This window comes from Bacillus sp. WMMC1349 (assembly GCF_013155385.1).
Taxonomy (GTDB): Bacteria; Bacillota; Bacilli; order Bacillales; family Bacillaceae; genus Bacillus.
Map to the genome: position 1 here is coordinate 2,637,404 of NZ_JABJUQ010000007.1, position 115,343 is coordinate 2,752,746.

Annotated in this window: 110 protein-coding genes, 2 pseudogenes and 2 other annotated features (2 of these 114 running past the window's edge); of the genes and pseudogenes, 23 read left to right on the plus strand and 89 right to left on the minus strand. The window is 37.9% G+C overall.

The genetic code is table 11. The features are described from left to right. Both abnA and HOO54_RS15900 read right to left on the minus strand, forming a co-directional pair. Positions 1-215 carry the start of an arabinan endo-1,5-alpha-L-arabinosidase AbnA gene (gene abnA / locus HOO54_RS15895; protein WP_172296941.1) on the minus strand. 730 nt of this gene lie to the left of the window's left edge, so the window shows 215 of its 945 coding nt (coding positions 1-215); the start codon lies at positions 213-215; its stop codon lies beyond the left edge, outside the window. A 112-nt stretch (positions 216-327) separates the two neighbouring features. Further along, positions 328-1,413 (minus strand): M42 family metallopeptidase, encoded by a 1,086-nt coding sequence (locus HOO54_RS15900; RefSeq protein WP_172296943.1) that lies wholly within the window; start codon positions 1,411-1,413, stop codon positions 328-330. A gap of 171 nt (positions 1,414-1,584) precedes the next feature. Here HOO54_RS15900 and HOO54_RS15905 point away from each other — a divergent pair, with 171 nt between their 5' ends. Together HOO54_RS15905 and HOO54_RS15910 are read left to right on the plus strand one after the other, a co-directional pair. Beyond that, a complete protein-coding gene (locus tag HOO54_RS15905) occupies positions 1,585-1,986 on the plus strand; it encodes a sigma-w pathway protein ysdB (RefSeq protein WP_172296945.1) in 402 nt (133 codons plus the stop codon). A 66-nt stretch (positions 1,987-2,052) separates the two neighbouring features. Continuing rightward, positions 2,053-2,682 (plus strand): immunity protein Imm33 domain-containing protein, encoded by a 630-nt coding sequence (locus HOO54_RS15910; RefSeq protein ID WP_172296947.1) that lies wholly within the window; start codon positions 2,053-2,055, stop codon positions 2,680-2,682. Positions 2,683-2,862: 180 nt separating this feature from the next. Here the strand turns inward: HOO54_RS15910 and adhP are convergent, their stop codons facing one another. From adhP to infC, 4 genes are all read right to left on the minus strand, one after another. Further along, positions 2,863-3,879 (minus strand): alcohol dehydrogenase AdhP, encoded by a 1,017-nt coding sequence (gene adhP / locus HOO54_RS15915; protein WP_172296949.1) that lies wholly within the window; start codon positions 3,877-3,879, stop codon positions 2,863-2,865. Positions 3,880-4,405: 526 nt separating this feature from the next. Then, positions 4,406-4,765 carry a 50S ribosomal protein L20 gene (gene rplT / locus HOO54_RS15920; protein WP_172296951.1) on the minus strand — a complete coding sequence of 120 codons (360 nt, stop codon included), beginning with the start codon at positions 4,763-4,765 and terminating at the stop codon, positions 4,406-4,408. Positions 4,766-4,797: 32 nt separating this feature from the next. Continuing rightward, on the minus strand, positions 4,798-4,998 hold the full coding sequence (rpmI, locus tag HOO54_RS15925) for a 50S ribosomal protein L35 (protein WP_172296953.1): 201 nt from the start codon (positions 4,996-4,998) through the stop codon (positions 4,798-4,800). An 18-nt stretch (positions 4,999-5,016) separates the two neighbouring features. Next, entirely contained in the window at positions 5,017-5,535 is a 519-nt protein-coding gene (gene infC / locus HOO54_RS15930) for a translation initiation factor IF-3 (protein ID WP_172299635.1), read from the minus strand. Between the two features lie 68 nt (positions 5,536-5,603). Further along, positions 5,604-5,732 (minus strand) — a sequence feature (ribosomal protein L20 leader region). Between the two features lie 208 nt (positions 5,733-5,940). On the opposite strand from infC, the gene HOO54_RS24420 reads away from it, so the two are divergent. The 3 genes from HOO54_RS24420 to HOO54_RS15940 all read left to right on the plus strand — a co-directional run bounded on the left by HOO54_RS24420 (position 5,941) and on the right by HOO54_RS15940 (position 8,410). Next, on the plus strand, positions 5,941-6,384 hold the full coding sequence (locus HOO54_RS24420; protein ID WP_253907696.1) for an alkaline phosphatase D family protein: 444 nt from the start codon (positions 5,941-5,943) through the stop codon (positions 6,382-6,384). Positions 6,385-6,394: 10 nt separating this feature from the next. Then, entirely contained in the window at positions 6,395-7,495 is a 1,101-nt protein-coding gene (locus HOO54_RS15935) for an alkaline phosphatase D family protein (RefSeq protein ID WP_253907697.1), read from the plus strand. A 114-nt stretch (positions 7,496-7,609) separates the two neighbouring features. Next, positions 7,610-8,410, plus strand: a complete 801-nt coding sequence (locus HOO54_RS15940; RefSeq protein ID WP_172296955.1) for an HAD family hydrolase — start codon at positions 7,610-7,612, stop codon at positions 8,408-8,410. Positions 8,411-8,440: 30 nt separating this feature from the next. Here HOO54_RS15940 and thrS read toward each other — a convergent pair whose 3' ends face one another. The 14 genes from thrS to HOO54_RS16010 form a co-directional block, all read right to left on the minus strand. Continuing rightward, the gene (gene thrS, locus HOO54_RS15945; protein ID WP_172296957.1) at positions 8,441-10,372 is read right to left on the minus strand and encodes a threonine--tRNA ligase; all 1,932 of its coding nucleotides are present in this window, start codon (positions 10,370-10,372) and stop codon (positions 8,441-8,443) included. A gap of 340 nt (positions 10,373-10,712) precedes the next feature. After that, entirely contained in the window at positions 10,713-11,555 is an 843-nt protein-coding gene (ytxC, locus tag HOO54_RS15950) for a putative sporulation protein YtxC (RefSeq protein WP_172296959.1), read from the minus strand. Positions 11,556-11,631: 76 nt separating this feature from the next. Further along, the gene (locus HOO54_RS15955) at positions 11,632-12,264 is read right to left on the minus strand and encodes a TVP38/TMEM64 family protein (RefSeq protein ID WP_172296961.1); all 633 of its coding nucleotides are present in this window, start codon (positions 12,262-12,264) and stop codon (positions 11,632-11,634) included. A gap of 17 nt (positions 12,265-12,281) precedes the next feature. Then, positions 12,282-13,214, minus strand: coding sequence for a primosomal protein DnaI (dnaI, locus tag HOO54_RS15960; protein WP_172296963.1), 933 nt, complete (start codon positions 13,212-13,214; stop codon positions 12,282-12,284). Positions 13,215-13,233: 19 nt separating this feature from the next. Continuing rightward, positions 13,234-14,658, minus strand: a complete 1,425-nt coding sequence (dnaB, locus tag HOO54_RS15965; RefSeq protein ID WP_172296965.1) for a replicative helicase loading/DNA remodeling protein DnaB — start codon at positions 14,656-14,658, stop codon at positions 13,234-13,236. 106 nt (positions 14,659-14,764) lie between these two features. Further along, entirely contained in the window at positions 14,765-15,223 is a 459-nt protein-coding gene (nrdR, locus tag HOO54_RS15970; RefSeq protein ID WP_172296967.1) for a transcriptional regulator NrdR, read from the minus strand. 228 nt (positions 15,224-15,451) lie between these two features. Then, the gene (gene speD, locus HOO54_RS15975) at positions 15,452-15,832 is read right to left on the minus strand and encodes an adenosylmethionine decarboxylase (RefSeq protein ID WP_172296969.1); all 381 of its coding nucleotides are present in this window, start codon (positions 15,830-15,832) and stop codon (positions 15,452-15,454) included. A 236-nt stretch (positions 15,833-16,068) separates the two neighbouring features. After that, a complete protein-coding gene (locus HOO54_RS15980; RefSeq protein ID WP_172296971.1) occupies positions 16,069-17,091 on the minus strand; it encodes a glyceraldehyde-3-phosphate dehydrogenase in 1,023 nt (340 codons plus the stop codon). A 142-nt stretch (positions 17,092-17,233) separates the two neighbouring features. Then, positions 17,234-17,830 (minus strand): dephospho-CoA kinase, encoded by a 597-nt coding sequence (gene coaE, locus HOO54_RS15985; RefSeq protein ID WP_172296973.1) that lies wholly within the window; start codon positions 17,828-17,830, stop codon positions 17,234-17,236. 16 nt (positions 17,831-17,846) lie between these two features. Continuing rightward, entirely contained in the window at positions 17,847-18,479 is a 633-nt protein-coding gene (ytaF, locus tag HOO54_RS15990) for a sporulation membrane protein YtaF (RefSeq protein ID WP_172296975.1), read from the minus strand. 136 nt (positions 18,480-18,615) lie between these two features. Continuing rightward, the gene (gene mutM / locus HOO54_RS15995; RefSeq protein ID WP_172296977.1) at positions 18,616-19,443 is read right to left on the minus strand and encodes a DNA-formamidopyrimidine glycosylase; all 828 of its coding nucleotides are present in this window, start codon (positions 19,441-19,443) and stop codon (positions 18,616-18,618) included. A gap of 18 nt (positions 19,444-19,461) precedes the next feature. Further along, the gene (gene polA, locus HOO54_RS16000; RefSeq protein ID WP_172296979.1) at positions 19,462-22,101 is read right to left on the minus strand and encodes a DNA polymerase I; all 2,640 of its coding nucleotides are present in this window, start codon (positions 22,099-22,101) and stop codon (positions 19,462-19,464) included. A 229-nt stretch (positions 22,102-22,330) separates the two neighbouring features. Then, complete coding sequence (pnpS, locus tag HOO54_RS16005) at positions 22,331-24,064, minus strand: two-component system histidine kinase PnpS (protein WP_172296981.1); 1,734 nt, start codon at positions 24,062-24,064, stop codon at positions 22,331-22,333. Beyond that, positions 24,057-24,779, minus strand: a complete 723-nt coding sequence (locus HOO54_RS16010) for a response regulator transcription factor (RefSeq protein WP_172296983.1) — start codon at positions 24,777-24,779, stop codon at positions 24,057-24,059. Before HOO54_RS16010 ends, pnpS begins: the two co-directional genes overlap by 8 nt. 1,020 nt (positions 24,780-25,799) lie before the next feature. On the opposite strand from HOO54_RS16010, the gene HOO54_RS16015 reads away from it, so the two are divergent. Next, on the plus strand, positions 25,800-26,207 hold the full coding sequence (locus HOO54_RS16015) for a DUF6985 domain-containing protein (RefSeq protein ID WP_172296985.1): 408 nt from the start codon (positions 25,800-25,802) through the stop codon (positions 26,205-26,207). A gap of 879 nt (positions 26,208-27,086) precedes the next feature. Here the strand turns inward: HOO54_RS16015 and mdh are convergent. The 4 genes from mdh to HOO54_RS16035 all read right to left on the minus strand — a co-directional run bounded on the left by mdh (position 27,087) and on the right by HOO54_RS16035 (position 31,550). Further along, positions 27,087-28,025, minus strand: coding sequence for a malate dehydrogenase (mdh, locus tag HOO54_RS16020; RefSeq protein ID WP_172296987.1), 939 nt, complete (start codon positions 28,023-28,025; stop codon positions 27,087-27,089). Between the two features lie 38 nt (positions 28,026-28,063). Further along, entirely contained in the window at positions 28,064-29,332 is a 1,269-nt protein-coding gene (icd, locus tag HOO54_RS16025; protein ID WP_172296989.1) for an NADP-dependent isocitrate dehydrogenase, read from the minus strand. Between the two features lie 104 nt (positions 29,333-29,436). Next, a complete protein-coding gene (gene citZ, locus HOO54_RS16030) occupies positions 29,437-30,555 on the minus strand; it encodes a citrate synthase (protein ID WP_172296991.1) in 1,119 nt (372 codons plus the stop codon). Positions 30,556-31,085: 530 nt separating this feature from the next. Beyond that, a complete protein-coding gene (locus tag HOO54_RS16035) occupies positions 31,086-31,550 on the minus strand; it encodes a DUF441 domain-containing protein (RefSeq protein WP_172296993.1) in 465 nt (154 codons plus the stop codon). Between the two features lie 97 nt (positions 31,551-31,647). Here HOO54_RS16035 and ytvI point away from each other — a divergent pair, with 97 nt between their 5' ends. Continuing rightward, on the plus strand, positions 31,648-32,757 hold the full coding sequence (ytvI, locus tag HOO54_RS16040) for a sporulation integral membrane protein YtvI (protein WP_172296995.1): 1,110 nt from the start codon (positions 31,648-31,650) through the stop codon (positions 32,755-32,757). A gap of 46 nt (positions 32,758-32,803) precedes the next feature. Here the strand turns inward: ytvI and HOO54_RS16045 are convergent, their stop codons facing one another. The 7 genes from HOO54_RS16045 to dnaE all read right to left on the minus strand — a co-directional run bounded on the left by HOO54_RS16045 (position 32,804) and on the right by dnaE (position 43,180). Continuing rightward, positions 32,804-33,190 carry an FxsA family protein gene (locus HOO54_RS16045; protein ID WP_172296997.1) on the minus strand — a complete coding sequence of 129 codons (387 nt, stop codon included), beginning with the start codon at positions 33,188-33,190 and terminating at the stop codon, positions 32,804-32,806. A 117-nt stretch (positions 33,191-33,307) separates the two neighbouring features. Then, positions 33,308-35,065 (minus strand): pyruvate kinase, encoded by a 1,758-nt coding sequence (pyk, locus tag HOO54_RS16050; protein WP_172296999.1) that lies wholly within the window; start codon positions 35,063-35,065, stop codon positions 33,308-33,310. Positions 35,066-35,090: 25 nt separating this feature from the next. Continuing rightward, complete coding sequence (pfkA, locus tag HOO54_RS16055) at positions 35,091-36,050, minus strand: 6-phosphofructokinase (protein WP_172297001.1); 960 nt, start codon at positions 36,048-36,050, stop codon at positions 35,091-35,093. Between the two features lie 242 nt (positions 36,051-36,292). Further along, the gene (accA, locus tag HOO54_RS16060; RefSeq protein ID WP_172297003.1) at positions 36,293-37,270 is read right to left on the minus strand and encodes an acetyl-CoA carboxylase carboxyl transferase subunit alpha; all 978 of its coding nucleotides are present in this window, start codon (positions 37,268-37,270) and stop codon (positions 36,293-36,295) included. After that, the gene (gene accD, locus HOO54_RS16065) at positions 37,255-38,130 is read right to left on the minus strand and encodes an acetyl-CoA carboxylase, carboxyltransferase subunit beta (RefSeq protein WP_172297005.1); all 876 of its coding nucleotides are present in this window, start codon (positions 38,128-38,130) and stop codon (positions 37,255-37,257) included. The genes accA and accD overlap by 16 nt, the downstream gene beginning before the upstream one ends. 340 nt (positions 38,131-38,470) lie before the next feature. Continuing rightward, positions 38,471-39,709, minus strand: a complete 1,239-nt coding sequence (gene ystJ, locus HOO54_RS16070) for an NADP-dependent malic enzyme (RefSeq protein ID WP_172297007.1) — start codon at positions 39,707-39,709, stop codon at positions 38,471-38,473. A gap of 123 nt (positions 39,710-39,832) precedes the next feature. Beyond that, positions 39,833-43,180, minus strand: a complete 3,348-nt coding sequence (gene dnaE, locus HOO54_RS16075; protein WP_172297009.1) for a DNA polymerase III subunit alpha — start codon at positions 43,178-43,180, stop codon at positions 39,833-39,835. 138 nt (positions 43,181-43,318) lie between these two features. Here dnaE and ytrH point away from each other — a divergent pair, with 138 nt between their 5' ends. The 3 genes from ytrH to HOO54_RS16090 all read left to right on the plus strand — a co-directional run bounded on the left by ytrH (position 43,319) and on the right by HOO54_RS16090 (position 44,444). After that, on the plus strand, positions 43,319-43,660 hold the full coding sequence (gene ytrH / locus HOO54_RS16080; protein WP_172297011.1) for a sporulation membrane protein YtrH: 342 nt from the start codon (positions 43,319-43,321) through the stop codon (positions 43,658-43,660). Continuing rightward, positions 43,657-44,160 (plus strand): sporulation membrane protein YtrI, encoded by a 504-nt coding sequence (gene ytrI / locus HOO54_RS16085; RefSeq protein ID WP_172297013.1) that lies wholly within the window; start codon positions 43,657-43,659, stop codon positions 44,158-44,160. Before ytrH ends, ytrI begins: the two co-directional genes overlap by 4 nt. A 104-nt stretch (positions 44,161-44,264) precedes the next feature. Continuing rightward, a complete protein-coding gene (locus tag HOO54_RS16090; protein ID WP_172297015.1) occupies positions 44,265-44,444 on the plus strand; it encodes a YtzJ family protein in 180 nt (59 codons plus the stop codon). Between the two features lie 59 nt (positions 44,445-44,503). Here HOO54_RS16090 and HOO54_RS16095 read toward each other — a convergent pair whose 3' ends face one another. After that, complete coding sequence (locus HOO54_RS16095; protein ID WP_172297017.1) at positions 44,504-45,445, minus strand: DHH family phosphoesterase; 942 nt, start codon at positions 45,443-45,445, stop codon at positions 44,504-44,506. Between the two features lie 146 nt (positions 45,446-45,591). On the opposite strand from HOO54_RS16095, the gene HOO54_RS16100 reads away from it, so the two are divergent. Beyond that, positions 45,592-45,894 carry a YtpI family protein gene (locus tag HOO54_RS16100; RefSeq protein WP_172297019.1) on the plus strand — a complete coding sequence of 101 codons (303 nt, stop codon included), beginning with the start codon at positions 45,592-45,594 and terminating at the stop codon, positions 45,892-45,894. 30 nt (positions 45,895-45,924) lie between these two features. Here the strand turns inward: HOO54_RS16100 and HOO54_RS16105 are convergent, their stop codons facing one another. The 15 genes from HOO54_RS16105 to sppA form a co-directional block, all read right to left on the minus strand. Beyond that, the gene (locus HOO54_RS16105; RefSeq protein WP_172299637.1) at positions 45,925-47,238 is read right to left on the minus strand and encodes a DRTGG domain-containing protein; all 1,314 of its coding nucleotides are present in this window, start codon (positions 47,236-47,238) and stop codon (positions 45,925-45,927) included. Between the two features lie 801 nt (positions 47,239-48,039). After that, positions 48,040-48,723 carry a metal-dependent hydrolase gene (locus HOO54_RS16110; RefSeq protein ID WP_172297021.1) on the minus strand — a complete coding sequence of 228 codons (684 nt, stop codon included), beginning with the start codon at positions 48,721-48,723 and terminating at the stop codon, positions 48,040-48,042. Positions 48,724-48,728: 5 nt separating this feature from the next. Then, positions 48,729-49,502, minus strand: coding sequence for an SDR family oxidoreductase (locus HOO54_RS16115; protein WP_172297023.1), 774 nt, complete (start codon positions 49,500-49,502; stop codon positions 48,729-48,731). A 116-nt stretch (positions 49,503-49,618) separates the two neighbouring features. Continuing rightward, positions 49,619-49,765: a hypothetical protein gene (locus HOO54_RS16120; RefSeq protein WP_172297025.1), complete on the minus strand. Its 147-nt coding sequence runs from the start codon at positions 49,763-49,765 to the stop codon at positions 49,619-49,621. Between the two features lie 75 nt (positions 49,766-49,840). After that, positions 49,841-51,220 carry an argininosuccinate lyase gene (gene argH / locus HOO54_RS16125; protein WP_172297027.1) on the minus strand — a complete coding sequence of 460 codons (1,380 nt, stop codon included), beginning with the start codon at positions 51,218-51,220 and terminating at the stop codon, positions 49,841-49,843. Continuing rightward, complete coding sequence (locus HOO54_RS16130) at positions 51,217-52,428, minus strand: argininosuccinate synthase (RefSeq protein WP_172297029.1); 1,212 nt, start codon at positions 52,426-52,428, stop codon at positions 51,217-51,219. The genes argH and HOO54_RS16130 overlap by 4 nt, the downstream gene beginning before the upstream one ends. A gap of 158 nt (positions 52,429-52,586) precedes the next feature. After that, on the minus strand, positions 52,587-53,105 hold the full coding sequence (locus HOO54_RS16135) for a MogA/MoaB family molybdenum cofactor biosynthesis protein (protein WP_172297031.1): 519 nt from the start codon (positions 53,103-53,105) through the stop codon (positions 52,587-52,589). Between the two features lie 86 nt (positions 53,106-53,191). Then, a complete protein-coding gene (locus HOO54_RS16140; RefSeq protein ID WP_172297033.1) occupies positions 53,192-53,890 on the minus strand; it encodes a hypothetical protein in 699 nt (232 codons plus the stop codon). Between the two features lie 298 nt (positions 53,891-54,188). Then, complete coding sequence (locus HOO54_RS16145) at positions 54,189-55,376, minus strand: acetate kinase (protein WP_172297035.1); 1,188 nt, start codon at positions 55,374-55,376, stop codon at positions 54,189-54,191. Between the two features lie 241 nt (positions 55,377-55,617). Then, positions 55,618-56,604: a class I SAM-dependent methyltransferase gene (locus HOO54_RS16150; RefSeq protein ID WP_172297037.1), complete on the minus strand. Its 987-nt coding sequence runs from the start codon at positions 56,602-56,604 to the stop codon at positions 55,618-55,620. 62 nt (positions 56,605-56,666) lie between these two features. Beyond that, complete coding sequence (tpx, locus tag HOO54_RS16155; protein ID WP_172297039.1) at positions 56,667-57,170, minus strand: thiol peroxidase; 504 nt, start codon at positions 57,168-57,170, stop codon at positions 56,667-56,669. 130 nt (positions 57,171-57,300) lie between these two features. Further along, complete coding sequence (ytfJ, locus tag HOO54_RS16160) at positions 57,301-57,750, minus strand: GerW family sporulation protein (RefSeq protein ID WP_172297041.1); 450 nt, start codon at positions 57,748-57,750, stop codon at positions 57,301-57,303. 12 nt (positions 57,751-57,762) lie between these two features. Beyond that, complete coding sequence (locus tag HOO54_RS16165; RefSeq protein ID WP_172297044.1) at positions 57,763-58,446, minus strand: DUF2953 domain-containing protein; 684 nt, start codon at positions 58,444-58,446, stop codon at positions 57,763-57,765. A 120-nt stretch (positions 58,447-58,566) separates the two neighbouring features. After that, positions 58,567-59,073, minus strand: coding sequence for an RDD family protein (locus HOO54_RS16170; RefSeq protein WP_172297046.1), 507 nt, complete (start codon positions 59,071-59,073; stop codon positions 58,567-58,569). A gap of 14 nt (positions 59,074-59,087) precedes the next feature. Then, the gene (gene sppA, locus HOO54_RS16175) at positions 59,088-60,092 is read right to left on the minus strand and encodes a signal peptide peptidase SppA (protein ID WP_172297048.1); all 1,005 of its coding nucleotides are present in this window, start codon (positions 60,090-60,092) and stop codon (positions 59,088-59,090) included. 534 nt (positions 60,093-60,626) lie between these two features. Between sppA and HOO54_RS16180 the strand changes: the two genes are divergently transcribed. Then, positions 60,627-61,427: an NAD kinase gene (locus tag HOO54_RS16180; protein ID WP_172297051.1), complete on the plus strand. Its 801-nt coding sequence runs from the start codon at positions 60,627-60,629 to the stop codon at positions 61,425-61,427. 92 nt (positions 61,428-61,519) lie between these two features. Here HOO54_RS16180 and mbcS read toward each other — a convergent pair whose 3' ends face one another. The 4 genes from mbcS to HOO54_RS16200 all read right to left on the minus strand — a co-directional run bounded on the left by mbcS (position 61,520) and on the right by HOO54_RS16200 (position 65,880). Continuing rightward, positions 61,520-63,118, minus strand: a complete 1,599-nt coding sequence (mbcS, locus tag HOO54_RS16185) for an acyl-CoA synthetase MbcS (RefSeq protein WP_253907698.1) — start codon at positions 63,116-63,118, stop codon at positions 61,520-61,522. Positions 63,119-63,212: 94 nt separating this feature from the next. After that, positions 63,213-63,428 carry an alpha/beta-type small acid-soluble spore protein gene (locus tag HOO54_RS16190; protein WP_172297055.1) on the minus strand — a complete coding sequence of 72 codons (216 nt, stop codon included), beginning with the start codon at positions 63,426-63,428 and terminating at the stop codon, positions 63,213-63,215. A gap of 95 nt (positions 63,429-63,523) precedes the next feature. Beyond that, the gene (gene thiI, locus HOO54_RS16195) at positions 63,524-64,729 is read right to left on the minus strand and encodes a tRNA uracil 4-sulfurtransferase ThiI (RefSeq protein WP_172297057.1); all 1,206 of its coding nucleotides are present in this window, start codon (positions 64,727-64,729) and stop codon (positions 63,524-63,526) included. 5 nt (positions 64,730-64,734) lie between these two features. Beyond that, positions 64,735-65,880: a cysteine desulfurase family protein gene (locus HOO54_RS16200; RefSeq protein WP_172297060.1), complete on the minus strand. Its 1,146-nt coding sequence runs from the start codon at positions 65,878-65,880 to the stop codon at positions 64,735-64,737. A gap of 194 nt (positions 65,881-66,074) precedes the next feature. Between HOO54_RS16200 and brnQ the strand changes: the two genes are divergently transcribed. Beyond that, entirely contained in the window at positions 66,075-67,412 is a 1,338-nt protein-coding gene (brnQ, locus tag HOO54_RS16205) for a branched-chain amino acid transport system II carrier protein (RefSeq protein WP_172297062.1), read from the plus strand. A gap of 462 nt (positions 67,413-67,874) precedes the next feature. Here the strand turns inward: brnQ and ezrA are convergent, their stop codons facing one another. Continuing rightward, a complete protein-coding gene (ezrA, locus tag HOO54_RS16210) occupies positions 67,875-69,578 on the minus strand; it encodes a septation ring formation regulator EzrA (RefSeq protein ID WP_172297065.1) in 1,704 nt (567 codons plus the stop codon). Positions 69,579-69,765: 187 nt separating this feature from the next. Between ezrA and hisJ the strand changes: the two genes are divergently transcribed. Further along, positions 69,766-70,581, plus strand: coding sequence for a histidinol-phosphatase HisJ (gene hisJ, locus HOO54_RS16215; protein ID WP_172297067.1), 816 nt, complete (start codon positions 69,766-69,768; stop codon positions 70,579-70,581). Here the strand turns inward: hisJ and refZ are convergent. Next, positions 70,564-71,202, minus strand: coding sequence for a forespore capture DNA-binding protein RefZ (gene refZ / locus HOO54_RS16220; protein WP_172297070.1), 639 nt, complete (start codon positions 71,200-71,202; stop codon positions 70,564-70,566). The genes hisJ and refZ overlap by 18 nt on opposite strands. 127 nt (positions 71,203-71,329) lie before the next feature. Between refZ and HOO54_RS16225 the strand changes: the two genes are divergently transcribed. Then, the gene (locus HOO54_RS16225; protein ID WP_172297072.1) at positions 71,330-71,821 is read left to right on the plus strand and encodes a GAF domain-containing protein; all 492 of its coding nucleotides are present in this window, start codon (positions 71,330-71,332) and stop codon (positions 71,819-71,821) included. Between the two features lie 1,074 nt (positions 71,822-72,895). On the opposite strand, the gene HOO54_RS16230 is transcribed toward HOO54_RS16225, so the two are convergent. Further along, positions 72,896-74,599 carry a sensor domain-containing diguanylate cyclase gene (locus tag HOO54_RS16230; RefSeq protein WP_172297075.1) on the minus strand — a complete coding sequence of 568 codons (1,704 nt, stop codon included), beginning with the start codon at positions 74,597-74,599 and terminating at the stop codon, positions 72,896-72,898. A 330-nt stretch (positions 74,600-74,929) separates the two neighbouring features. Between HOO54_RS16230 and rpsD the strand changes: the two genes are divergently transcribed. Beyond that, a complete protein-coding gene (gene rpsD / locus HOO54_RS16235) occupies positions 74,930-75,532 on the plus strand; it encodes a 30S ribosomal protein S4 (RefSeq protein ID WP_172297077.1) in 603 nt (200 codons plus the stop codon). A gap of 645 nt (positions 75,533-76,177) precedes the next feature. Here the strand turns inward: rpsD and HOO54_RS16240 are convergent. From HOO54_RS16240 to HOO54_RS16300, 13 genes are all read right to left on the minus strand, one after another. Further along, positions 76,178-76,411 carry a glutaredoxin family protein gene (locus tag HOO54_RS16240; RefSeq protein ID WP_172297080.1) on the minus strand — a complete coding sequence of 78 codons (234 nt, stop codon included), beginning with the start codon at positions 76,409-76,411 and terminating at the stop codon, positions 76,178-76,180. A 421-nt stretch (positions 76,412-76,832) separates the two neighbouring features. Then, positions 76,833-77,129: a rhodanese-like domain-containing protein gene (locus HOO54_RS16245; RefSeq protein ID WP_172297082.1), complete on the minus strand. Its 297-nt coding sequence runs from the start codon at positions 77,127-77,129 to the stop codon at positions 76,833-76,835. A gap of 17 nt (positions 77,130-77,146) precedes the next feature. Then, positions 77,147-77,509, minus strand: coding sequence for a rhodanese-like domain-containing protein (locus tag HOO54_RS16250; RefSeq protein ID WP_172297084.1), 363 nt, complete (start codon positions 77,507-77,509; stop codon positions 77,147-77,149). Between the two features lie 400 nt (positions 77,510-77,909). Then, positions 77,910-78,173: a metal-sensitive transcriptional regulator gene (locus tag HOO54_RS16255; RefSeq protein ID WP_172297087.1), complete on the minus strand. Its 264-nt coding sequence runs from the start codon at positions 78,171-78,173 to the stop codon at positions 77,910-77,912. Then, positions 78,160-78,540: a rhodanese-like domain-containing protein gene (locus HOO54_RS16260; RefSeq protein WP_172297089.1), complete on the minus strand. Its 381-nt coding sequence runs from the start codon at positions 78,538-78,540 to the stop codon at positions 78,160-78,162. The genes HOO54_RS16255 and HOO54_RS16260 overlap by 14 nt, the downstream gene beginning before the upstream one ends. Positions 78,541-79,585: 1,045 nt before the next feature. Next, positions 79,586-80,821, minus strand: coding sequence for an MDR family MFS transporter (locus HOO54_RS16265; protein WP_172297091.1), 1,236 nt, complete (start codon positions 80,819-80,821; stop codon positions 79,586-79,588). 9 nt (positions 80,822-80,830) lie between these two features. Beyond that, positions 80,831-82,072: a hypothetical protein gene (locus HOO54_RS16270; RefSeq protein WP_172297093.1), complete on the minus strand. Its 1,242-nt coding sequence runs from the start codon at positions 82,070-82,072 to the stop codon at positions 80,831-80,833. Next, a complete protein-coding gene (locus HOO54_RS16275) occupies positions 82,042-82,470 on the minus strand; it encodes a hypothetical protein (RefSeq protein WP_172297095.1) in 429 nt (142 codons plus the stop codon). The genes HOO54_RS16270 and HOO54_RS16275 overlap by 31 nt, the downstream gene beginning before the upstream one ends. Then, positions 82,454-83,734 (minus strand): ATP-grasp domain-containing protein, encoded by a 1,281-nt coding sequence (locus tag HOO54_RS16280; RefSeq protein WP_172297098.1) that lies wholly within the window; start codon positions 83,732-83,734, stop codon positions 82,454-82,456. The genes HOO54_RS16275 and HOO54_RS16280 overlap by 17 nt, the downstream gene beginning before the upstream one ends. 109 nt (positions 83,735-83,843) lie before the next feature. Next, complete coding sequence (locus HOO54_RS16285; protein ID WP_172297100.1) at positions 83,844-84,794, minus strand: LD-carboxypeptidase; 951 nt, start codon at positions 84,792-84,794, stop codon at positions 83,844-83,846. A gap of 23 nt (positions 84,795-84,817) precedes the next feature. Further along, on the minus strand, positions 84,818-85,816 hold the full coding sequence (locus HOO54_RS16290) for an asparagine synthetase A (protein ID WP_309244882.1): 999 nt from the start codon (positions 85,814-85,816) through the stop codon (positions 84,818-84,820). Further along, the gene (locus HOO54_RS16295; protein ID WP_172297102.1) at positions 85,813-86,667 is read right to left on the minus strand and encodes a class I SAM-dependent methyltransferase; all 855 of its coding nucleotides are present in this window, start codon (positions 86,665-86,667) and stop codon (positions 85,813-85,815) included. The genes HOO54_RS16290 and HOO54_RS16295 overlap by 4 nt, the downstream gene beginning before the upstream one ends. Before the next feature lie 147 nt (positions 86,668-86,814). Then, on the minus strand, positions 86,815-87,357 hold the full coding sequence (locus HOO54_RS16300; RefSeq protein ID WP_172297104.1) for a MarR family winged helix-turn-helix transcriptional regulator: 543 nt from the start codon (positions 87,355-87,357) through the stop codon (positions 86,815-86,817). Between the two features lie 155 nt (positions 87,358-87,512). Between HOO54_RS16300 and HOO54_RS16305 the strand changes: the two genes are divergently transcribed. Beyond that, entirely contained in the window at positions 87,513-88,637 is a 1,125-nt protein-coding gene (locus tag HOO54_RS16305; RefSeq protein WP_172297106.1) for an FAD-dependent monooxygenase, read from the plus strand. A 688-nt stretch (positions 88,638-89,325) separates the two neighbouring features. Here the strand turns inward: HOO54_RS16305 and tyrS are convergent. Both tyrS and acsA read right to left on the minus strand, forming a co-directional pair. Beyond that, positions 89,326-90,591 carry a tyrosine--tRNA ligase gene (gene tyrS, locus HOO54_RS16310; protein WP_172297108.1) on the minus strand — a complete coding sequence of 422 codons (1,266 nt, stop codon included), beginning with the start codon at positions 90,589-90,591 and terminating at the stop codon, positions 89,326-89,328. 51 nt (positions 90,592-90,642) lie between these two features. Continuing rightward, positions 90,643-90,876 (minus strand) — a binding site (T-box leader). A 56-nt stretch (positions 90,877-90,932) separates the two neighbouring features. Further along, positions 90,933-92,657 carry an acetate--CoA ligase gene (gene acsA, locus HOO54_RS16315; protein ID WP_172297110.1) on the minus strand — a complete coding sequence of 575 codons (1,725 nt, stop codon included), beginning with the start codon at positions 92,655-92,657 and terminating at the stop codon, positions 90,933-90,935. A 225-nt stretch (positions 92,658-92,882) separates the two neighbouring features. Between acsA and HOO54_RS16320 the strand changes: the two genes are divergently transcribed. Genes HOO54_RS16320 through HOO54_RS16330 form a run of 3 tightly spaced genes read left to right on the plus strand, consistent with a single transcriptional unit; the run spans position 92,883 to position 95,357 of the window. Beyond that, positions 92,883-93,515 (plus strand): GNAT family N-acetyltransferase, encoded by a 633-nt coding sequence (locus HOO54_RS16320; RefSeq protein WP_172297111.1) that lies wholly within the window; start codon positions 92,883-92,885, stop codon positions 93,513-93,515. A gap of 22 nt (positions 93,516-93,537) precedes the next feature. Further along, complete coding sequence (locus tag HOO54_RS16325) at positions 93,538-94,185, plus strand: acetoin utilization AcuB family protein (protein WP_172297112.1); 648 nt, start codon at positions 93,538-93,540, stop codon at positions 94,183-94,185. Continuing rightward, positions 94,182-95,357 (plus strand): acetoin utilization protein AcuC, encoded by a 1,176-nt coding sequence (locus HOO54_RS16330; protein WP_172297113.1) that lies wholly within the window; start codon positions 94,182-94,184, stop codon positions 95,355-95,357. The genes HOO54_RS16325 and HOO54_RS16330 overlap by 4 nt, the downstream gene beginning before the upstream one ends. A gap of 81 nt (positions 95,358-95,438) precedes the next feature. Here HOO54_RS16330 and motS read toward each other — a convergent pair whose 3' ends face one another. The 13 genes and pseudogenes from motS to HOO54_RS16395 form a co-directional block, all read right to left on the minus strand. Further along, complete coding sequence (gene motS / locus HOO54_RS16335; RefSeq protein WP_172297114.1) at positions 95,439-96,140, minus strand: flagellar motor protein MotS; 702 nt, start codon at positions 96,138-96,140, stop codon at positions 95,439-95,441. Further along, a pseudogene (gene motP, locus HOO54_RS16340) lies at positions 96,124-96,949 on the minus strand (flagellar motor protein MotP). The gene motS and the pseudogene motP overlap by 17 nt, the downstream one beginning before the upstream one ends. A gap of 86 nt (positions 96,950-97,035) precedes the next feature. Then, positions 97,036-98,040, minus strand: coding sequence for a catabolite control protein A (gene ccpA, locus HOO54_RS16345; protein WP_172297116.1), 1,005 nt, complete (start codon positions 98,038-98,040; stop codon positions 97,036-97,038). Positions 98,041-98,326: 286 nt separating this feature from the next. Beyond that, positions 98,327-99,403, minus strand: coding sequence for a bifunctional 3-deoxy-7-phosphoheptulonate synthase/chorismate mutase (locus tag HOO54_RS16350; RefSeq protein ID WP_172297117.1), 1,077 nt, complete (start codon positions 99,401-99,403; stop codon positions 98,327-98,329). 172 nt (positions 99,404-99,575) lie between these two features. After that, positions 99,576-100,214, minus strand: coding sequence for a hypothetical protein (locus tag HOO54_RS16355; protein ID WP_172297118.1), 639 nt, complete (start codon positions 100,212-100,214; stop codon positions 99,576-99,578). 130 nt (positions 100,215-100,344) lie between these two features. Further along, positions 100,345-100,671, minus strand: coding sequence for a bacillithiol system redox-active protein YtxJ (ytxJ, locus tag HOO54_RS16360; RefSeq protein ID WP_172297119.1), 327 nt, complete (start codon positions 100,669-100,671; stop codon positions 100,345-100,347). Between the two features lie 38 nt (positions 100,672-100,709). Next, positions 100,710-101,066, minus strand: a complete 357-nt coding sequence (locus HOO54_RS16365) for a YtxH domain-containing protein (protein WP_172297120.1) — start codon at positions 101,064-101,066, stop codon at positions 100,710-100,712. A gap of 3 nt (positions 101,067-101,069) precedes the next feature. Further along, a complete protein-coding gene (locus tag HOO54_RS16370) occupies positions 101,070-101,489 on the minus strand; it encodes a DUF948 domain-containing protein (RefSeq protein ID WP_172297121.1) in 420 nt (139 codons plus the stop codon). 170 nt (positions 101,490-101,659) lie between these two features. Continuing rightward, positions 101,660-102,958: a UDP-N-acetylmuramate--L-alanine ligase gene (gene murC, locus HOO54_RS16375; RefSeq protein WP_172297122.1), complete on the minus strand. Its 1,299-nt coding sequence runs from the start codon at positions 102,956-102,958 to the stop codon at positions 101,660-101,662. 158 nt (positions 102,959-103,116) lie between these two features. Further along, positions 103,117-105,153 (minus strand): annotated as a pseudogene (locus HOO54_RS16380) (DNA translocase FtsK); the annotation flags it as partial. 486 nt (positions 105,154-105,639) lie between these two features. Further along, positions 105,640-106,245, minus strand: a complete 606-nt coding sequence (gene ytpR, locus HOO54_RS16385; protein WP_172297124.1) for a YtpR family tRNA-binding protein — start codon at positions 106,243-106,245, stop codon at positions 105,640-105,642. A gap of 20 nt (positions 106,246-106,265) precedes the next feature. Continuing rightward, complete coding sequence (locus HOO54_RS16390; RefSeq protein ID WP_172297125.1) at positions 106,266-107,072, minus strand: DUF1444 domain-containing protein; 807 nt, start codon at positions 107,070-107,072, stop codon at positions 106,266-106,268. A gap of 21 nt (positions 107,073-107,093) precedes the next feature. Then, the gene (locus tag HOO54_RS16395) at positions 107,094-107,414 is read right to left on the minus strand and encodes a thioredoxin family protein (RefSeq protein WP_172297126.1); all 321 of its coding nucleotides are present in this window, start codon (positions 107,412-107,414) and stop codon (positions 107,094-107,096) included. A gap of 189 nt (positions 107,415-107,603) precedes the next feature. On the opposite strand from HOO54_RS16395, the gene HOO54_RS16400 reads away from it, so the two are divergent. Further along, positions 107,604-108,050: a YtoQ family protein gene (locus HOO54_RS16400; protein ID WP_172297127.1), complete on the plus strand. Its 447-nt coding sequence runs from the start codon at positions 107,604-107,606 to the stop codon at positions 108,048-108,050. 185 nt (positions 108,051-108,235) lie between these two features. Here the strand turns inward: HOO54_RS16400 and HOO54_RS16405 are convergent, their stop codons facing one another. Next, positions 108,236-109,306, minus strand: a complete 1,071-nt coding sequence (locus tag HOO54_RS16405) for a M42 family metallopeptidase (RefSeq protein WP_172297128.1) — start codon at positions 109,304-109,306, stop codon at positions 108,236-108,238. Between the two features lie 140 nt (positions 109,307-109,446). On the opposite strand from HOO54_RS16405, the gene HOO54_RS16410 reads away from it, so the two are divergent. After that, positions 109,447-109,761, plus strand: a complete 315-nt coding sequence (locus HOO54_RS16410; protein ID WP_172297130.1) for a PepSY domain-containing protein — start codon at positions 109,447-109,449, stop codon at positions 109,759-109,761. Between the two features lie 145 nt (positions 109,762-109,906). On the opposite strand, the gene HOO54_RS16415 is transcribed toward HOO54_RS16410, so the two are convergent. Together HOO54_RS16415 and trmB are read right to left on the minus strand one after the other, a co-directional pair. Continuing rightward, positions 109,907-110,755 carry a YtnP family quorum-quenching lactonase gene (locus tag HOO54_RS16415; RefSeq protein WP_172297132.1) on the minus strand — a complete coding sequence of 283 codons (849 nt, stop codon included), beginning with the start codon at positions 110,753-110,755 and terminating at the stop codon, positions 109,907-109,909. A gap of 79 nt (positions 110,756-110,834) precedes the next feature. After that, positions 110,835-111,476, minus strand: a complete 642-nt coding sequence (gene trmB, locus HOO54_RS16420) for a tRNA (guanosine(46)-N7)-methyltransferase TrmB (protein WP_172297134.1) — start codon at positions 111,474-111,476, stop codon at positions 110,835-110,837. A gap of 181 nt (positions 111,477-111,657) precedes the next feature. On the opposite strand from trmB, the gene HOO54_RS16425 reads away from it, so the two are divergent. Further along, the gene (locus HOO54_RS16425; RefSeq protein ID WP_172297136.1) at positions 111,658-111,936 is read left to right on the plus strand and encodes a YtzH-like family protein; all 279 of its coding nucleotides are present in this window, start codon (positions 111,658-111,660) and stop codon (positions 111,934-111,936) included. Between the two features lie 3 nt (positions 111,937-111,939). Here the strand turns inward: HOO54_RS16425 and HOO54_RS16430 are convergent, their stop codons facing one another. From HOO54_RS16430 to thpR, 4 genes are all read right to left on the minus strand, one after another. Next, positions 111,940-112,734 (minus strand): phosphotransferase family protein, encoded by a 795-nt coding sequence (locus tag HOO54_RS16430; RefSeq protein ID WP_172299641.1) that lies wholly within the window; start codon positions 112,732-112,734, stop codon positions 111,940-111,942. Positions 112,735-112,914: 180 nt separating this feature from the next. Next, positions 112,915-113,835: a YegS/Rv2252/BmrU family lipid kinase gene (locus HOO54_RS16435; RefSeq protein ID WP_172297138.1), complete on the minus strand. Its 921-nt coding sequence runs from the start codon at positions 113,833-113,835 to the stop codon at positions 112,915-112,917. Between the two features lie 42 nt (positions 113,836-113,877). After that, the gene (locus HOO54_RS16440; RefSeq protein ID WP_172297140.1) at positions 113,878-114,816 is read right to left on the minus strand and encodes a hypothetical protein; all 939 of its coding nucleotides are present in this window, start codon (positions 114,814-114,816) and stop codon (positions 113,878-113,880) included. Next, positions 114,800-115,343, minus strand: partial view of an RNA 2',3'-cyclic phosphodiesterase gene (gene thpR / locus HOO54_RS16445; protein WP_172297142.1) — the 3' portion only. 62 nt of this gene lie beyond the right edge of the window; the window shows 544 of its 606 coding nt (coding positions 63-606); the start codon falls outside the window, past its right edge — the gene reads right to left on this strand; it ends in the stop codon at positions 114,800-114,802. The genes HOO54_RS16440 and thpR overlap by 17 nt, the downstream gene beginning before the upstream one ends.

The window sequence follows — 115,343 nt, forward strand, 5'->3', positions numbered from 1 at the left end:
GGAGCCTCTTTCCAAGTCATTCCGTCATTAGACTGAATGACACGCAGTCCCTTCCCATGTCCTGTCCCAAACGTATACCATGTATGACCTTCTTTAATTATCGAAGGATCATGAATAAAGTTGTCCCCTTTTGTTTCCCAAAATGCAGCTGAAGCAGATTCAGCCCCTGAAAAAAACATGATCAGCCCAATAATCCAGATCATTTTGCGTTTCATAAATCACCCTCCATTTCTTTTTTCAAAATTTTCATTTATGTAAGCGCTTACTAAAAGTACCAGAAAAATAAGCTGACAGCAAGAGAAAAAAGTAGCTGTCAGCTTTAGTTTTTTAGTCATATGTAATGTTCGCAACCGTTTCTTGATCTAAACGTTTAATGACTTCAGTAATTAATTTAACAGTATTTTCGTAATCGTCGCGATGGAGCATTGCCGCATGTGTATGAATATAACGTGTTGCAATGGTAATTGATAAAGCAGGTACTCCGTTTGCAGTCAGATGAATGGAACCTGAATCTGTTCCTCCACCTGAAAGAGCATCAAATTGATAAGGGATATTTGCTTCATCAGCGACCTTTGTTACAAAATCGCGGAGCCCCTTATGAGAAACCATTGATGCATCATATAAAATAATTTGGGGCCCTTTTCCCATTTTGCTTGTTGATTCTTTTTCTGTAATTCCTGGTGTATCCCCTGCAATTCCGACATCAACACCAAAAGCAATATCAGGTTTTATTGTTTGTGCAGCGGTTTTTGCTCCACGCAATCCAACCTCTTCCTGAACCGTGCCAACACCATAAACAACATTCGGGTGATGAATCTCCTTTAAATTTCTTAAAACGTCAATTGCAATTGCACAGCCGATCCGATTGTCCCAGGCTTTTGCAAGAAGCATCTTTTCATTATTCATCACCGTAAATTCAAAATAAGGTACAATTTGATCTCCAGGAAGCACCCCCCATTCCATTGCTTCTTCTCTGCTTGAAGCTCCAATATCTACGAACATATCTTTAATATCCGCCGGTTTTTTGCGTGCTTCTGGTGAGAGAACATGAGGCGGTTTTGAACCGATAACACCAGTGATATCCCCTTTTTTAGTAACAATTGTGACACGCTGTGCCAACATGACCTGAGACCACCAGCCTCCAACCGTTTGAAAATATAGATAGCCTCGATCATCAATCCGCGTTACCATAAAACCAACTTCATCAAGATGACCAGAAATCATGATTTTCGGCCCATCAGTAAGTCCAGTTTTTTTGGCAATTAAACTGCCGAGTCTGTCAGTGGTAACCTCATCAGCATAAGGTTCAATGTATGACCTCATCACTTGCCTAACTTCCTTTTCATTGCCTGGAATACCTTTTGCATCTGTTAGTTTTTTGAGCATTGTCAGTGTTTCATCAAATTTTGCCATCAATATAAATCCTCCTTTAATGAACCTTCCTTCTTATTATACAAAAATAAATCTTTTCAATACGGAATCCATGCTTCTCGGTCATTTTATCAAATCATGAAACCTTTTGTTTTGTTATTCGTATATATAGGTTAATATTCTTCATTTCATTTTAAGGGAGGTTCTTTAAAAATGCTTGTCATAATATTGCGGCTTGCTTTATCGGTCCTTTTCATTTATGTCATCTATAGGACCGTACTATTTTTAAGAAATCCGGACCGAAGATTGAAATCTGCACAAGCTAAAGAATATTTTTATTTTTTGGATGACCAAAAAAACACACGTAAAAATTTAAAAATCACATATAAAGGTGTGCTGTTTGAAGGAACAAAACATATTCCAGCAAAAGACCATCCGCTGTTTATCCATACGATTTTCATTTGGACACAAGCACCTGAAGAAAAACTTCAGTCCTTTACTTCAACAGATTTTACCGAATTGGAGAACAAAATCAAACAGCGCTATCCGGACTGTAAGATTGATTGGGACGCTTCTATTCAAAAATGGAAAAGCAAACATGCAGAAGGGCAATGATAACTGTTTTAATAGTCCGTTTTCATGGTACTAAATTTGTGAAAACAAAAATAGGTGGTATTCCAAATGTCGTGGTATTTAGATAACGCTTATGAAAAAAATGCACAATTTCCTTATACTTTTTATATTCCTAGTAAACAAGTAATCGATAAATTAAGTATTGGGGACATCGTTAAATTAAGGTTTGTGAACGGAACTAAAGAAGATGGTCTTGCAGGTGAAAGAATGTGGGTGGAGATCACTGGAAGGAATGGTGAAGACTTTAGAGGATTATTAATGAATGAGCCTTATGACTTGAAAGATTTGAAATTCGGACAGGAAGTTTTATTCAAGGCGAAACATATTTGTGATACGGAATACAAAGACCCTAGATCTTCTGATTGGGATTACTACTTCGATACAAAGGTTATTGTAAGTACAGATGTTCTTGATAAAAGAGAATTCAATTTCATGTTGAGAGATACCCCTAATGGAGAAGAGGACTCTGGATGGACTATATTAAGCGGATACGAAAATGATGAATTCGTCAATCAACCTGATCATTTTCAATATATTTCAATCGGTGTCATATTAAATATAGATGATTCAATCTTAAAATTCATTGATGAAAAACCAATGTGTGCCTATGAAAGAAATAATAAAGGTGAGTTCTATAACATACAGAATTATTATTGGCACAGCTACCTAAACAGTTAATAGTATGACAGCCAAGCTCTTGAACAATATAGGCTGGTCAATTTGAAAGCTGATGAGGACGTTTCCAAGTTTTCAGTTCAAGATGCATAGTAGCAAAAATAAGCATCGTCTGCATAACCCCTCTAAAGGGGTGTCCAACGCAGGCCATGCTTATTTTTGTGTTTCTTTTCTTTTAAGGGATTACTCAGTAAAATCGATGACCATACGGCCAGTAATTTTACCTTCCTCCATTTCTTTAAATATATCATGAACATCTTGAACTGGACGCTTTGTAACTTTAGGTACAACCTTGCCTTCTGCAGCAAATTGGAATGCTTCCTTCAAGTCTTCTCTAGTGCCTACTAGTGAACCAATAACTTGAATTCCATCTAGTACAAGGCGAGGGATATCTAAATCCATCTTGTCTACTGGTAAACCTACAGCAACTACACGAGCACCCGCTTTTACAACATCAACGGCTTGGTTGAAAGGGGTTTTAGCAACAGCAGTAATAACTGTAGCATCAAGACCTAGATCATTTGTCACTTCTTTAGCTTTAGCAACAGGGTCTTCATTTAAGCAGTTTACAACTATATCAGCACCTAAGCTTTTAGCAAATTCCAATTTCTCATCGTTAATATCGAATGCCATCACTTTAGCATTAAAAACATTTTTTGCATATTGCACAGCTAAGTTTCCTAATCCGCCGATACCAAATACACCGATCCATTGACCAGGTTTGATTTCACTGACTTTTACTGCTTTATAAGTTGTTACACCCGCACAAGTAATACTGCTAGCTGCTGCCGGATCTAAATTTTCGGGAACTTTCACTGCATAATCAGCTATTACGATAGCTTCTTCAGCCATTGCACCATCAACGGTATACCCAGCATTTTTTACATCACGGCATAGTGTTTCACGACCTGTTAGGCAATACTCACAGTGACCACAACTTTCAAACATCCAAGCAATAGAGACGCGGTCACCCACTTTTAAGCTTTTGACGCCTTCACCAATCTCGGTTACAATGCCTATTCCTTCATGACCTAGAGTGACACCTGTGACATCGCCAAAATCAGCATTTTTCACATGTAAGTCTGTATGGCATACACCACAATATTCCATCTTCACTTTGGCTTCACCATGTTGTAAAGGACGTAATTCTTTTTTTACGATCTCTATATTTTTGTCTTTTGTTGCTACTACTGCTTTCATTCCAGACTACACCCCTTCAATTTTTTTGGGAAATTCATCCTACACTTATAATTTAGCACAATACCCTTTTTATGAAAACCCTTACACATTTTCATAGAAAAGTATTTTGTAAATATGAACTTTTTTGAACAACCTCGTACTACTGGCGATGTTATGCATGTGTGCAATAATTATCGTGTTCATCTCTTTGTTTGTGTTTATGAAATGCCGTGATTGAGATTTGAAGGTCGAACATATTATGTAAGTAAAGCGGGGCTCGGCTTCGCCGTTCTGCAGCTTTTTCTCTCATTGATTTTCTATAAGCTCTCCTTTAAGGGAATTTCACTTGTAATGTGGTAGTGTGGATGGATAAAAATTGAGGAATTTGCTCGCTTTCCGCGAGAATCTTGTATTTCCCCCTGATCTTTTTGGGTAGCCGATATCATTGAATTTTTCGCAGGTGTTTTGCGGCAAATGATTTGACCATAATAAAACTGCACCCTTAATTGTTATTCGTGTCTCACAATTAGGGTGCAGTTGATGGTGGTTATTTATTTAATTGAGTTTTAGCAGTATCTGCAAGTTGATTGAATGCAGTAAGATCGTTTACAGCAAGGTCAGCAAGCATTTTACGGTTTACTTCAATACCTGAAAGCTTAAGACCATGCATTAAACGGCTGTATGAAAGACCATTCATACGTGCTGCTGCATTGATACGAGTGATCCAAAGTTTACGGAAATCACGCTTTTTCTGACGACGATCACGGAAAGCGTAGTTTCCTGATTTCATTACTTGTTGGTTAGCTACTTTATATAATGTATGTTTTGAACCAAAATAACCTTTTGCTAATTTAAGAACTTTTTTACGACGTTTGCGTGAAACAGTTCCGCCTTTTACTCTTGGCATGACATTTCCCTCCTAAGTATACCTTTTTCGAATTACTTGATGTTTGCAAGCTGTTGCTTAATACGTCTGAAATCACCGGCGCTAACAATCGCTCCTTTGCGAAGTTTGCGCTTTTGTTTTTGAGATTTATTTGCGAACAAGTGACTTGTATATGCATGAGAACGTTTTAGCTTCCCGGAACCTGTCTTTTTAAAACGTTTCGCAGATCCGCGGTGAGTTTTCATTTTTGGCATAGGTATTTCCTCCTTAAATTACTTTTCAATTTTAGGTGCGAGCACTAGGAACATGCTGCGGCCGTCCATTTTTGGCTTTGTTTCAACAGTTGCCACTTCTGCACAGGCTTCAGAAAAACGATCAAGCACGCGCTGGCCGATTTCCTTATGCGTAATTGCACGACCTTTAAAACGGATAGACGCTTTCACTTTGTCCCCTTTTTCCAAAAACTTGATAGCGTTGCGAAGCTTTGTATTGAAATCGTGTTCTTCAATACCTGGGCTCAGACGGACTTCTTTCAAGTTAATGATCTTTTGATTTTTGCGTGCTTCTTTATCCTTTTTCTGTTGCTCGAATCGATATTTTCCATAGTCCATAATCCGGCAAACAGGCGGTTTTGCATTAGCTGCAACTAACACTAGGTCAAGATTTGCACGACCGGCAATTTCAAGTGCTTCCTGGCGGGATTTAATTCCCAGCTGGTCGCCATTTTGTCCAATCAAACGGACTTCACGCGCACGAATCCCCTCATTAACCAATTGATCTTTGCTAATAATGAGCCACCTCCATAGAATCTTTGAATTGATTTCACAACTCATTTTGACCGTTTCATCACACTTTCACAGGCAAACAAAAAGTGTGGGTATAAAACACCCACACTGCGAACATCTGCATAAAAAAGAAATGTACGTTTAACCTGCCAACTACAAAACTGTGTCAATCAGGTGAGAAGCGGGTGCCTCTACTTGTTGATATATATTCAATTCATTATTAATCTTACAGAAACTTCTTCTGTAAGTCAAGATCAAAAGTTTTGTACAATGTGTGTTATTATATCAGATTACATTTGAAATAGCAACACTCCTTTTAACAAGCAGCTAAATCTTCTTGACATGTGCTAAATACAATGTGTTTATCGTATAGTTAATCAAGATCGAAAAAAGTTGAGGAGGCTTAGATATATGCATACAAATATTAGAGGTCATACCCATTCTAATGAACTTTCTTCATTTATTGAACGCGGACTCATGGCGGAAGACAAAACGATTACTGGTAAAGCACACAAATTTTCTGATTATCCGTTTAAACTTGGAATCGCATCTGGAGATCCACATCCGGATGGGTTTGTGTTATGGACGAGACTTGCACCTGATCCGCTGGCTGAAGATGGGCTTGGAGGTATGCCAAAACAACGAGTTCCAGTGCAATGGGAGGTAGCAGAAGATGAACATTTTAGCAAGACTGTCAAACATGGAACCGTCTCGGCTCTTCCGGAACTTGCCCATTCCGTCCATATTGAAGTCTTTGGACTCAAACCAGCAAGGTATTATTGGTACAGATTTAAATCCGGGCGTGAAATCAGTCCAATAGGCAGAACAAAAACAGTCCCTTTTCCACCATACTAGCCTAGACAAAATGTCGTTTGCTCTCGCATCATGCCAAGCATGGTACCATGGTTATTTCACCGCTTATCAGCATATGGCCAAAGACGATCTTGATGTCGTTTTTTTTCTAGGCGACTATATTTATGAATACCCTATTAACGAAAAAAACCTCAATCGAAATGTTAAACTTTCCAGTGCACACAATGCAAAAACAACCTCTCTTAGCCAGTACAGACTTCGATATTCACTTTTTAAGACTGACCCCGATCTCCAATCTATTCACGCTTTGACACCATGGATTGTCACAATGGATGATCATGAAGTCGAAAATAACTATGCTGGTTCACATTCGCAATATAACACTTCACCTGCTGACTTTCTCCGCCAACGTGCAGCTGCTTATCAAGCCTTTTATGAGCATATCCCCATCCGCAGTACTGCAATTCCTAATGGTCCTGATATGGTGTTATACAGGCGTTTCTGCTATGGAGCCCTTGCAGAATTTCATGTCCTTGACACCCGTCAATACCGCAATAACTATCCTGCTAATGAAACTGAACGGTTAAACCCTTTCCGGACGATTCTTGGGAGTGCACAAGAGCGCTGGCTTTATCGCGGACTAAGTAAATCCTCAACAGTTTGGAATATGTTAGTGCAACAAGTTGTCCTCGCCCAAATTGATCGGGATCCAGGGCCGAAAGTTGAATACAGTTTTGATCAATGGGATGGGTTTCCTGCTTGTCGTGACAGGCTATTTTCGGCTTACAAAGCATATGGAATTATTAACCCAGTCGTACTGACTGGTGACATTCATAGACATTCAGCCGCAAATTTAAAAGCAGACTTCAATGATATCCACTCAAAAACAATTGGCACTGAATTGATCGCAACTTCAATCGCTTCAGATGGAGATGGTGCAAAGACCGATTCCCTTGCCCATATTTGGCTAGCAAATCCCCATGTCAAACTGTATAACGCACAACGAGGATATGTTCGCTGCACAATGACACCAAAACAACTACAAGCCGACTTTCAAGTTCTTCCTTTTATTACTCGACCAAATGCCCCAGTCTCAACATTTGCGAGTTTTGTCATTGAAGCAGGCTGTCCAGGACTGCAAAAAAACAACTGAAGCATCACACTTTTACACTTCATCACATCACATTCCTAAAAAACATTTCTTTATCATCATGATTTTCTATTGTAAAATGAATATTAAATAAAATAAAAACTAGAGGGGTAGATCATGAAAGCCGTATTTTTTGATTTAGATGATACATTGCTCTGGGACGAAAAAAGTGTAAATACAGCATTTGCCGAAACATGTCATAAAGCCGAAAAAAAATACGGGGTCAGTGCACAAGAATTCGAAATAGCTGTACGCCGATCCGCACGAGATCTATACATGTCTTATGAAACATATCCTTATACTGTGATGATCGGTATTAATCCATTTGAAGGACTATGGTCGAATTTTAGTGAACCGATCAGTGAAGAATTCGAGAAATTGAACAAAATCGTTCCAGAATATAGAAAAAACACATGGGCAAATGGCCTGAAAACATTCGGAATCGATGATCCCACATTCGCAGAAGAATTAGGCACATTTTTCGCAACTGTTCGCCGTAAACATCCGTTTGTTTATGATGAAACATTTACTGTTTTAGACCAGTTAAAAGGTAAATTCGATCTTCTATTACTGACAAATGGGGACCCGAGTCTACAAAAAGAAAAATTAGCTGGCGTTCCTAAACTCGCCTCTTATTTCAAGGAAATTGTCATCTCCGGGGATTTTGGAAAAGGAAAACCAGACCCGGCTATTTTTGAACATTGTCTCAATCTCCTTCATATTACAAAAGATGAGACGATAATGGTTGGGGATAATTTAAACACAGATATTCTCGGAGCATCAAGAACTGGAATAAAAAACGTTTGGCTCAACCGTAAAGGTAGAAAAAATGACACCTCTGTTCAACCTGATGACGAAATTCAACATTTGAGCGGACTGTTTGAGATACTGACTGAGCAGAAAGTCAAAAAAGCATGACTCCAATTGGAATCATGCTTTTTCTCTTAGTTATTTTCTTGCTTCTGCAACAGCTTTTTTCACAAAATCTTCAAGTGAAACTGTTTCTGATTTTTGCTCGCCATATTTACGGACATTGACTGCCCCATTCTCAGCTTCTTGATCACCGACAACAAGCATATATGGAATTTTTTGCATTTGTGCTTCACGAATTTTATACCCGATTTTTTCATCACGAATATCGACTTCAACACGGAGCCCTTCACGCTGCAGGCGTTCCTGTACCTGTTTTGCATAATGAAGATGCACGGCTGGTGATACAGGAATGACTTGGAATTGGATAGGTGAAAGCCATGTCGGTAATGCACCTTTATGCTCTTCAATTAAGAAAGCAACAAATCGTTCCATTGTCGATACAACACCTCTATGAATCACGACGGGACGGTGTGGTTTTCCGTCTTCTCCAACATATGTTAAATCAAATTTTTCCGGAAGCAAGAAGTCAAGCTGTACAGTTGACAGTGTTTCTTCTTTGCCAATCGCTGTTTTGACTTGAACATCAAGCTTCGGTCCGTAAAATGCTGCTTCACCTTCTGCTTCGTAATAATCATGGCCAATTTCATCCATTGCTTCTTTTAGCATTGATTGTGCTTTGTTCCACATATCGTCATCATCATAGTATTTCTCTGTATCTTCCGGGTCACGGTAAGATAAGCGAAATGAATATTGTTCCAAGCCGAAGTCTTGATAAACATCCTGAATCAAGCGAACAGTACGGATAAACTCGTCTTTAATTTGATCAGGACGAACGAAAATGTGTGCATCATTCAATGTCATCCCGCGGACACGCTGAAGACCTGAAAGAGCACCTGACATTTCATAGCGATGCATCGTTCCGAGTTCTGCAATTCGGATCGGAAGTTCACGATAGCTGTGAATGTCATTTTTATAGATCATCATATGATGCGGACAGTTCATCGGACGAAGTGTTAATGTTTCATTGTCCATTTCAATCGGCGGGAACATCCCCTCTTGATAATGATCCCAATGCCCTGATGTTTCGTAAAGCTCTTTGCTGCCAAGCACCGGTGTATAAACATGCTCATAGCCAAGAGCAAGCTCTTTATCAACAATATAGCGTTCAATGACACGTCTAATGGTTGCGCCTTTAGGCAACCAAAGTGGGAGCCCTTGTCCAACCTTTTGAGAAATGGCAAACAGCTTCAATTCTTTTCCAAGTTTTCGATGATCGCGTTCTTTTGCTTCTTCAAGCATGCGCAAATGTTCATCTAACTCAGCTTTTTTGAAGAAAGCTGTTCCGTAAATACGCTGAAGCATTTTATTGTTGCTGTCACCGCGCCAATAAGCACCCGCCAAGCTTAGTAGCTTAAATTCTTTAATTTTTCCTGTTGAAGGGACATGGACACCACGGCATAGATCAAAAAATTCGCCTTGTTCATAGATCGAGACTGTCTCATCTTCAGGTATTGCATCAAGTAACTCTAGCTTCAAGTGATCGCCGATTTCGGCAAAACGTTCTTTCGCTTCTTGACGGCTGACTTCTTTTCTGACAATTGGCAAGTTTTCTCCAATAATTTTTTTCATTTCTTTTTCAATCTTTGGTAAGTCTTCTGGAGTCAGTGCATCCTCCATGTCAATATCATAATAAAAGCCGTTTTCAATCACTGGACCAACGCCAAGCTTTACATCTTTATAAAGGCGTTTAATCGCCTGAGCCATTAAGTGCGCAGTACTGTGACGCATAATGGCGAGCGCTTCATCACTGCCTTCTGTAATAATTTCAATCGCTCCATCATCAACGATCGGTGCTCGCAAATCAATTTCTGTACTATTTAATTTTCCGGCAATCGCTTTTTTCTTTAAACCGGGACTAATTGATGCCGCGATATCCTCTGTTGTCGTCGTTTTTGCAAACTCCTTAACCGCTCCATCAGGAAATTTGATTTTAACCATGTCTGACATCCTAGTCACTCCTTTTTAAAAAATAAAAAATCCCCGTCCCCCTATGAAAGGGACGAGGATTAATATACGGAATTCGTGGTTCCACCCTTTTTCCCGAAAAACGCAAAAAACCTTTGGTGCGTTCTCGGCTTTCGGTTCTGTAACGGGAAGTCCCGTCAGTCATTACTTGACAAAACGTCGTTTACAACTGATGTTCAAAGGCGGTAAAAACATAATCCTAGACTTAGGAGACTTGCAGCCTTGATCTCCCTCTCTGTTCAGCCGGTGTTCATGCTTTCGTGTCCTTATCAATACACTGGATTTTGAGTTAACCGTATTATAAACCGTTTAACATGCAAAATCAAGAATACTCTTCAAAAATATTTTCTTGTGCAGGGAATGAGTCAAGTGAAAAGATCTTTACCCGTTCTTGAAAAATATTTTGAATCGTCTGGATCATACCATGTTCCCGATTTCTTGTATAAAGGTCAATTCTTCTAGGCGCGATTGATACAAGCGGCGCTAGTAGATGTGAATCAATATACATCGGGTGCTCCCTCACGAATCGGCGATCCATGTATTTCTTTTGTTCCCGTTCTGAAATAAACTTTAATTCCCATATGACAAACTGACCATCATGGACAATGTGAACATGATCAATCATTGGTTTTTTTCCTGTTACATAATCTCTCAATGATTGAATAAAGGTCTGGTATTCCTGCTCCATCTTATATTCATCAATCGCTGCCACGACATATTCCCGAAGCCGTTGATAATATTTCCCAAGACGGAATGTCATAAAGGAACGAATCGAAAAGACAGTTTCTTCAAGACAAATCGTTTGGAGCTCCTGAATAATATACTTTTCACGCGGGGTATGATCACAGTTGAGAGGAAGCCCTTCCAGTTCTCCTTCCATTATGCTGTGAGCCAGTTGCAAAATTTGCTGCTGTTCATCCCGATCTAAATAGAAAAAATCTCCTTCAATGACCGAAAGCATATATTCATCTTCTTTGCATTCTATAAAAAATCTCGTGAGGATAGGCTGGATGTATGTTTGAATACTGACAGAGGAGTGGGTCTTTTCAATTCCGATCTTCCCTTCCGCCTCATGAATCTTGATATGCCGCTTTACATCTGCATTACGAAGTAGGTGTAGAAATACGGCTGTATCATAATCATCTTCAAATGTAATTTCGAGCATGTTTGTCCCCCCTAACAACATCTGATACATGTATATGGGCGAGACAAAAAAATAGACTTAAAAAAAAGGTGAGCCTTTATTGAAATAGCTCCATCATCTTCTTTCTCAGTACTAGCGGGACAGTGATAAAAAGAAGATAAATGAATAAGGTGATGATAATAGCTGTGATATCTCCTGATAGCAAGCTTGATCCGAGCATATTTAAAATAATAGTGCCAGGTATGATCCCAATAGAAGTGGCAGCTAAAAACGAGAGCGGTTTCACTTTGAAGATGCCAGCTGCATAGCTGACAGTATCAAAATGAATCGGTGCAAGCCTCAAATAAAGAATATAAATGAAACTGTTTTTGTGTAAAATCATTCGAAGTGTTTTTAATTTTACGGATACTCTGTTAAAATTTGCACCGATCTTGTATGCCAGTGCAAACGATAAAAACGCTCCTCCAGCTGCTCCGACAAAACAATATAAAGAACCTAACAGCGGACCAAATGCGAGCCCGCCGCTCACAGCAAATACGGAAGCAGGTAACAATAAAAACGGACGGATAATTAAAAAACCGATATACATCATCGGAGCAAAAATTCCAAATGACATGACCCATTCCCGAATTTGCTTAGGATTGATATTAACAAATTTAGCATTAAACCAGATTCCCACTGCAACGATCACAACGACCGCCATCCACTTGCCGAGCGTTTTTATCGACATCTTTTTTCATCTCCTGATCATTTACGGCGATTGTTCCCGTCAAGCCGTACAGGTGTCGCTAAATGCAACACCCTTTCCATCAGCCTTGCCGCCTTTACATCCTCTTTTTCTCCCCTTTGGGAATATGTGAAATGGTGTTTTAAATCATCTGGACTAAAGTTTGAAGAAAAAAATGTTGGCAGCTGTAGTGACATTCTGTGTTGAAGAATTGTACCCAGCACCTCATCCCTGACCCAGCTAGACATGGATTCCGCACCAATATCATCAAGCATAAGAACTGGCGTTGATTTGACCATATCAAGCTTCACTTCCAATGATTGATCATGAATAGCATTTTTCAATTCTCTGACAAACTCTGGAACATAGACAAGAACAGATGAATGATCATTTGCGGCAAGTTCATTAGCAATTGCAGCGAGCATAAAAGTTTTGCCTACCCCAAATTTACCGTGGAGATAAATTCCTTTTCCTTTGCCTGTTTCATGGTAAGTATGAAAAAATTCTGTCACAAGTTGAATAACCTTAAGCCTGCTCTGATCATCCCCATCAATATCCGCTAATGTAGCATCAAGTAAATCTCTTGGGATATAAATGCTTTTAATTAATGAACGTTGCCTTTCCAGTTCATCATATCTGCGCTTTTCGGGACAAATATCATACTGGACATCAATTGTTTTTCCATTTAGCATCAGCTTTGGATAGTAACCTTGAATCAAGTTTTTACATTCTTTAAGACCGGGACAATCATGGCAAGCTTTGCTTTGTTGTGTATATTCAAACAGCTTGTTTAAACTTCTGTCGATCATTGTTCGGTCCACTTCTGATTGATGGTTTTTTAAAAACTCTTGAACACCCTTATCAGAGAGAACCTTGTTTTTCATTTCTTCAAGTCGTTTTTGAAAATCAGGTCTTGTTGTCACACCTTGCAAAGCACGTTTTATCGGCTCCATATTTAGCTCACCTCACATTTTAAAGGGCAGAATGCTTTCTTAATTTTTTCACTTCTTCAAGCATCTTCTGTTTTTGCAGGTCAAAATCTTTATGGTTTGCTACATTCTCTTTAGTTTGGTCAGATTTATTTTCGGAAGTCTTGCTATCCTCTAACCAATCCGGCAGTTTTTCTTCTCTGATGACCCTTTTACTTTGATTAGTCTTTCTGTTCTTTCCTTTCGTACGCTCTAAATATTCACGGTGTGCTTCTTTGGCAAGCTTCATAGCTTCCCTTACTGTCTGCACCTGTTTTCTTGCCCAGTGGGAGGCAATGGTTTGAATATAGTTTTTCGAAAGCTTCATATCAGTTTTTAGCATCACGTAATAAATTAGAACATTTACGACACCTGGCGCTAACTTTTGGTCAAACATAATCTCTTCGACTATTTTCAATTCAGCTTTAGAAGGCTCTGCACCTTCACCGATATCTTGTAGCAATTTCCTTGGAGATACTCTTTCAAGCAGTGCGATTAAATCGTCTTCCTTTGATCTATTTGCTTGTTTTTCATTCGGTTGCTCACGTAACCTGAGCGGTTGCACTTTATCAACAAGTTCAGGTAACAAACCGTTTCTTTCGATCTGATACCAATCACTTGCTGCCTTTCTAAGTGCTTCTATCGTGATTGTATCATGTTCATCTATGGCAGACATCACAACACTTTGCATTTGCATAGGATCAATTCCATAAAGGAAAGCCAATTTTTTAATTGTTTCTTTCACCTGATCATTTAGTGCTTTTCTAGGTATTAGTGCCTCAGATAATCCTGCTAGAAACAAATCAAAATCAAACACATCATCTGTCACGGAAAGTGAACGACTTTGTCCCTCTTTTAAAAATTCTTGATCATCGCTAAGTTCCAATGTCTCCATCATATCATCAGACATTTTCCATTCGCTCGGTTGAACAGAAGAAAAGACGTCATTGAATGAACGAGTCATATCGCGAAATCCTTCAGGCACCGAAGGATGAGAAAAATATTCTTTTAGCTGCTGGTACCTCGTTTTACCGACACGATTATACAAAAATACATTCAGCATCCCGTCCTGAAAGAATTCATTTGGTCTTAGCGGAGGAATTAATTCATATATAAAAAGACGTTCGCTTTCCGATTCTTTTACATACGTCTTTAACAGTCCAATCCCCTCGAGTTTTCCTTTTTCAGAATGGATTGCTTTTAGGTTGGATTGCAGTGCACCCATTAGTTGTTTGTGGGTTGAGCTTTCCCCCCAAACACTGTTTTTTTCAAGCTCACCCCAAAGCGTAAAATACAGGCTGAGTGAAAAAGAGCCGATTAAAGGCTGATATAAAAGAGTGATGATTTGCCTATCCAAATCCTGTAGCAACCCATCACTTTTGACCATATAAGGATCAACAGGAAGCAAATCGTTCCAATAATTACTCATATCTTTACCAACCTTCCAATTCGTTTCTTGTCCCCATTTTACACTTTTTTTGTTCTTCAGTTCATGGTTTTGTCATGAGAAAAGAGCTGGAAAATCTTTCAGCTCTTTAACGTTCTTTCTTTATTAAATCCTTTAATTCATCGATGAACACATTAATATCTTTAAATTGGCGGTATACTGAAGCAAATCTGACATAGGCAACTTCATCAATTTTAGCCAGACGGTCCATCACCAACTCACCGATGCTTTCACTTTTCACTTCAGAAGCGCCTTGATTTCTGAGTTCTTTTTCAATCTCAAAACAAATATCTTCAAGCTGTTTTAAAGCGACAGGTCGTTTTTCACAAGCTTTGATTAACCCGCGGAGAATCTTCTCCCTGCTGAATTCTTCACGAATTCCTTCTTTTTTGACCACAATAAGCGGAATTTCTTCCACTTTTTCAAATGTAGTAAACCGATAATGGCATGATTCACATTCTCGTCTTCTGCGAATCGACCTGCTTTCGTCAACCGGACGGGAATCCAAAACCCTTGATCCGTTATGCTGACATGCTGGACACCTCATGTTTTCAGCTCCCTATTCAATTGTTTGTTAGGTATAGCAATGTCATGTTCTGATGGATCTGAGTGTCAAGTCAAACTGGTCTATAGGTTGTGATCACCCATTTTTACGGAAAACATTCTCAGCCCATGTACACTTCTCTCTCTATTTTATTAGAAATTCTCTATATTTCCAAGGAAAAACAGATAAAGAAAAAGGAGCGGACTTTTTAATCCGGCTCCTCCTTTGACATTAAAGTGCCTGTACTTTTGCCTGTTTTAGCTGAACAGGTCCCATGCCTCTCGGTATTTCAATGTTTTCTCTTGTTTCTGCTTTCAACTCATCTGCAATATGATCTGCAGCTACATTCGGATCTAAGTCTCCGCAAGTATAAACATCAATGCTGGCATATCCGTGTTCAGGAAAACTGTGGATGGTTAGATGTGACTCGGAGATAATGACCACACCGCTCACACCTTGTGGTGCAAATTTATGAAACGCAACCTCTCTTACCTCAGCACCTGACTTCAGTGCCGCATTTACAAACGTTTTTTCAATAAAATCCATGTCATTCAGCTTATCAAAATCGCATCCCCATAGTTCGGAGATAACGTGACGCCCCATTGTTTCCATAGCATGGACCCCCCTTAACAAGAATTAAAAAGTGAATTTCTAAGCAACTGAACCGGTCATTTACCACGGGGGAAAGTTAGTCCGGAGAGGTCCTAACCCTTTAAGTAATGCCGAAGCGCTCACGAACTAGAAGTTCACGAAAAATAGTATACTTTGTTTGATTCTTTTTTGCAAGGCGGTTTTGTTTAAATGTTGAATAAGGGGTTTTTTATTTTATCTCCGTCCATGCTTTTATTTTATACAGTTGATAGATGTTTCATTCTTAAAGCGACATATTTGATTAAATCAACAACCCGGCAGGAATATCCCCATTCGTTATCATACCATGCAAGCACTTTCATTTTTCTATTGTCCAGTACCATTGTTGAAAGACTATCGATAACGGCTGAATAAGGATTTGTATTAAAATCAGATGACACAAGCGGTTCATCGCAAACATCAATAATTCCTGCCATTGAACCTGCGGATGCCATTTGAAATACTTCGTTAATATTTTCAACTGTTACATCGCTTTTTAAATCTGCAACAAGATCAACAAGTGAAACATTAGAGACGGGAACCCTTAAAGCCAAGCCATGCATTTTCCCTTTTAAATGCGGCATAACAAGTGACAAAGCTTTCGCTGCTCCTGTAGTGGTCGGAATGATGGAAGAACCGCAAGCTCGTGCCCTTCTAAGATCCTTGTGTGGGTTGTCAATATTGTTTTGATCATTTGTAAAAGCGTGAACAGTTGTCACGAGACCGTTTTCAATCCCAAATGCATCATCAAGCACTTTGGCGACAGGTGCAAGACAATTCGTTGTGCAAGAAGCATTTGAAATAATCGTGTGCCGCTCCGCATCAAACTCACGCTCATTAACACCCATTACGATCGTAATGTCCTCATTCTTTCCAGGTGCAGTTAAGATGACTTTTTTTGCTCCTGCTTCAATATGGGCCGCCGCTTTTTCTTTTGTATTGAATTTTCCGGTTGCTTCCACAACAATATCGATTCCATGTTCTGACCAAGGTAGTAAGAGAGGGTTACGCTGATTGGTCAAGATCACTTTCTTACCGTTAATCAGAAGATAATCTTCCCCTGTATTTATATCAAGCTCAAAACGTCCATGATTTGTGTCATACTTTATTAAGTGAGCGAGTGTTTCCGCTGGATAGCTCGCATTAATGACTGCAATATCAATTTGTTCATCAAGCAGTGCTTTTCTAAAGACCATTCTGCCAATCCGGCCAAATCCGTTGATTGCAACTTTTACTTTCATCAACCAAACACCCCTTATTTTTTATGTCATTCCATATCATGTTTTATTCAAAATAAGTATAACACATTACGATTAATAATATATACCATTTATTTCTTCTACAGATAATTTTACTAAAAAAAAGCGAGTGCATATTTCGCACTCACTTTTTGCATTGATCAAACAGCTCTTCGAATTGTTGTTTTGTATTTTCTAAGCTACCGCTGTTATCAATAACCACATCAGCTTTTTCCTTTTTTCCATCAAGTGACAGCTGAGCATTTATTCGATTTTTTGCCTCTTCTTCTGTTAGCTGGTTTCTTTTCATCAGCCGTTCTAATTGAAGCTGTTTCGGCACCCAAACAACAAGCACTTTGTCTGTTAAAGATTCAAGCCCGCTCTCATATAAAAGTGGTATATCAAGAACGACAAATTGTTCATTCGCTTGAATTGCTTGGTCCCGTTGTTTGATCATCTCATTTCTCACTTCCGGATGAACGATCTCATTTAACTGTTTTCGTTTATCTTCGTTTGTAAACACAAGTGTACCAAGTTTCTTCCGATCGATCTCACCGTTATCAAGCAGGATCTTTTCACCGAATACCTCAATCATTTTTTGATAGGCTGCTTTTCCTTTTTCAACAACTTCTTTCGCAATTAAATCAGCATCAACAACTGTAATTCCTCGTTTTTGAAACATTTGTGCGACAGTACTTTTCCCGCTAGCAATTCCACCGGTTAAACCGATCACCAATGTCACAAACTCACATCCTTTCTTACAGTTTCCAAATTCCGATCATAATAAGTAATATCCCTGGAAGAAAAGTCAGTTTATTCATCCAGTTCCACCTTGATAAAAAACGACCCGCATGAATGCCCATGAATACAAACAAAGAGCTCATTATGGCTACTGTCAGACTCATTGGAACAGGTGCAAAACCTAAAGTAGCCGCTCCAATTCCCGCACCAAACGCGTCGATTGAAAGGGCAAAACCGAGCAGGACTGCTTCTATTCCGTTGATGATTCCAGATTTATCAATATCTGCACTCATCGGTGTTCTTAAAATTTGAATCACGATTCCAAGTGATTTAAATTCAAGGTTAATCAGTGTTTTTTCTGAGATTGAAATATCCTGCTCTTTTTCCGGTTTGAAAAACTGGTACAAAACCCAGACGCCAATTCCCATTAAAATAACCGCTCCAAGCCTTTCAGTAACAATGACAGGGAACATTTTAGAAAGAAATGACCCGATCATCATGGCCAGTACCATGACGGTTCCTGAGCAACAAGCGATAATTAAAATCGCTTTAAAAGGGAGTTTCAGCTTGCGTAATCCGTAAGTAAAACCGACTGAAAAACTGTCCAGGCTGACAGCGAATGCCAGCAGTAAGAAAGATGCAAACATCATATCCGGTTCTTCCTTTCTGTTGATAGCCTAGGAAACAGCTTTTATAGGCTTCTTATATATATGAGAAAAGAAAACCATCTGTGTATTGTTTAATCAAAAAGAAACAACACAAGAACCGGATTGATGATTTTTAACATTATTTTTTTTGACACTTGATGCAAAAATGAGTGCCTCGTCCTCCAACAACTGTTTTCCGAATGACTGTTCCACATTTTTTGCAAGGTTCGTCTTTCCTGCCGTAAACAAAAAGACGTAGCTGAAACATGCCGATTTCCCCTTGTGAATTAAGGTAAGACCTGACTGTACTTCCCCCTGCTTCAACAGCTTCTTTTAATGTCTGGATGATTTGTTCATGGAGACACTCTGTCTGCTTATATGTTAATTGATTTGCCTTTGTTTCAGGATGTATCCCTGCTCTAAACAGCGCTTCATCGACATAAATATTTCCTAATCCGACAACTGCGCGCTGGTCAAGCAATGCAGTTTTAACTGAACGGTTTGTTTTGCTGAGACGCTCTCTTAAATATCGAATCGTAAACTCGTCACTAAAAGGTTCCGGACCTAGCTGGCACAGAGGTAGCTCTGTCCTTTCTTCACCAGGTTTAAATACATGCATCGTACCAAATTTTCTAACATCCCGGTAGCGAAGCTCCGTTCCGTCTGTAAATTTGAAAATCACATGCACATGTTTATCAAGTGGTTCATCTTGTTGATGAAGTCCATATTTTCCTTCCATTCGTAAGTGGGAGACCATTACACAATGACCGAAGTGAAACAATAAAAATTTCCCTCTTCTGTCAATTGATTCAATGGTTTCTCCAACAAGGAGCCTTGCAAATTCTTCAGGATCTCCCGGACGTTTAATAATGTTTGCCCACTTGATTTCGATTGTAGCAATGGTTTTTCCTTTGACAAGTCCGGTAAGAGTGCGCCGGACAGTTTCAACCTCTGGCAGTTCCGGCACAAGATCACTTCCTTTTCGTTATTTCGCGTCATACCAAGAAGATCCTGATGCACTATCGACTTTAAGTGGAACATCGAGTTGCAGCGCATTCTCCATCACTTCAGGTACAAGCTTTTCTAGCACTTTGATCTCTTCTTCAGGCGCTTCAAAAATTAATTCATCGTGCACCTGCAATAATAGTTTAGCTTGAAGGTTTTCTTCTTTCAGCTTGGCCGCCATTTCAATCATGGCTTTTTTAATAATATCTGCGGCACTTCCTTGTATCGGTGTGTTCATCGCTGTCCTCTCGGCAAAGCTGCGCAGGTTAAAGTTTCTGCTAGTAAGCTCAGGAATATATCTTCTTCTGCTCAATAGTGTTGTCACATAACCTTTTTGTTTTGCATCTTGAACAGTTTCTTCCATATATTCTTTAACACCCGAAAAGCTGTCAAAATAACGTTCAATAAATGCAGCCGCTTCTTTTCTTGTAATTCCGAGGTTTTGCGATAGTCCATAATCACTAATCCCGTAAACAATTCCGAAATTGACAGCTTTCGCTTGTCTTCTCATCGCCCCTGTCACTTCTGATTCAGAAACATGAAATACATCCATCGCTGTTTTTGTGTGAACATCCATATCATTTGTAAATGCTTCAATTAAGTTTTTGTCCTTCGAAATATGTGCCAACACTCTTAACTCGATTTGGGAGTAATCCGCTGCAAACATCAGCCAGCCTTTTTGTGAAGGAACAAATGCTTGGCGAATTTTCCGTCCTTCCTCAAGACGAATCGGGATATTTTGCAAGTTAGGGTCAGTTGAGCTAAGCCTTCCTGTCTGCGTTAATGCTTGATTAAAACGAGTATGCACCTTACAAGTATCTTTACGAATTACTTTTAAAAGCCCTTCAACATATGTCGACTGTAGCTTACCAATCTGTCTGTAGTGAAGAATATCTTCGATGATGATATGCTTGTCACGAAGCTTTTCTAAAACATCTGCTGATGTAGAAAAGCCTGTTTTTGTTTTTTTGATGACCGGAAGCCCAAGTTTTTCAAACAAGATCACACCAAGCTGTTTAGGTGAATTAATATTAAAAGTTTCTCCCGCTGATTCATGAATTCGTTTTTCGTACTCTTTCAGTTTTCCTGTCAATTCCTCACCCATGTTTTTGAGTCTGTCAACATCAACTTGAACACCGATCGACTCCATTTCGCCAAGAATGTGGGCAAGCGGCATTTCAAGCTCTTCAAACAGTGCCAACTGCTTGTTTTTTTCCAGTTCTTCTAACAGTTTTTCATGGAGCATTGAAATGGCTTGTCCTTTCCTAGCTAAATGAACAGCAAGTTCGTTTTCACTGGGAACGGCTTGTTTGGCCCCTTTTCCGTAGACCGCTTCATCTGAGGAAACAATTTTCAATTGATATTCCCTTGCAACACTTGCGACATCATCAAATGAATGGCCTGGATTGATAATGTATGCAGCAAGCAGTGCATCAAACTCAGCTCCTCTCAGTTCAATTCCTTGCCAACGCAAGGCGACAACAGCGCGTTTAGCATCAAATACCCATTTCTGTTTCGTTTCATCCTCAACCCATTTTTTAAAATCTTCAGAGTTGATGGCAATGTCTTTAGGAAGAAAGAAAGCGCCATTTTGATTAACAATGGAAAAACCAAGAATCTCTGCTTCATGATAGTTATCTCCGAGCTGTTCGACTACAAATGAAGCAGGTGAAGCAAATAAATCATTTGTGATGCTGGTCACCATGTTTACATCGATCTCTTCAAACTGTTCCTCCCTTGATTGTTCCGGGTCTTCACCGATCCGCTCAAGTAAAGAGTTAAAACCAAGATCTTTGTATATTTTCAAAACAGCTTCCCTATCAAAACCTTCATATTCAAGACCGTTCAAACGAATATCGAGTGGGGCTTCTGTCATAATCGTTGCAAGCTGTTTGCTCATTAAAGCCTGCTCTTGAAATTCAGCCAGCTTTTCTTTTAATTTTTTTCCGCTTACCTCATCGATAGATGATAGAAGTTCCTCAACAGTGTGAAATTGCTTTAATAATTTGATCGCTGTTTTTTCCCCGACGCCTGGTACGCCTGGTATATTGTCTGATGTGTCTCCCATTAAACCTTTCATATCAATGATTTGCTCAGGGGTCAGCCCATATTTTTCCTGAACATGATCAGGTGTATAATATTCAACATCTGTGATCCCTTTTTTCGTAATGGCTACGGTTGTCTCTTTTGTTGCAAGTTGTGTTAAATCCTTATCACCGGAGAAAATCTTAACTTCAAAACCGTCTTTTTCAGCAGATTTGGCTAGTGTTCCAATAATATCATCAGCCTCATAATGTTCAAGTTCATATCTGGCGATGCGGTGGGCATCTAAGAGTTCATGAATAAACGGCATTTGTTCTGAAAGTTCAGGGGGTGTCTTCTGCCTGCCTCCTTTATATTCTTTAAATGTTTTATGTCTGAATGTCGTCTTTCCTGCATCAAAAGCAACAAGCATATGGGTCGGTTTTTCTTCTTCTAGCATTTTCATTAAGATCATCGTAAAGCCGTATACTGCATTTGTATGTATTCCTTTTTCATTGCTGAGAAGAGGCAATGCGTAAAAGGCACGATAAGCCAAGCTATTTCCGTCAACCAGCACCATTTTTTTTCTGTTCGTCATCTTGATCCTCCTAAAAAGCCCTTATAAGAACTTCCATCGTCTTCATATTGATCTATTGTTTATTTTAGCAAAGTTCATTTTGAAAGGAAAATTGTTGAGAAAACAAAAAAAAGGACGCGAGTACTCTCGCGCCCGTCCAATTGGCTCCTTGGATGAAGGGGTTCACTGATATATTATCAATGAAGTTTTAATCGTGTATATGAAAGGTGTTAAGCCTTTGTAAAGATTGTTAACGTTCTCCACGTTTTAAGCGAACGGTAAAAATAGTACCTTCTCCTTGCTCACTTTCAACATCGATTTCTCCATGGTGTGCTTCAACCAGATGTTTGACGATCGCAAGACCAAGGCCTGTGCCTCCTGAATTTCTGCTTCTATCTTTATCAATTCTATAAAAGCGCTCAAAAATTCTTGAGATTTCTTCATGTTTGATGCCAATGCCTGTGTCCTTCACTTTAACTTGCACCACACTCTGTAAGACTTCAGCTGAAATGGTTACAGTCCCATTTTCTGATGTGTATGTCAAGGCATTATTGACTAAATTTAAAAAAATTTGCTTTAATCTGTGAGGATCTCCAGAAGCAAGTGCCGTTTCTTTCGGTTTGTTCAACTTCAGTACGATCTTTTTTTCCTCAGCTTTACTTTTTAATAGCATTTCAATTTCTTCAAGTAATTCACCGATATCACACTCTTGAATATTTAAAGTAAAGGTTTGCTGCTCAATTTTGGAAAGATCTAAAAGATCTTGAATGAGGGTTTCAAGACGTCCGCTTTCTTTTAAAATAATCGAGAGAAATTGCTGCAGCGTTTCTCGTTCATTCATCGCCCCATCTAACAGTGTTTCAGTAAATCCTTTGATCGAAGTAATTGGCGTTTTTAATTCGTGGGAAACATTCGCAACAAAATCTTTTCTCATCTCTTCAAGCTGTTTTCTCTCTGTCATATCATGGAAAACAAGAACAATCCCTTTCCATTCATCATTAATACCGATAATCGGAACCCCATCAATTTCAAAATATCTTCTTTCAATCTTAATCGGCAGATGAAACATTTTGCGGACTTTTGTTTCGGTCATAAAAATTGCTTCGATGAGATCGATGATTTCTTCATGTTCCAACACTTCGTGATAAAAGTGGTAAAGAAGCTGGTCAGCTTCAACATGGAATTGCTTTTGATAAGCTCGATTCACTAAATGAATATAGCCTTTTCCGTCAATTAAAATCAGTCCGGAATCGATATTTTCAATCACAGTTTGCAGGCGATCCCGTTGCATTTCCTGTGCTCTTGTCATGTCTTGCAAATTTTGAGCAAGCATATTAATCGACTGGCTAAGCATTGTCTCATCTTCATTATATGTCCTTGCTTTATAATTTCCTTTTGCAAGCTCAATTGCAACTTGAGTTGCCGATTCAATCGGATTTGTATATTGAGAAGTGATTCTTGCACCAAGCCCAGCTATAATGAGAAAAGCCGTTCCAAGACTAACGCCAAGAAGAATCCAAATCTTTTGATCGATATCATGTAACGGTTCAATCGTTGAACGAATCAACATGTAGCCGTGTAGTTTTCCACTATCCTTTAATGGTTGCACATAGTGAAAGATTGATTCGTCATCAGTCTTTATTTGAAAACCTTCTTCTTTATCGTTTTCTATTATTTGTTTGATCACATGACCTTCAGGATATTTTCCATCATGAAAAAGAACCCGACCTTTTGTATCGATAACTGAGATATCACTATCCAGTTCTCGGCTTGTTTTTTTTAATAACGCAATTTGCTTTTGAGATGTAAGCTGCTCAGTATCGACCAATGAAGAAATCAAGCTAGTTTCTTCTTCAATATGATGAATTAGTTTTGCGTCGTAATTTGTGTGAAACAAATGCACAAGAAGAAAACCGAGTGATGCAAATACAAAAATCAGGAGCGTTAAAAGGGCCGCTAAAAGTCGCGTCCGAAATTTAATCATTCAGTTTCGGCTCCTCCATTTTGTAACCCAAACCTCTGATTGTTTTTATGTATTGAGGTTTTTTCGTGTTTTGTTCTATTTTGTCACGCAAATGGCTAATATGGACATCGACAATCCGCGTATCTCCGGCAAAGTCATAATTCCAAACCGCATTCAAAAGCAGGTCTCTCGTCAACACTCTTCCTTTATGTTTTCCAAGATAAAGCAACAACTCAAATTCCTTCGGTGTCAGTTCAAGCCGCTCATCTTGAAAATATACCTCATAATGTTCCGGTAGTATTTTAAGGTCGCCAATCAAAAGTTCGGATGCATCCGTTTCTTCTGCTTCATCAGGCAGAACAGCGACCGACTGCGTTCTTCTTAAAATTGCTTTGACTCTTGCAGTAACCTCCCGCGGACTGAACGGTTTTGTCATATAATCATCGGCTCCGAGTTCAAGTCCTAGCACTTTATCAAATTCATCGTCTTTTGCAGTCAGCATTAAAATCGGATACATGAGTTTTTGCTGTCTCAATTCCTTACAAACTTCAATACCATCCATTTTTGGCAACATAAGATCGAGCACAATTAAATCAGGCTTCTCTTCGATGGCTTTTAATAAGCCGCTCTCTCCATCCATAGCTGTCACCACATGATAGCCGGACCGTTCAAGATTATATTTAAGAAGTGTCACAATCGATTCTTCATCATCAACAACTAATATTTTTTTGCTCATGACATGCCTCCAGGCTTTATATTTCCCCGACATCTCTATCTCTATCTCTATCTGTATTCTTATTTTAACGAACTTCGACCTGTTCGACAATTTGAATTTTTATTTAATTAATCCGATCACCGTTTTATTGTATGTTCGGGTAGATGATTATGAATAGATATATGCTCTGGGGGCATGTTTATGTCTTGTTTTTCAATTGATTACATATATTCAATCCGTACTCGTGTTCAGAAGGTACTACGACATCTGCTGATTTCTGAAAAGATAAACAGATATGACGAATGAACAATCTCTTTTTAAAGTTAGATGACAAGACAAAAGAGATAATCATAAATTTATTAAGAGACATAAAAAGCGAAGATCCAAAAATGTTTAGCAATGCTGTAGATGAAGTATTAAAAGCAATATAATGAAAGCCACCTTAATTGCCTAAAGACCTTTTTGGTGGTTTTAAGGGTTTGTCAAGAAAAGTGTGTAAAAGAGAGAGCGTACGGCTCTACTTCTCAGTTTAGTTTTTTTATTGTTAAACTATGAATATACAGCAAAAACCTTTAGCGTCGCTGAGCATGCACTAACCGCCTATAAAACAACGAAAGGCATACAAGGGCGGAAACGGTCGCATACGGCTTTGTCGCTTCAAATGGGGCTGTCCTCTGAATAAAAATTGGGGAATTTGCTCGCTTTCCGCAGGAGTCTCGCAATTCCCCCTGATTTATGTTGAAAAAGGACTTTTTAGACAGCTCCTTCATAGGTAAAGATATGCTTGGTGAGAAAGTCTCAGCGGAAAAACAGCAAGGACTGAAGTGGCAAAATGGAGAGCGCAAAATAAGTACACTTGACACGAGCTTGATGATGGTAAAACCATGCAATTATTTCTGAGGAGTATTCATTCTAAATTTAGGCATCTTGGTGGTTTAGTGAAGTAAAATAAGAAAGGGTAATTACCTAAAAATGAAAAAAGACGAATTGTTTGGAGAAATTGTTTATGAAGATTCGTGGACAAGAATGGCATAAATAACAATGTTTGACAAAAAACGAAAAATACTTTTGAACATTTATGGTGAAGAGAATGAGGAGATTACTCAGAACCAAAGGGATGCGTTTTCACAATTTCATGCAAGTATGCCCATCGTAATAAAGGAAAGTGAGGAAGAGGTTTTCAAGTATTATTTAGAAAACTTTGAAGATCACAGGGCGATGCAAAGTGATAGTGAAGAAGTAGAAAAAAATGCTCCTACAATTTCATCAATAGAAGAACTAGGGAAACTTGTAACGCTAACATGCTTATTAATTAGATATGATTTTGAAGATGGAGTTAGAAGAGTAGGGATATTATGTGATTGCACTTGGGAACCAGAACATGGATTAGGAATTAGTATTGAGAATGAAAAAGTAATAGAAGTAGGACTTCAAGATATTGTACTATAATATTTTAAATCAGAAGCGGTTATTCATTTGACAACGAGATTCGATTAAGGTTATATCTTCAGAAGTTGCTATAAAACTAGCATAAGCTGATATGATAAATTACTAGAAATGAACAATAACGCTGTGCATAAGTAACAAACTATTAAACTTAGATAACAATAAACAAAAAGCACGCAGCAGGTGTTTTTGTTTTTGCTTGGGGGCTTTCCCATAAGTCGATTTTTGACTCCCTTTAAGATTTTTTCAAAGTTGTGTTGCGCACACCAAATTAGACCTAATGAAATAATTATTTTTTCGCTAGCCAATTATCTTCAAGGAGGGCGACTCCTTTCTCTTCTGCTCGCATCGAAGCCATTTATACGGCAATATGTATATATCATAGTCTTGAAAGAACCGTTCTAACGTTTTGGAATATACACCTGTTGCTTCAAAAATCATTTCAGGTCTTGTCCATCTCGATGAGTTAGGGCTTGAAGTATTCTATGAAGTTGTTCAAAAGAGGGGCGATTATGGTCAATCTCTTTTTCTGCTCACATTGACGATACTGATTGTAAATAACCATTGGACTTTTGCCCATACTGACATCAAGGGCGACTACATGTTTCATTATCTTCCGCTTTTTTAGCCAACCATAAAAGCCTTATCGATTCCATTTTCTTATACACGGTCTCAGAGGGCCTGACATATATAGTGCGGACTCTAAATGGTCTCGGGGCTGTTCGTCCTTTCTTCACTTCTGCTATAAAAAATAGTAGCACAAACCACAGTCTTGGTCTGCGCTACTAATGTCAGTATGTTTTTTGTTTAGCAGTTATCAAACACTTTCTTTAACCCTTTGTGCCTCAAATCTAGTCCTTTAGACACTTCCTGTCCGAATACTTAAGAGAGCACTTTCATGACGTTTTTAACGGATTGAACAGATTGATCAAGCTGTTTCTTTTCATCTTCCATCAGTTCCAGTTCAATGATCTTTTCAAGACCGTTTCCACCGATAATTGTTGGTACTCCTAGATAGATTCCATTGTAGCCATATTCACCTTCAAGATAAGCAATTGTCGGTAAAACGCGACGTTGATCTTTCAAGATTGCCTCAACCATTTCAGTTAAGGAAGCAGCAGGAGCATAATAGGCACTACCGTTTCCTAGCAGATTTACAATCTCTCCTCCGCCTTTTCTTGTCCTTTCAACAATTGCATCAATGCGATCTTTTGGAAGAAGTGTTTCCAGCGGGATTCCGCCTGCATATGAGTAACGGACCAGTGGGACCATATCATCTCCATGTCCACCTAGTACAAAACCTGTGATATCTTTGACAGAAAGGTTTAGTTCTTCAGCAACAAACGTTCTGAATCGTGCTGTATCCAATACCCCTGATTGACCAATAACCCGTTCTTTTGGAAAACCAGATTCTTTGTATACGGCATATGTCATCGCATCAACAGGATTGGTCAAGACGATAATCATACATTCAGGTGAATATTTGACGATCTCTTTTGTTACACTTCTCATAATTTTTTCATTCGTTGCGACAAGGTCATCACGGCTCATTCCCGGTTTTCTGGCGATTCCCGCGGTAATGACGACAATATCTGAATCAGCTGTATCTTCATAATTCGCCGTCCCTTTAATACTAGCATCAAACCCTTGAACAGGACTAGCTTCTAACATATCCAGTGCTTTCCCCTTTGTAGGATTCTCCAGTTGAGGAATGTCAACCAATACGACATCAGCCAACTCTTTTTGAGCTGTTAAAAATGCAGTTGTTGCACCTGTAAAACCAGCTCCAATCACAGATACTTTATTACGCTTCTTTCCCATGTTTCTCTACCCCTTTTAGTTGTTATTGTCACAGTTTATTACATGTTTTTAATGAGTTCATCCCCAAACTCAGAACATTTGACTTCTGTTGCACCTTCCATCAAGCGCGCAAAGTCATAAGTGACTACTTTAGACGCAATTGTTTTTTCCATCGCTTTTATAACGAGATCTGCAGCCTCATTCCAGTTTAAATGTTCAAGAAGCAAAACGCCAGAAAGAATAACCGAAGATGGATTCACCTTGTCAAGCCCAGCATATTTAGGAGCAGTTCCGTGAGTCGCTTCAAAAATAGCGTGTCCAGTTTCATAATTGATGTTTGCTCCAGGTGCAATCCCAATTCCACCAACTTGAGCTGCAAGGGCATCAGAAATATAATCACCATTTAAATTCATTGTTGCCACAACATCGAATTCAGCTGGGCGAGTCAAAATTTGTTGAAGGAAAATATCAGCGATGCTGTCTTTGATAATGATTTTCCCAGCTGCTTCAGCTTCACTTTGCGCCTGATTAGCTGCATCTTTGCCATCCTTTTCAGCAATGCGATCATACTCCGCCCATGTAAACACTTGATCGGCAAATTCTTTTTCAGCTACCTCATATCCCCAATTTTTAAAGGCACCTTCAGTATACTTCATGATATTTCCTTTATGAACAAGGGTCACAGATTTGCGGTCGTTTTCAATTGCATATTCAATTGCAGCTCTAACAAGTCTTGATGTTCCTTCTTCTGAGACCGGTTTAATTCCGATTCCTGAAGTTTCTGGAAAACGGATTTTATTAACGCCAAGTTCATTTTTTAGGAAAGTAATTAATTTCTCAACCTCTTTGGAGCCTTTGGCATATTCAATGCCAGCATAAATATCTTCTGTATTTTCGCGAAAGATGACCATATCCGTATCTTCAGGACGCTTAACAGGAGAAGGTACACCGGTGAAGTAGCGAACCGGCCTTAAACACGTAAACAAATCAAGTTCCTGTCTGAGTGCGACGTTCAATGAACGAATTCCGCCTCCCACCGGAGTTGTTAAAGGACCTTTAATTGCGATAAAGTACTCACGAATGGTGTCCAGTGTTTCTTTCGGAAGCCATTCACCTGTTTTGTTGAACGCTTTTTCTCCAGCATATACTTCTTTCCAGGTGATTTTCTTCTCACCTTTATACGCTTTTTCTACAGCTGCTTCTAAAACTTTTGAAGCAGCTCTCCAAATATCAGGGCCTGTTCCATCCCCTTCAATAAACGGGATAATTGGATGATTTGGAACATTTAATACTCCGCTAGAGACTGTAATTTTTTCACCTTGTGTCACGATAAAACCTCCCATAAAATATGTAATAAACTTCGGTATTCATAGTTTAAAAAGAACAGTGAAAGAGGCCAGCCAAATATTACGGCAACCTCCTGCGCAAATTATCAGCTTCTTTCCTCAATCGGAATGAATGTCTGCATGTTTGGTCCTGTGTAATCAGCCCGCGGGCGTATTAAGCGGTTATTTTCATATTGTTCTAGAATATGAGCTAACCAACCTGATACTCTGCTAATGGCGAAAATTGGTGTAAACAGGTCATGATCGATTCCCAAGCTATGATAAACTGATGCCGAGTAAAAGTCTACATTTGGCGGCAGCTTTTTTTCTGATCTGACGATTTCCTCTGCCCGTTCAGATATCTCAAACCATTTGCTCTCACCGGTTAAATTCGTTAACCGCCTGCTCATTTCCTTCAAGTGTTTTGCCCGTGGATCTCCTTGACGGTAGACGCGATGACCGAAACCCATAATCTTTTCTTTTTTTCTGAGTTTAGCTCGTATATACGGCTCTGCGTTTTCCACTTCTCCGATTTCTGCAAGCATTTTCATGACGGCTTCATTTGCGCCGCCGTGCAGTGGACCTTTTAAAGCGCTAATAGCGGCTGTTACACCTGAATAAATATCTGAAAGTGTAGCCACACATACCCTAGCTGTAAAAGTAGATGCATTCAGCTCATGATCAGCATGAAGAATCAATGCTTTATCAAAAGCTTCCACTTCAACAGGTGTAGGTTCTTTTCCATTTAACATGTAGAGAAAATTTGCGGCAAAGCTAAGCTTAGGGTTTGGTTCGATAGGGTCAAGTCCTTTGCGGATTCTTGAAAAAGCAGCGACAATTCCCGGCATCTTTGCTTGCAGACGTACTGCTTTCCTGTAATTTGCATCCGCATCCATTTGATCCGCGTCTTCGTCCAATAGGCCCAATAATGAAACGGCTGTACGAAGCGCTGCCATCGGATGGACTTTCTCATTGGTACAGGATTTAAAATGATCGATTAGCTGTTTGGGGATGCCAGCTTGATCTGAAAGTTGGTGTTTGAGCTCAGCAAGCTCCTCTTTGTTTGGCAACCTTAAATGCCAAAGCAAATAAATGATTTCTTCAAAACTGGCTTTTTCCGTCAATTCATCAATATTATACCCTACATATGTAAGGGTATCATCAATAATTGAACTAACTGATGATGAAGTAGCGACTACCCCTTCTAGTCCGCGAGTTGCTGTCATATACATCTCTCCCTTTTTTAAGTTTCCCCTATAAAAAATAAAACTGCAGTACGGAGTGATGACAATGCAACATGGTACACTCTCTTTTTTACCCCAAAAAGAAAATGCTTTCATTATTTTGTTTTACAAATAAAACAATCATGTTGTCATATCCCATTCAATCCTCCGATCAGCTTAATGAAGATTAAGCTTATTTTTATTATAAACAATTATCAGATAAATTTGTAGGTTTTTAACCGAAAATGCTTATAAGGCTTAATGAATCAATGATTTCACTTCACTCATCACAGTCAAATCCCTTGTTGAATCATGTCTGATTCCGTATTTATTTGCAGAAATTTTTAATAGAAAGATTTTAATAATTGTGAACAAACGCAACTCTTTTGTTTTTCAATATAAGAAAAATTTATTTCTTTATATAATTTTTACCTATAATAAATTTTTGAACTTCTCCTAAGTACAGAGCACTGAAGTTAAATCGTAGGATCACATTAAAAACTGCACCCCTATCATGATTGGGGTACAGTTGGCTAAGCGGTGAAATATTGAACAACTTGCATCACAAAATAGGCGATACCAGCCCCGATTAAAGGACCGACAGCGATCCCATTAAATAGAGCAACAGCAAGGATCGTTCCAAACACAAGTGCTGTCGTGATATGCGGATCTTCCGCAAGCAGGATAATACCATTTTTAGCGATCAAAGCAACGAGAACACCAGCGCCGAGAGCGATCCAAGCATAATATGATTTCATCGCTTCAACAAGCTGTTTAAAACCGATATCTCCCGTTGCAATAGGGACAAGAACGGCTATTGTAATCACAGTTACCCCCCAATGAATTCCCTTTGTTTGAATGGTGGGAAACCATTTTTGATCAAGACCTATGAGTTTGATCACTAAAAGAACAGATACAGCTATGATTAAAGACTGGTTTTTCGCTAGAAAACCAATCCCTAGTAAAAGAAGCAAAAATAAATTGGCTTGAGTAAACATTTGTTTCATCTCCATTTTTTTATACCTTTTTCATAATAACAGGTCTCATGAATAAAATGAAAAATAGGACACGCTTTTTGATCGGAGGATAATAGAAGTGAATCAACCTTATTTAGCAATTGCGTTTCGGGCTGGTTATGTACTATTTGTGATAGCAGCAGTCGGAACTGCCGGCTACTATTCTTTTTCAGTTATTTATCCTTTTCTTTTCGCGCTTATTCTTGCTGTTATCATCAATCCTGTTGTTGAGTGGTTTGAACAGCGCACAGGTTTTTCAAGAGGTATCAATGTTTTGATCGTTCTAAGTGGGTTTTTAATTGCAGGATTTGGACTTTTGACTTTGATTATTGCGGAAATTGTTTCTGGTACGGCATACTTAGCTAAAATGCTGCCCGTTCAGCTTAACAAAGTTGCGATTTACAGTGAAGCATTTTTCACAAATCAGATCATGCCACTTTACAATCAGTTTGCCGCATTTTTTGACGGCCTTGAAGCAGATCAGCAAGAATCCATTATTGCTCAAATTCAACACCTAACCAGTAAAATCACCTCAAGTACTGCTTCGTTACTATCCATCATTCTTGAATCTGTGTCTCATTTTTTTGCATTTCTTCCCAACACAGCAGCTGCACTGATGATTTCCTTATTAGCTACATTTTTTATAAGCAAGGATTTTTACAAATTTACAAATGGGATTCAAGTTGCTTTACCGGAACGCCTGCTTATAGGAGCCAGAGCTGTCTACATTGAATTAAAAAAAGCTTTGAGCGGTTTTTTGAAGGCGCAGCTCACACTTGTCGGTATCACAATGCTCCTTGTCTTGATCGGTCTTTTGCTGTTACAAGTCAATCATGCATTTACAATTGCGTTTTTTACTGGACTTATTGATCTTCTTCCATATTTAGGCGCAGGGTCTGTTTTTGTTCCCTGGATTTTATATTTAGTACTGACAAAACAATTGCCACTTGCGATTAGTATTGGAGTTTTGTACACTGTTGTTCTGCTCGTCAGGCAACTTGCTGAACCGAAAATATTAAGCAAGTCGATCGGGCTTCATCCGTTGGGGGCATTAGTTGCACTTTTTGCCGGTTTCAAACTGTTCGGGTTTTTCGGGCTGATGATAGGACCAGCTCTTTTCGTTGTGATTCAGGCTTTCATTCATACCGGGATTTGCAAAGACATATGGCTTTTTATTAAAGGAAAGTAAAAAAATAAACGACAATCCGCTTTATCAGCAGGCTGCCGCCCCTAGTTTATTTGATAATTTTTACCCGTCTTCTATCAGACATCCTCTTTAATTTACGGGATAAGAATGGCTTTAGTCTGTTTCGGGACAACGGAAGCAAGAGCAGCAAACCGATCAAATCTGATACAAATCCAGGCAGGAGAAGCAATATACCACCAATAAAGATACAGAGCCCATCTAAAATCGCATCTCCTGGCATTTTTCCATATTGAAGATCGCGCTGAACTTTATGGTAAACCTCTATACCCTGTTTTTTGGCAAGGACTGCTCCTAAAAAACCTGTCAAAATAATGAGCAACACTGTTGGCAAAATACCGATCCAGTTTGCAGACAATAAGAACAGACCGATTTCACTTGCAGGAACGATGACAAGAACCAATAAAAAAAGCTTCATTGTTTTCACCTCAGAAGTCCTTTAAGAACGTGAATAACTAACTGCCCTTATCATACTTTATTTTTCTCTAACTGTAAAAAAAGAAGGGAACTGATCCCTTCTTTTTTCACTTAAGCATTAAAGTACGCTGGCATGTCCTTTGTAGACAACACCCCGAGCGGAGTCAACTGTGATATCTTCTCCAGCTGTTAAAATCGAAGTTGCTTTTTCTGCTCCGACGATAACAGGGATACCAAGACTTAGGCCAACAACTGCCGCATGGCTTGTTAAGCCGCCTTCTTCCGTAATAAGGGCTGATGCTTTTTCAAGAGCTCCAATCATATCGCGATCAGTAGATTTTGTTACTAATACGGCCCCTTGTTTCATTTTTTCAGCTGCTTCTTTTGCATTGTGAGCAACAACCACTTCGCCAAACGCAGATTTACGTCCAACGCCTTGACCTTTAACAATTGCATCGCCAACAACCAACACTTTCATTAAGTTGGTTGTACCTGCTTCACCAACAGCACCAGCTGTAATGACAACTAGGTCACCATTGTTGACTAGACCGCTTTCAAGTGATCTTTGAACTGCATTTTCAAGCATTTCATCTGTTGATTTGTGGTTTTGTCCACTTTTTGCAAAAACACCAAAAACAAGAGCCAATTTTCTTGACACAGAATCATCTACCGTCACCGCTACAATCGGTGCTTTTGGACGATATTTAGAAATCATTCTTGCTGTATGTCCGCTCTCAGTAGGTGCAACAATTGCTGCTACTCCCAAGTTAATTGCTGTATGTGCAACAGATTGTCCGATCGCATCTGTAATTGAAATGCCAACTTGTTTGCTTCTAGCAGAAAGGATTTTTTTGTGATTGAGCGCTTCTTCTGCACGTGACGCAATATTGTGCATTGTTTGAACCGCCTCTACTGGATAATTTCCAGCTGCTGTTTCACCAGAAAGCATGATCGCATCAGTGCCATCAAAGATTGCATTTGCAACGTCACTTGCTTCAGCGCGTGTTGGGCGTGGGTTGCGTTGCATACTGTCAAGCATTTGCGTTGCTGTAATAACAGGTTTACCTAACGTATTACATTTTTTAATCAAGTCTTTTTGAACGAGTGGAACTTCCTCAGCAGGAATTTCAACACCTAAGTCACCGCGGGCAACCATTAGACCATCTGATACGTCAAGAATGCGGTCGATATTGTCGACACCTTCCTGATTTTCAATTTTTGGAATGATTTGAATGTCAGTTGCTTCATGTTTTTCAAGCAATTCGCGAATTTCAAGAACATCTGATGGGCGACGTACAAAAGATGCTGCGATAAAATCAATACCTTGCTCAATTCCGAAAACGATATCTTGCGCATCTTTTTCGGTGATGCCTGGAAGATTAACACTAACACCTGGCACATTGACACCTTTTTTGTTTTTCAAGACTCCACTGTTAAGTACCTTTGTCAAAATTTCACGCTTGTCCGCTCTTACTTCAATGACTTCAAGTCCGATTAATCCATCATCAAGTAAAATGGTTGAACCTTTTGTTACGTCATCTACTAAACCTTCATACGTAACAGAAAATTTTTCAGGTGTTCCGCTTACTTCGTCCATTGAAACGATCACTTCAGAACCTGTATTCAGTTCGATAGCATCATTTTCCATATTGTGCGTGCGAATTTCTGGGCCTTTTGTATCAAGAAGAATACCGATATCTTTTCCAAGTTTGTTCGCTGCTTCTCTGATGTTTTTAATTCTTGCGGCATGTTCTTCATGATTTCCATGAGAAAAATTGAGCCGAGCTACATTCATTCCTGCTTCCATTAGTTGTGTAAGCTTTTCAATACTTTCACTTGCCGGACCAATTGTACAAACGATTTTTGTCTTTCTCATTATTTCTTCCTCCTCGGGTTATCCACTAAATAGACAATTCTTGTGACAGGCGGTACATATTCTGATCAATGGTATGTTTATGATCAAGGATTTCGATAATATCATGGTGTACAAGCTGATTATTTTGTATGCCGACACAACGTCCACCTTTACCTTCAAGAAGCAGTTCAACTGCAAACGCTCCAAGGCGGCTGGCTAATACGCGATCAGCTGCAGTCGGTGAACCACCACGTTGAATGTGTCCAAGTACTGATACTCTTGTTTCAAACTTGGTAGCTTCTTCAATTCGTTTTCCGAACTCTACGCCGCTACCTACACCTTCGGCAACAATGATAATACTATGTTTCTTGCCGCGTTCGTGACCTCTTTTCAGTTTGGCGATGATTTTATCCATATCGTAATCTGCCTCAGGAATAAGGATGGACTCCGCTCCTCCTGCCAAACCTGACCACAAAGCGATATCACCTGCATGGCGCCCCATAACTTCTACCACATATGTACGTTCATGAGATGTTGCTGTGTCTCTAATTTTATCGATGGCATCAATAACAGTGTTTAAAGCTGTATCAAAGCCAATCGTTAAATCTGTTCCCGGAATGTCATTATCGATTGTTCCTGGAACACCTACACATGGGAATCCATGTTCCGTTAACTTCTTGGCTCCCATATAAGAACCGTCTCCACCAATCACAACTAATCCTTCTATACCATATTTCTTTAAATTTTCTATACCTTTTTTCTGTCCTTCTACTGTTTTAAACTCAGGACATCTTGCTGAATAAAGCGCTGTTCCTCCACGATGAATAATATCTCCAACAGAACCAATTTCCAGTTTCTCAATTTTTCCGTTGATAAGACCTGAATAGCCGTTATAAATTCCGTATACTTCCACATTGTGGTATATTGCTTTTCTCACAACTGCCCGAACAGCCGCATTCATTCCTGGTGAATCGCCGCCACTCGTCAATACTCCGATACGTTTCATTTTTTTCACCTCGAAAACTTATATAAAATTACCTTAACACGATCATTGTTTCAAAAACAATGAAAAAGGGATGTAGTCTTTCCCAAGTCCCTTCTAAACCCTAATTATTATACAATTAAATAGAAAATTTTTAAATAAATTTTAAACAAACTCTTTGAAAAACCCCAGTAAAATGACACAATCCTTTCACTTTCTCTGCCGTTTATAAAAAAACAAACGTAAGCCAAAGGCCTTACGTTTGTTTATTCTACCCCAATAAATTGATTTTCAGTCGATATTTTTCCAATTAATTTATACTTATTATACCTTTGTTGGATCAGCTCATTTTTAGTCAATTGTCTTAACGATTTAAGCGTTTGTTTTAATGTCTCATCAATGTACTCGGCTTGCCTTTTCAAATCGCGATGTGCCCCGCCTCTTACTTCTTTTATAATATCATCGATAATATCTAAACTCTTAAGGTCGGGTGCTGTAATTTTCATTGTTTCAGCTGCTTTTTGGGCAAGTCCTGAATCTTTCCAAAGTATTGCTGCAGCTCCTTCTGGAGAGATCACTGAATAGGTTGAATTTTCCAGCATCATCAGACGGTTTGCAACACCGAGAGCAAGTGCTCCACCGCTACCGCCTTCACCGATAACGAGAGAAATGACCGGCACAGACAGTCCTGCCATTTCAAAAAGGTTTTTAGCAATGGCTTCACTTTGACCTCTTTCTTCAGCTGCCTTTCCCGGATAGGCTCCCTTCGTATCAATAAAGCAAATAATCGGTCTATTAAATTTATCGGCTTGCTTCATCAATCTCAGCGCTTTACGGTACCCTTCAGGATGCGGCATTCCAAAATTACGGCGGATATTTTCTTTTGTATCCTTGCCACGCTGGTGACCAATGACTGTAACAGGAAGACCGTGAAACTTAGCAATCCCGCATACAATTGCTTCATCATCACCGAAATAACGATCGCCATGGCATTCAAAAAAATCGGTGAAGAGATGTTCGATATAATCAAGTGTTGTTGGACGATTTGGATGCCTTGCAATCTGGACTCTGTCCCAGGCTTTTAAGTTTGAATAAATATCTTCTTCAAGCTTTTTCAGACGGTTTTCCAGTTTTGTTATTTCAGAACTCAAATCCATATCCGAATCTTGTGTGAACTTTTTTAGTTCAGCAATTTTATCACGAAGCTCAATCACAGGTTTTTCAAATTCTAATTCTCCAGCCATTCATGGTCACCTCCCTTTTGATGAATGTCCAAAATAAGACGAAGCGTTTTTTTCATGTCGGCTCTATGAACAACGGAATCAAGCTGACCGTGTTTCAATAAAAATTCAGCGGTCTGGAAATCTTCAGGTAGCTCTTCGCGAATCGTTTGTTCAATAATTCGCCGACCAGCAAAACCGATCAATGCACCTGGTTCAGCAAGGTTGTAGTCGCCGAGAGAGGCAAAGCTTGCTGAAACCCCCCCTGTTGTCGGATGGGTCATAACTGAAATCATGAGGCCACTTTCTTCACTGAACAGTTTTAATGCAGAGCTTGTTTTTGCCATCTGCATCAAACTGAGAAGCCCTTCTTGCATTCTCGCTCCTCCTGAAGCGGTAAAAATGATAAAAGGAATTTTTTCTTCCCGTGCCTTTTCAATTGCTAATGTGATTTTTTCCCCTACAACTGATCCCATGCTTCCCATTCTAAAGGTCGAATCCATCACGGCAACAACAGCTGGCAAGCCTTCAATTGTTCCTTTCCCAGTCACAACTGCTTCATTTAAAGCCGTCTTCTTGCGGTCATTTTCCAATTTTTCCATATAACCTGGGAATTGAAGCGGATTTTCTGAAATCATGTCTTGATTAAACTCTTCAAATGATTGATCATCAAGAATGCTTTTGATTCTTTGCTTCGCATTCATTTGAAAATGATATCCGCAATTGATGCAGACTCTTAAATTTTTATCCAGCTCTTTTGTGAGCATAATTTTTTTACAATCAGGACATTTTGTCATGATGCCTTCCGGTACATCCTGCATGACTTTTTCCGCAGGAACAGAAGCGTATTTTTTCTTCTTTTTACTAAATATATCCTTTAACAAACGATTACCTCCCTTTTCTGAAGGGTTTCTTCAAATATGCCTGTCCTGTTTTTTTAACTAGGGACTACACTATACCGAAACTATTGTACTTTTTTTGTCAAACGGTGTCATCCTCCATTCGACATTTTTTAATCGGCAAATGGGTCATGAAGGTTTCCAGAGTTAATCCTGATAAATTGATATATAAGCCTTGGCAGCGAATACAAAACCCTGTAAAACAAATTAAAAAAAATTTTAATTTAAATCGCGATCGCGAATCGTGATACTTGAGAAACAGCGCGTAATGACTCTTGATTTAAATCATCACGCGCTGATGAGAATATAATGATAATAATAAGAGCTAATTCTTTTTGCCAATAACGGCAAGTCTTCTCGTTTTTTCAGCTACATCATCAGGGTTCACATCAATTCTTGCAACACCTGTTTCCATAGCTGCTTTGGCAACAGCACTTGCAACTGCCGGGGCAACCCTTGGATCAAATGGAGCAGGAATGACATATTCAGGGCGCAATTCTTCATCTGAAACAAGTGATGCAATTGCTTCAACAGCAGCAATTTTCATCTCTTCGTTGATATGTGTCGCTCGAGCATCTAGGGCACCGCGGAAAATACCCGGGAAAGCAAGGACATTGTTGACTTGATTGGGAAAATCAGAGCGTCCTGTACCAACAACACTAGCACCCGCTGCGTGCGCTTCAGCAGGCATAATTTCTGGATTTGGATTTGCCATGGCAAAAATAATCGGTTGGTCAGCCATTTCCGCAACCATTTCTTTTGTTAGAGCTCCTTCAACAGAAACACCGATAAAAACATCGGCACCCTTCATCACGTCTTTGAGTGATCCTTCAATTCGATTTTTGTTTGTATATTTTGCCACTTCAGCTTTCACGGCATTCATACCTATTGGACGACCTTCATAAATCGCGCCTTTTGTGTCACACATAATGATATCTCTAACACCAAAATGGTAGAGCAGCTTAATAATCGCAATTCCTGCTGCACCTGCACCGTTTGCCACAACTTTGACAGAAGACATCGATTTACCAGACAGTTTAAGCGCATTAACCAGCCCAGCCACGGTAACTATCGCAGTTCCATGTTGATCATCATGAAAAACTGGAATTTTCGCTTCTTTCTTGAGACGTTCCTCAATCACAAAACAATTCGGAGCTGCTATGTCTTCAAGATTGATCCCGCCAAAAGTTGGTTCGAGAAGTTTAACAGTTTCAACTATTTGATTGACATCTGATGTATTTAAACAAATTGGAAAAGCGTCAACTCCCGCAAAACTTTTAAAGAGAACCGCTTTTCCTTCCATGACAGGCAATGCTGCTTCAGGTCCGATATTCCCCAGACCGAGAACAGCAGTACCATCTGATACAACTGCTACCATGTTTCCCTTCATGGTATAATCATATACTTTACTGTTATCATCATATATGACTTTACAAGGCTCAGCTACGCCGGGAGAGTAGGCGAGGCTTAAGTCATCCGCGTTTCGGACCTGTACTTTTGATTTTGATTCCAATTTGCCTTGGTTAACTTTGTGCATATGCAGAGCATTTTCTTTCAATGACATGTAAATAACACTCCTTCAAGGGGCAATTTTGTTTTGCTGATTAAGATTCTTTTTTAGGCAAACGATAGAATCTTAAGAATGATACCATAATTTACGGTTTTTTTATGACCGAAACTGTTTATTTTATGTTCGTATGACGACATTTTTTTCACCAACAACACTTTTCAACCGATAGAGGACAGCATGCTCAGCCTTTATATAATAGGCTGGAGGAAGTTTCATTGTTTGTTTTTTCTTTTCGTAGTAAATATAGACCTCAGTCTCACCATGATGTTCCAGTAAAATCTTGCTAAGGTTTCCCAATACCTCTTGAGTATGCTGCCTTTCTTCGATTTTTATATAAACAGCAGGTTGTTTTTCTTTATAAAGGGAGTCAATTAAGGTAGCTTTTTGGATAATGAACTGAAGCTTTTCATTTCTTGTTTCAAGTCGGCCCTCAGCATAAAGAGACACCCCTTCTTCCAATACTTGAGAAAACTGTCTGAGCTGATCTGGAAAAACAACCGCTTCGATTTCCCCACTTTCATCACTCAATTCCAAAAAAGCCATCGATTGCCCGGCTCTTGTCCGGATCGTTTTCATTTTAGTCAAAAGAGCACCGAGCATGACTTTCTTCTGGTTGGATTCTTTTAGGATCATGATGGGTAGCGCACCACGATCATTTAATAAATCGCGATGAACAGTCAAAGGATGATTCGAAAAGTAAATCCCAAGTGTTTCCTTTTCATGAGCAAGAAGATCAACGAGTGGTATTTCTTCGACAGAAGCATATTTGGGCTTTATACTGATTGTTTCATCAAGAAAAAATCCGAGCTGTTCATTGTCATCAGCAAACAATTCAGCATGCTCCAAAGCGATGTCCACTGAAGCAAGCAATGTTGCACGATTTTCTCCAAATTCATCCATCGCACCTGCAAATATTAATGTCTCTATCGTTTTTCGATTTACGCTTTTCACAGATGTTCTAACACAAAAATCAAATAGATCAGTGAACGTTTTTTCTTTTCTTGCTTTGTAAATTTCTTTTACAGCAGCTAGTCCAACACCTTTAATAGCTCTTAGACTATATCGAACTGCACCGTTTTCTATAAGAAAAGGGTAACCGCTTTTATTGATCGAAGGTCCTAGGATCTTCAATCCTTTTCCTTTTGCCTCATAGATATATTGAGCCAATCTATCCTCATTACCGATCGCACTTGTTAGCAATCCGCACATGAAGTACAAAGGAAAATGGGCTTTTAAATATGCAAGCTGGAATCCAATCATACTGTAAGCGACCGCGTGACTCCGATTAAATCCATAGTTGGCAAACTTAACAATTAAATCATACACTTGATTTGCTGATAGTTGTGAATACCCTTTTTTTAGACATCCTTTTATAAAATGATTTCTCTCTGTATCAAGGATTTCCTTGTTTTTTTTACTAACCGCTCTCCGCAGAAGGTCAGCCTCTCCCAATTTAAAGCCTGCCATTTGCGAAGCAATCATCATAATTTGTTCCTGATAGACGATGACACCATATGTATCTTTTAAAATGTCTGTCAGATCTTCATGTGGGTATAATATTGGTGCTTGACCATGCTTTCTCTTAATGTATAGCGGAATATTTTCCATTGGACCTGGTCTGTATAGCGCATTGACAGCTACAATATCTTCTAAATTGCTTGGTTTCAGTTTTTGCAAAACATTTCTCATCCCTGCTGATTCTAGCTGAAAGACCCCTGTCGTATCTCCTGCCGACAAAAGTTCAAACGTTTGTTTATCATCATAGGAAAGCTTTGAGAAATTAATTTTGATCTGTTCTTTCTTTTCAACCAGTGTTTTAATAGAGTCGATCAAAGTTAAATTGCGTAAACCAAGAAAGTCCATTTTGAGAAGTCCTAGCTCCTCAAGATAGCTCATGGAATACTGTGTTAAATATATGCCTTCATGACCTTCTTGTATGGGAACAATACTGGTTAACGGCTCTTCGCTTAACACAACGCCTGCAGCATGTACAGATGTATGCCGCGGCAAGCCTTCGATTTTTTGGGCTACATTAAAAATGACTTGAAGCCGCTTTGACTCACTAAGCCGTTTGGCAAACTCAGGAGAGTGATCTTTTGCCTCTTTCAAAGTGACGCCAGGTTTAGAAGGAATTAGCTTTGCTAACTGGTCGGCTTCTTTCGGACTAATGCCCATTACCCTTCCGGTATCTCTAAATGCGGCTTTTGCAGCCAAGGTTCCAAATGTAATGATTTGTGCGACATGAAGAGCACCATATTTATTTTTCACATACTGAATCATTTCATCTCTTCTTGTGTCGGGAAAATCGATATCAATATCAGGCATACTGATCCGCTCAGGATTTAAAAATCGTTCAAACAACAGTTTATGTTTGATCGGATCAACATCGGTAATAAACAGCGTATATGCAACAAGTGAACCTGCTGCAGAGCCACGACCCGGCCCGGTGATGATCCCATTTTCATGTGCGTACTTCATAAAATCCCAGACGATTAAAAAATAGTCACTGAATGCCATCCTCTTTATTATAGCAAGTTCATATTCAAGCCGCTCAATATATTCCTTTGAAGGAGCGGAAAATCGCTTTGAAAGCCCTGAAAAACAAAGCTCTTTTAAAAACAAGTCAGGATTTTTGCCGGATGGGGCTGGGTATTTAGGAAGCCGTGTCTGCCCAAGGCTTAAGTCAATATGACATTGTTGTGCAATCTTTGCCGAATTCTCTAAAGCATCTGGTTGAGTACGATAAATGTTGAACATTTCATCGATCGGCTTTAAATCAAGATTAAGGTCTTCACTAGACACCTGGTTTTCGTCAAGTTTCTCCCCTTCTTTAATCGCTTTTAAACAAGCGTATGCCAATACATCCTCTTTTTCAATATAGCGGACATCTCCAGTAGCAACGATTGGAATGCCTGTTTGAGCGGATAGTTCAAGAATACGCTCTGAAAGAAGGGAGTCTCCTTTATATGGCTGATAAGACAAATAAAAATTGTCTTCCCCAAACAGGTTTTGATAGCGGGAAGCAACATCTTCCGCTTCTTCAATTCGCCCATCTTTTAAGAGAGTCTCAACATATCCCGCCTCACCTGTTGTTAGAGCCATAATATCGTCAGCATAACTTTTTAGCCATTTTTCTTTTATACCTGCTTTTGATTTTGACTGAAGCACACTACTAATTTTCAGTAAGTTTTTATATCCTCTATTCGTTTTTGCTAAAAGAACAAGAGGATATGCGAGATGTTCTATTTCATCTGCTAAAACGCTAGCTGTCAGCCCGATGATCGGCTTGATCCCACGCTTTTGGCACGCTTTATAAAATTCAACCGCACCGTACATGACTTGATCATCAGTCAGCGCAATGGCATGATAACCCAGCTTTTCTGCATTGGCGGCAAGATCTTCTACGGATGCTGCACTATGTAATAAACTATAGCCGCTATGTACTTTCAGGTGAACAAAAGACATTCTGCCACCCCTTCCTTTTTCAAACCATCTCTTTTATTATATGATGTGAATGCTGAAGAAACAAATGTTCTTTTTTCTAGAAACCAATCATACTTGTCCTTGATTGTCCATATTATAATGGAAGGTGAGGTGATCGGAATGGACCCGGAACAACCTTTTTTTCCAAACTTTTTTAGTTGTTACTTTATTGCACTTGGTGTTTTGCTTGGCGGTTCGTTAATTGGTGGAATCGGGGCTTATTTATCTGGACAACCCCCTTTAACAATCATTTCCAGCTTAGCAAACCGCCTTAAGATCTGGGCTTTGGTAGCTGCAATTGGCGGTACATTTGATGCAGTTTACAGCTTTGAAAGAGGCATTTGGGAAGGAAATACAAGAGATATTGTAAAGCAAATTCTTCTTATTCTTTCAGCAATGGGAGGCGCACAAACAGGCTTTTTGATCATCAATTGGCTGACACAGGAGCATATTTCCTCATGAGAATTCCTCCTTATTATCAAAAACCAGGGTGGCAACGTTTTTTTGCCGGTATGGCATGTGGAGCGATCATCAGTTGGTTTGTGTTTTTATTTACATATGGGACTTTTCAGGAAGAGCAGGTTGTCATGATCCGTGAACAGAAAGAACAAATTGAAGATTTAAACGAACAGATTACGATTTACCGAGAGGATCTTCATAAACTGAATGAAGATAATAAAAGAAAGTTATTAATTCAAAGTGTAGATGTCAAGCTTATCAATGGTAAACAATACAAATTATCCCAACCTGATAAAATGAATTTTGAAGAGCATATTAAGGATAATATTTCAGATGTCATCACAAAAGATATTGAGAGTGTATATAAAACAAAGGAACTTTTAAAACGGACAATTGAAAACAAATTATACACGATAAATGACAAAACTTATAAAGCAAAGGTAACTGACCTAATGATTTACACAAGGCTATCAGTTGAAATCAAAATTTCTTTTTCAAATTAAATATGGATTTTTTTTAACGATTTAAAGACATTCGTCGCTTTTTTCCATATTTTATTTTAAACTGACAGTAAGCGATATCAATCTCTTAAAGGGAGGGAAGCAGAATGTTCGTTTACAGTTATCATCAGCTGGCAAAAGATAAAGTCAACCGAATAAAGTCTGGTTATTCCGCTTATGCAGAAACTGAACTTCTCACATCCCTTATCAAAAAAGAATTAGATGCTCAAAACATTGATGTTTATGAAGATGTAACAGATTTTGGATCTTGGTTTATACCAGAATAAACAGGGATGAAATCCCTTGATTCAATGACTACAATGGCACAAATAAGAGGGACCCCCTCTTATTTGTGCTCTTTACATATTTGTTCTAGATCGGCAATCACACGTTCAGCATCATCCCATTCATAAATTGAAGCACCAGCGGCAAGCGGGTGGCCTCCACCATTGTATTTTTTTGCGATGTCATTGACCTTTGGTCCTTTTGACCGCAATCTTACTCGAATTTGATCAGGTTCCTCCACAAAAAACACCCATGCTTTTATCCCAGAAATATTACCTAATGTATTGACAAGCTGTGATGCCTCAGATGGCGTAATATTGAAGCGATTTAAAATATCCTGCCCAATAAAAACCGATGCTGCTCCGTTTTCTGTCAAGGAAATGTTTTGAAAAATGTAACCATTCAACCTCACAACGTCTAGCTTTGTCTCATACAATTGATTAAAAAGGTCTTGTGATGAAAAAGGATATTCAATAAGCTCTCCCGCATACTTTAATGTCTTTTTCGTTGTGTTTGGAAAGAGGAAGCGCCCGGTGTCACCGACAATACCTGCATATATCAATTCAGCACCTTTTACTGGAAGTTTCCACCCTGATTTTTTCCCAGCTAAATATAGTTCATAAATCATTTCGCTTGTAGAGCTTGCATTTGTATCAACCCATAATAGATCCCCATACTGATCCTCATTTGGATGATGATCAATCTTAATCAGCATGTCACCCAAATGATAGCGGGAATCTGAAATTCGTTCTTGATTGGCTGTATCGCAAACAATGACAAGTGCATGATTGTACATTGAGTCATCAATGTCATCTAGAGTATATAAAAATGTCAACGATGGATCAGGTGTCCCCACAGCAAAAATTTTTTTTTCAGGATAGGTTTCCCTCAAGATTTCCGTAAGGCCGCATTGAGATCCATAAGCATCTGGATCAGGTCTCACATGTCTATGTATAATAATAGTGTCATATAATGATATAGTTCTGATTAAGTCAGTTTTCATGTTTACACCTTCTTTTTCTTATTATTAACCATTTAATCATAATCTGTTGTTAGTGGAAAGTGGAAAGAATGACTTTTTATTGTAGAAAGCAAACTCATTTATGTATACAATGGGTTTGTAAAACTTACAATGGAGGAATGTCGCCCATGCCGTTTTTTGTTTTTTTCATTGTGATTTCAGCGATTTTTTATCTATACTACAAAGTAAAATATGTTCGTACAAAAAGAGCCGTTGAAAAAGAATATTTTTCTGCAAAGTCGAGTATGTGTTTAGGGCTTTTTATTATGTTTTTCGGGACGAATCTGCTGTTATTAAACCGTGACGCTTTAAGTTCTGGAATTGGGATCATCTTTATTTTGACTGGTATTGGCAGTATGTGGGCTGGGTATAAAGCTTATAAGCATTACCTCCCTTTGCTCGCAAAAGAAAACAAGCGGGAAAATGCGTAAAGCGACAAAAGGGACACGAATTAGCGTCCCTTAACTTCTTTCCATCAGCTGAACCATCATCATCGCTTTGCTGACAAGTGTACCTTGGTGAAAAACTTCAATATCCATTTTTCCAAATTTTCTTCCAGCTTCAAGAATATTCGGCTTTATTTCTATAACAGATTCCATTTGTACCGGTTTTAAAAAGTAGATCGTCATACTCTCTATCACCAAGTCGCCTTTTTTATGAGATCGCAAAAAACGATTAGCTGCTTCGGTTAGAATTGTGGTAAATACACCGTAAGACAGCGTTCCCAAATGGTTTGTCATTTGTGGTGTTACTTCATATTGATAAACAGAAGAATGGTCAACGTCTAATTCTCTGAATCCGCCTGTTACAATATCGTCCAGCTTTTCACCAACTTGCGGCTGTTTTTGAATCATTTGCAGCGCTTTTAAAACATCTTGTCTGCTGATCATACCAATCAACTTTTGCCGCTCATCTACAACCGGAAGAACTTCGATTCCTTCCCAGACCATCATCTGCGCAGCTGAGGCGACAGATGTCTTACCAACAACAGTAATCGGATTTTTCGTCATGACTTTTTCGATTAAAACATGACGATCATATCCAGCAGCATCCTTCGATGTTAAAATGCCATGGATTTTCATCTGTTCATCAACAACTGGAAATCTTCCGTGCCCAGTTTCAAAATTTTTTTCATACCATCTTTCAAGCTTTTCTTGCGGAGATAAACAGACCGTTTTTTCAAGCGGTGTCAAAATATCTTCAACAAGTACGACCTCTTTTTTAATGAGTTGATCATAGATTGCCCTATTAATCATTGCTGCAACAGTAAAGGTATCATAGCTCGTTGAAATAATCGGAAGTTCAAGCTTGTCAGCAAGTTCAATGATTGCCGGTTCCGTATCGAAACCGCCAGTTACTAGAACAGCAGCACCTGCTTCCAGTGCATAGCGGTGTGCATTTATCCGGTTTCCGACGATCAAAAGATTACCGGCTCCAGTATATCTCATCATTGCCTCAAGTTTCATTGCTCCGATAACAAATTTGTTTAATGTTTTGTGTAGACCTGCTTTTCCGCCCAAAACATGTCCATCAATCACATTTACCACTTCAGCATATGTCAGCTTCTCAATGTTTTCTTTTTTCTTTTGCTCGATCCTGATTGTACCAACTCTTTCGATCGTGCTAACAAATCCCTTATTCTCCGCCTCTTTAATCGCTCTATAAGCAGTTCCTTCACTTACTTTCATCTCTTTCGCAATCCGGCGGACAGAGATTTTTTCACCAACTGATAAAGAATCAATATATCTTAAAATTTGTTCATGTTTTGTCGCGATTTTTCTCACCTTCATCCTAAAACTGCTAGCTATAATTTTATTATAAATGCTCAAACGTTTTTTCCGCAATCAGACCTTGCAAAAATTCAAGAACCAAAAGCCAACAAATCTAAAAAAACTGCACCAAAAGATTAGATGTCTCCATGGACACCCTTACCCTTCTACTTATGGTCCGCTATCCCAACACCCGACTTTCTAGTTTGATGAGCATGACTGACACACCAAAAAAGGGGGTGTCCTGAAAGTATTGCGGATGAATAAAAATTTGGGAATTTTTTCGCTTTCCACGAGAGTCTCGCAACTCCTCCCTGATCATGTTGATAAAGGACTTTTTAGACAGTTTCTAACCTCAGCCACTGTAATGGCTTCACATTTTGACCAGCTATAACATTGACGACATTAGTGAAATCAGACTTATTCTTTAGTTTGCTTTTTAACATTCTAGATTTTTATAAACTTTTGAGTTGCCTAAACAGTTGATTCAGAACTAAGATAAATACAACAGTTATAACCAATATCAAAATCAAAGTAATCAGATTCATTTCAATTCCAACATGATGAAAAACAGCTGACAAAATGTAACTCATCGCAAATGAAAATAATACTACACTGATAATATTTAGAGATTTATTCACGATTTGCTCTACCTCCTCAAAATATACTTCGACTACATCGTTTTCTTATTTTTCCAAGTGAAATAATGATAGTAAGTGATAGAAATAAAGTACATACCCATTTAAAAAATGAGCACAAAAAAACACCTTCAATATGTCTAATGATTGAAGGTGAAGTATTCCGCCTTTATAATTTAATTGATTCGCCACTTTTAAGAACTTTTCCAACACCGATAGGCAGAAGATCCACAAATGCATAAGGATCTTGCTGAATCACAGGGAATGTCGAGTAGTGAATCGGAACAACCTGCTTCGCTTTGAGCCATTCTGCAGCTAATTTTGCATCATCAGGTCCCATTGTAAAATTATCACCAATCGGCAAAAAGGCAAGGTCTATCTTGTTGAGTTCACCAATAAGCTTCATATCTGAGAAAAGGGCCGTATCACCTGCATGAAAAATCGTTTTCCCTGCAACCGTTAATAAAATTCCAGCGGGCATTCCCGTATAGACAAGCTTTTGGTTTTCTTCTTCTGTATAAGCTGAACCATGAAACGCTTGTGTTAATTTGACTTTTCCAAAATCAAATTGATATGCTCCACCGATATGCATCGGATGAACATTCAAACCTTTCCAACCAAGATATACAGCAAGTTCATTCGGCGCCACTATTAAAGCTTGATTTTGTTTTGCGATTTCTACAGTATCTCCAACATGATCACTATGACCATGTGTCAGCAAGATCACATCTGCCTGAATATTTTCCGGTTTTAAGTCAGTAAATGGATTTCCTGTCAGAAACGGATCAATCATGAGATGATGGTCTCCTGTCTCTACTGTAACAACTGAATGACCATGATATGTAACTTTCATCAAATTCACCTCTGTTTGTCTTTTGTTTGGCGATTTATAACATTTAAACCACCTGTTGCTTCAATTACTGTTCCTGTAATATAGTCTGAATCTTCATCACACAAGAATGCAATAATCCTTGCAATATCTTCACCTGTACCAGATCTCCCAATCGGTGTTTCTTGATCAAGAGATGCTCTCGCTTCTGAGATGGAGGATTCTTTCATCTCTCCAACAATATTGCCGGGGCAGACCATATTAGCGGTAATACCAGAGCCAGCTTCCTCTATAGCAATTGTTTTTGTCAGTGAAGCAAGACCAACTTTAGCAGCTCCAAAAGCTGAACGGTGCAACCAGCCTGGCGCATGTTCAGCTCCTTGGAATCCGTAAGTAATAATACGGCCAAACTGCTGGCGCCTCATGATCGGAATCACCGCTTTAAATAAATGGAAGACAGAGCTTAAATTCCCTTCTAACATATTATACCACTCGGCCTCACTATAATCTGCAAGCTTTTTCCGTTCAAAGATATAGGGACCGGCATTATTAATAAGCAAATCGATTCTGCCAAACCGATTGAGAGCTGTCTTCGCCAAGTGATGTAAGTCTTCCTTTTTTGTGACATCTCCTTTAACAAACTGTACACGGTCTAGCCATGACTGCCATTCCGTTTTCAGGCGGCTGACAGCTGCTTCATCTTGTCGATAGTTCACTGTCACCGAACAGCCTTTCTCCAGCAGCGCTTCAGTTACTTTCCGCCCTAATCCTTTTGAACCGGCTGTAATTAACGCATGGCGCACATCTTTCCCTCCCAACAATTCTATTTATACTTTACTATAAAACTTTTACAATATCACATGTGAACACCCATCCGAGTAAAAATAAAAAACCGGAGCAATTTGCTCCAGCTAAAGGTTCATGATTTCTTTTGATCTGTCAACGGTTTTCGTTCAATATCCAAACTGACAAATCCGCTAGAATAGGCATCAGCGATTAGTTTAACTGTTTCTTTTTCGCCATTTAAATCATACGTATAATCATTCGTTGATTTGTTCTGTTTCATTCAGACACTCCTTATGTCGATTCATTTATTATATTGTGTCTGAACCGCTATAGTTATGAAAGAAACTGTAATTTGTTAAAAATTGTTTAAATGTTGCTTAGCATTTTGAAGCGCTTCTGTTACCTTTTTAAAGCCAGTTCCGCCCTCACTGATTCGTTTTTCAACTGCATGCTTCGGATCAAGGACAGTGTAAACATCTTCAGCAAATTGGTTACTCATCTTTTTGTATTCTTCTAGCGGGAGATCACTGAGAAAAACCCCTTTTTCAATACATGTATAGACAAGTTTACCAACTACTTCATGGGCTTCTCTAAATGGCATCCCTTTTTTTGCTAAATAATCAGCCAGTTCGGTTGCATTTGAGAAATCATGTTGAGTTGCTTTTTTCATTTCATTGCTGTTCACTGTCATCGTACTGATCATCCCGGTAAAAATCTCAAGACATCCCTGAACTGTTTTAACTGTATCAAACATACCTTCTTTATCTTCTTGAAGATCTTTATTATATGCCAAAGGAAGACCTTTCATAATGGTTAACAGTCCCATTAAACTCCCATATACACGCCCTGTTTTCCCACGAACCAATTCAGCCATATCGGGGTTTTTCTTTTGTGGCATCATACTGCTGCCTGTGGCATATGTGTCATCAAGCTCAACAAACTTAAATTCCTGTGAACACCACAAGATGATTTCTTCAGAAAGTCTTGATAAATGCATCATCAGAATGCTACTGACACTTAAAAACTCAAGAATAAAATCCCTATCACTGACACCGTCTAGACTGTTTTCATAAATCGAATCAAATCCAAGCTGCTCAGCAGAATATTGACGATCGATAGGAAATGTTGTCCCTGCCAGCGCACCACAGCCTAGCGGCGATTGATTGATCCGTTTTAATGCATCACTATAACGTTGTTTATCACGCTCCATCATCCAGAAGTAGGCTAACAAATGGTGGGCGAATGAAATTGGCTGTGCCCGCTGCAGATGTGTATAACCTGGTAAAATCGTTTCAATATGGTGTTCTGCTTTTTCAACAAGGGCATTTTGAAAAGCGGTGATCAATTTAATCACATGCTCTGTATGATGTTTCAAGTAAAGATGCATATCGGTTGCTACCTGGTCGTTTCGGCTTCTAGCTGTATGAAGCTTTCCACCAATCGGTCCGATTTCATCAATCAACATTTTTTCAAGATTTAAATGAATGTCTTCATGATCAACAGAAAAGACCAATTGATTTTTTTTCGCTTTTTGTAAAAGAGATTCTAAACCTTGCTTGATTTTTTCCGCTTCTTCTTTTGAAAGGATCTCGCACTTTCTCAACATAGCAAGATGTGCGAGTGACCCTAGAATATCTTCTTTTACAAGTGTTTTATCAAAATGGATCGATGCTCCAAACTCATCGACCCATTTTTCTGGTGTTTTTTGAAATCTGCCTCCCCAAAGCTTTTTCATGCTTTTATCTGCTCCTTTTTTTGGACGATACTGTTTACTTTCGTTGGAAGACCCCATAGTTCAATAAAACCGACTGCGGCATGATGGTCAAATGCATCATCTTTTGTGTAGGTTGCTAATTTTTCATCATAAAGCGAGTACTCTGATTTGCGGCCTTCAATAATAGCATGACCCTTAAACAATTTGACACGGACAGTGCCTGTTACAAGTTTTTGCGTTTCTTTCAAGAAGGCGGATAACGCATTTTTCAATGGAGAAAACCAAAGTCCGTTATAAATGACTTCCGCCATTTTTTGCTCGATTAATGGTTTAAAATGAGCCACTTCTTTCACCAAAGTTAAATCTTCAAGTTCTTTGTGTGCTTTAATTAGCGTTATCGCTCCTGGACATTCATAGACTTCGCGGGACTTGATACCAACAAGGCGGTTTTCAATATGATCGATCCGACCCACTCCGTGTTTTCCTGCCAGTTCATTTAAGGTTAAAATCAATTCTGAGAGAGAATATGATATACCATCAATCGCTACTGGTATTCCACGTTTAAATTCGATTTCAATGATTTCTGGTGTGTTCGGCGTTTTTTCAAGTGGGACTGTTAAATCATAGGCTCCTTCAGGAGGTGTAGCCCAAGGGTCTTCCAAAATTCCGCATTCATTGCTTCTTCCCCATAGGTTTTGATCAATAGAGTATGGACTATCCAAATGAATCGGAATAGGAATATCGTGTTTTTGCGCATATGCGATTTCTTCATCACGAGACCATTTCCATTCACGGACAGGAGCGAGAATCTCTAAATCTGGGTTCAATGACTGAATGGAAACTTCAAAACGCACTTGATCGTTTCCTTTTCCCGTACAGCCATGTGCGACAGCCTGAGCGTCTTCCTTCTCAGCTATTTCCACTAGTTTTTTGGCGATGAGTGGTCTTGATAGGGCTGACACAAGTGGATACTTACCTTCATATAATGTGTGTGCCTGAAGTGCCAGCAGTGCAAAATCTTGAGCGAATTCTTCTTTCGCATCAATCACATAAGAGTTAATAGCCCCAACTTGAAGCGCTTTTTGTTGAACAAAGGCAAGATCTTTCCCTTCACCAACATCTAAACAACAGGCAACCACATCATATCCCTGTTCTTGTAACCATTTAATCGCAACAGAAGTATCCAATCCTCCTGAGTAGGCTAAAACTACTTTTTTCTTTTGCAACATGTTGAAAAAACTCCTCTCACCTAGTTGTTATGTCTGTATAAAAATTAATTAAAACTTATAAAAATACAATTAGTAGTATACACTTTAACAAGGAATTATGGTTTTTTCAACCTTTTTATAAAAAAAACTTCATTCAATAAATTGAATGAAGTTCGCTTTTATTTATGATGAATATCTTTTCTTAGTTCTCTCATCACATGGGCAAGTTCAGGAATGATCAATTTTGTCATGGCTAGTTTTACCGCGCCGCTTGAACCAGGTGTTAAAAATACAGCTTTATTTTGAATGACACCAGCAGCAGCTCTTGAGAGAATTGCGCTTGAGCCGATCTCAGTATAGCTTAGCATACGAAAAATTTCTCCGAACCCGGTGAGCTCCTTGCTGAAAAGCGGGCAAATAGCCTCAATGGTTACATCTCTGGCGGCAATCCCTGTGCCTCCATTCAACAAAATCACATCGATCCGGCTATCTTGACATCCTTCAAGCACTGCAGCTTTAATGTCTTGTTTATTATCCTTGACAATCTGATAAGAAACCAGTTGATGACCGGCATCCTGCAAATAATCTTTCATCAGCTGACCGCTTTTATCCGTTTCCTTCGTCCTTGTGTCACTGACGGTCACTACTTGACAGGCCACACAATCTGGCGCTTCTTTTTTGTGTTCTTCAACACTCATTTTCATTCCCTCCTTTTTATCTTTTTATTATAAAGGAGTATGTCAATTCAGACGACCTAGCTTGTATATTTATTCATTTTGACGGATCAAGAATAGAAAGGATGTCGCCAGAACACTCGTGCCTCATGAGCTTTTCCTTCATAAAAAGCAATATCAACAGAGTGACCAGGCTCAATACTCTTCTTGATCCTGTCTTGCTCTTGAATCACGATTTTAAATGGCGCATCATCAATTTTAATATCGTTACCATACACATCTTTTGTTACCACTAGTTTTCCGTCATCAATCTCGACAGGACAGCATTGTAAGACAATTCTCTTATCGACAAATTGATCAGAATCACCTTTTTTAATTAATTTAAAATGCTTTTTGTCCCCGGAAGGATTCATATTGGTTATTTCAACAATATCACCGAGATGAATGTCTTTTTCCCTGACGATTTTTTCAGGTATAAAAGCTGATCTCGACCTTTGATTTAGAGCAATTGCTCCTCCGCTTAACTTCCACTCTTTGACTACATAATGTTTAAGCTCTGTAAGCAAGTCATCATCAGTAACATTTTGAAGATGATTTTTTTGGGGATTCTTTTCATTTTCAACGATATTGTTTTGTTTTTCGATCTGCTTTTCTTGATTCACCAATTCTGGTAAACTTTTGAGAGATTCTAAAAACTCAAAGTGTTGATCTGTAAACTCTTTTATATTTGATAAATTATGAAAGTTTAGATCTTTAATTGTTTCTTCTAGTCTCTTTTTGATTTCAATTAAAATCGCTTCTTTGTTCATGTGAAAGCAATATCCTTTCGTTTTTATTACCTTTTATAATGACTTCGCCAAAAAAAAATGCCTTCCTCCTACAAAATCAGTGATCACGATTTTTATAAAACCTCACTGTTCTATTTTATATCGTCATTTTTCGTTATTTTTTCAACCCAAAACGTTAATCTGTTTGTTCTTTATCTTAACACACATCTCAAATTCAATGTTCTTTACTGTTTGTCAGTAAGGAGAGAACGGTGAAAGAGGGGAAGAATGATAAAATATGACCTCGGCTACAAAATACCAAGGTCATCAATGTTATATTTTAATTTGCAAGTCTCATGACATCTCTTGCGATCATCACTTCTTCATTTGTTGGAATGATCAACACTTTAACAGGGGAGTGTGGGTAGCTTATATATGCCTCGTTACCACGTACGTGATTCAAAGCAGGGTCCCAGTATACGCCCATGAATTCTAAGCCGTGAAGAACCCGTTCTCTCACTTCAACACTATTTTCACCGATACCAGCGGTGAAAATGATGGCATCAACTCCGCTCATTCTAGCTGCATATGAACCGATGTATTTATGAATTTTGCTGGCGAAAACTTCAAGCGCTATTTCCGCACGGTCATTGCCATCATTAGCAGCTTCAACAATATCACGTAAATCACTTGAGAAACCGGATACACCTAACAGACCGCTTTTTTTATTAAGCATATTTAAAACTTCATCAGCTGACTGACCTGTTTTTTCCATTATAAACGGAATAAGGGCAGGATCGATATTTCCAGAACGTGTTCCCATTGCCACCCCTGCAAGCGGTGTGAAACCCATTGATGTATCAATTGATTTTCCGCCCTCAACAGCTGCAATACTCGCTCCATTCCCAAGATGGCAGGAAATAAGCCGCAATTCTTCAAGTGGACGGCCAAGAAGTTCTGCCGCGCGTTCTGTTACATATTTATGAGATGTTCCGTGAAATCCATATTTACGAATTCCCAGTTTTTCATAATACTCATAAGGAAGGCTATACAAATAAGATTGTTCTGGCATCGTTTGATGAAAAGCTGTATCAAAAACGGCTACAGCCGGAACATTTGGAAGAACTTCTTTGAAAGCCTTAATTCCGACAATATTGGCTGGATTGTGAAGCGGTGCCAAATCAGAGATGTCTTCAATCTCATGAATCGTTTCATCTGTCAAAACAACCGAATCACTAAATTTTTCGCCACCGTGGACAACGCGATGGCCAATTCCGTCGATCTCATTTAAATCTTGAATAATTCCCAACTCTGTTAGCTTGTTCAAAAGCATTTTAACAGCAACAGAGTGATTTGCAATATCTGTTGTCTCGGTATTTTTTTCACCATTCACAGAGATTGTAAAAATACCGTTATCCAAACCAATTCTTTCCACTAAGCCTTTTGTCAAGACTTTTTCACTGGGCATCTCGAAAAGTTGAAATTTTAATGAAGAACTTCCTGCGTTAATTGCAATAATTTTAGACATAATTGACGCTCCTTTTTACCCATAAATAGTGACTTCTCTACTTTCCGTTGACTTTTATTCAGGTCAATCTTAAAAAAAGTATGTATGAGTTTGTTCACAATAATTTCAAAAACATCTGCCTTTTCATTTAAACACTCAAAAGAATCCTTTTCAAGTCAATCTCTTAAATGTTAACGTTTTCATCAAGAAATTGTTATTTTCTGAAAATAAAATAAGCCAGAGATACCCTCTCTGACTCATTTTAAATTTTTTCTTGTTTATACCAATCATCAATTTTAGCTGTCATCTCGAGCATTGCTTGTTGATTAGAAAAAGATGGGAGTTCAGCGAGGAGCACCTGATTTGGAGCTTTGACCTTTTCACCATGTTTTTGCATCACCAAAATACTTTTAGCATTTTCTTTATCTTTAAAAATCGATAAAGGCAATTGAAGCACAGCGTTTATGTAAGCATTTTCCTTCAACAAATGTTTCAATTGTTCACTTTGACTACTTTCAAATAAATGGTTCGGAATCACAAGAAATAAATATCCACCTTGTTTTGTGTATTGTAAGCTTTGTTCAATAAACAAATGGTGGGCAAAAGAATGTCCTTCATCTGCTTTCACATGAAATGCCTTTGCATTTTCATCATCTGGATAATAACCTACAGGAAGATCTGAAATCACAACATCAACAGGATCCATAAAAATAGGCTGAAGACTATCTTGATTGAAAAACTCGACTTCTTTTTGTTGAAGGTTTGCCTGATCGTAAGCAAGTTTTAATAAAACATCATCGATATCAGATCCAAACGCTTTCCCAGTGGACTCGCCAAGCTGATTTAAGACAGCAAATAATAAATTTCCTGTGCCCACTGCCGGATCAAAAATAGTAATTCCTTTTTGGTGTCCCATGAATTTCTCGACAAGATATCCGATAAAGACCCCGATTGTGTCAGGTGTCATCTGTCTGTTTGGATGCGCGACGTTTTTTAGACCTTTCAATATGGCAAGCTGAAAAGCTTTACGTATTGATTCATGATTACATTCGGAAAAGTGAGCTTTATCGATTAAATCTTTCATTCTTTGTGTAGCTGAATCAGATAACGGATGATGAATTTCTCTTAAAAAAAAGACTTCTCCAGTTTCTGCAAGAGCCTCGATGTATGGGATTTTCCGGTCATCGGCAATCACTTTCGTTCCACTGTCAAGCCATTCATAGATGACTTCTACTTGATTGGTTTGCATATATTGTCTCTCCTTATTAAAAAAGAGCTCCGGACTTCTCACCCGGAGCTTTTCTGTTCAACTTACTTCACAAGTGATCGGGCAGCCTCAAGTGCTTTTTCATAATTCGGATGATTTGTCACTTCGTTTACATATTCAGCATAAGTGACAACTCCATTTTCATCTAAAACAAAGACAGCTCGGGCAAGCAGTCGCAATTCTTTCATATATACACCAAACGCTTCTCCAAACGACATCTCCCGGTGATCTGACAATGTTTCTACATTCTCAATTCCATTTGCTCCACACCAGCGCTTCTGTGCAAAAGGAAGATCGGCACTGATCGTATAAACGTTTACTGAACCCAGTCCTGCAGCTTCTTCGTTAAACCGCCGCGTCTGAGCATCACAAACACCTGTGTCAATCGATGGAACGACAGACAAAATAGCAATTTTTCCTTTTATGTCACTTAGGGTGACTTCTTCAAGAGAATTAGACAACACTGTAAAATCAGGAGCCTGATCACCAGCTTGAAGTTTTGAACCTATCAGTGTAACAGGGTTTCCTTTAAATGTTATTGAAGCCATCTTGATTCCTCCTTCACATTTGTATGTCTCTACTATAAAAGAGTCTAAGACAAACTGCAAAAAAAGAGGGTTGAAAACAAAGTAAAAAGGACGTCCAAAAAGGTAAAAAACTTTTTGGACAATCCTTTTTTTAGTATGATATATTATTTTGATGATTCATTTTTTGTTTCGGTTTGTCGTCTTTCTTAAACATATGCTGAATTTTCTCAATCGTTTGTGGTGCGGATTCTAAGATTTTGTCAACAACATGCGTATTTTCGTCCAAGTGCAGAATTTTAACACCTGATGAACCAACAATTAAAAATGCAATTGGTGTGATTGATACACCGCCACCGCTTCCGCCGCCAAATGGGAGCTTCGCTTCTTTACGTTCCCCGTCGTTCCCTTTAGATTCTGACATCTGGTTACCGCTAAATTCGCTTCCACCAGCGGCAAATCCAAAACCAACCTTTGATACGGTTAAAATGACACTTCCGTCAGGTGTTTCTACCGGATCCCCAATAATGGTGTTGACGTCGATCATTTCTTTTAAATTTTCCATTGCGGTTTTCATTAAACCTTGAATTGGATGGTCAGCCATATTTCATTCCTCCTATACAGATGAGTCATTCTTAGTTGTACCTGACACATTTTTTGGCAGCTTCATGAAGCCGCGCATTTTCCCTTTCCGATTCATGACGATTCTGAAAGCTGCGATTATAGCATGTCCAAGGCGAAAATAGAATATACATGTTAGCTGGGTTTGAGAAACTTTGTTGTTAAAGACAGGGATCATTTGATATTCCGGACGGTTTTTAAAACTAAAAAGCTGATCAAATAAAGCCATTACACAAGCTTTTACAGACCATACCCCACCTGTTGCAATTCCGGTTAAAGCAGCATCGGAAAAACCGAGGACTGTCATCCATTTAAGCTCGGTGATATGAATGCGTTTCATAAATTTACGAAAAATCAGTTTCACATTTATGATTTGTTCAGTTATTCTTTTTATCTCCTGAAGACGATTGATTAGTTGATGATAACCGATTTTACTTTTCTCTTCATCTTCTTGTACAGTTGTGTTGGTTTGTTGTTTTAAGTCAATTGTCATATCTTCTTGATTGACTTTGATAAGCGGTATTTTCTTTTTCATCCGAAAAAGACCAAAAGCTGTCCGGATTTGAACAGTCAACTCGTCATTCTCATTTGTATGAAGATATTCGACTGCGAACTGGACTTTCATCATCATAACAGCCGTTAGCAGAAGTAAGACTCCTGCAATCCATATGTACATCATGACTTCACTTCCTCTTATACTAGGCATTATAGGATGAAATCACAAAAAATAAACGTAAACGGGGGCTGCTATTTTATTGTATAAAAAAACCCCGGTTTCATAAAACCGAGGTTTTTCGAGTTATTCAACTTTTCGATATAACCTTTCATGAATGACTGCTGTATCCGCAAAATAATCATGAATACCTTGCTTCTTTCGTGAGAAAACAACAGCAAAATACGTGAGATAAATACTGTTAATATAACGGCCGATTACCTCTCTAAACAAAATCCCATCCCATGTCAGCCCTTTTTCCGGGCGGAGAGACACAACCTTGAGACCGAAAACCATTTTGCCTAATGTTTGTTTAAAACCTTTTGTCATCAAAACAAAGTAGGCAAAAAACACAATAGTCATTGTAATTGAATATAAAGAAAAAGAGAAAAGCCCTGTCTCTTTAGGGAGACCAAACAAACTAAAAATAGGTGATATCAGTAGTCTATTGATACTGCCGACAACAATTCCATCAAACAAAAAAGCCCAAAATCTGATCCAAAAACCGGCATAGGCATGTTCTAACATGGGAGCCTTTTTTTGCTCGGACGCTGTTATTTCATTTTGATCTTTGCCATCAAATGTGACATCCATTTTTCGGTCCCCTCCTATTTTGCATAAAGATACATCGGTCTTGATGCACCAGCTGTAGAAAGTGTTTCTTTAATATTCAAAAAGTCTATTTCGCTTTTAAAGAGCTTGCTTGCACTCATTGATAACAACGAAGTAATACCTTTTGTGTCTTCATAACTAACAATAGAAGCGTCCTTCAGATCTTGATGATCTTTTTTCATCGCTTTTACCGTATCTTCATAGAAACCAAGTTTGTCAACCAAATGAAGCTCTTTAGCTTGTCGGCCATCATATACCCGACCATCAGCAATTTTTTTCACATCTTTTTCTGACATATTGCGGCCTTTAGCAATCACATCAACAAACCCTTGATATGAGTCATTTACCATAGATTGCATAATTTCCCGTTCTTTTTTCGTCATATCTCTTGTTGGAGACATAATGTCTTTATGTTGCCCGCTTTTAATTGTTTCTGTTTTCAAACCTAGTTTATCTGCAAGTTCGCTATAATTTAAGCTTTCCATAATGACACCTAAAGAACCTGTCAATGTATCAGGTGCAGCGAAAATTTTATCGGCTGGTGTTGAAATATAATAACCACCAGATGCCGCCATTGATCCCATTGAGACGTAAATCGGTTTATTCGTGTCTTTTTTGATCTCTTCTAATTTCCTATGTATTTCGGCACTTTCATACACCCCGCCTCCCGGTGAATTAACACGTAAAATGAGACCCTTTACCTTAGAATCCTCTTTCACATTGTCAAGTTTTTGTAAAAAAGCTCTATGATTATACCCTTCTGAACTGAGAAGGCCACTAGCACCTCCATTATCGGAAATCGTGCCATTCACATCAAGAACAACAATTTTATTAGAATCTCCTTTTTCCAAAACGATTTCTTTCTCGCCGTCAGTCAACCCAAACTGCATATGACCATCTTCATCTATACTTTCGAATGTATTTACTACAACACTCATCATCACTGATATGACCAACAGACCTAAAGCGATCACAAGCGCTACCCATCTTTTACGATTCATTTATTCTCCTCCTTTTAATAAAAAAACTTAACTCTTAATACGTATATGAACAAAAAGAGTCCAAGTATTCATTATACGAAAAAAAAACGTGATAAACTAGGGTCACAGGTATTTTAACACAAACCGACAAGAAGTCACCCTGATCAATCAACTTTTCTTCACCTAAAATTATTCGTGACATAATCCACCATAGAGTGGATCTTTTCTTAGAACTAGCGAACGATCCCATCCCTTTTGATACAATAGAATCATCATCAAGACCATCTCATCCTCAAATCATGAAACAAAATAGAAAGCAGGTGATTCTTAGATGTCTCTTTAGTCGGTAGAGGGTTCTCCCAGTCATCATTGTTACTTGAGTGCTGTTCATCATCATGGCATCACCGATTCTGACTGATTATGTTTTAGCCTGGAACCGTCTATAAGAGAAATTGCTGTTGGGTTTTATATACCAGTGTTCTTAGAGAAGCTCCGATTCCTAAATGAGTGATGATATAGAAATATTCATTTTAAGTGATAAAGGGGAGAATAGCTGTGAGAGACCGGAGAAACATTTACTTTTTTCACGAAAAAAACGAGGATGTTGCTGAACAATGCCTGATGTTGAAACAGCTGGCAGCCGATTACGGATTTCAGGTTGTCAACCAACACAAAGAAGCTAATATCATCGCAAGTGTCGGTAGTGATGGTGCATTTTTACAGGCAGTCAGAAAAACAAATTTTAGAGATGATTGTCTTTATGTAGGCATCGCCAAAAAGGGAAAAGCTCATTTATACTCAGATTTTAATATACGTGACACGAACAAAATGATTGAAACAACAAACTTACCGCAAATCGAAGTTAGAAAATATCCGCTCATCGATGTTAAAGTAGATCAAACAAGCCGTTTTCTATGTTTAAACGAAGTATCGATCCGCTCAAGCATTATTAAAACATTTGTGATGGACGTGTACATTGATGACCTTTATTTTGAAACATTTCGTGGAGATGGAATGATTGTTTCAACTCCAACAGGTAGCACAGCATACAACAAGTCTGTTCAAGGAGCGATAGTTGACCCAAAATTGTCATGTATTCAAGTAACAGAACTTGCTTCCTTAAACAATAATAATTATAGAACACTAGGTTCTCCATTTATTTTAAGTGCCGATTGCAAACTAGCACTCAAGATTGCCCAAGATGGAAATAACCATCCAATTATCGGTCTTGATAATGAAGCTTTTAGTATGATGCATGTGAAAGAGATCGAAGTAAAACTTTCACAAAAGATGATTAAAACAGTAAAATTAAAAGATAACTCTTTTTGGGAAAAAGTAAAACGAACCTTCCTGTAAGAAAACTGAAAACCTCTAGGTGAAGAGAAGAATAAAAACGGGCGTCCAATCGTCAAAAAAATCGACGAATTGGACGCCCTTCAAATACGAACTCACGATTCACCATTCGTTTTCCGTTTCATTTCCCGTTCCCTTAATTCAAAACGTTTCACTTTTGCAGAGGGGGTTTTTGGTAATTCTTCAATAAACTCAATTTCGCGTGGATACTTATAGGGTGCTGTTAACGTTTTTACATGATTTTGCAGCTCTTTAATCAGAACCTCATCTTCTTTAGCACGGTCTTTTAATACGACGAACGCTTTTACAATAAACCCCCTAAAGCTATCAGGACTTGCAACTACGGCACACTCTTTTACCAACGGATGTGTGACAAGTGCATCTTCCACTTCAAAAGGACCGATTGTATAACCAGAGCTGATAATTATATCGTCATTTCGGCTTTCAAACCAAAAATAACCTTCTTCATCTTTTCTTGCTTTATCACCTGTAATAAAATATTCTCCTCGCCTTTGAAGCCGTGTTCGTTCTTGATCATGATAATATTCTTTGAACAAAGCAGGTGTGCTTAAATGGACGGCAATATCTCCAGTTTCATGGGGCTGACAAATTTCCCCTTCCTCATTTACAATCTCTACAATGTTGCCTGGAGTTGGCTTTCCCATACTGCCAGGTTTGCTCTCCATTCCTTTCAATGTCCCGATCAAGAGCGTGCTTTCCGTTTGTCCGTAGCCATCCCGCACTTCAATGTTAAAATGCCTTTTAAACGTATCGATCACTTCCCGATTTAATGGTTCACCAGCTGAGACAGCACTATGTAAAGATGAAAGATGGAATTGATCAAGATGATCGACTTTTGCCATAAACCGGTACTCTGTCGGTGTACAACAAAGCACATTAACCTGATGGCGTTCCATTAATGCCAAATATGTTTCAGGATTGAATCGTCCATGATAAACAAATCCGGTCGCACCGCTTCCTAACACCGCTAAGAATGGTGTCCATACCCACTTTTGCCAGCCCGGAGCAGCTGTTGCCCAGACAATGTCGTCTTTCGTAATATCTAGCCAAGCAGAAGCTGTTGTCCTTAAATGAGCATAAGCCCAACCATGTGTATGTACAACGCCTTTTGGTTGTCCTGTCGTTCCAGAAGTGTAAGATAAAAAGGCTATATCATCACGACTTGTTTCCGCTGCTTGAAAACCTGCTCCGTCCGTATTCTCTATTTCAGCCAGTAAGTTGTTCCATCCTTGTTTATTTTCACCCAATGTAAATGTTTTTAGATGATTTTTTAACTCAACATCTTCAAAAGTATGAATAAATGATGGATAGACAACCACACCTTTTACATCAGCATGCTTTATTCTGTATTCTAGATCTTTTGCGCGAAGCATTTCAGAACAAGGAATGATCACCATACCCGCTTTTAAAATCGCCATATAAACAGCATAAGTTTCTAATACACGCGGAAGCATAACGATTAACTTATCACCTTGTTTCAGTCCAGAATGAATCAAGAGGGTGCCAATTTTATCAGCGGTTTCCAGTAAGGTCTGATACGTCCATGATCTTTTGAGACCTTGCTCACTTTCGAAAATTAAAGCCGTTTTTGATATTTTTTTAAATTTTTCGACTTCATTAGCAATATTATACTTCTGTGGAGCGATTAATTCTTCTCTTTTCAATAAATACATCTCCTCATGTTTACGATCTTTTTATTATACAACAAATACTAAAAAGAGTGGGAGAAAACCTCCCACCCGATATCCATTGTTTTTAAGTTTTTAATTACTGAGGTGTGCCTCCGCCCATTTGTTGCTGAGCGAAAGATACTAAGCGTTTAGTGATTTCTCCTCCAACTGAACCGTTTGCACGAGAAGTAGTATCTGCCCCAAGGTTGACGCCGAACTCAGAAGCAATTTCGAATTTCATTTGGTCGATAGCTTGTGCAGCGCCTGGTACTAATAGTTGGTTAGAACTGCTTTGTCTGTTTTGTTGAGCCATGTGTTCTCACCTCCTTGTGAGTATAGATTGTGTAAAAACACATGACTTCATACAAAGAAAGATTGGTAATTGTATACAGACCAAATGAACTACTTTTAAAAAAGATCGCTGAATGTTTCTTTCGGTTCCACTTTACTTTTCAAAATAATTGTTTCCGTATGCTCAAGGGCTTCTTCAATAAGTGGTTCAAAATTTGTATAGCTTTCAAAATGCTCGATCTTCTCTTTTTTCGGTCGTGTTTTCGGAGATGATGGTGTGAAAATCGTGCAACAATCTTCATACGGTCTGATGCTAATATCATATGTCCCGATTTCTTTTGCTTTTTCAATAATTTCTGTTTTGTCCATTCCGATTAGCGGACGTATTATTGGTGTACTTGTGACCGCATTAATAGCATACATACTTTCCAGCGTTTGACTTGCTACTTGCCCAAGGCTTTCTCCAGTAATAACTGCGAGACCTTTTTTGTGTTCACGAAGTCTATCAGCAATTTGCAGCATTAATCTACGAGTAGCTGTCATTGAATAATTTTCAGGTATTTGTTTTTGGATCAGTTCTTGTGTTTTTGTAAATGGTACGATATGCAATTTAATATCTCCACCAAATCCGGTCAGTTGAGCAGCTAGATCGATGACTTTTTGTTTGGCACGTTCACTCGTATAGGGCGGGCTGAAAAAGTGAACAGCTTCAATCTCAAGTCCCCGTTTCATCGCATAAAATCCAGCTACAGGACTGTCGATGCCACCCGAGATCATCAGCATCGCTTTTCCTCCGCTGGCCACCGGCAATCCTCCAGCTCCTTTTTCATCACGAAAAGTTAAATAAGTAGCAGCTTCTCTAATTTCAATTCGCAAATGGATGTCTGGTGAATGAACATCTACAGTCAAACCTTCCGTATTCCGCAAAATATGTCCACCAATTTCGGCATTCATTTCATTCGTATTTAACTCAAATTGTTTATAAGCTCGTTTGGTAGAAATTTTAAACGTGTCTCCAGCTTTGTATTGCTTTTGAATTGAAGAAAGAGCCACTTTTTTAATCGTCTCAAGATCTGTTTCACATTTGACAGCAAAGCTGAAAGACTGAATTCCGAAAACATGTTTCAAACGAGCCGCTACGGCTTCTGCATCTTCACCGTTCAACACTAAAGTCATTCTGTCACGAGTTGATTGATAACGGATATGATCAAAATCATGCATAACCATTTTTATATTTTTTTTCAAACGTTCGACAAAAGTCCGTCTATTTTTTCCTTTTGTTGAAATTTCACCAAATCGGATTAAAATGTAATCATATTTCATTGTTTTTACCTCATAATTCCTTTCAGTTTGTGTACACTTTCTGTTAAAGCCGTCATAAATGGCTCAACAATCCTTTGATTATTTTGGTATGTTAAGCTTATCCTAATGCTGCTCGCTGCAATCCGTTCTCCTTTTCCCATAGCAAGCAACACTTTGCTCGGCTTCCCATGCTTTGATGAACACGCTGATGTTGTCGAGACAAAAATATCCCGTTCCTCAAGCATATGCAAAAGGACTTCAGCTTTAATTCCAGGAACAGAAAAATTAATAATATGTGGTGCACTATTTTTTTCTGATGTATTTAATATAACATCGTTTAGCTGTTGAAGCTGTCTAATAAAATCGGCTTTCACTGTTTTCATTTCTTCAATATACTTGACGTAATGTTGTGATGACAAATTAATGGCTTTAGCTAGCGTTACTGCTCCGGCAGTATTTTCCGTACCAGCTCTTCTGTTATATTGCTGTTCACCTCCTGTAATGATTGGAAACAGCGAAATATCTTTTTTGAGTATAAGTGCTCCCGTTCCTTTTAAACCATGAAATTTGTGCCCTGATATTGTAAAAAGATCAATACCTGCTTTGATCATGTCTAAAGGAACCTTGTTAATACCTTGGACATAGTCAACATGGAAAAACGCATCACTCCTGTTTTTCACGATCTTACCGATTTCTTCTATAGGCTGAATGACACCTATTTCATTGTTGACATGCATCACACTGACAAGGATTGTATCTTTACGGATTACTTGCTCCAACTGCTCAATTGACACAAGACCCCTGCTATCCACTGGAAGGTATGTGATTTCAAAACCAAAGAACGTTCTTAGCTGTTCTAACGATTCTGTAACAGACGGGTGTTCAATCGACGAAGCAATAATATGTTTGCCTTTTTGCTGCTGAGCCAAGGCAATACCTTTAAGCGCTATGTTATTGGCTTCAGAAGCACCCGAAGTAAATACAATGTCATAATCTTTAATAGATAGGGCTGTATTTATTTGACGCCGCGCTTCAGTTAGCAGTTGATCTGCTTCAATCCCTAGCTGGTGTAATGATGAAGGATTCCCATAAAAGCGTTTGTTTACTTTCTCAAAAATGTTTAATACTTCATGATAAGGTGTTGTTGTTGAACTATTATCAAGATAAATCATGATCTACTCCTTTAACAGAGAACGTTCTTTTTTATGACTGTATATGTTATCATAATAACTTATAAATGAAAATTAAAAATAAAGTGTTTGACTTCTCTGATTTTTACAATATAATAGTCATTGGACCTTTTGTCATATTATATCCTCAAAAGTAAATTGACAGAAAATTTAAACAAAACCAGGAGGTTCTTTTAATGAAAACTTCACTATCCGCTAAGGAAACGATAGCAATTGGACTTATGTTATTCGCTCTCTTTTTCGGTGCGGGAAACATGATTTTTCCTCCCCAGCTTGGCCAGGCTGCAGGAGAAAACGTATTACCGGCTATTATTGGATTTTTGCTAACAGGAGTCGGACTCCCTCTTCTTGGTGTGATTGCCGTTGCTCTAACTGGCAGTGCAAAAGGACTTGCTGACAAAGCACACCCTATCTTTGGTACAATTTTGATCGTTAGTATTTACTTAACAATCGGGCCTTTGTTTGCTATTCCGAGAACAGGAAATGTTTCATATGAAATTGCAATCAAACCTTTCTTAGGTGGAGATGAATCACGCATTTATCTATTTATTTTTACCGTGATCTTTTTTGCCATTACCTATTTCTTAGCATTAAATCCAAGTAAACTAGTTGACCGCATCGGCAAAGTTTTAACGCCGCTATTATTATTGGTCATCGCAATATTAGTCATTAAGGCATTTGTCACACCGATGGGCAGTATCGGTCAAGCAGCAAGCCAATATCAAGGTACTCCACTGCTCACTGGGTTTTTAGAAGGATATAAAACAATGGATGCGATTGCTTCGATTGTATTTGGGATCGTCGTCATTACAGCAATTAAAGAACGCGGTGTCACCAATCCAAAATCGATTGCTGCTTCTTGTATTAAAGCAGGTATTGTGGCAGCCGTAGGACTTGCATTGGTATATGTTTCACTCGCTTATTTAGGTGCAACAAGTGTTGAAACAGTCGGATCTCTTAAAAACGGAGGAGAAATTTTATCCAAGTCATCAACATTTTTGTTTGGTTCACTTGGAAATGTTGTGCTCGGTCTTGCCATTTTGTTCGCTTGTTTAACGACAAGTGTCGGACTTGTCTCATCATGCGGAGAGTATTTTTCAAAGCTAATTCCAAAGCTTTCTTATAAAACCGTCGTCATCATCGTCTCATTGTTCAGCATGGTGATTGCTAATTTCGGTCTAACGGAAATCATATCGTTTTCGATACCGATTCTTTCAGCACTTTATCCGCTTGCGATCGTGATTATTTTGCTTTCGTTTATTGATAAACTCTTTAATGAACGGCGTGAAGTATATGTCGGTACAATTATCGCAACAGGGATTTTCAGTATCATTGACGGTTTAAATGCAGCCAGTATTAATCTTGGCGTTGTCGATCAGTTTTTACACCAATACATCCCGCTGTACAGTTACGGCGTTGGTTGGATCGTACCTGCACTGTGCGGAGCAGTCATTGGCTATATCATAACCTTGATGGTTCCTAATGATCCAGCCCGTTTAAAGAACGTTAGTTAAAAAACATAATGAGACGGCTTAAGCTCTGAATTCATCAGGCTTAAGACCGTCTATTTTTTTATACATTTCAACTTCTACACCGGGCATTTTTTGTGCTGTTCAAGGACCTTTTTGTCTTTATCTTAGCGATATTTTGCACACGAAGTATCTTGCTTCTCTCCACCACCATAAGAAAAGCGAATCCACTTGTACCTGCCACTGATTATTGATCTTAGAGATCTACAATTACAAAACCAGTTGCGACGACTTTATCGGTATGGGGTTGGTGAAGAATGTCCCCAAATTCAGATGATCAAAGATTTTAAAAAACGAAATTAAACATCAGTCATCATTTAAATACTTTTAAATGAAAAAGGGACCATTTCACCTCTTTTTTCCATACTTATAGATTGCGTTATGTTTAACCTGCTATATTAAATACTCAACAAAAAAGCCAGCACCACTTTAAATGGTGCTAGCCTTTCATGATTCTGGTTGATCGTCTGATGGATCTGTTAATAATTGGTTTACAGCGCCAGGAGAGACACTCTCTACTGCAGTTGCAGCAATTCGGTAAGCTTCATCGAATTTATTGGCATAAAATCGGTTTTCTGCTTCCTTCAGTTGCTCGGAAAGGATTTGATTGTGGCTTCTAAAACGGTTGCCATACTGAATGATACGTTCGGTCATCAAGACCATTTGAACGAGTTCATCTGTCTGTTGTTTAACATTTGCGGCAAGCTCTTTCGCTTCTGCTAAACGTTCATTAATCAAATCCATATTTAGCGGCAACACATGAAATTGTTCATTCACTTTTTGAACGATGGAGCGAGATTTTTGGATACGTTCTGTTAAAGATCCTGGAATGCCGGGAACATTGCTTTTTTCCAAGCGTCTGGCTGTGTCTTTCACTGTCGTTTTTAGTTGGTCAAGAAGTTCTCTAGCCTGCAGTTCTTCTTTTCTAAGGAGCTGTAACATTTCCTTGTATTCATCATGTTCTTTTTGAGCCGCATCTATCTGTTTTTCAATATCTTGAAGTTCTTTTTTCAAAAGTGAATAGGCAACATGTTTTTGATTAAGCCTGTTCTTCATCTGCTCATATTGCTTTTGAATACTTTCAAGACGCTTTTCATATGTTTCTTGTTTTTCCAATTCTCCTGTTGTTAAACTATAGCTTTTCTTAACTAATTCAGTTTCCGCTTTTGTTTCCTGTGTATTGTTTTCAAGTGTTTCAAGCGTTACCGCGAGCTCCGGCATTTTACTTAAGACCAATTGACCGGCTTTGACCTCTTGTTCTAACTCTGTGTATAAAGTTTGAATCGTTTCGTTTATCACTTGTAAGGCAGCTGATGCCTCTTCTAAATTAAGATCGTTCATCAAGGCATCTTCAGCATGTTTCAATTCTTTAGAGAGGTTATCAAGTTCTTCTTCGATTTGAATATGATCGAGTTTATAGCCTTGATTGAGCATTTCTTGATAACCGGATTTCAGTTTTGCCAGCTCGTTTGGCATCATTTGCTTGCAGTCGGCTAGCAACTTCGGGACATCATCAATGTGTAACTGAAGTTGTTCAAGTAATTGCTCTTGATCAAGCAACACCTTTCTTGCTTCTATGTAATTTCCACCTTCAGTTTCAGCTTCAAATTGTTGAATTCCTTGCCAAACTGTATCAAGGTCAGCTTCTATTTTCGGATAAAGATCACCGTATAAATGACTGTATGCCAAAAGATTTTTGCGAACCTTAGTATATTGCTCTTTCATTTCTTCAATATCTTTGCGATTTTGTTCTTCGCTTGAGACGAGATCGGCAATTTCTTTTAGAATTTCATCAATATTGGATTCCGCCGCTGATAATAGATTATCAATATGAGTCAGGACTTGTTTTGATTTTTGAAAACGGTATTTGTCAGCATAGCCTTCAGCTTCAAATAGAAGCTCTTCCGCCTTCGGCATATGTGAAGTGACAATTTCGTCCCATTCTCTACGCCATCTTTCAAAAAACTCTTCAGTTTGTCCTGTCATTTTTAAATGTTTGATTTTTGACATTTCTTCCACAATTGAACGATTTAATACTTCAATTTTCCAAGCTTCTAATCGATCAATTTCTTTATATATATTTCTTCTGAATAAGTAGCCTGTAGTGAATAAGATTAAAAATAATGCTAATAAGCCAATGACAAACTCCATAATGAGCCCCCTTGCTGTTTAACTTGTTTCTGTCAGGGTAAATATTTGTATTTTTTGTATGTACCTTGATTAAACCTATCAATTTCATTGTACTTATGATACCATGTAACCAACATTTTTTGAGCAGAATTTTTAATTTTTTTACACCAAAATGACAACTTCCGACTATTTTTCACGGGGTGATATCTTGATAAAACATGATGCTCATGTTCATTCCCCTTTTTGTCCACATGGATCAAAGGATGATTTCAGGAAATATATAGAAGAGTTATGTGAAAAAAACTTTCATTTTGTAACATTTACAGAACATGCTCCATTGCCGACTTCTTTCAAAGATCCAACGCCAACAAAAGATAGTGCCATGACATATTCTGAGTTAGAAAACTATATTGAAAGCTTAAATACTCTAAAAAAGGAATATAAAGGACAAATGGATATTTTAGTTGGTCTTGAGGTTGACTATATCCGCATCTGTGAAAACGAAACAAAAGCAATGCTTGATACGTATGGTCCTTACCTTGATGACGGAATTCTTTCTGTTCATTTTTTACCTGCAGGCTCTTCACATATTTGTCTTGATTACGATGAAATAGCGTTTCAACAACTGATTCAGTATTACGGTAATACTGAACAAGTTTATCGTGCATATTATCGCGAAATCCACGCATCTATTTTATCATACCTCGGCTCTTTTAAACCGAAACGAATCGGTCATATCACACTGATAAAAAAATTCATTGAGCTGTTTCCTTATACTATGTCAGAGCATGTCCGGCAATCTGCTGCGACATGTTTAGCGGAAGTTGCAAAACATCGACTTGAACTGGATTTTAATACAGCTGGCTTGAGAAAGCCTTATGCAGACGGCATTTATATAGAAAAATGGATGATAACAGAGGCGAAACAAAAAAACATCCCGCTTGTTTATGGGTCTGATGCCCATCAAGCACGGGATGCCGGATTTGGTTATGAGTTGTTTGAACAACTATGTAACAGCAATTGATTCATGCTCTCTGTTTAATAAACTGCTAAGCCAAGTTTTCATTTCTTTAAAATAGGCTTGATAAAAGTAAGGTTCATGCGTTTGCAAGTAGAGGACTTCTGAGATATATTGCGGCTGTAAATAAGGCATCATTAAAAGAGATTTTAACTGAATCATAAAATGGGAAAGGGGAAAATGAGAGAATTCTCTGTTCGTTTTACCTTTTTCAATCATTAGATGAAGGATGTACTTCTCCTTTGTCAAATAGGTTGACATGACTTCACGAATCAACGTCGAATCAATGGTCACTTCACGATAGACAAATCGAGTTAATTGACGGTGTTCATGCTGATAAGATAGAATATCAAAAACCAATTGAAGAAGGCAGTCTTTTGCAGTCATCTCATCAAGACATTGATAGCCTTTTTCAAGGATTTTTAAATAACCTTCATAAAAAGAGGATACTAAGTGTTCCATTAATCCACCTTTTCCATTAAAGTAATAGGAGATGTGGGCCACATTGACATTCGCTTTTTTAGCAATTTCTCGGACGGATGTTCCTGAATAGCCTTTTTGGTTGAATAACTCGATGGCTGATTGAATAATCTTATCCTTTGTGGTTAAAAAAGAGTTTGATCCCATCAATTTTCACCCCTTCTTAACTAACCAATTCAACTTTAAGGGGCTTGTTCCTGTAAAAAGTGATCGACAAATCGCAGCACATAGGACGTAGGTTTTACTATTTTAATGAAAAAGCGAGGGAAAAATCATGTTTCATGTCGAAAAAACGAAAGGCAGCAAAGAAAAGAAATATGAACTTCTGCTCAAACAGATAGATGCAATGACTGCAGGCGAGCCAGATATGATTGCAAATTTAGCCAATGCCGCAGCCCTCTTGTATCATACACTTGAGGATGTCAACTGGGCTGGTTTTTATTTTGCAAAAGGCGGAGAGTTAGTACTGGGTCCTTTTCAAGGACTTCCAGCATGTGTACGAATTCCATTTGGAAAAGGAGTCTGTGGCACTGCTTATTCGAACGCTAGAGTTGAGCGAGTCCAAGATGTTCAAGCCTTTCCCGGCCATATCGCCTGTGATGCAGCTAGCCAATCCGAAATTGTCATTCCTCTTAAAGTATGTGGTGAAATTATCGGTGTGCTTGACATCGACAGCCCGATAAAAGACCGCTTTGATGAAACAGATGAATTTTATTTAAAACAATTCTCCGACATCCTTGAAGAACGTTTAAGCGAACAACCATAAATCATTTTGAACATAAACAAAAAAGGAATTTCAGCATTACCCTACAACATATACTAAAAGGAGCAGACATCCCCCAGCTCTTTCCAGAGAATAAAAAAGCAAGTGAAAAACACAACTTAATCTTTTTTCACTTGCTTCATTTTTTGGGACATATTAGACAGCCCCTATGACTGAGAGCAGATCCTCTTAGAAACCCCAACAAAGATTAATTCGATGCTAAATACGAGTCTTATACTCCTTAAACCATTTCAAAAGCAGTAAAGATACCAATACACAGTGCAGGAGACTAACCTTTCCGCAAATACCTGGTGAGCTTTAGAATGATCCGTATAGACAATACGAAAGGGGCCAACCGGGATGGAATTTATTTTAACGTTCGTTTTCACATTGCTGATTGTGCTTTTTTTTAATCATGTGATCAATAGAATGTTAGACTTGAAACATGACAAAGACAGCAGGAAAAAAGTACTCTTAATTCTAGTGATTCAAAGTGCAACTATAACCTTTTTATTGACGTTGTTTTTTTGAACCACCGCTTTAGCCATGAAATGCCTATTTTATTTTTAAAAGTAGCAACTGTTCGCAGACTCGATGTTCCATTTTCAATCCCAGGCGGTTGAGAAAATCATTCCTTTATCGTTTTCCGACAGAAGACTCCCACTTCAATCAAACCGCAAGGTCGATAAGTGGGGGTAGTTCAATTGGATCACCACCGTACTACAAATATGAACTATCATACCAATATAACACCTAACAATGTCTATAATTCTGTCCAATTACCGGTTTGAAGTCTTGATTAAGGCGTTTCAACAAACTTCTATCACTGGTATCATCGCTCACAGGCACTTTCCTCTTACAACAATGAACTGAAAAATAAATCAAACCATTTGATCATATAAAAAAGCTTGTAGAGAAGTACGTTTTTCTCTACAAGCTAGGGTATCTTGAAATTAGTGTGCATGGATGAAAATGAGGAAATTTGCTCGCTTTTCGCGAGCTGTTCCCGCAGCGCAGGAATATCGCAGTTTCCCCCTGATTCATGTTGAAGAAGGACTTTTTAGAAAACCCTGTTTTTCAAAATTCTAAAAGTGATCCATGAATCATCAACCTGTTTTTCCCATTACGTTTTGCGTCATATAGAGCTTCATCTGCTTGCTTTACAAGATTTGTCAAGTTTTTAGGCAGGTTGATTGACCAATATGATATCCCACAGGAAATGGTAACTGTTGGATTCGTATTTTCTCTAACAAGAGCAATCAGGCGATTAGCGAGCCGCTCACCAGCAGACAAATCGCTTTTAGGAAGATAAATCGCCAGCTCTTCTCCCCCCCATCTTGCACCGATATCCTGTTCACGAATGTTTTGCTGAATCACCTTCCCGACACTAATAAGAATTTGATCTCCAGTTTGGTGTCCGTAGGTGTCATTGACCTTCTTAAAATTATCAATATCTATTAGAACGAATACTCCTTCGTTATCGTTAACAATGCTATGTTGGACATTTTCATCAAGATAAGCTCTTGAATACAGCTCTGTTAGTTGATCTGTCTGAACTAAATGTTTCAGCCGATCCCTTAGCATAGAGTTTGTAATTGCAAGAGTAGAATGCCGAATCAATGTTTGAAACAACTTAAACATCTCAAAAGTAAACGCACAGACATTTTTTTTCAACACGATGGCAAGTCCTTTGTTTTCATTGTTTTCAATCATCGGAACACCCATTAAAGAAGCATAACCATCAAGACCAAACAGCGCAAAGCCATTTCCGACAAAAACGCCGCTTTCTTCAGAAATTTTCTCTTTCACATATTCAATATAAGGAGCTGCAGCTTCCGTTTGAAAAAAAGCGGTACTCCCTGGCAGCAAATTTTCTTGGTTTAAGTGAATATTATAAAAAAATCCTACTTCTTCAGCACCAAATGAGCTAACTAATCTTTCAGACAAATTTTTCATCATATCTGGTAGTTTCCTTGTACGATTAAGCTGATGAGATGTTTCATTAATCAGCATCAAACTGTCAATCATATTTTTGGATTGTTCATATAAACGGGCATTTTCAAAGGCTTTTCCTGCTGCATTAGCAATAATACCGATATCGGCTGCAACTTCACTTCCGCTCTGTCCCTCAACTTTTAAAACGCCATATATCCCTTGCCGTCCTTTAATTGGAATATAAATGACAGACTCGCTCTTCAATATGACTTGCCCTGACAAATAAACCTCAAGTGCACAAGCATCCATCGACTCATCTTGAACATCGATTTCTTTTGCGGGCAATTGTAAATACTGATCCTGATCAAAAGACAAAAAAAGACAGCAAGCTAAATGTGGAAAAACATTTTTTAAACACTCAAGCAGTGTTTTCAAGACTTTCTCCTGATCCATCAAGTCATAAAATAATTTAGCCTCCTCATAAATTCTAGTTTGATTATAAGCTTTCTCAAATTTTAAACAATTGTTCAAAAACAAACAAACAGCTTCAGCCAACTCTAATGGTATTTTATAGTTCTTTAGGCATACGATATGAATGCATTTACCATTTCCTTTTGTTATTATGATCATATGATAATCAGTCATTTTTTTAATGCTATCGTCTTGGCCCTCCAAGTCGGATGGTTCGCAAGCTTGTATTGTTAGACCTATTGGAGAAAACAACGACTCTGCTTCCGCTTTCAGCCAACTATAAGCCTCGTTATATGTCACAGATGGTTTTTTTGTTAAATATCTTAGCATGTCTTGATGGAAAGACAGACATAGGCTTTTCATTTGTTTATCCATTATTATCACCCGGTTATTTCCATAATTAAGTATTAATCTATCCCTAATTGTATCACAAAAACAGGTATTATGTCCTATTTATATTATATTTTTTATATTCCATTCCGCAACAGTTGACTTTCATTTTGTAACATTATATAATCTTCTTTGTGTGAAATAATGCAGCCTTTTTGTTCTGCTACTATGTTTCATTTTATTCCTTATTTCATAAGGTGTATCGTGTAACTCTTTGCTGCTGGAGCGAGGATACATGAAAATAAAATGGTCATGGGTGAATTGAACAGATGGGTTTTATTTTCACAAAAATAAAACCAAGGGAGGAGTCACATTATGGCTCGCTATACAGGTCCAAGTTGGAAATTATCCCGCCGTTTAGGAATCTCTTTAAGCGGTACGGGTAAAGAATTAGAAAAACGTCCTTATGCACCAGGTCCTCATGGTCCAGGTCAACGAAAAAAACTTTCAGAATATGGTTTGCAATTGCAAGAAAAGCAAAAGCTTCGCCATATGTTCGGTGTGAATGAGCGCCAATTCCGCAATCTATTTGACAGAGCTGCGAAAATGGTCGGTAAACATGGTGAAAACTTCATGATTCTTCTTGAATGTCGTCTTGACAATGTTGTTTATCGTCTTGGCTTAGCACGTACTCGCCGCCAAGCACGTCAATTGGTCAACCATGGTCACATTCTTGTTGATGGAAGCCGTGTTGATATTCCATCTTACCAAGTAAAACCAGGTCAAACAATTGGTCTTCGCGAAAAATCACAAAATCTTTCAGCAGTCAAAGAAGCGGTTGAAGTAAGCAACTTCGTACCAGAATACTTAACTTTTGACGCTGAAAAACTTGAAGGTACATTCACTCGCCTACCAGAGCGTTCTGAACTTGCTCCTGAAATTAACGAAGCATTGATCGTTGAGTTCTACTCTCGTTAAGCGAAATGCGCTTTAAAGAGCATTGTCAAAAACCCTAGAAACGTTGGTATTCCAACGACTCTAGGGTTTTTTGTTTACTTGTTGCTTTGTGGATTTTTGTATTCTCCCCCATTGGTTGGGGGTAATATTTTAAACTAGTGGACAGGCGCTCGCCTCAATTTTTAATACATTAACAAAATTAGATCAGCAATGTACAAGTGGCTAAAATCTTAGTTGATGTAAACACAGTGTAAAAGGTACAGTCGTGAAAAGGATTGCCCATCAGTCGTCCTGCCGGAAAATCTCAGGGAAATTGTTAAGTAAGCTATTGAAATAACTTACGAGTAATATGATTTTAAATTACTAATATATCAGCGTTCATTAAACATGAAAAAGGCATCCAATCGTCAAAAATTGACTTACTGGACAGCCCCTCTTTCATGTTATGCCTTAATCTCCTACTTGTTTTTTGTTTCTCTATGACAAAAGTCTGTTTTTTCGTAAGGTATCTCATTTGTTATTTAGAGAATGAACCTTCAAACTAAGTATTCATACCACCCTGAAATGGTTAAACGCTGCTGTTGAGATATGAAATACTTTATATGCATCAAATAATCCACCATTTCTTGTAATAATATTAATTTTTCTATTTTTATCTAATTACTTCTAGTTTTTTAATGCCAACATAATATTATTTGGATCAAAACCAACAACCCACTTATCATTTACCTTGGTTTGAGGTACTCCCATCTGACCTGTTTGATTTACTAGTTCGCGCATAATCTCTGGATTTGTTTCAACATTTACCTCTTTAAAAGGAATGTTCTGATCTACTAAAAAATTCTTTACCATGATGCAATATGGGCAGCGTGTTGTTGTATACACTGTAACTGTGTTCATATAGTTCCCTCCTATTTACTCAAAGTATTCGATTTACCCGACCAAGCACTTTTTGAGATGCCAAATCACTATGGTTAAATGCATATTCCGCTGTTTCTCTTAACTCTCAAATAACGATGATTACTTGTTACCTAAGCATGTTTTCTATCCATTAAACCATCATTAGATCATTTTCTTAAATAATGTTCTAGAACTTGCTCTTTTTCAATTCGCATTGGTAACCCATACTTTTTACCTTATTTTGAATATCGGTTTTTGATCCTTGATCTGTAGCTCAAGACTTGACCAGTTTCTAATTCATACATTGCCTCTTTGTCTTTACAATTGGCATTGCGCAACCAAGCCTTTCAATCTGTTTTTAGTAATTCCATTTAATCAAGCCCACTTTTTTACTTAAACAGGATTTGAATTTCCGTAAAAATTACTCAGTTTCTCCTTCCCATGCAAGCATCCCACCAGTCATATTCATCACATTAAATCCATGACTCTCAAGAAACTGGCACGCCCGACCACTTCTTCCACCAGAAAGACAAACCATGATATATTCTTTAGCTTTATCTAATTCATGCATACGACATTCTATTAATCCAAGGGGAATGTGAATTGCTCCTGGTATTTTACCAGCTTCCACTTCTTCCACTTCTCGAACATCAATAATATTTAATTTCTTTCTTTCATTTAATAAATTTTCAACTTCCTTAGCAGTAATTTGTTCCATTTTATTTCCTCCTTTTTTTATCTCCAAGCACTCATGCCGCCCTTTACATTTGTTACTTTTGTAAACCCTAATTTTTTTAACAATTTACTAGCCTTTTGGCTTCTCATTCCACTCTGACAAATAACAATAACTTCTTTATCTTTTGACAGTTCCTTCTCTGCTATTTGTGTAAGCTGATGAAGTGGGAGATTTTTAAACCCTCTAATACTATTCCCCTTAAATTCTTCAGGAGTTCGGACATCGACAAATTGTTTTTTCTTGTCTTTTAACTCATTTTTTAGATCAGTTGTTGAGATCTGTCTTACTCCCTTAGCTGGGATGATCCGATTAATAATAAAAAATAGAAAAAGGGCAATTAATAAATAATTCAAATATTCCAAATTTACTCTCTCCTTTATAAGATAAACAGATTGACATTGCCACCTTCAGCATTGGCCAAACAGGCTGCAACCACCAGCATATTCAATAACATTTCTTGTTATAGAACTAGTAAGTCCATTGTCATATACAGACACTAATTAAACATTTTGTTCTTGCGCCATTTCGATTAATTCCGATAGCTTTGCTTTTGTGTGAAAAATAGTAACCTCGTAATTATAAGCTGCACCATTTACAAAAATATAAGCTACCTTTGCTTTACACTAAAGATGATTATTGTTCTTTTCTGTCATGCCTCCCTCCTTTTTATATCTACTTCTATAGGTATTAAACAACTTCAACAAATTATTACTTTTACCCCTATAGGTATATAAAGGAGAGAAAAAAATGCCGATCCGATTTTTATCTACTACTTTTGACAAGCAAGTTGACAGCTTCTTTAATTAATTCATCCGTCTTTTCTCCCTTTGTTTCAACATCTAAAACACATTCAACTAAGTTTGAACTTACAATAACGCCTACTGTTCTATCTACAGCAGAGCGAACAGCAGATAACTGAGTAATAACATCTTTACAACCTTTTTTCTCTTCCATCATTTTCAAAATCCCTTTAAGCTGTCCTTCGATACGCTTTACTCTGTTTTTCAGTTGATCATTGTATTCCATATATATTCCCCTTTCTATGTTGATGTTTTTGTTTTTTATCTGGATTACAGTCTGTTAAAGTATAGCCCAATACCTCAAAACCTTTTTTTCTGAGGAATCTAATACTCATATTTTTCTCAAGATTGTCTGAAGCTACAACATAAACTTTCGAACTTGATATTTCATGATAATTTCTTTTCAAATAAGCAATCGGGATGTTGATAGCCGTACGAAATGGATCTTTATATGACTGATTATAATCCCTTACATCTACTATTATTGCATCCGCGTTCAATGTTTTAATACATTGAACTCCTCTAACAGGAATATATCTATTATAAATAAACTCAAAAATTAAAATCTGTATCACAATCATAAAAAGTATCATTTTTTTACCTCGTCTCTAAAAAAATTACTGACAAGGATTATAGTATACCCATATGGGTATGTTGTCAACCCTGCTATTTATAGGATGAAAGAATAGACTTGCCTTCTCCATGCCATAATATTAAATCGGCATTTTTTATTTTCTTTATTCTCGATTGTGATTTCTTCGACCTTAAATGTATGTATAACGAACTCTCCCATAGAGGTAAAAATAACCTTATACCCTTGATGATAGCCGCTGTCCCTTGGCTGACCACCAGGTTGGGTTTTACCCACACCTGAAGGACCAAGAGGGATTATCTATGACAGTTCTTTTAATTGATTACACTGTTCGATTGTTGTTTTTCAAAGTCAAATTGTTTTAATTTATCTAAATATGGAACCTCAGCTCTTTCATTAAAAGTCCTTTTTTAATAATTGTTGAATAGAACGACCTTCTTTAAAGTTCAATTTTCTGAGTGGTCAACTTTTATTTTAGTATTTATTACACCACTTATGCCTTTCATTTCCTATCAATGTTATCATTCTAAGAAAATGATTAACATCATATCAGTGATAAGATTAGGTTTTTAGAGCTAAGTTTTTTACTAGTTAGCCATATAACTAGTGAATTATCCAATTTACAGTCACATTCAAACACATGAACTACAATAAAGAAAAGTTTTCTAATTCAAATGATTCATTTTATAGAATAAAAATTAGTCTGAAAGTCGAAAATGACAATTAAAAGATGTTAAGCAATTGAGAGTCACTCATCTTGAATTAGGTGAACTTAAATTACGAATGGCAAATGAAGAAACTAATAATCTGTAAAAACTCATTACATTGCTATCAAATGATGGTGCAAAAGTTAATATACTTCAAGTTGATGATTTAGTTATCGAAGAAATTTCATTAACATATTTAAGCGCTTTAAACAAATTCAAGAACAAACTTAACAACTGGATGATTTAATGTATGGTCATGATGAGTAGAACTATGAAGGTTTTTTTGTTTCAATAAAGCCCAGCTTGTCTTCGTCTTCGGCACGTAAATATCGTTCACATCTAATTTTGTTCAATGTCCTTTTTTTCTTGAGGTAATATATTATAGTAGATGAGAACTCCCATTATTCCAAGTCCTAGAATGAAAACAGAAATCATGAATGAAGGGACTATACTGCTCATCAAAACAGTACTAGAAGCAATTAATAAAGATAAATTAAGTTTAAATCCATTAAAAGCCAAATATGAACTTCTATATTGATCTGGCGGCATAGATGCAAAATAAGTTTGTTCTAACGGACCGAAAAGAACCTCGCCGATTGTAGCGATTACCATCATCATGAATAAGATGAATATATGTCCAGAATAGGACATAACACTATAACCCGTGACAAGTAATATTGAACCAATCAATAAAACCTTTTTATCATCATATTTGAAAGCGATTTTATGAATGAATAACATCAACATGACAACTAGTATCGTGTTTATACTTTTTAATATACCTAAAGCCTTAATACCATCAATATCCCAAATCAAAAGTTTTTGTTCAGGCATGATTTCTAATAAATGTATACTAATATAATGAGTCAGCTGATGTTCTGATGAAAGAATGAAGACACCGGCAAGTACAAAGAAGACAAACTTTGTGTCTTTTAAAACAAATTGATAATTGTTAAATAATTCAGTGAGGTGTTCTTTAATTGTTATGGATTGATTATTAGGCATATAACTTTCTTGTATAAAAAACAACACTAATATCACAACTAAAAATGACAAAAACGTCAACACGATAAAGAGATGAAATAGATAGTCTTCAAAAAGGAAGCCACCCAAAACTCCACCAATTGCTACTGATAAATTACTGCTCCAATACATAATGGAATACATGAATTTACGCTGCTTTTCAGTACTTACATCTATAAGCATTGCGTCATTAGCAGGTACAGATAGACCCCAGCATAAAGAATTAAGCATCATCATAAAAAACGTAATAAGAGGATATGTAGCCCATGGTGAATTACAACTACACATGATTAAAAAAGAAAAGAAACGAATGATTTCAGACACAGCGATTATTTTCTTTCGACCATAGTAATCTGATAAATAACCACTTAATAGATTAACAATTAACCCTGCAAACACATTGACGATCAGTAAGATTCCTGCCGTTTTCTTTCCGAAATGAATAGATAAGTAAATAGCCATAAACGGGAAAATCATACTGCCGATAAATCTGCTTAAAAAATTTTCGATGATACGAACTTTGATATTGATGTGAAAATCATTGATTCTCATATCTCCCTCTCAATAAAATCTCTTTTTAGGATCTAACGTTAAAATCACCTTATTGATTTTTTTTCCACAACTCAAACATTTGTAAGTTTTATCATCGCTGTAATATCCATAAAACTCTTTTTTGTAACAATCATCACAAAGGTTTTTTGTAAGGTCTTGTTGTACAGATTTCATCATATCATGACTATATTTTATCGTTTCTGTAGAAAGGATACTTTTTTCTTCAGTTATTCTTTTCAATAACTCTGTTGAAGTATGATAAACCTTTTCCTTTATCTCTCCATTTGCGTCTCTTGTAAATAAAGAAAACTGATCATGAACCAAAATATAATGTAGTACACCGCTTTTTTTCCATTGTTTATAAGCTTTTTTTGTGGAATCTAACATCTGAAAGTTGTATTGGTGAGATCGTAATTCTTTGAAAAGTTGTTGTTTGTTCGTGTGATTAGAAGAAGCAATTAAGAAATCAACATCTGCAACATGAGGATGTATCGCAAAATTCCCGCAATATTGTGATGTCATTTCTAATGACTTATACAATGCTTTACCTGAAAATCCCGAGTCAAAAAGTTCTACATCATCATCAATTTTAAGATTATTTTTAAATTGATCTGATAATATATAGATCATTCCTAGCTTAGTCAAACTACCTTTCTCATGTGTAACAAAATATAACTCATATTCCGCATATGAAGGGACTTCCTGAGTTTCAAGAAAGGCGATTTCAATACCAATACTAGCAAAAAAGTTTTTGTATATTTTTTTTAATTTTTTTATATTTTCGTGATCGTCAGCTTTTTTTACGATTTGATCTAACTGCACGACTGGAAAGATATTTTTATCTTTGTACAGCGGTGTTAATTTGTTTGCTTTGTCTCTATACACACTTGAACATGTAAGCACTGATTTAGTTTGATTTTCAACATGATCTTTTAGATATTTGAAAGAGTTTATTAACACATCTGACATCACTAGTTTCTCACCATATTCTACGATTTCATCCGTATAATCATTAATGTCTTTATACATTTCTAGAAAATCATTTTTATCAACTAGTTTAGTATGTTTTAACTCAATAGCGTTTAAGTTTTCATCTTTCACTATTTTTCTGAAAACATCAACAAAACGATAGATAACATCCAATCCTTTTCTAGAATAAACAGGTATACCCTTACCATACCCACCTGCATAAAGAAATGAAGAATCTTCCAAGTAATGAGTCATTTTAATATTACTGATATGTTTAACCAACAACAACTCCACCTATCTGTTTCCACAATATCGTAATCTAAAATATCTTGACGTTTCAGCAAATGATTATTTATCTCGGTGTGAACACTAGAAAAATTACATTTTTCTTTAGAAAAAAGTTCAATCAGTAACAAGTTTGTTTCCTGATTTTGATAAAGGCCATCACCGATTGAGAATATTGTTGCTTTTTTGTTATTTTTCCATAAAGAAAATGGAGTGATACAAAAAGGACCTCCAAAACTTCTTAAAAAAAACTTCCTTTTTTTATCTATGATTTTTCTGCTATAAAAATTCAAAAAAGCTTCATCATTTTTTTTAGGTATAACAAATACATCAGAAATTTCATATACTGGACTTATTAATTTTAATGAGGACAACACATCATGAAAATGGTTCATAGTCTACCATCAACTTCTTGTCAATTAAATACATATCATTTATCAAATGATGTAAACTTTTGTTTGAAAGGTAATATAGCCCTAACAAATCTTCAATTCCTCTAAAAGAAGACACTTTTTGACCAGCTTGTGCAATAGGAATCATTAAATCTATAGATTCAATATCATTGATTTTCGAAAAATTGATTGTTTTAATTCTCCATTCTCCAACAGGACATAAACTGATTTTAGCAGCTGCATATTTATAAAAATTTATATCCGTTGACACAGTTTCACCTAAAGATAATTTTGCTAATTCATAAAAAACGTCAAATTCCCCATTTGAAGCATTGTTTATTCTAAAAGGTGTGGTTCCGCCTGGGCGTGCATTAACTTCTATTATTTTTGGTCCTTCTTCTGTCAATTTTATTTCTGTATGTGTCATGATATTTTTCAATTCTAAAGCTTTTAAAGCAGAGGTAGTTAATCGATAAAGTGAGTCTACATCGTCTTTTTTTAAAGATGTGGGGGTGATATAGCCAGATTCTCGAAATGGTTGATATAACTTTGTTCGATCAGAAACAGTTAAATGATGAACGCGACCGTCTATAATGAGACTTTCAACACTAACATAATCAGCAAGCTGGTCGTTCTCATGCCAGTTAGTTCCTATCATTTTTTCTTCTAAATTAAACGTGCTTTCTTCACCTTCAGTAATGATATTTTCATATTTAAAACACTGTTCATCATACTTTTCATATAATTCTTCTAGACAATTTATTTCAAATATCCCATAACCACCGCCTCCAAAATTAGGTTTTAACAAACTAGGAAAACCAATCTTCTCAGCTGCTTCTAATAAATCATTTTTATGTTTGATTTCAAAGTATTTAGGAATCGGTATATTTTTTTCCTGTAACCTTTTTCTTTGTAAAGCCTTATGTTGAACACGTTTTATTATAGTTGGAGTCATAAAAGAAATACCTATTTCTTTAGCGATTTCACTAACTGCCTTTAATAACATTTCTGCAAATGTTATTAATCCATCAATTTTTTGTTCTTTGTGATAAGAAACAACTTTCTCCACCATATCGTTTTCATTTTTGCACTCAAAACCAGGTCCTATCGATCCTACAACAGAGTGATAAACCTGATTTAATGTCATATTGGTTGGCGATTTAATATAGAAAGTGATGACTTCTACATCATTCAGTTTCTCAAGACTAGGATATATTAAGTCAGGTGCAGTACCAGCATGGTGCAATAATAAAGCTAACCTTTTCAACCTCAACACTCCTTTGATTGTTTTTTCCTCAGTGGAAGTGAAGACACTCCGTAAAATGATTTGAGGAAATGCGTTGTATAGAGACGTCTCCACTAAAGACAAGTGATGGTTAAGAATGACAAGATATCCTCATTTTTTGGCTGCTAAAATTGATTTCTAAAAATCCACCTGTATAAAAAGGAAACGAAGGTTCTGTATGAGAAAAATCAATATTAAAAATAATAGGAAAATTTTTCATTTTCAATTCTCCAACTAATAATTGGTATAAAATAAAATCATGATTTAAGATTGATTGAGGCGAAAACTTGCCAATGATAAGTGCTTTAGCTTGTAATACATTACTACCCATTATCAGTTGTTTGATATTCATTAAAAATTTTCTAGGAGAAACATCTGGGATTGTTTCAATGACAACGATTTTATCTTTAAAATTTGGTGAAAATCTTGTTCCTAACAAAGAACATAAACTTTCTAAATTTCCGCCTACTACACTTCCTGATATAGAATCAATCTCTTCAGAATAAAAATAGCTCCAAGAATGATGGGGGAAGTTCGTTCTTTCACTGATATACCAATATCCATCGTTATATGATAATGGACAATCAAATACGATCTCTTCTTTTTTTAATGATCTTTCAATGATTTTTATTTCTTCACTAGTTAAATTTGGATTGCATATTTTAGATAAATCTATACCGTACACATTGTTCATTCCAGTTTTTTGATATAAACTATTCAACAAACAGGTAAGATCACTTTTACCACAAACTAATTGGTTTTCTTTAAAACTAGAAATTTCAACTATATCTTCCAATATAAAATTACTAGTGAAACCGCCATAAATAGGTATTAAGACGCTATGATCTGTACGAATGAATTTTTTATAAAAATCAATTAATTTTGAAGGTTCATTAATTCCTAAACCTAAATAATTTTGACTCATATTATCATCTAAGATGACATCATAGCCCATCTTTTTAAGACGCTTGATTCCTAAATCTTTATGTTTTTGTGTTAGGTCGGTTCCATTGTTAGCAGGTGCCCATACAAATGCTTTCATTTTGACAGACCTCTTCTTCCATCTTATGGCTCAATTTTAACATCCTTATCTCGATAGACAACCGGTATATTACGAATATCATAATTTCCTGTTAGCCAAGCTATATAGCGTTCTATTCCCATTCCAAAACCACTTGTCTGTAAAGGGTACTGTTTTTTCATATTAATATACCATTCGTAATGATCGGGGCTAACTTGATGATCCATAAGCGATTTTTGCACAGAATGATAATCCGCTCTCTCTCCGCACCCTAATGTCTCGCCCATACCTATTAACAGATCTGCAGCTAGTGCATACTTCTGGTCATCTGGATCATACTGCTGATAGAAAGGCACGCTTTTATGTTCTAAATGAGTGAGCCAAACAACACCATTATACTTTTTAATTAAATGCTGTTCTCCTTCAGAATTTATTGTTTTTAAACCATCTCTAATTTCAATTCCTGCTGGATATTCATTCTTCAGTAAATCAATTGCATCTTTAAAATGGATTCGCGGAAAATGACCTAAATATATGATTCTTTTAATATCATTAAAATGATCTACAGGGACATTTAAAGAGTGATAGTAGTCTTTTTCAATAATAAATGATGTAATATATTGAATATACTCTTCCGCCAATCGAATAATATCATCTAGACCGCCTTTTATTTCAACTTCTGAATGATAGAATTGGCTTAAATGACGTTCATCAGAATCCTCACCTCTAAATGAAGGCATAATATAATAAACACCATTTTGATTAAATCTCAACGTATATTCCAATAAAAATTGCATCGAATCAGCTAAATAAGTCTCTTGTCCCAATAAATTTATCTTGACAGGGAGGGAATCTGACCCCAATCCCATAGGGCTTGATATACTAGTCGTTGTAATTGGAAGGGCAGCAATTGAAAAATTCCTTTGATCATAAAATTGGTTTGAATACTTGATGATATCTGAATATATTTTAAACATATTTTCATACCATTTTGACTCTAACACTTTGCACCACCTATTATGATCTGTAGAATGTATGATCACTTAAGATCCCATCCTTTCATATAAGTTGATGTGAATAGTTCTCTATCAAATTTAAACTTATTCTTTCTGATATACATTTCTTTATAAGCCATTTTATGAAGATTATCCCTAAATAGGTAAATGTAATGAATGTAAATGTCTTTTAAGCATTTTTTTGAATCTACATCTTTAATATTGTGATCAATAATATTTTCATTTGTACGGAATATTTCTTCTACATAATCACTGATATGTTGATCCGTAATATAATCAAATTTATATTTATTGGCAAGATAGATATCTAACTCGTCATCAGTAAAAAATTCATCCCAATAATCTTCATAATCAATTTTTATATTCATTTTTAAAGCATCTCTTATTTTTTCTATTAACATATTTGAAGGAACTTCTACATAAAACATAGGAGCTACCAACAAAACTCCGTTATACTTTAAAACCCTTTTATATTCACTTAATGCTTTTTTTCGATCAGGAATATAAGAAATGATATTACCAGCAAATATAAAATCAAATTCCTCATCATCAAATGGCAAATTGGTTGCATCTGCTTTTACAAAGTTGATATGATCTTCAACCTTAAAACGATCAGCATTTTTTTGAGCAATCTTCAAGCTTTCTTCATTAATATCTACCGCTGTTATTTGACAATTAGTCATTTTAGCTAATTCTATTGCAGTAAATCCTGTTGAAGTTCCAATTTCAAGGACTTTATGATTTTCATTTATGTGAACAGTATTAACAAAGTTGATGATTGTTTTTATCCCTCCTGGCGGTCGATTTGTTTCACCAATGACAGAGATTAATTGATTATAGTTCATTTTTTTTAAATCATTCACTTCTAAAACATTCATTATGAATCATCTCCTTTCATAAATTTACAATCAAAATACAATACATTTACTTTCGTGTCAATATATACAAATTAAATTCACTTTTTTGTTGAATATTGTCTATTAATTCGTTCAGATCTTGTTCAGAAAGTACAACAGCGTTTGCCCTTATTTTTCAGCTCTCCGTTGATTTTCATCGACTACTTTAAAAATCATTAACTTTTCAAAGATATCCTCCAACATTTTAATGAACAATCTGTTTTCCTCTTCACTGTTATCTCCAATTAAATCTGAGATTTTATCGAAATGATCCGGCAAAAATCGAAGCAAATATTCTTTCCCTTTTGCTGTTAAAGTGATGGTGACTTTCCGGCGATCTTCTTTGACATGCCTCCGTTCAATATAGCTATCACGGGCTAACCCTTCTAATAGCCCTGTAATAGTTGCTTTCGTAACATTTGATTGCCTCGCAAGTTCTGTCGGACTTAAGGTATGATTCGGAGCATCTAACAACAGCATTAGAACGGTAAATTTCCCTTCCGAAAGCCCGTAATTTTTAAAGTAATGATCAATAATATGTGTCATTTTTTTAGAAACACCGAGAAGCGCTAAAAATAAATCAAGTGATGATAAATCAACATTCGAGTAGTTTGCTGCATTTTTCATGATTTGTTTATGTTTCTGTGAGTTTCGCAGTTTAGAGTCAACCATTTTCATAACCTCCTATTTGTTTGTCAATTATAGGGTCGCATATGGCGATATGCAACCTCTAAAAATATTTTTGACATATTACCCAGTATATAGTAATGTAACATATTGTTAGTCGCCTAATTATATATATCATCATACAAAGGTGGTTTATTCAAATGAAAAAAAGACACTATCACATTGTAATAGCAGGAGGGGGTATTGGCGGTCTTTGTGCAGCCATCTCTCTTAAAAATCAAGGTCATGATGTGACTCTGTTTGAAGCATCTCCATGCAACCGCACGACAGGTGCGGGGATTCTCCAACCGCAAAATGCGCAACACGTTCTCAAAGAAATTGGTGTCCTCAATGATTGTTGTTCTTTAGGCTATCAAACAACATGGTTAGAAATTTTTGATGAAGCAGGTGAATTAATAGAAAAAGTAAACGAAAAATTTATCGATGACACTTTGCCTGGAAGGAATAACATGTTACGAGCCAAACTGAATAACATCCTCACAAAACACGCCGAAACAGCCGGGGTTAACATCAAATGGGGTATGAAAGTGGTATCTTATAAAGAAACAGCAAGTACTGTAACTGTTTTCTGTAAAAATGGGAAAGACTTCACATGTGATCTTCTTGTGGGCTTTGATGGCATCCATTCTACCGTACGAGATGTGATGCTCGAAAAGAAAACAGAGAAAGAATATCTTGGGGTTGGAGCCTTCCGATTCTATATCGAATTCCCTGAAAACACCTTTGCTGAATCAGCAATGATTTATAAAACAGGCGAGTTCCAAGTAGGAGTTATCCCACTTTCAGTAAAAGCAGGTTATGTATTTATACTAAAAGCTTTTCCAGCAGATTATCAGGATGATGAGAGAACTCGATTTACTAGAGTAAAAGAAATGTTATCACAGCGAAAAGAACTAGAGTTTATTACAACACACATTTCAAAGAAACACCCGGTGATCTTCAACAAAATTGAACAGATTAGATTAACAGATAAATGGTATAAAGGACGAGTTGTAATCGGTGGAGATGCTGCTCATGCCGGTGCCCCGACACTTGCCCAAGGTGCGGCTATGGCGATTGAAGACGCCATCGTACTTGCAGATGAGCTAGGGCATCATCAAACAATCAAAACTGCACTTCAAGCCTACTACGAAAGAAGAGCACCACGGGCATCAAAAATTCAGGAGTTATCTGCAAACATAATTCAGCACGAAATGAACGGAAATCCCAACGCTGCACATGAAAATATCGCTAACTGCTATAGTCTGCTAAAAAAAGCCTATTAATTACTGCAAACAATAAAAGAGGGAAGCGTTTTCTCTCTCACTGAAAGAATCCTTTGTGATGTGTCTATTACCCACGACAACTTTGTTAAGCCATTCGATCATCAAACAGGGGCTAAAGAATTGAACAGGCTTCATTTGCACTTGATCATCACCAAACAGAAGACCTTGTGCCATATTTATCAGATGTCCGGCAACATTATGATGAGACCAACATGATCGCTATCTCCGACCACACTATTTGTTGCTTGACCAAACATTATCATATTCACGACTCGTTATTTTACCTAATAGCTGTCATTATTCAATGATTGATCAACCAGCCGATTTGCCAAGAATTAAAGATCCACTTAGCAAACGTTTCAGGGACAGTTTGTAAGGCAAAAGGGGCTGTCTGAAAAAAGGAAAATTGTTAAAACTTACGATTTAAGATTGGAGTAGTCCTTTATCAACATGAATCAGGGGAAATTGCGGATCGCCCGCGGAAAGCGAGCAAATCCCCCCATTTTTATTCATCCACATGACTTTCAGGACACCTCCTTTCTTTTACATTGGGATTGTGTAAACTAGGCTAACCCAAATCTAATTCTAGTAGTTTGAGGGTATCATAAGTCATTTGTTTCATTCAGGAGAGTATATTAAAATAACCAACCAATCAGACTTGACTGGCTGGTTATAAGAGGAATTAAAATTACTTATACGTCAACAAGAAATATTTCTTTTTCCCGCGGCGAAGCACAGTAAATTGTCCTTCAATGCGGTCTTCACTGCTGAGAATAGCGCTAATATCCGTACGGCGTTCACCGTTAATGTAGACAGCACCATTGGTGATGTCTTCACGTGCCTGACGTTTGGATGGTGACAGCTTGGTTTGGACAAGTACATCAACAAGAGAAAGTTCTGCTGTCTGTTCGAGTTCAAGAGAAGGCACCCCTTTAAAGCCGACTTTCACTTCTTCAGCTGTTAACTGTTTAATATCTCCGCTGAAGAGCGCTCTTGAGATATTAACAGCCTGTTCATAAGCTTCAGGACCATGAACAAGACACGTCATTTCTTCGGCAAGACGTTTTTGCGCTTCACGTTTTTCTGGAGCGGTCTCCGTCTTTTCTGCCAACTCTTCAATTTCTTGTTTAGATAAAAAGGTGAAGTATTTTAAATATTTTACGATATCTCTGTCATCTGTGTTAATCCAGAACTGGTAGAACTCGTATGCAGATGTTTTCTCCTTATCAAGCCATACTGCACCGCCTTCTGTTTTACCAAATTTCGTACCATCTGCTTTTGTAACAAGCGGGATCGTCAGACCGAAGGCTTTGGCATTTTCTTCAGATTTACGGATCAATTCAAGACCTGATGTAATATTTCCCCATTGGTCACTGCCACCAATTTGAAGTCTGCATTGGTTGTTTTTATATAAATTTAAGAAATCCAATGATTGAAGAATCATATAGCTGAATTCCGTGTATGAGATCCCTGTTTCAATTCTGGAGCTAACTGTATCTTTAGCTAACATGTAATTGATCCCAAAGTTTTTACCAATATCGCGCAAAAACTCAATGACATTCATTTGCCCGATCCAATCATAATTATTCGCCATTACTGCAGCGTTCTCGTTCCTTTCAAAATCCAGAAAACGGGAAAGCTGATGTTTAATCTTCTCTGACCATTCCTCAACGATATCTTGGTTGTTAAGCGTCCGTTCTGCTTTTTTTCCGCTCGGATCACCGATCAAGCCTGTTGCTCCGCCGACAAGTGCAATCGGACGATGTCCAGCTAGCTGAAAGCGGCGAAGTACTAAAATTGGCAATAAATGCCCAATATGAAGGCTATCAGCTGTCGGATCAAATCCTGAGTATAAGCTGATTTTTTCTTTTTCCAATAGTTCTTTTAAACCTTCTTCATCAGTTTGTTGATGAATCAGTCCCCGAAACATAAGGTCATCAAATAAATTTGTCATAATCTTTGGCTCCTTTTTCTTAAAAAAATAAAAAAGCCCCTTCGTTCAAAACGAAGGGACGATGCAAATCGCGGTACCACCCTGCTTAAAAGAACGCAGACCGCATTCTTTTCACTTTAATTGATAACGGAACACTCCGTTCTTTTACTGCAAAAGTCAAAAACTTTCTTGTAAAAGCGGTTCATGAGTTGTAATTCAAACTATCCTTTTGTACTGATTTACACCGACCATCAGCTCTCTATGACAGGGAAGGATCATTCTACTCGTCTCAATCTTCACCTTTTATTATTTGATTACACTCTTTTTTAACATAAACTTCTTACTATGTCAATGGACGCTGTTTAATCTTCCATCGTTGAGAGATCCCCAGTTGGAAGATTCAACTCCCATGCTTTCAGCACACGTCTCATAATTTTTCCGCTTCTTGTCTTTGGAAGCTTATCCCTAAACTCAATTTCCCGTGGAGCAGCATGGGCAGCCAAACCTTTTTTAACAAACTGCCTAATTTCCTCTTTTAATTGATCTGATGGTTCATATCCTTCTCTTAGTGCAATAAATGCTTTAATAATTTCTCCGCGAACAGGATCCGGTTTACCAATAACACCTGCTTCAGCAACGGCCTGATGCTCAACAAGCTTGCTTTCCACTTCAAATGGACCGACACGTTCACCTGATGTCATGATCACATCATCAATCCGTCCTTGAAACCAAAAGTAGCCGTCTTCATCCATATACGCAGAATCACCAGACACATACCAACCCTCAGGCATAAAATATGAGCTGTATTTTCCGGGATTATTCCAAATCGAGCGCATCATCGCCGGCCAGCCTTTTCTAATAGCAAGATTGCCCATTCTGTATGGCGGCAACTCATTTCCTTGATGATCAACAATGGCAGCTTCTATTCCAGGGAACGGTTTTCCCATTGAACCTGGCTTAATTTCTAGTGAAGGATAGTTGCAAATCATCTGTGCTCCTGTCTCAGTCATCCACCATGTATCATGAATCCGATTATGGAACACTTTATGTCCCCATCTAATGACTTCCGGGTTTAAAGGTTCTCCGACACTTAATACATGTCTTAAAGAACTTAAATCATATTGCTTTACCAATTCGTCTCCAGCTCCCATCAACATACGGAAAGCCGTCGGCGCACTGTACCAAACAGTTACTTCCAAGTGTTCAATTGTCTCATACCACTTTTCTGGACTGAATCTGCCACCTACCACAACATTTGTAGCACCATTCAACCAAGGGCTGAAAATCCCGTAAATGGTTCCGGTCACCCAGCCAGGATCAGCTGTGCACCAATAGATATCGTCTTCTTTAAGATCAAGCACCCATTTGCCTGTCTGATCATGCTGAATCATCCCTTGGTGAACATGGAGAACCCCTTTCGGTGTACCGGTTGAACCTGATGTGTAGTGAAGCAACATCCCATCTTCCTGATCCATCCACTCTAATCTAAGATCAGTGCTTGCTTCTTTTGCTTTAGAAAAATAATCAATGACAGGTCCTTCTTCTTTTACTCCCTCTCCGACAACGACAACCGATTGAAGATCTGGAAGGTCCTGTACAGGAACCCGGTTAAGCAACTCCGGAGTTGTCACAATCACTTTGGCCTGACTATTTAAAAGTCTGTCTTTGACTGCCCCCTCCATAAAGGCTTCAAATAACGGCCCAACAATCGCTCCCAGTTTGATAGCACCTAACATCACAAAATACAGCTCAGGTGACCTCGGCATAAAAACAAACACACGATCCCCTTTTTTGACATCCGCGTGCTCTCTTAATACATTCCCAGCTTTATTTGTTTCGTTTTTCATTTCTCTGAAGGTGTATTTTTCTTCACGGGTTTGATCTTTGTAATATAATGCAACTTTATTTTTGAGATGTGATTCAGCGTGACGATCAATCGTTTCATAAGCTGTGTTTATTTTTCCAGTTTTGTGCCACGAAAAGTTTTTTTCAACAGCTTTCCAGTCAAAAGTCCGATATGCTTCATCATAATCAGTTAAATTATAGTCCCCTTCCACAACTGATAACGCTTTCATTGTTAGTCCCATCCCCCTTTGTTTCGATCCTCAAAATATATTATAGTACAGATCTTTTATTTTCTCAATTTTTAAAAAATAGTCTCCTTTACTTTGAAAACGCTTCATATTTTGTTATGTTATGTATATAAGACTTTATCGTTATTAGAAAATAGATAAGAAACTTTGCTCGAAAACGATCGACTCCGAGCGTTTTCGTGGCATTTTGTTTCAACTAAGAAGTAAGGCGGTGTATATGTGGAGCATCACAAAACTTATCATTCCAAAAAATTGCACTCTGAGAAAGGTGCCTTGCTAATCGAAGGTCCAATCACACCTGATAAGCTGGCAAACTACGAATTTCATGCCAAGCTTACCGCCTTTCGCCCCTCGCAAAAACAGCATGAAGCATTAATTGAAATTGCTGGATTGCCTGAAGGACGGATTATTATTGCTCGTTTCCATCACACCATTGTCGGATATGTTACTTATGTTTATCCAGATCCGCTTGAAAGATGGTCCGAGGGAAACATGGAAAACTTAATTGAACTTGGTGCCATTGAAGTAATACCTGAATTTAGAGGTCGCTCTGTTGGAAAGACGCTTTTAGAAGTTAGCATGATGGATAAACAAATGGAAAAGTATATTATTATTACGACTGAATATTACTGGCATTGGGATTTAAAAGAAACGAATAAGGATGTATGGGAATATAGAAAGATGATGGAGAAGATGATGAATGCCGGAGGTCTTATCTGGTTTGCTACAGATGATCCGGAAATCAGTTCTCATCCTGCTAACTGTTTAATGGTTCGAATTGGAAAAGAGGTCAACCAGGAATCGATTGAACGTTTTGACCGAATTCGATTCCACAACCGCTTTATGTATTAAAGGGAGCAAAGGGGATCTGAATATGATTGTTGAAAAAATCATGAAAAAGGATGTTGTGACGCTTTCAAGAACAGATACAATCGAAGAAGCGATCAAACGGATGAGATCATTCCATATTAAACATCTGCCGGTTGTTAATGAACGGGGAACAGTCATAGGGGTTGTAACAGATCGGGATGTGAAAATAGCCAGTCCGAGTATACTGTCTCAACATAACTCTCCCGAATCTTTACAAAAGCCGGTCGAACTGATTATGTCTAAAGAAGTGATCACAGGACATCCACTTGATTTTGCCGAAGAAATATCTGTTGTTTTTTTTGAATATGAAATCGGCTGTTTACCAATTGTAAAAAATAATAAACTTGTAGGCATTGTGACAAAATCGGATTTACTTGATACTTTTGTCCAATTAACTGGTGCCCATTTTCCAGGTTCACAAATTGAAATTAAAACAGATGATATTACACAAAGCCTTGCTGAGATCAGTTCGATTTTCAGCAAACGACACATCGGTATTTTAAGTGTACTTGTTTATCCCAGTGATGAAGAAAAATCAAAAATTCTTGTTTTTCGTGTACAAACGATGAATCCCACCTCATGTATCAAAGACATAAAGTCAAAAGGCTATCAAGTCCTTTGGCCGGCAGAACAAAGGGATATACTGCTATGAAGGACAGCGTGTTTATTTTTTCTCCTTCATATCAAACCTATCAATTTCATCAAGACCATCCATTTAATCAGTTGAGAGTTTATATCACATATGACCTTCTCAACTCAATAAATGCATTGGAGCAAGAAGAGATCATCGCGCCGCGTATGGCAACTGAATCTGAGCTCCAGCTTGTTCACACCGATGATTATATTCGAGCCGTTCAACAAGCTGGGGCAGGTAAACTAGCAGCAGCAGAAAGTGAAAACTATGGGCTAGGCACGGAGGATACACCTGTTTTTGCCGGTATGCATGAAGCAGCAGCACTTTTAGTAGGTGGGACACTGACAGCTGCTGATTATGTTATGACAGGCAAAGCAAAACACGCTCTTAATCTTGGAGGTGGGCTTCATCACGGATTCCGAGGGAGAGCTTCAGGCTTTTGCGTATATAATGACAGTTCTGTGGTTATCCGTTATTTGCAGAAAAACTATCAAGCTAAAATCCTTTACATTGATACAGACGCCCATCATGGAGATGGTGTCCAATTTACATTTTATGATGACCCATCCGTCTGCACAGTTTCACTTCATGAAACAGGACGTTATCTCTTCCCAGGCACAGGGCAAGTTCAGGAAAGAGGTCATGGAAAAGGCTATGGGTACGCCTTTAATTTCCCGCTTGACGCATTCACCGAAGACCAATCATTTATTGAATCCTACCATACAGCCGTCACCGAAATCGCTGAATTTTTTAAACCTGATGTCATTTTAACGCAAAATGGAGCTGATGCACATTTTTACGACCCCCTGACACACTTATGTACAACAATGACAATTTATGACTACATTCCAAAACTTGCCCATGAAATCGCACACAAATATTGCAGTGGGAGATGGATTGCTGTAGGCGGCGGCGGTTATGATATTTGGAGAGTCGTCCCGCGAGCATGGGCAAGAATTTGGTTAGAAATGAAAGGGATCGATGCGAAAGGGCATTTGCCGAAAAAATGGCTGAATAGATGGGAAAAACAAGCTTCTGTACCACTTCCGACTACTTGGTGTGATCCTGAAAACTTATACCCTCCAATTCCAAGAAGAAATGAGATTACTGAAAAAAATGCCCAAACAGTTTCAAAAACACTTTTTCCGATACGAACAAGCTTCAGCCGAATGCAATCCCAGATTAAATAAAAATTGTATGATTGATATATCAGCGTTTGTTAAATGTAAAAAGGGTGTCCAATCGTCACATTCGACTGATTGGTCAGCCCTTTACTTTGTTTTATCCACTTTGCCAATGACAATTTCAACACGCCTATTTTCTTTCATATGGCTTTCAGTTCGATTATCCTTAACCGGTTTTGTATCTGCATATCCGACTGCCACAAACCGCGAGGAATTCATTTTTTCTTTTGCTGTAAAATATTGAATCACAGTGCTCGCCCTTGCGGAAGAAAGCTCCCAGTTGGAAGGAAATCGGTAGGTCGAAATTGGGCGGCTGTCTGTATGTCCCTCAACATTAATTGGGTTTGGTACTGTTTTTAACAGAACCGAGATTTTATGCAACAGCTGATAGGCCTGTTTTTTAATATCCGCCTTCCCTGAATCAAAAAGGACGGCTTCCTGAAGGACGAGAATAACACCCCGTTCATCTCGTTTAGCGATAATGAGACCTGAAAGTTGGTTTTTTTCAATATAGTTATTGATTTTCTTTAATAAATCTTCTTCATGTTGAACAGCTTTTTTTATTTTTTGTTTATCATTTAATTGTTTTTCGTTGACTACAGACTTTCCGTCTGCCCTTTCCTGAAAAGAGCCGACTGCTGCTTTAAATTTTTTGAGGTCAATTTGCGACATTGAAAATAGTAAAATAAAAAACACAAGGATCAGGGTAATCAAATCTGAAAATGTAAAAATCCAGCTTGAAGATTTTCGACCGGATTCACGTTTTCTTCTTTCATGTCTGAGCTTCATGCACCAAACTCCTTATGTTTTACAGGCCCCACCTGATTTTTTTGCCATTCTTCTTTCGAGCCGAATACAACTAGCTGACTTTCCAAATTACGTGGGTTTCTTCCTGATTGAATACCGATTATCCCTTCTATCATCACCTGTTTTTTAAAGATTTCATTTTCTGTCTTTTCTTCAAGCTTTGCAGCTATTGGAATAAACAACATATTGGATAAAAGAGAGCCATAGAGCGTTGTCAAAAGAGCAATCGCCATGTTTGGACCAAGGGTTTCGGGCGTATTTAAATTTTTAAGCATCATCACAAGCCCGACAAGGGTTCCGATCATTCCCCATGCAGGAGCAAACTCTCCCGCTTTTTCAAAAATTCTTCGACCTTTTCTATGCCTTTCTTCCATCGCTGCAATTTCCGAGTTCATCACATTACGAATCGTCTCTTCATCCCAGCCGTCAACAGCAAGAAGCAAGCCTTTTTTTAAGAAGGGATTATTCATTTCGTTTAAGTTAGTTTCTAATGATAAAATCCCTTGTTTGCGTGCCTGCTCAGAAAGGCTGATAAATGTTTTGACCAAATCCTTTATATCATCATCTTCTGAAATAAAAACTTGCTTTAATACAGCTGGTGTTCTTTTTAGTTCTTTTGGTGAGAAGCTGACAAAAACAGCAGCACACAATCCTCCTGTCACAATAAAAAAGGATGTTAAATCAACAAATGAATAAAATCCGGTAAGACCAGCACCTGAAATGATGCCGATTACTAATATAAACATACCTAAAATAAAACCAACCGGTGTAAGATAATCAAATCGTTTCATCTTCTATATTCTCTCCACTAAGGAAAAAAAAGCAAGACATTTCACAAAACGTGAAAACTTGCTTTCTTTCTCATTATTCTTCTTGTTTACAATATTGCAGATTGTCTGACTTCAAGTCGATGTGGGAGCTGAACAATATGCTCTTCTACTTGCTCCTTATTCATCAGTTTTGTCAAAAGTCTCATTGCCACAGCACCGATATCATAGGTCGGCTGAACAACTGTTGTCAATTGCGGACGAACCATTAAAGAAAGTCTTGTATTGTCAAAACCGATCACTTCAAGATCATCCGGTATTGAAAGAGCTTTATCCTGCGCTGCATGAATAATGCCAAGTGCCATTTCATCTGTTGCTGAAAGGACAGCAGTCGGCTTTTCATCTAGCTTGATGAGCTCAGTCAGTGCTTCCATACCAGAATCATACGTATAGTCACCTTCAACAACATACTCTTCTTTAAATTCAAGACCTTTATCCTTAAGTGCTTTTTTAAATCCTTGAAGTTTCTTTACTTTATTAATCGGTTCAATCAGCGGCCCTGATACAAATGCTAATCGCTTATGACCTTTTTCAATTAGCTTGATTACCGCATCATAAATTGCCTGCTCATAATCAATTGCAACAGATGGTGTTTCTCCTTTTTCTTCAACAGATGCCGCAAGTACAATTGGAACAGGTGAGCGTTTAAATTCTTCAACATGTTCTTCCGTTACATTACCGCTCATGAAGACGATTCCATCAACCTGCTTTCCAAGCATCGTATTAAGTAGATGAAGCTCTTTATCCATATTTTGATCAGAGTTGCTAAGAATAATATTGTATTTGTACATTGTAGCAATATCCTCTATACCTCTTGCCAACTCTGAATAAAAAATACTTGAAATATCGGGTATAATCACACCAACCGTTGTCGTTTTTTTGCTAGCCAAGCCCCTGGCAACGGCGTTTGGTCGATATCCTAAACGATCGATCGCTTCAAGCACCTTTTTCCTTGTCGTTGGCTTTACATTTGGATTTCCATTGACAACCCGAGAAACGGTTGCCATACTGACATTTGCTTCACGTGCAACATCATATATTGTAACATTACTCATTTTTTAACCACTCCTTAGACTAGGTACACTTTCCTTTTTCTACACATGAACATTTTTTGTTGAGACATATAATCATGTAAAGATTTTATATCAAACAAACAGATCACAAGTTTACATTAATTTTCATTATTCAAAGCAAAAGGGCCTCTTTGAAATTATACACGGTTTTGTCCAATATGAAAACGTTCCCCGCTGTCAATTTCAATAACAACAATAAAAATCATGAGTTTCTTGGGCAAATATTATGTAAAAAGACCGCTTCTAAAAAGCGGTCTAAATGGATGGATTATGCTTTTAGCTGAACAAGCGGCTTAAGCTCATTTAACCATTTTTCAAATGTCGGGATATCCATTTGCTGAGCGGAGTCAGACAAAGCAACTGATGGATCAGGATGAACCTCTGCCATCACACCATCAGCCCCGATCGCAAGGGCTGCTTTTGCTGCCGGCAATAAGAGATCACGACGTCCTGTTGAATGGGTGACATCGACGAAAACCGGAAGATGTGTTTCTTGTTTCAAAATTGGAACGGCTGAAATATCAAGCGTGTTTCTCGTCGCCGTCTCATATGTTCTGATACCGCGTTCACAAAGAATAATTTGATCATTCCCTTGTGAAATGATGTATTCTGCTGCATTAATAAATTCCTTTAATGTTGCAGCAAGTCCGCGCTTTAAGAGAACAGGTTTTTTGACACAGCCCGCTGCTTTTAACAGCTCAAAGTTTTGCATGTTGCGAGCGCCAATTTGAATAACATCTATATAGTTAATCGCTTGTTCAATATGTTCCGGATTGACAATCTCACTGATTACAGCCAGATCATATTCGTCGGCGACACGTTTTAGTATCTTTAATCCTTCAACACCAAGTCCCTGAAAATCGTATGGGCTTGTACGGGGCTTGAAGGCTCCGCCGCGAAGCAGTTTTAAACCTTGTTTTTTAGCGGCAGCAGCAACTTCAGCAACCTGCTCATAGCTTTCTACTGCACATGGACCGATGATAAACCTTTGTTCACCATCTCCAATTGTTTCACCTTTTAGATTGACAATCGTGTTTTCAGGCTTTTTCTTACGCGAGACGAGAAGTGCCTTACTATGATCATCTTCTTGAAGCTCCAGACCCGCTTTAAATATCTCTTTAAAAATATGCTGTATTGTAGAATCTTCAAACGGTCCGTCATTATGTTCAATGATACTGTCCAACATCGCTCTTTCTCTTACAGGGTCGTAGCGATTAATTCCCTGTGCTTCTTTTGTTTTTCCAATTTCTTGGACAATTCTGCCGCGTTCGTTAATTAACTTTAAAATCTGTAAATTCAGGTCATTTGTCTGCTGCCTTAGCAAATCCAGTTCAGTGTTGCTCATACTCTCCATCCTTTCTCTTAGCTTCAAGAATGATTCAATTAATTAGGGTTAATTATAAACAAAGTTTGCAAAAATGTCACGAAAAAAATCTTTATTACCTAAACGCTTTTAAGTGTTAAAGTATTATATGCAATTTTTCTGTTTTTGTTCATGTTTTATTTGTTTTGTTTTTCTAACTTGACTGTTTTTTTAATCGTTGTATTTCTGTTTCTGCTGTGTAGATTCGTTGATTCAAAGTATCACTCTTATCATCAATATATCCTATGGTCTCCTCCATGAATTTCCCTATACTCGCAATAATATTTTTTTGAAGTCTTTCTTGACCTTTTTTCAGCTCTGTTACGTCGTTTTCTATACAATCAAGACGCTGATCCATCCCATTAAGACGATGGTTTATCCCGTCAAAGCGCTTATCTATTTCATCAAAACGACCGTCCATCACTTCAAGACGATCGTCTAAACCATCAAAACGACCGTCCATCACTTCAAAACGACCGTCTATTTCTTCAAGACGCTTGTCTAAACCGTCAAAACGACCATCCATTCCTTCAAGACGCTTGTCTAGATTATCAAAACGACCATCCATTCCTTCAAGACGATCGTCTAAACCATCAAAGCGACCATCCATCACTTCAAAACGACCGTCTATTTCTTCAATACGATCGTCTAGACCATCAAAACGACCGTCCATTCCTTCAAGACGCTTGTCTAAACCATCAAAGCGACCGTCCATCTTATAAAGGTGCAGATTGACGGAGTTTACTTGTTCCTCTAATATAGAGCGGAGCATTTCTTTTAAATCGTTAGTCATTTATCATTCACCCCCTGTTTTTCATTATATAATAGCATGGTAGCTCAATCGATGTACTTTCGGAAAATTGTCTTTTCCTAGAGGAAAACAAAAAAAAGACCAAAATAAATTTGGCCTTTTAGTACTTCGTTTATTTGCTGTTTTCTGCTAGTGAGTCTGCGGTAATTTGTGAATGAGAAGCATGCCACTTCACTTCACCATTTTTGAAAATAAGCGCTTGAGGACTTTCATGTTTAATAGCGTAATGCTCAGCAATGTAATTTGATAATGAACGGCTTTCCTGTACCTTTAAATAAAAAGCAGGTACATCTTGATGTTTGTTGCAAAATTTTTCAAACTCTTCGAATGCTCGCCGACTAATAGGGCAAGTTAGGCTATGCTTAAAGAAAACAAACGATTCATGATCTCCTTCAACAGATTTAAATTCAGCTTCTGTTTGAATAAGTTGCTTTGGCATGGTGATCCCCTTTCATTCTCAAACTTATGGAACCCTGTTTAGTTATTGTTCTCTTTCGGTTCCTCAATATATTCACTAGCTTCTCCAGCCATTTTTGTTCCCTGATTTTTCAAATCTTTCACTTTATTCATAAGTTGTGTGGATTGATCAGCAACAAGCTGTGAAATAGAAGATGTTTTATCTTTTGCAAGGCTGATATACTCAGAACTTTTTTCTTTTGCTTGATTTGTCAGCTTATCAGTTTTATCTTTGATAACAGCAGTTTGATTGCTGAGGTCATGTCGTAGCTCTTTTCCTGATTTCGGTGCTAGTAATAAAGCTGTCAAAGCCCCAACAACTCCACCAATCACTGTGCCAATAAAAAAATCTTTAGAATTCATTCCTTCTTTACTCATGTTTTATTCCTCCTTCATTCTTTTTTGTTTCCATTTATTCCAAATCTCTATAGCAGCATTGCTCCAACTAACAATTTGAGAAATTTTTTCGCGATTGTCTTCAGCTACCGAAGTCACAGTATGAGATACCTGTTGTATTGAAGTGTTAAACTGTCTAATCGAAGTTCCCACGTCCTGAACGGCATCGACAACTGTGTTCAATTTTAAAGATTTATCTTGAATATCTTCTGCAAGACGATTTGTCTTATGTAAAAGCTCTGTTGTTTCAGTTGTAATGCCCTTCATTTGTCCTTCAAGCCCCTCCAAGGTCGAAGCAACATGTTTCAGTGTAGTTTGTACCGTGTTTAATGTTTTTGATATGTAGATTACTAAGATAAAAAAAGCGACAGCGATAAGTGCAACGCTTAAATAAAGAATCATCATCTTCTACATCCTCCTTATTCTTGGGCTTTACAGTGATGTAATACCCAACTAACCAAAATGTAAACTTTTTATCATCTTTTTTTCTATACAGTATAGCAAAATCCCTTTAGCTGATCAGCTTAATATGTACAAAAAAGCAGCGGATTGTCTCACACTGCCTTCTGTCATTGTTATACTAATGCATTTTCATATGCCTTTAAATACTTCTGAATGTCTCCTGCACCCATAAAGATCAGCACACTATTTTGATGCTCTTTTAATACGGTTATATCTTGTTCATCGATCAGTCCAGCATCCCCGATTTTTTCTTGAAGGTCAGAGATTGTTAGCTTGCCTGCATGTTCACGAGCTGATCCAAATATATCACAAAGATAAACATAATCAGCTTTTTTTAAGCTTTCTGCAAATTCATTCAAAAAAGACTGTGTTCGAGTAAATGTATGTGGCTGAAATACTGCAACAATGTCCCTTTCAGGATATTTTTGTCTTGCCGCTTCAATCGTCACCATGATTTCAGTTGGATGGTGCGCATAATCATCAATTAAAACTTGATCACCCACCACTTTTTCGTTAAACCTTCGCTTGACACCGTTAAAAGTTTGAAGGCCTTCTTTTATAATGTCAACATCTACTTGTTCATAATGACAAAGAGCAATTACAGCCAAAGAATTAAGCACATTATGGCTTCCATAAGCCGGAATATAGAAGGTGTCATAAAATGTATTTCTGACAAAAACATCAAATGTTGTACCTTCCGTATTTTTGATCACATTTCTCGCCTGAAAATCGTTTTCATCAGCAAAGCCATAATAAACAACTGGAACATTTGCATGAATTTTCATAAGGTACTCATCATCACCACAGGCAATAATTCCTTTATTGACCTGTAAAGCCATCGTTTGAAATGCATCAAACACATCATCAATGTTAGCGAAATAATCGGGATGGTCAAAATCGATATTTGTCATAATCGCATAATCCGGCTGATAGCTCAGAAAATGTCGACGGTATTCACAGGCTTCCAGTACAAAATATTCACTGTTTTCACTGCCTTTACCTGTACCATCCCCAATTAAGTAAGATGTTGGCTTCGCTTTTTGAATCACATGTGATAAAAGCCCTGTCGTCGAAGTCTTTCCATGGGCTCCAGTTACAGCAACACTGGTGAACTTCTTCAAGTAGTCGCCCAGAAATTTATGATAGCGAATGACAGGAATACCTTCAGCATAGGCTTTTGCTATTTCCGGATGGGAATCATCGAACGCGTTTCCTGCAATTACAGTCATTCCGGGTTTAATATTTTCGGGATTAAAGGAATAAACAGGAATATCCCTATCTTCTAGAGCATTTTGAGTAAAAATGTATTTTTCGATATCCGATCCTTGGACAGTAAATCCATTATCGTGAAGAATTTGGGCAAGTGGGCTCATACCTGTCCCCTTTATGCCGACAAAATGATAAACAGTCATAATTGTACCTCCAACAAACGTCTATCTACTTTCCAGTATATGACGCTTATGTCAATTTGCAACCTCTTGTTATGTTGTATTTTTTAGTTAAATAAGTATCGTTTAAAGGCCCAGTCTATGATGGGTGAAAAATACACCCATCAGCTATCATACCACGTTTAGCTAAAAAATGAACCACTTTCTATCATGTGTTCCAATTCCGTCCTTGAAATTAAGACTTCTCTCGGCTTACTTCCTTTTGCTTCTGATATGAATCCTTTTTCTTCCATCATATCGATCAATCTGGCCGCTCTGTTATAGCCGATACGGAATCTTCGCTGCAGACTAGATGTACTAGTACTATTTTGCTCAACAGCAAATGTTAAGGCTTCTGGAAACAACTCGTCCTGCTCAAGACCAGCTGGATTTTGTCTAATTAACTCTTCTTGTTCAAACAAATAGACTGGCTTTTGTTGCTGTTTTACATGTGAAACGACTCGGTCAATCTCATAGTCAGAAACAAAGTTACCTTGAAGACGAACAGGTTTTCCAGAGCCATTCTCCAAAAAGAGCATATCCCCTTTTCCTAGAAGTTTTTCCGCTCCTGACATATCAATAATTGTTCTTGAATCAACACCACTTGATACAGAAAAGGCGATTCTAGTCGGTATATTTGCTTTAATTAAACCGGTTATGACATCGACAGATGGACGCTGAGTGGCAATGAGCAGATGGATGCCGCAAGCTCTTGCCTTTTGTGCAATCCGACAAATACTTTCCTCCACCTCATTTGGCGCAACCATCATTAAATCGGCAAGCTCATCAATAACAACGACAAGATATGGGAGTTTTTCTCCCATTTTTTTATCTTGAACTGTTTCATTGAAGCGCTCAATATCACGAACTCTCGCATGTGCAAATAATTCATAGCGCCGCTCCATTTCTTCGACAACCCATTTCAAAGCCGCAGTTGCCGCTTTAGCATCGGTAATAACGGGACTCACTAAATGCGGAATTTGATTATATGGCGCAAGCTCAACCATTTTAGGGTCAATCAGTAAGAGCTTTACTTCTGAAGGTGCCGCTTTATACAAGAGGCTCACTAACACCGTATTAATACAAACGCTTTTTCCTGATCCCGTAGCACCGGCAATTAATCCATGGGGCATTTTTTTTAAATCGAGAACGATTGGCTTCCCGGAAATATCCAGCCCAAGAGCAGATGTCAATGGAGACTGACTCGTCCTAAATTCAGGACTTCGAATCATCTCTCGCAAATAGACCATCTTGCTATGTAAGTTTGGAACCTCGATTCCGACTGTATTTTTCCCTGGAATCGGTGCCTCAATCCGAATATCTTTAGCAGATAAACTGAGCTTAATATCATCGGAAAGATTGGTAATTTTATTTACTTTTACTCCTGGCTCAGGATGCACTTCAAATCTCGTTACAGAAGGACCATATGTCACATGAACAACATTTGCTTTAACATTAAAGTTCTCCAGCGTTTCATTCAAAAGATCTTTTTGTTTCTGAATCCATGCATGGTCATCCTGTCTTTGAGCTGGCGGAACATCGAGAAGTGATAAACTTGGAAATTGATAAGTTTGTGGTGCCTTGATATTTTGTTTGTCAGATGAAAGCATCATCACATTAAAAGGTACTCGAGATGAGTAGCTCTTCTGTTGCTTTTGTGAAGACCCACCCATTTTACTCGTAGACTGATTTACTTTTTGATCAGAAACCTGTGAATCCGAATCCTGTTTCACTTCTTTTTGTTCATGTTCGTATTCCGAGACATCCTGTTGCTCTGATTTGTTTTCTAAATCGCTTTGCTGTAAGTCAAGCTCTAGGAGAGAGTGGTTATCACTCTCACTTTGTCTGTCTGTTGCAGTCTCACCAGTTGCCGACTCGGTTTCAGCTAATGGCTTTATAGTTGTTGGATCTTCTGTATGCTGCTTTTCGAAGTCATCGTCTTCTTCAATCAATCGCACTCTTTTTTGATTGTCTTCCGAAGATGGAAGATGAATTTCCGTTGGTTCGGTTATATTGATGGATTTCACTTCTTCTGACAGGGAAGGATCTCTAATTTCGATTTCCTCTCTGATACTGTCCGCTTTATGTTTTGGCGGAGAAGCAGGCTCAACTCTTTTTTGTTCATGAAAGCCGTAAACAGGTGAAGGTATTACTGATGGTCTAAATGGCTTTTTCGTAAATTCTGCCTCGTTTTTTGTAGAACCAGCATGCCTTCTATGAGACGAATAATGGTTGTTGACTCTTCGCTTTGTTTGCTGTTCTCTTGATTTCTTTTTGTTATTATTCTGGTCTGGAATCATTGGAAAACGGAATTTCCCTTTTGGATATTTATAAACCACTTTTGCATCTGGTATTCGTGGCATCTCTTCATTTTCTTGAAATACAGGCCGTACATTATACTGCTTTTCTATGTATTTAACCTGTTCTTTGTCGTCTTCATCTTCACCTAATATCAGGTTGAATAATTTATTAAACCAGCTCATCAATCATCACTCTCTAACTCCCTTAAATTTTTCGGGGACGTTTTTTAGTATACCATTGCTTCTCTCGCCAGAAAAGATCAAGGTCAATCTATCCAGTCCCTAAATATCAAAAGCCACCTAAGTTTTTTCACTTAAGTGGCTTTGTTTACATTGATTCGGAAGCTTGGTTTAATTTATGACATTTTAGAACTGAAATGCTTCCCCTATTATATAATGATCATCAAGGACAAGAATTCCTTTTTCCTGTGGTGCGTCAGGTAGGTTTAATTCTTTTGCAGAACAGATCATTCCACTGGAAGGCACTCCTCGAAGTTCAGCGTCTTTAATGACAAGACCGCTTGGCATCACAGCCCCGACCTTGGCAACAACAACCTTTTGTCCTGCTTCAACATTTGGCGCTCCGCAAACAATATTCAATGTTTCAGCACCTACATCTACTTTGCATACACTCAGTTTGTCAGCATTCGGATGTTTCTCTTTTTCTTTAACATAACCGATGACAAACTTTGGAGAAAGGTCGGCTGTCAGCTGATCTTTCAAACCGTTTCGGGCTAACACTTCATTCACATCTTGAACAAAGCTCTCAGACAGTGGAATTGAGCCGGTTTCAGACAGTTTCATATATGATGAAGTGTTAAAAATGTTATAGCCTGTTGTTTCCCCTGATTCTTTATCAAAAATTTTGACGACATCTCCAAAGCGCTCAAAAGCAATGTTTTCAGCTGAAATATCGTGAAGGTTAATTAACAGTGTATCACCGATTCCTTCTAGGTTATAAAATACGTTCATCCAAAAAATCCTTTCTATCTTTACTTTTTAGGGTGATTTTTTGCCATGATAAAAATTGGTTCAAGTTTCCCTTTCTCGTATAAAAAGGAAAGAGCTGTTATCGGTACAGTTCCATTGGCAAAAAAACTCATCGACATTTGTCCAAGAATATCATATCCCGCTTGGTTGCGGATATCCGCAATAATAAGGACATCTTGATGAGGGATTGAGACTGTGAGCGTTCCTTGCGCTTTTTCTTCATATTCTGCTAGAATCGAATCATTTAAAATCCGGCTGGCATCATAACCATCATTCGCTCTGAAAAAGTAAAAATGATTGTCAGCTACAATATCTTCTTTAACAATCGTTTGAAGGGAGCGAAGGTTAAACAAGGACATTTCTTTTATACTTTCCTTTGTTAAGCCCTCTTGGTCAAGCATATGTTGATCGAGCAGCCGATACGTATTGCCTAGATCAAGCGCATAATAAATTCTCGTTTCTGCGGTATGCTCATCAAAGATAAGTGGAGTGCCACCACTTGATTTGTGGGGAAATGACGTTGAACGGATCACAGGGTAAATCAAGTTTTCTCGCCCGTTGATCTCCTGTGATTGGTCCTTCATCGCCTTTAGGGCTTCTTTAGTATAATAGACCACTTCTTCAATAACTTCATCTTTTGTTTGCTCCCATTTTGCAATGATTCCGGGAAGCTCTAGTGTTATCCCCTTTTTAGCAAGCTTGTCCTCGATCCGAAGGGTGTCTTTTTCTTTATCGAAATGAAAGGACCAGCTTTCATTTTGCAGACGTCTTTTTAAAATGTCGGAAAGTTTCATTGGCGTCATTTTCATAGAGGAACTCTCCTTTCGTCGTTACTTTTTCAAGGAGTCATTTAAAAATTGTTCAATTTCATCTTTTGTTTTGCGAGCTTTATTGACAAAACGGCTCACTTCCTTACCGTTTTTAAAAACGAGAAAACTTGGAATTCCGAAAATATCCCATTCAGCACATGTATCAATAAATTGATCCCGATCAACATAGTAAAATGTGAATTCTGGGAAATTTGCTTCAAGCTCTGGCAAAAAAGGATCGACAAAACGACAATCCGGACACCAATCAGCTGAAAACATCAATAGGGATAAATCTGAACGAATGGATTTTTCCAGTTCTTCAGCAGTTTCAATTTTTTTCAAGATACAACGCCTCCAGTAAATTTGTTCTCATTTTCATTCAGATCAGATCATACCAGACATCTAACAGTATAGCCAGATATTTGCCAACAGTCTATTTTTTAAATAAAATCAAACCATACTTGTTTAACATGATCAGTAAACGGGTAAAAGTATGTTAATGGTTTTTATTTAAACAAAGGAGGAGTTTTCATGGAATTTATCGTTTATTTAGCGGGAGAAATACATACCAACTGGCGCGAAGAAGTAAAAGAAAAAGCGAAATCTCTTAAACTACCCTTCAAATTTGTCGGTCCAATGGAAGATCATGACCGCTCTGACAACATCGGTGAAGAAATATTAGGCAAGCAGGCTGATTCAATCGCAAAAGATCATGTAGCCTCAGATATAAACAATTTCAGAACTTCCGTTTTCATGAACAAGGCAGATATTGTGATTGCACTGTTTGGTGAAAAATATAAACAATGGAACACAGCCATGGATGCTTCATCTGCCATTGCAAAAGGGAAACCACTCATTATCATTCGCCCGAAGTCTCTTCACCATCCACTAAAAGAACTGTCAAACAAAGCAAATATTACGGTTGAAACTGTTAATCAGGCCATGAAATCACTCTCATATTTATTTGAAACTTCCTGATAAAGTCCTTTATCAACATGGAACAGGGGAAATTGCGAGACTCAGTCGGGAACAACGAGCCAAGCGAGACCCCAAAAGAGCAAGGAACGAGCTCCGAGAAGACTCGCAGATCGCCCGCGGAAAGCGAGCAAATTTCCCGATTTTTATAAATGGACATTACTTTCAGGACAAAATAGTTTTAAATATTAATCATTTATAATCGATTGAACTAAAGATCTGTCACATGCTTTTACCAGCTTGATGAGCAATTCTTTTGCAGCTTGATAATCATCAACATGAATAATAGAAGCTGCTGTATGAATATACCTTGAACAGATACCGATCACTGCTGAAGGGACACCATCATTAGAAATATGCACTCTTCCAGCATCTGTCCCGCCTCGTGAAACAAAATATTGATATGGAATATCATAGGTTTCAGCAGTATCAAGCACAAAATTTCTCATTTCTCTGTGAGTCACCATTGTCCTGTCAAAAATCCTTAAAAGCACCCCTTTTCCAAGCTGACCAAATTGCTGTTTATCTCCGTACGTATCGTTTGCCGGGCTGGCATCAAGCGCAAAAAATAAATCAGGTTGAATCATATTGGCTGCAGCCTGGGCTCCTCTTGTGCCAACTTCTTCTTGAACAGTTGCTCCTGAATACAGGGTGTTCGGAAGGTCTACTCCCTGCACTTCTTTCATTAATTCGATGCTTAAACCGCACCCATAACGGTTATCCCATGCTTTCGCCATCCATTTTTTTTGATTAGCTAGCGGTGTAAACGGACAGATTGGCACAATTTGTTGCCCCGGTCTGACACCGATCTTCTCTGCATCTTCCCGATCATCTGCACCGATATCAATCACCATTGCTTTAATATCCATTGGACGTTTCCGCTCTTCATCACTTAGAATATGAGGTGGTTTGCTTGCAATGATTCCCGGAATCGGCCCATTCTCTGTATGGATTTCGACACGCTGAGCCAAAAGCACCTGGCTCCACCAACCGCCAAGCGTTTGAAACCGAATCATGCCATTATCCGTAATAGCAGTTACCATAAATCCTACTTCATCCATATGGCCAGCCGCCATAATTTTCGGACTATCCTTAGGACCTTGTTTTACGCCAAACACTCCGCCAAGCCGATCTTGAATGATCTCATCAGAATATTTTTCAAGTTCCTTTTTCATGAAGGCACGGACAAGATGTTCATTTCCGGGTGCACCAGGAAGTTCGGTCAGCGTTTGAAATAGTATTTTCGTTTCGTGGTTCATCTGTTTCCCTCATTTCATATAGATCTAGTACACATTTTACATAAGTACACAATATCTTTCCAGAAAAGAAGCTATTCTTAACATGAAAGGACATGTTCTGTATAATGAAAAATAAGAAACTTTGGAGGTGCTAATCGATTATGAAGTTGCGTCATTTTGTTCTTGGAGCGGGAATCGGCATTGCAGCAGCTTTTGTTGTCAAAGAATATGTCGCATCACCTTACATTTCTTCAGAAAAAGCGCTTCGCATCGTAAAATCCGCTTTTAAACAGAGAGGTCCGATTGATGGATCATGGATTTATACTGTTCCTGAGCCATATAAAGTAAATGGTGAAACCGTAACCGTTTATAAAACAGGGGTCACTCGTTCAGTCTTAGGAGAGCTTGAACAGTATGAAGTGATGGTTGATGCAAAAACAGGCATGATTGTAGATGTTATTGACACTGCAGCATAGTATGAAAAGTCTTTATTAACATGGATCAAGGGGAAATTGCGAGACTCAGGCGGGAACAGAGAGGCTCGCGGCTTGCCCGCGGAAAGCGAGCAAATTCCCCATTTTTATTCATCTACATTACTTTCAGAACACCCCTCTTGTCAGATTATAAACTCTTCTCTCTTCTCAATGACACTGTAATATCTCCGTTTTCATCCCATTTTAAAGCTCTGAAAACCGCATCATGATAAAAGATATACCACGCATCTTTTTCAGCTGCTTTTGCCTGCCACTTTTGTTTAGCAGCAATTGAGTTGAGCGGATAATCATCATAGGCAAGCACCCATAAAGGATTCCGATGGGCATGTGTAGGCATGATATCCGCCATATGAAAAGCTGTTTCACCCGAATCTTCCAGCACTATGATGGCATGACCGTCACTGTGTCCACCTGTATGATACATGGAGATTCCTTGGACAATTTCACGCTTTTCTGTAAACGTTTTCACCTGATGTTGAATCGCTTCCCAGTTTTCTTTCCAGTATGTATTTTTGGAGCGAATATTGGGATGTTTCATTTCTTCCCATTCAATGGAAGACGTATAAATCACAGCATTTTTGAAAACAGAAACAAGTTCATCTCCTTCATAACGTGTTAATCCGCTCGCATGATCAAAATGAAGGTGGGTCATCAACACAGCATCGATATCATCTGTTGAAAGTCCAAGTGTTTTTAATGATTGATCAAGTGAAGTTTCTTCTGTAACTCCATAGTTTCTTTTTTGTTTATCCGTCATTTTGCCAAATCCGATGCCTGAATCGATTAACAGATTTACTCCGCCCTTTTGAACGAGGATTGGATCTGTCCTCAACTCAATCTGATTCTTATCATTGACAGCATATTTTTTTGACCAAAGTGGTTTTGGCACAACACCAAACATGGCGCCTCCGTCCATATGTGTGACACCGCCATTTAACCAAGTCAATTTAATATTCCCGATATTTAACATTTCCATCTAATATCCCTCCCACTCTATCCTAGCAAAAAGATCATTTAAGCAAAACAAAAAACAGACCTGGGGAATGTCTGTTTTTTCATATTCTCCACTCAGCTTCAACTCTGTAAATAGGCTGACCTTTAGCAGAAAACTTTTCTTCATATTCAGTCATTACATTATCTTCAAAATCGCTTTGGTGCAAGTCAAGGCTAATAAATGTCAAAACAAGACCGTATTCAGAAAAACTTTTTAAAGAGTATTCGAATAAACCACGGTTATCTGTTTTAAAGTGAATGGCCCCCTTGCCCCCTAACACCTGCTCATATTTTTTCAAAAACACCTGGTTTGTCAAACGGCGTTTTTCATGACGCTTTTTTGGCCACGGATCAGAAAAATTCAAATAGACTCTTTTAATTTCCCCATCTGCAAATACATCTGGGAGCATCTCTGCATTGATATTTAACAATTTGACATTCGGCACTTCTGTTTGTTTTAATCTATCAACCGCAGTGACGATAACGCTTTTAAACAACTCAATGCCAATATAGTTCACATCTGGATTTTTCTCGGCCATACCTGAAATAAACTGACCTTTTCCAGTCCCTACTTCAATATGGATCGGATTGTCATTTCCAAAAATGGAATGCCATACCCCTTTATATTTAGACGGATCACTGATGACAATATGTGAGTTCTCCGCCAAGTAATCATCCGCCCAAGGCTTGTGACGCATTCTCATGTACTTACACCTCTATCTGTAATATCGACTAACAACATATCATGAAATGTATTGTCCCGCAAGATTTCTCCCAAGGCAAAAAAGAACCTGAGCTCTCTGAGGTCCAGATCCTTCGTGTATAAAAAACATCTTTCCTGAACAATATATCCATATACTGCGAATGAAGGGAAGTGGCATTTTTATGGGATTAAATCACGAAAATCAAATGCACCTATTAAAAGACATTCTTTCTGACCATCAAGCAGATTGCTCCGGTACTGTTGCTGAATGTGAACAGGTTGAACGAATCATTAAATCGTTATACACAAATATAGACCTTGATGCTAACTTTAAAGGTGTGCTCGAAGATATATACCTCTACAGCCAAAGAGGAAAATCATCACCTTCTATTCAAAATCATATTCTTGAGCATCAAGATCAACTCACACAGTGGGTAGAAGATATTGATTCATTTTCGTAATGGTCAGATAAGACGCTCTATTAGTATGTTAAGCTGTTCAAGGTCTTGATGGAAGCTCTCATGATTTCCTCTTTTTAGTTGCCAAAGCGGTGAAATTGCAGCCTCTGCCAATACGTACCAAGCCATCCTGAGCTTTAGATTGTCAGTTAATGAAATACCATAACGTTTCAGCCAGTTTTCCCAATCTTGCTCCCCAACATAGTGGTAAAGCAGATGCCCTAAATCAATGGCAGGATCTGCAATCATAGCACCGTCCCAATCAATTAAATAAAGCTGATCTTCATCTGTCAAAAGCCAATTATTATGATTCACATCACAGTGGCAGACAACTTTTGCTGCGCACTTTACATCATTCAGATGATGTTCAAGATAAAAAAGGACTTGTTCAAGCTGTGGAATCGAATACTGTTGGGCTTGGATAAATTGTTTTAATTGTGTGATTACGGAACTTGGCTGAAAAGGCTGAATACCGAGTCTTTTCAGCATATCCAACAGCTCTTTTGAAGTATGGATTTTCCGAAGCATCTCAGCCACCGCTTGACTGTTCATATCTTTCGGTTTCAGCTCCCTGCCTTTAAGCCAGTGTTGCGCTGTAATCACATCTCCATTTTCCAATCGTTTCGTCCAAACGAGCTTAGGAACAATTCCTTCCGCAGACAAGACAGCTAAAAAAGGAGAGCTATTCCGTTTTAAAAAAAGTTGCTGTCCATTATGTTTTGCATAAAATGCATCTCCTGTAGCTCCTCCCGCGGGGGAAATTTCCCATTCGCTACCTAATAATTGTCCCAACCAGTTCATATCGATTTTCAACCCATCATTTCTCAAAGATTTTAAAGGCATTTAATGCCTTCTAATAGAAAAAAACGTTTTATGTTCATTCTATATTCAAATAAAAAGACGGCTATTGAGAGTCATCTGTGCTAAACAATAGCCGTCTTTTAAATTTTATCGCTATCTGGCAAACTTCGTCAAGCATAATTAAACTTTTAAACGGAGAGAATCGGTGCTTGTTTTAACAAGAACCGGCGTTGAACCAATGATTTCACCGTCTGCTTGGAATAGGATTCTTTCATTTGTATGAAAGTAGATTTCTTTCGTTTTAAATACGTTAACACCTATTTTGCCTATATGCTTTCCAAAGGCCATAGCAAGCAAAAGACCGGCTTTTTTGAGTGTTGGAAGGTCTTCAATGATCATCACATCCAAAATAGCCTCACGGGGACTTGCATTTGGTGCAATCTTCATTCCTCCACCATAGTATGGATGATTTGAAACAGCTGTAAACCAGACTTTTTTATATGTTCTAGTTTCTCCTTCAGTTTCAATTGAAAGGACAAACGGTTTAAATGTAAAAGCAGACACAAAAAAGATGATTGGATGAAGCAACGGCTTCAACTTCAAAAACCTCACCCATTTCGGTAATTCTGAGATTTTTTTTTCAGCATAGACGTCAAAACCGATACTAAGATGATTAGCAAAATAAAGCTCATTTGAACTATCTTTTGTTTGAAAACTGCCCAGTGCATAAGTGCGTGTAAGCGATTCCCCTGTCCGTTTTAAATTTTTGATCATCTGTGACTTTTTAACGGAATAACCTCGCTTAAAATCATTTCCTGAGCCCACTGGAATGACGCTTAGTTGAATATCTTGGAGACTGATTAAACCATTCAACACTTCATGGATCGTTCCGTCCCCGCCAACAACTAGCAAACGTTTCAACCTATCATCCTGTATCGTTGATATTTGTCGTGCCAAAACCTCTGCATGCCCAGGATACTGTGTCATAAACGAGCGATACGATACATTTGCTTTCCGAAGTTCCTTTTGCAATGTTTTCCAAACGCTAAGAGATGACGAGTTTCCTGCTTTCGGATTAATGATGATATACCATTCACTCATAATTTATTTCTCCATTTGACATTCTAAAAAATGCATGAATAGCTAATTGAGCCATTCCTTTCTTCGCTTTGAATCTGAGACTCCATAAGATAACAAAAGCTTTGCCGTTTTTAGCTGTTGATTTTTAATGGGAGCAATATTTTTTTTATGTTTTGCTAGCCAATCACTCCACTGTCTTCTATCAAAAACTTCTATTCCATATGGCGGGTCAGGGTAATCGATAAAAGATGTTCTGCTGATGATCACTTTGTGGATAGGGAGGTCAATCTTTGCTTTTTTTAATAAACCCGTCACAATAGATCCTGTCCTTAAAAGTTCAGTAGAAGGATTCAAAACAGACTTCTCCACACCTCTTACTGTTTTCTCTTTCCAAAAACGGTTTTTGGAACCATTAAAAACACTTTCCCTTTCACCTTCAAGAAATACGACACAAAAGATTTCAAGCGGAGTTAAAATGATGGTGCTCAGTTCGGCTGTTGCTTGATTAACTTGTAAAACCGGACGATACATCAGAAAATAAGAATCAGGAAGCTGCTGAGCTAAAATTTGCAGGATCTTGTCATTCTTTATTTCCCGGGAAAGCTTGGAAATGTCTGAAATCGTCGAGCTTGCCCATTTTAACTGGAACTCATAAATATATTCCTTAAAAAAAGATAGTAAATCTTTTCTATCCACAGGAATCCTCGCAAGAAACGATTCGTTTAGATCCTTATCTAAACTGTTAAATAACTGACCATTCACTTCATTGCTAGTCTTAATATCGGATATATCTTTTTTTCTCTTTAATGAAAATTTTTTTTGACGCCCTTTTTCTTCCTCTAAAGATTGAGATTCAAGAAGTTGAGCCGCTTCCTTCTCTTTCGCAATGTCGACCATTGACTGCCAACGCTGTTTTTTTAAGCGAATATATTGATTCATATAGTGATAAGGATCTTGCTCATATCTTGAAATACAGTCCTGTATTTTAATAATCTGTGCCATTGTTTTTCATCTCCGAATCCTGCTCGTCTGTTGCCGCCTGTTTCCCAAAAACGATAACAGTTTTATGTTCATATTTGGGAAGTTGGTTTAAATGGGTCGCAAAAATGACGAACTGCTTTGCTGTGAATGATATGTCGTTTTTCAATGTTTGGGTATGTCCATGAAAAGGAACAGCAGACTTCCATTTTCTCGCAATTGTAATATGCGGGTGAAATGACCGATTCTCGATGGCAAAACCCACTTCAGAAGCGGCCCTTTTCACCTGTTCTCTTACATGTAAAAGAATTTTCGAATGTTCTGGTTCGACATAAAGTATCCTTGGTTGTGACGATTTGCCGAATGTTCCGGTTTTTTTCAGTGTGAGCTGAAAAGAAGAAATATGCTCAGCAATTAGCTGAAGTTTGTTCTCAAGTGCTAAAAGCTGATCTTGATCAGCAGATCCTAGAAACACAAGGGTCAAGTGATAATCTAAAGGATGCACCCATTTATGAAAAGAAAAATCCGGATTATCTTTCATTATTTGATGA

What these genes read in the sequence shown, in the direction of transcription:
- HOO54_RS15900 (WP_172296943.1), bottom strand. Translation starts at nt 1,413, where the DNA reads ATGGCAAAATTTGATGAAACACTGACAATGCTCAAAAAACTAACAGAT.
- HOO54_RS15905 (WP_172296945.1), top strand. Translation starts at nt 1,585, where the DNA reads ATGCTTGTCATAATATTGCGGCTTGCTTTATCGGTCCTTTTCATTTAT.
- HOO54_RS15910 (WP_172296947.1), top strand. Translation starts at nt 2,053, where the DNA reads ATGTCGTGGTATTTAGATAACGCTTATGAAAAAAATGCACAATTTCCT.
- adhP (WP_172296949.1), bottom strand. Translation starts at nt 3,879, where the DNA reads ATGAAAGCAGTAGTAGCAACAAAAGACAAAAATATAGAGATCGTAAAA.
- rplT (WP_172296951.1), bottom strand. Translation starts at nt 4,765, where the DNA reads ATGCCAAGAGTAAAAGGCGGAACTGTTTCACGCAAACGTCGTAAAAAA.
- rpmI (WP_172296953.1), bottom strand. Translation starts at nt 4,998, where the DNA reads ATGCCAAAAATGAAAACTCACCGCGGATCTGCGAAACGTTTTAAAAAG.
- HOO54_RS24420 (WP_253907696.1), top strand. Translation starts at nt 5,941, where the DNA reads ATGCATACAAATATTAGAGGTCATACCCATTCTAATGAACTTTCTTCA.
- HOO54_RS15935 (WP_253907697.1), top strand. Translation starts at nt 6,395, where the DNA reads ATGTCGTTTGCTCTCGCATCATGCCAAGCATGGTACCATGGTTATTTC.
- HOO54_RS15940 (WP_172296955.1), top strand. Translation starts at nt 7,610, where the DNA reads ATGAAAGCCGTATTTTTTGATTTAGATGATACATTGCTCTGGGACGAA.
- thrS (WP_172296957.1), bottom strand. Translation starts at nt 10,372, where the DNA reads ATGTCAGACATGGTTAAAATCAAATTTCCTGATGGAGCGGTTAAGGAG.
- ytxC (WP_172296959.1), bottom strand. Translation starts at nt 11,555, where the DNA reads ATGCTCGAAATTACATTTGAAGATGATTATGATACAGCCGTATTTCTA.
- HOO54_RS15955 (WP_172296961.1), bottom strand. Translation starts at nt 12,264, where the DNA reads ATGTCGATAAAAACGCTCGGCAAGTGGATGGCGGTCGTTGTGATCGTT.
- dnaI (WP_172296963.1), bottom strand. Translation starts at nt 13,214, where the DNA reads ATGGAGCCGATAAAACGTGCTTTGCAAGGTGTGACAACAAGACCTGAT.
- dnaB (WP_172296965.1), bottom strand. Translation starts at nt 14,658, where the DNA reads ATGAGTAATTATTGGAACGATTTGCTTCCTGTTGATCCTTATATGGTC.
- nrdR (WP_172296967.1), bottom strand. Translation starts at nt 15,223, where the DNA reads ATGAGGTGTCCAGCATGTCAGCATAACGGATCAAGGGTTTTGGATTCC.
- speD (WP_172296969.1), bottom strand. Translation starts at nt 15,832, where the DNA reads ATGGAAACAATGGGGCGTCACGTTATCTCCGAACTATGGGGATGCGAT.
- HOO54_RS15980 (WP_172296971.1), bottom strand. Translation starts at nt 17,091, where the DNA reads ATGAAAGTAAAAGTTGCAATCAACGGATTTGGCCGGATTGGCAGAATG.
- ytaF (WP_172296975.1), bottom strand. Translation starts at nt 18,479, where the DNA reads ATGATGTTTGCATCTTTCTTACTGCTGGCATTCGCTGTCAGCCTGGAC.
- polA (WP_172296979.1), bottom strand. Translation starts at nt 22,101, where the DNA reads ATGACGAACAGAAAAAAAATGGTGCTGGTTGACGGAAATAGCTTGGCT.
- pnpS (WP_172296981.1), bottom strand. Translation starts at nt 24,064, where the DNA reads ATGATTAAATTTCGGACGCGACTTTTAGCGGCCCTTTTAACGCTCCTG.
- HOO54_RS16010 (WP_172296983.1), bottom strand. Translation starts at nt 24,779, where the DNA reads ATGAGCAAAAAAATATTAGTTGTTGATGATGAAGAATCGATTGTGACA.
- HOO54_RS16015 (WP_172296985.1), top strand. Translation starts at nt 25,800, where the DNA reads ATGTTTGACAAAAAACGAAAAATACTTTTGAACATTTATGGTGAAGAG.
- mdh (WP_172296987.1), bottom strand. Translation starts at nt 28,025, where the DNA reads ATGGGAAAGAAGCGTAATAAAGTATCTGTGATTGGAGCTGGTTTTACA.
- citZ (WP_172296991.1), bottom strand. Translation starts at nt 30,555, where the DNA reads ATGACAGCAACTCGCGGACTAGAAGGGGTAGTCGCTACTTCATCATCA.
- HOO54_RS16035 (WP_172296993.1), bottom strand. Translation starts at nt 31,550, where the DNA reads ATGTTTACTCAAGCCAATTTATTTTTGCTTCTTTTACTAGGGATTGGT.
- HOO54_RS16045 (WP_172296997.1), bottom strand. Translation starts at nt 33,190, where the DNA reads ATGAAGCTTTTTTTATTGGTTCTTGTCATCGTTCCTGCAAGTGAAATC.
- pyk (WP_172296999.1), bottom strand. Translation starts at nt 35,065, where the DNA reads ATGAGAAAGACAAAAATCGTTTGTACAATTGGTCCGGCAAGTGAAAGT.
- pfkA (WP_172297001.1), bottom strand. Translation starts at nt 36,050, where the DNA reads ATGAAACGTATCGGAGTATTGACGAGTGGCGGCGATTCACCAGGAATG.
- accA (WP_172297003.1), bottom strand. Translation starts at nt 37,270, where the DNA reads ATGGCTGGAGAATTAGAATTTGAAAAACCTGTGATTGAGCTTCGTGAT.
- ystJ (WP_172297007.1), bottom strand. Translation starts at nt 39,709, where the DNA reads ATGTCATTGAAAGAAAATGCTCTGCATATGCACAAAGTTAACCAAGGC.
- dnaE (WP_172297009.1), bottom strand. Translation starts at nt 43,180, where the DNA reads ATGTCTTTTGTTCACCTGAAAGTACATAGCGGCTATAGTTTATTACAT.
- ytrH (WP_172297011.1), top strand. Translation starts at nt 43,319, where the DNA reads ATGGACCCGGAACAACCTTTTTTTCCAAACTTTTTTAGTTGTTACTTT.
- ytrI (WP_172297013.1), top strand. Translation starts at nt 43,657, where the DNA reads ATGAGAATTCCTCCTTATTATCAAAAACCAGGGTGGCAACGTTTTTTT.
- HOO54_RS16090 (WP_172297015.1), top strand. Translation starts at nt 44,265, where the DNA reads ATGTTCGTTTACAGTTATCATCAGCTGGCAAAAGATAAAGTCAACCGA.
- HOO54_RS16095 (WP_172297017.1), bottom strand. Translation starts at nt 45,445, where the DNA reads ATGAAAACTGACTTAATCAGAACTATATCATTATATGACACTATTATT.
- HOO54_RS16100 (WP_172297019.1), top strand. Translation starts at nt 45,592, where the DNA reads ATGCCGTTTTTTGTTTTTTTCATTGTGATTTCAGCGATTTTTTATCTA.
- HOO54_RS16110 (WP_172297021.1), bottom strand. Translation starts at nt 48,723, where the DNA reads ATGAAAGTTACATATCATGGTCATTCAGTTGTTACAGTAGAGACAGGA.
- HOO54_RS16120 (WP_172297025.1), bottom strand. Translation starts at nt 49,765, where the DNA reads ATGAAACAGAACAAATCAACGAATGATTATACGTATGATTTAAATGGC.
- argH (WP_172297027.1), bottom strand. Translation starts at nt 51,220, where the DNA reads ATGAAAAAGCTTTGGGGAGGCAGATTTCAAAAAACACCAGAAAAATGG.
- HOO54_RS16130 (WP_172297029.1), bottom strand. Translation starts at nt 52,428, where the DNA reads ATGTTGCAAAAGAAAAAAGTAGTTTTAGCCTACTCAGGAGGATTGGAT.
- HOO54_RS16135 (WP_172297031.1), bottom strand. Translation starts at nt 53,105, where the DNA reads ATGAGTGTTGAAGAACACAAAAAAGAAGCGCCAGATTGTGTGGCCTGT.
- HOO54_RS16140 (WP_172297033.1), bottom strand. Translation starts at nt 53,890, where the DNA reads ATGAACAAAGAAGCGATTTTAATTGAAATCAAAAAGAGACTAGAAGAA.
- HOO54_RS16145 (WP_172297035.1), bottom strand. Translation starts at nt 55,376, where the DNA reads ATGTCTAAAATTATTGCAATTAACGCAGGAAGTTCTTCATTAAAATTT.
- HOO54_RS16150 (WP_172297037.1), bottom strand. Translation starts at nt 56,604, where the DNA reads ATGCAAACCAATCAAGTAGAAGTCATCTATGAATGGCTTGACAGTGGA.
- tpx (WP_172297039.1), bottom strand. Translation starts at nt 57,170, where the DNA reads ATGGCTTCAATAACATTTAAAGGAAACCCTGTTACACTGATAGGTTCA.
- ytfJ (WP_172297041.1), bottom strand. Translation starts at nt 57,750, where the DNA reads ATGGCTGACCATCCAATTCAAGGTTTAATGAAAACCGCAATGGAAAAT.
- HOO54_RS16165 (WP_172297044.1), bottom strand. Translation starts at nt 58,446, where the DNA reads ATGATGTACATATGGATTGCAGGAGTCTTACTTCTGCTAACGGCTGTT.
- HOO54_RS16170 (WP_172297046.1), bottom strand. Translation starts at nt 59,073, where the DNA reads ATGGATGTCACATTTGATGGCAAAGATCAAAATGAAATAACAGCGTCC.
- sppA (WP_172297048.1), bottom strand. Translation starts at nt 60,092, where the DNA reads ATGAATCGTAAAAGATGGGTAGCGCTTGTGATCGCTTTAGGTCTGTTG.
- mbcS (WP_253907698.1), bottom strand. Translation starts at nt 63,118, where the DNA reads ATGTATTTATTGAAAAGAGAAGAATTAATCGCTCCACAGAAGTATAAT.
- HOO54_RS16190 (WP_172297055.1), bottom strand. Translation starts at nt 63,428, where the DNA reads ATGGCTCAACAAAACAGACAAAGCAGTTCTAACCAACTATTAGTACCA.
- thiI (WP_172297057.1), bottom strand. Translation starts at nt 64,729, where the DNA reads ATGAAATATGATTACATTTTAATCCGATTTGGTGAAATTTCAACAAAA.
- HOO54_RS16200 (WP_172297060.1), bottom strand. Translation starts at nt 65,880, where the DNA reads ATGATTTATCTTGATAATAGTTCAACAACAACACCTTATCATGAAGTA.
- brnQ (WP_172297062.1), top strand. Translation starts at nt 66,075, where the DNA reads ATGAAAACTTCACTATCCGCTAAGGAAACGATAGCAATTGGACTTATG.
- ezrA (WP_172297065.1), bottom strand. Translation starts at nt 69,578, where the DNA reads ATGGAGTTTGTCATTGGCTTATTAGCATTATTTTTAATCTTATTCACT.
- refZ (WP_172297070.1), bottom strand. Translation starts at nt 71,202, where the DNA reads ATGGGATCAAACTCTTTTTTAACCACAAAGGATAAGATTATTCAATCA.
- HOO54_RS16225 (WP_172297072.1), top strand. Translation starts at nt 71,330, where the DNA reads ATGTTTCATGTCGAAAAAACGAAAGGCAGCAAAGAAAAGAAATATGAA.
- HOO54_RS16230 (WP_172297075.1), bottom strand. Translation starts at nt 74,599, where the DNA reads ATGGATAAACAAATGAAAAGCCTATGTCTGTCTTTCCATCAAGACATG.
- rpsD (WP_172297077.1), top strand. Translation starts at nt 74,930, where the DNA reads ATGGCTCGCTATACAGGTCCAAGTTGGAAATTATCCCGCCGTTTAGGA.
- HOO54_RS16240 (WP_172297080.1), bottom strand. Translation starts at nt 76,411, where the DNA reads ATGAACACAGTTACAGTGTATACAACAACACGCTGCCCATATTGCATC.
- HOO54_RS16245 (WP_172297082.1), bottom strand. Translation starts at nt 77,129, where the DNA reads ATGGAACAAATTACTGCTAAGGAAGTTGAAAATTTATTAAATGAAAGA.
- HOO54_RS16255 (WP_172297087.1), bottom strand. Translation starts at nt 78,173, where the DNA reads ATGGAATACAATGATCAACTGAAAAACAGAGTAAAGCGTATCGAAGGA.
- HOO54_RS16260 (WP_172297089.1), bottom strand. Translation starts at nt 78,540, where the DNA reads ATGATACTTTTTATGATTGTGATACAGATTTTAATTTTTGAGTTTATT.
- HOO54_RS16265 (WP_172297091.1), bottom strand. Translation starts at nt 80,821, where the DNA reads ATGAGAATCAATGATTTTCACATCAATATCAAAGTTCGTATCATCGAA.
- HOO54_RS16275 (WP_172297095.1), bottom strand. Translation starts at nt 82,470, where the DNA reads ATGAACCATTTTCATGATGTGTTGTCCTCATTAAAATTAATAAGTCCA.
- HOO54_RS16285 (WP_172297100.1), bottom strand. Translation starts at nt 84,794, where the DNA reads ATGAAAGCATTTGTATGGGCACCTGCTAACAATGGAACCGACCTAACA.
- HOO54_RS16295 (WP_172297102.1), bottom strand. Translation starts at nt 86,667, where the DNA reads ATGAATGTTTTAGAAGTGAATGATTTAAAAAAAATGAACTATAATCAA.
- HOO54_RS16300 (WP_172297104.1), bottom strand. Translation starts at nt 87,357, where the DNA reads ATGGTTGACTCTAAACTGCGAAACTCACAGAAACATAAACAAATCATG.
- HOO54_RS16305 (WP_172297106.1), top strand. Translation starts at nt 87,513, where the DNA reads ATGAAAAAAAGACACTATCACATTGTAATAGCAGGAGGGGGTATTGGC.
- tyrS (WP_172297108.1), bottom strand. Translation starts at nt 90,591, where the DNA reads ATGACAAATTTATTTGATGACCTTATGTTTCGGGGACTGATTCATCAA.
- acsA (WP_172297110.1), bottom strand. Translation starts at nt 92,657, where the DNA reads ATGGGACTAACAATGAAAGCGTTATCAGTTGTGGAAGGGGACTATAAT.
- HOO54_RS16325 (WP_172297112.1), top strand. Translation starts at nt 93,538, where the DNA reads ATGATTGTTGAAAAAATCATGAAAAAGGATGTTGTGACGCTTTCAAGA.
- HOO54_RS16330 (WP_172297113.1), top strand. Translation starts at nt 94,182, where the DNA reads ATGAAGGACAGCGTGTTTATTTTTTCTCCTTCATATCAAACCTATCAA.
- motS (WP_172297114.1), bottom strand. Translation starts at nt 96,140, where the DNA reads ATGAAGCTCAGACATGAAAGAAGAAAACGTGAATCCGGTCGAAAATCT.
- ccpA (WP_172297116.1), bottom strand. Translation starts at nt 98,040, where the DNA reads ATGAGTAATGTTACAATATATGATGTTGCACGTGAAGCAAATGTCAGT.
- HOO54_RS16350 (WP_172297117.1), bottom strand. Translation starts at nt 99,403, where the DNA reads ATGAGCAACACTGAACTGGATTTGCTAAGGCAGCAGACAAATGACCTG.
- HOO54_RS16355 (WP_172297118.1), bottom strand. Translation starts at nt 100,214, where the DNA reads ATGACTAACGATTTAAAAGAAATGCTCCGCTCTATATTAGAGGAACAA.
- ytxJ (WP_172297119.1), bottom strand. Translation starts at nt 100,671, where the DNA reads ATGCCAAAGCAACTTATTCAAACAGAAGCTGAATTTAAATCTGTTGAA.
- HOO54_RS16365 (WP_172297120.1), bottom strand. Translation starts at nt 101,066, where the DNA reads ATGAGTAAAGAAGGAATGAATTCTAAAGATTTTTTTATTGGCACAGTG.
- HOO54_RS16370 (WP_172297121.1), bottom strand. Translation starts at nt 101,489, where the DNA reads ATGATGATTCTTTATTTAAGCGTTGCACTTATCGCTGTCGCTTTTTTT.
- murC (WP_172297122.1), bottom strand. Translation starts at nt 102,958, where the DNA reads ATGACTGTTTATCATTTTGTCGGCATAAAGGGGACAGGTATGAGCCCA.
- ytpR (WP_172297124.1), bottom strand. Translation starts at nt 106,245, where the DNA reads ATGAACGTATTTTATAACCTAGAAGGAATCGGTGATACACTGTTAATT.
- HOO54_RS16390 (WP_172297125.1), bottom strand. Translation starts at nt 107,072, where the DNA reads ATGAAAATGACGCCAATGAAACTTTCCGACATTTTAAAAAGACGTCTG.
- HOO54_RS16400 (WP_172297127.1), top strand. Translation starts at nt 107,604, where the DNA reads ATGGAATTTATCGTTTATTTAGCGGGAGAAATACATACCAACTGGCGC.
- HOO54_RS16405 (WP_172297128.1), bottom strand. Translation starts at nt 109,306, where the DNA reads ATGAACCACGAAACGAAAATACTATTTCAAACGCTGACCGAACTTCCT.
- HOO54_RS16410 (WP_172297130.1), top strand. Translation starts at nt 109,447, where the DNA reads ATGAAGTTGCGTCATTTTGTTCTTGGAGCGGGAATCGGCATTGCAGCA.
- HOO54_RS16415 (WP_172297132.1), bottom strand. Translation starts at nt 110,755, where the DNA reads ATGGAAATGTTAAATATCGGGAATATTAAATTGACTTGGTTAAATGGC.
- trmB (WP_172297134.1), bottom strand. Translation starts at nt 111,476, where the DNA reads ATGAGAATGCGTCACAAGCCTTGGGCGGATGATTACTTGGCGGAGAAC.
- HOO54_RS16425 (WP_172297136.1), top strand. Translation starts at nt 111,658, where the DNA reads ATGGGATTAAATCACGAAAATCAAATGCACCTATTAAAAGACATTCTT.
- HOO54_RS16430 (WP_172299641.1), bottom strand. Translation starts at nt 112,734, where the DNA reads ATGAACTGGTTGGGACAATTATTAGGTAGCGAATGGGAAATTTCCCCC.
- HOO54_RS16435 (WP_172297138.1), bottom strand. Translation starts at nt 113,835, where the DNA reads ATGAGTGAATGGTATATCATCATTAATCCGAAAGCAGGAAACTCGTCA.
- HOO54_RS16440 (WP_172297140.1), bottom strand. Translation starts at nt 114,816, where the DNA reads ATGGCACAGATTATTAAAATACAGGACTGTATTTCAAGATATGAGCAA.